This is a genomic window from Amycolatopsis sp. NPDC043889, from assembly GCF_056435645.1.
In genome coordinates, this window is sequence record NZ_JBWKEC010000002.1 from 364,154 (window position 1) to 458,764 (window position 94,611).

Genomic DNA, 94,611 nt, shown 5'->3' on the forward strand with positions numbered 1-94,611 from the left:
CCGTCGCCGAGCCGAGCCGCAGGGTCACCGGCTCCCCGGTGCCGGCGTGCTGGGCGAGCCGCGCCGCCTCGTCGTGCAGCGACGACACGGCGGGGAGCACCATCTTCGCCCTGTCGAGGACGAGGAGGCCGAGCGCGGTCGGCCGGGTGCCCGTGTGGTCGCGCAGGAACAGCTTTCCGCCGAGGGTCCGTTCGATGCGCTTCAGTTGTGCTGTCAGTGCAGGCTGCGCCATTCCGAGCGTGTTCGCCGCCTTGGTGATACTCCCGAGTTCGGCGATCGCGCACATGATGCGCAGGTGGCGCAGTTCCAGCTCCATCCCTCTACGTTAGTAGACATAACTGGACTGGACCAGACAAACGAATGAGCCAAATGGCTTCGTATCGCTTGGTTCGGCGATGCCATCGATGTCAGGAATCCAGGACACGCCAGGGCTCCGGCCGATACTGTCACCACGGAACCGACGACGAGGGGGTTCAGTGGCGGAGCGTGGACGGATCCGGCGATCGCTGGCGCGCGTGATCACCGACGACAACCTGGATCTGTACGTACTGGGCACCGTCGCACTGGCGTTCACCGTCCTGGGCGCGACCGGGATCTCGGACGTCAAAACGCTTTCGTCCGTGGTGACGGCGCTGCTGGCACTGCTCGCCTTCTCCCAGATCCGCTCGCGGCGGCTGACCGAACAGGTCCGCGACTCCAACCGAGGCGGTCCGGCGTCGTTCTTCGAACCGGAGTTCCCCGCGGATCTCATCTCCCGGCGTGCGGCGGCGTTCGACATCCTGCTGATCGGCCATTCGATGACCAGGACCGTGCAGGGTATGCGCGGTGACATCCGGTCGATCCTCGAATCGGGCGGACGGATCCGGGTACTGGTGCTGGATCCGACCGACGAAGAGCTCGTAGCCATCGCCGATCGCCGCATCTCCCAGAGCCTCGGGCAGGGGCGGCTGCGGCAGCGGATCCTGGCGACCCTGGACGAGCTGACCTCCTTGAAGAGCAGGACCGGCGGCAGACTGGAGATCCGGGTGTCGTCGCGGATCCCGTCCGCGGGTTTCAATTGTCTCGACGTCTCCGGCAAACGGGGACTGGTCTGCGTACAGCACTACGAATACCGGCCGAGCGGTGAGGCCGCGCCGGTGTTCACAGTGGGACCGAAGGACGCTCCCTGGTACCGGCACTTCGCCGACGAGGCGGAACGGCTGTGGGAGGACGGCACGCCCTGGCCGCTGTCTCCCACGGACCAGGTCGCGCGGGCGCGCCGTCCGGTGTTCAGCGAGGACTTCGGCCCCGCACTCGCCGAGGCGATCGAAGGCGCGAGCGAACTCCTGGTCACCGGGATGGCCCGCAACACCCTGGTGAACAACAGTTACGGCAAACTCGAAGAACGGTTGCGGGCCGGCGCCAAGATCCGGTTCGTGCTGATCGACCCGCATTCACCCGCGATCGGCACCGCGGCCTCCCGCTACTACGCCGTGCGGTCTCCGGAAAGCGCGCGGGAGCGGGTCCTCCACACGCTGCGGGTGCTGGCCGAGCTGAAACGCTCGACCGGCGGCGACCTCACGGTCCGGCTCGTCGCGCACCCCGTCGCCACGGGAGTCATCGTCACCGGCTCGGCACTGTTCGCCGAGTACTACACCTACCAGGCCGCGGGTGAGCCGAAGTTCGTGCTGCAGCCCGCGGACGGCGCGGCGTACCGGACCTTCCTCGGCGAGGCGGAGGCGTTGTGGAACAGCGCCGCACCGCACGATCTGACCGTGGACGACGTCGAGACGGCGGGCAACTGAGCCGCGCCCTGAGGAGGGTTCGTGCACATCCACGCCAGACGTCGTTCCATCAGCTTCAGCGGCCGGACGATCACGGTCAAGGCCGCGGTCAAGGGGCTCAACTACAAGAAGCACACGTTCGCCGTCGAGAAGATCAGCGGTATCAAGAACATCCCGCCGACGGCGTCCAAGCCGGGAATGCTCATCTTCGACGTGAACGGGGCGTCCAAGACGATCGTCGAAGACGTGCCCATGTACGCCGACAAGGCGTGTCGCGAAAGCCACTTTCGGGACATCTGACGTCCCGAAAGTGGCTTTCGCGACGCCTTTGCCGTACGTGAAGGCGCCGTTGACCCTGACCGTCCTAGCCGGTCACGTCCTCTTCGACTTGCGGTTCAGGAACGCCGAGGCCCCGAAACCGTGCGCGGCGACGCTCAGCAGCACGGTCACCGCCATGACGCTCAACGCGACGTCCGCCGCGTCCCCGTCGAGTGAGTTGAAGGCGAGCAGGCCGAACACGATCGACGCCGCGCCGCGCGGGGCCAGCAGGCCGATGGTCATCCGGTCCCGCCACCGGAAGTCCGTCCGCAGCAAGGTGAGCAGCACCGGGATCAGCCGCGCGACGGTCAGCGCGACGACACTGACGAGCACGATGCCCCACGTGAGGCCGAAGGACAGCACCAGCACCGCGGTACTGCCGAAGACGAACCACATGAGCAGCCCGCACAGCGAACTGACGTCCTCGGCGAGCCCGACTTCGTCTTCGCCGGGGTGCCGCGCGGTCTTGTAGGCGATCCCGCAGATGAACGCGGCGACGAAGCCGTTGCCGCCGATCGCGACGGCGGCGGTGTAGGTCAGCAGCGGCAGGGCGACGCCCGCGACCCGCGCGGAATGCCGGGTCGACCAGCCGTGCTTGGCCGTCACGTTCATCGCCACCGCGGCCACCGCACCGATGACGGAGCCCGCCAGCACGGCCAGCAACGCCGCCGGGATCGCGGTCTGCAGCGCCTCGCCCGGCGTGTCCGCCTGGTGGTGGCTCCCCGCGAGGGTGAGCGCGAAGATGAACACCGGGGCGACGACGCCGTCGTTGTAGCCGCTCTCGACGTTCAGCAGATGCCGCACGCGTTCGGGCACCCGGACGTCGTGCACCACGGACGTCGCCGGGGCGAAATCCGTCGGGGCGACGATGCAGGCGATCAGCAGGACCGCCGCCCAGCCGAGGCCCGGCAGCGCCAGCAGGCCGACACCCATGACGATCAGGATCGTCAGCGGCAGCGCGATCAGCAGCAGCCGCGCCGCGGTCTTGGCGTCGTGGCCGAGATAGCCGCCCTTGACCGCGGTGGCGTCCACGAACAGCAGCAGCGCGAGGATCAGTTCCGCCGCGTTGAGCGCGATCTCGGTGTTGAGCCCGTTGCCGAGATCGTTGCGGGTGCTGAACCCGATCGCCAGCCCGGCCGCCACCATCGCCATCGGCGCGGTGATCTGCCACCGTTCCAGCCTGGCCGCCGTCATCGTCCAAGCCAGCACGACGACCGCGCCGACGAGCACGCTCTGGATCATCTCCCGCCCCTCGTTCCCGGTGGACTCCCCTGCCACCGGGAACGAGCTTAGAGGCCGGACCGAGTGCGGCGGTCCACAAAGGAACGTCGATCACACCACCGCGCCGTTGTCGTCCCGCTGTCGTGCGGGCGACGCCTTCCGGACGGGACGTCCGGCTCCTGGCCACCGCTTGTCGAGCAGGATCGCGACGGGACCGGCAGTGGCCACTGTGGACACTGTGCCGGCGACGAGACCGAGCAGGAGCGCGAGGGCGAAGTCGGCCAGCGACCCGTCCCCGAGGAACAGCAGCGCCCCGAGGACGAACAGCACCCCGATCCCGGTGTTGATCGTCCGCGGCAGCGTCTGCAGAACCGCCGTGCCGACGACCCGCGAGAACGGCTCCTTGCGGCGTTGCCCCCGTACCTCCCGCACCCGGTCGAAGACCACCACCGAGTCGTTGACCGAATAGCCGATCACCGTCAGCAGCGCGGCGAGGAAGACACCGTCCATGGACTTGCCCAGCCAGGCGAAGATCCCGAGGATGATCAGGACGTCCTGCGCGAGCGCGGCCACCGTGGCCACGCCGAGCCGCCAGTCGAACCGCACCGCCAGGTAGATCAGCTGCGCCAGCACCGCGAGGCCGAGCGCGATCACCGCCTTGGTGCGCAGTTCGGCGCCGAGGCTCGGGCCGATCTGCTCGTCGCGGATCTCGGTGGCGTCGCCCGCGACCCCGGCGACGGCGGCCCGGATCCGTTCGGTGGCATCCTCGTCGATCGGCTCGGTGCGGACGGAGATGTCCTTCTCCCCGGATGTCTGCACGACGGCGCGGGGGAATCCGGCGTCGGAGACCGCGTCCCGGACCCGCTCGACGTCGGCGGGCGCCGAGGTGCTGTATTCGATGACCCTGCCACCGGTGAACTCGACGCCGAGGTTCGGTCCCGCCACGAACAGTCCCGCGATCGCGGCGATGACGACCGCGCCCGCGACCATCAGCCAGCGCCGGGGCTTCCCGAGGAACCCGGGATCGCGGCGGTTCACCCACCGCCGGACCCGGCCCTCGTGGGTGAGGCCGGACAGCCGTGGTTTGCGCGCGACCACGCCCCGCATCGTGAGGTGCAGCAGCAAACGCGTGAGCACGAGCGAGATGAACAACGCCACGACGACACCGATGGACAGCGTCACCCCGAATCCGCGTACCGGCCCGGACGCCAGCCAGAACAGCAGTCCCGCGGCGAGCAGGGTGGTCACGTTCGAATCGACGATCGCCGACAAAGCCCCGCTGAACCCGCGGCTGACCGACCGCGGCAGGGAACCTCCGTGTTTGACGGAGTGTTCTTCTCTCGCCCTTTCGAAGACGAGCACGGTCGCGTCGACGGCCATGCCGATCGCCAGGACGAACCCGGCGAGACCCGGCAAGGTCAGTGTCGCGCCGACGGCGAGCAGCGCGGCGTAGGACACGGCGGCGTACGCCACGAGTGCGCCCACGGCGATCAGCCCGGCCAGGCGATACACCGCGAGGAGGAACAGCGCGGTCAGCGCCAGGCCGATCACGGCGGCACGGGCACTGGCGTCGATGGCGGCCGCGCCGAGCGTGGGCCCGACGGTCCGCTGCTCGATGATCTCGACCGGTGTCGGCAGCGCGCCCGCGTTGATCAGCAGCGCCAGATCCTTGGCTTCGGCGGGTGAGAACCGCCCGGTGATCTGCGTGCTCCCGCCGACGATCCCGACCCCGCAGGCGACCTGCGGGCTCACCTGCGGCGACGAGATCACCTTGTCGTCGAGCGCGATCGCCACCCGGCGGGCGGGATCGCCGGGTGGCGAGCAGGCGGCCTGGCCGGTCAGCCGCTCCCAGGCACGGCCGGCGTCCCCTTTGAAGTCGACCGAAACGAGCCATCCGCCGCCGCCCTGCGAATCGATCGACGAGAGTGCCTCGTCGACGCCTTCACCGGTCAGCGCGGCGGGTCCCAGCGTGATCGGCTGCCCGCTCTCGTCGTTGAGGACCTTGGAATCGCCAGGGGCGGCGCCGGCGGCGAGCACGGGATGGAAGGACAGTTGCGCGGTGCGGCCGATCACCTCGACGGCCTCGCGCGGATCCCGCACGCCGGGCAGTTCGACGATGATCCGGTTGTCGCCGGAGCGGGCCAGCATCGGCTCGGCGACACCCAGTGCGTCGACCCGGCGGCGCAGCACCTCGAGCGTCCGGTCGGTGGTCTGGGCGTCGGCGGTGACGGTGGGCGAATCCTTGGTCTCCAGCACGATCTGCGTGCCACCACGCAGATCGAGCCCCAGGCGCGGGGCGGTGGTCAGCAACAGGTACACGGTCGCGGCGAGGACGACCAGCGAGACGACGGCTCGCCCGGTCATGCCTCGCCGCGCGGTTTCGCGCGGCACGAAGTTCTCTCCTCAAGGGTTTCCCGGTTCGGGCACGCGCGGACCGCGCGCCCGTCAGCTTCAGACGGCTGCCGGGAAAGGAGGAGCTCGATCCCCCAGCGCGAGGCGGTTCGCCGCGCGCGAGGGCGGGGTGACGTCTTCGTGGAGTTCGCTCAGGCGGAGCAGCGTCGTGGACGCCGGCCCGTGCGGGACGGTGCCGAAGAGAGGCAGGTCACCGTGACCGTGCACTCCCAGCAGGGCGGGTTCGGCGGCGAGCCTGCCCGCGGCGCGCACCGGCGCGACGGCCTTGGAGACCGAGGAGCCGACCGTCGCGTCCGCCCCGCGCGGCTCGTCCGCCGAAGCGGAACCGCCCGTGTGGAGCGCGAGGAAGAGACCGAGCGCGGTCAGCACGGCGGCGAGCAGCGCCGGCACGGCCTGCCTGGCCGTCCGGTACCTCCCGCTCTCCACCGTCATCGACACACTCCCAGGTCTCGCCGACACCCTACTGGGATCCGGCCTGCCGCCACAGGCGCGCGATCCCGGCGCGGACGCGGTCCTCCCCCAGCTCCGGCAGCAACGCGGTCAGATGCTCGGCCGCGAGCGGGGCCAGCAGGGCGTGCGCGGCGTGCTCGGGGTCGGGCGTGCCGTCGAGCAGAAGCGCGACATGCCGGTGCCAGAACCGGTAGGCCCCGATGCGGTAGCGCGCCCCCGGCACGGCGGTCTCCGACATCCGCACCAGCGGCAGGTGTTCGAGCACGTAGTCGACGTAGGCCTCGGCGAAGGCGACGAGCCGTTCGACCGGCAGCGCGCCGGGTCCCAGCGGGGGCGGGCCGTGCAGGATTCCCTCCTGGAGCAGGCGTTCCCGCGCGTCCAGCAGGGCGACGGCCAGCCCCGCCTTGTCACCGAAGCGGCGGAAGAGCGTGCCCTTGCCCACCCCGGCGGCCGCCGCCACCTGATCCATCGACACCGCTTCGACGCCGTGCTCGGCGAACAAGGCCGCCGCCGCGTCCAGGATCGCGGCCCGGTTGCGGGCGGCGTCGGCGCGCTCCTTGGGCGGCGGCGTGCGCAGGAGTTCCAGCGAGGTTGCAGAAGCGGACTGCGGTCCGATATGGTCGTGAGGCACATCCGGACTATAGTCCGATTAACTGGAGGTAGCGACATGACCGCACTCATCACCCGTGACGAATTGAAGGCCGCGATCGACGCGAAGACCGTGACGGTGGTCGACGCACTGGGTGGCGAGTACTACGCCAAGCAGCATCTGCCCGGCGCCGTTCCCCTGGTCCTCGCCGACGTCGACGCGCACGCCGCGACCGTGCTGCCCGATCGCGGCGCCGCCATCGTCACCTACTGCTCGAACCCCGGCTGCCCGAACAGCGGCCAGGTCGCCGACCGGCTCACCGCCCTCGGCTACACAGACGTCCGCAAGTACCGGGAGGGCATCGAGGACTGGGCCGGCGCGGGCCTGCCCCTCGAGTCTCAGTCCTGAGAAAGGACACGCTTCCGCAGGATCGGGACCCCGCCGCCGTCGAGTTCGGCGAGGTGGGCCGCCCGTCCGGTCATGGCCATGATCAGCGCCAAGGTCGGGCCTGAGACGAGCGGACCGGTCCCGGTGGCGAAGGGACCATCGGTGGCTTCCAGCCGCAGCCCGCCGATGCGTCCCTTCGCCATCACCACCAGGTCCGAATCCCGGTAGTACTCGGCCAGCGTGGTGAGGACGTCGATCGGGTGATCGCGGCGGATGCCGAGCGGACGCCGGATGTCCTCGCCGTGCACGATCGTCTCGCCGAGCATGGCCCTCTTCGGCAAGGGCGGTTTCGTCGTGCTGGTGACGACGCCGCGGAACCGCTCCAGCGTCTCGGCGCCGTCGTCCCCCATCTGCTCGGCCAGCCGCATGGCGACCTGCTTGTCGAAATCCCACCGGCAGCGGATCACGCCCGCCATCCACCGCAGAGGGGTGAGGCTCGCGGCCGAAGTGACATGCGCGAGCACTTCACGCACCGTCAGCCCCGCGCACAGCGACGGTGTTCTCCACTGCTCCTCGGTGAGCTCCGCCAGGTCGTTCGCCAGCGCCGCCCGCTCGGCGTGGATCAGCGGCCAGATCTCGGTCTTCGTTCCTGAATCCGTCATCCGGAGTCCCTCCAGTCGTCGTTGTCCGGAGGTGAGACTCCCGCCGCGGCGCGGAATCATCGGTCTTCGCTATTTTTGGTGACGAATTCTTCCGTTGACGATAAGGGGACCGATGATCCAGCGCTGGAATCCGGAGACCGTGGCGACGCCGATCGGCCCGTACAGCCATCTCGTCCGCGTTCCCGCCGATCACGAACTCGTCGTCGCGTCCGGCCAGATCGGCGTCGGGCCCGACGGCGAACTCGCCGGGCCCGACGCCGAGTCCCAGACCCGGGCGTTGCTCGCCAACCTCGAACGGCTTCTCGAAGCCGCGGGCGCCGGACCGGAACATCTGGTCAAGGTGTTCAGCATGCTTTCCGGCACCGAGCACCTTGCCGGGTTCCGCACCGCGATGCGGGAGACCTTCACCCGCTGGTACCCGGAAGCGGACTGGCCCGCCCAGTCGCTGATCGTGGTCGCGGCACTGGCCCGACCGGAACTGGTCGTCGAGGTGGAAGCGCTGATCGCGGTTCCGCGCGCCGTTTAGGACGGTGGCTCGGTCCGGGCGGGTCGTGATCGAAGCCGGAACTCGCGTGATCGAAGCCGGAACTCGCGTGCTCAGCGGCGGAACACTCGAGTGCGGCATCCAGGCACGCGAGTTCCGTGCCTGAGCACGCGAGTCACGCCGTTGCGCACACCACGCCTGTACTCCCAGACCGAATCGCCCGTTCCTAGGACTCCCGGCGCCTCCGTCCGGCGAGGAGCAGCAGCGCGCCGATGGCCAGCATGCCCAGCGCCAGCACCGTCATCGTCTTCACCGGTGAGCCGGTCACGGCCAGCCCGGGCGGACGCGGGGTCGTCGGCGGCTGAGGGTTCGGTTTGTCCGGCGGCTGCGGCGTCGGCGGCACCCGGGTGTCGGTGCCGCAGTCGGGGTTCGCCGAACCCGGCGGGCAGTTGCCGCCCGGGGTGTCCGATGTGACGACGTTGCGGAGGCGGTGGTCACCGGTCGCCGGCTTCCGCACGGTGACGGCGTAGGTGACGGTGGCCTTCTCCCCCGGCTTGAGCTCGCCCTTCCACGTGAGCTTCGGCGCGGAATAGGTGACCGCTCCCGTACTGGCCTTCGCCGTGCCGTCGAACGTGGCGTCGTCCAGCACCTGGGTCAGATCGTCGGTGAACGTCGCGTCGTCCACTGTGGCCTGCCCGGTGTTCTCCACCGTGACGGTGTAGGTCACGACCTCGCCCGGTTTCGCCTCCGCCTTGTCGACGGTCTTCTTGATCTTCAGGCTGGACAGCGGTGTCGTCGTGCCGCACTTCGGATCCTTGCTGCCCGGCGGGCAGTTGCCACCCGGAGTGTCGGTGGTGATGACGTTGGTCAGCTTGCCGTCGCCGTCGGTCTTGGTCACCTTGACGCTGTACGTGACCGTCGCCGTCTGCCCGATCTCCAGATCGCCGGTCCAGGTCAGCTTCGGTTCCTCGTAGGTCACCGAACCGATCGTCGCCGCACCGTCCTTCTGAAACACCGCGTCGTCGAGGACCTCGGTGAGGTCGTCGGTGAACGTCGCACCGGTCAACTTCGTCTTGCCGGTGTTGCGCACGGTCACCGTGTACTTCACGACGTCGCCCGGGTTCGCCGTGGCCTTGTCCGCCTTCTTCTCCAGCGAGATGCCGGGCACCGGAGTGACGGTCGAGCACGCCGGGTCGTCGGACTGCGGTGGGCAGGTGCCCGGGGTGTTGGTGCTGACGGTGTTCCGCAGTTCATGGTCGCCGGTCACGGGGTTCTTCACCTTCACCGAATACTTCAGCGTCGTCGAAGCACCCACCGGGAGATCGCCTGCCCACACCAGGTTCGGCGCGGTGAAGGCGAACGTCCCGGCGACCGGGGCCGCCGCGGCGTCGTCGGCGTAGTCGGCGTCGTCGAGCACCTCGGACAGGTCGTCCGTGACCCGTGCGGCGTCCTCGCCGACCAGGTCGACCTTGCCGGTGTTGGTGACGACGACGGTGTACGTGACGACGTCACCCGGATTCGCGGTCTGCTTGTCCGACGTCTTCTTGACCGTCAGTTCGCGGGACGGCACGTCCGCGACACAGTTCGGGTCGGTCGAATCCGGCGGGCAGTTGTTACCCGGCGTGTCCGAAGTGACCACATTGGACAGTTTCTTGTCGCCGGGGTTCGGGTTCTTGATCTTGACCGTGTAGGTGACGGTCGAGGTCTGCCCGATCTCCAGCGAGCCGGTCCACGTCAGCTTCGGCGCCGCGTACGTGACGCCGCCGATGGTCGCCGCACCGTCGTTCTGGTAGTCGGCGTCGTCCAGGACTTCGGTCATGTCGTCGGTGAAGGTGGCCGCGTCCTGCTTGGTCTGCCCGGTGTTGGTGACGGTGATCGTGTACTTCACCGTGTCGCCGGGGTCGACCGACTTCTTGTCGGCGGTCTTCTTGATGAGCAGTCCGGAGATCGGGGTGGTCGTGCCACAATCCGGATCGGTCGAGCCCGGCGGGCAGTTCCCGCCCGGGGTCTCGGACGTGACGGCGTTGACGAGCTTCTTGTCGCCGTCGCCCGGATTCTTCACCTGGACCGTGTAGGTGACGGTCGAGGTCTGCCCGATCTCCAGGTCGCCGATCCACGTCAACTTCGGCGCCACATACGACACACCACCGACCGTCGCCGCTCCATCGTTCCGGTAAACGGCGTCGTCGAGCACCTGGGTCAGGTCGTCGGTGAACGTCGCGCCGGTCAGCTTCGTCTGACCGGTGTTGGTGACCGTGACCGTGTACTTCACGACGTCGCCGGGGTTCGCCGACTGCTTGTCGACCGTCTTCTTGATCTCCACGCCCGAAACCGGGGTTTCCGTGCCGCAGTCCGGATCCGTGGAGCCCGGCGGGCAGTTCCCGCCCGGCGTCTCCGACGTCACCACGTTCTTGAGCCGGTTGTCGCCAGTGTTCGGGTTCTTGACCTTGACCGTGTACGTGACCGTGGCCGTCTCGCCGACGCCGAGGTCACCGGTCCAGGTCAGCTTCGGTGCCGCGTACGACAGTCCACCGATCGTCACGGCACCGTCGTTCTGGTAGTCCGCGTCGTCGAGAACCTGCGTGAGGTCATCGGTGAACGTCGCGCCGGTCAGCTTCGTCTGACCGGTGTTGGTGACCGTGACCGTGTACTTCACGACGTCACCGGGATTCGCCGACTGCTTGTCGACCGTCTTCTCGATCAGCAGCCCTGACACCGGAGTCGTGGTATCGCACTTCGGGTCGGTCGAACCCGGCGGACAGTTCCCGCCCGGTGTCTCCGACGTGACCGTGTTGATGAGTTTCTTGTCGCCCGGGACGGGATTCTTGACCTTCACCGTGTACGTCACCACAGACGTGGCGCCGATTTCGAGATCGCCGGTCCACGTCAGGTTCGGCGCCGCATAGGTGACACCACCGATCGTCGCGGCACCGTCGTTCTGGTAGTCCGCGTCGTCCAGCACCTGCGTGAGGTCATCGGTGAAGGTCGCACCGCTCAGCTTCGTCTGCCCAGTGTTCTTGACCGTCACCGTGTACTTCACGACATCGCCCGGATTCACCGACTGCTTGTCCACGGTCTTCTCGATCAGCAGACCCGACACTGGAGTCGTGGTCCCGCACTTCGGGTCGGTCGAACCCGGCGGACAGTTCCCGCCTGGAGTTTCCGACGACACCGCGTTCCTGAGCACATTGTCGCCGGGGTTGGGATTCTTGACCTTCACCGTATACGTCACCACAGACGTGGCACCGACTTCGAGATCGCCGGTCCACGTCAGGTTCGGCGCCGCATAGGTGACACCACCGATCGTCGCCGCGCCATCGTTCTGGTAGACCGCGTCGTCCAGCACCTGCGTGAGGTCATCGGTGAAGGTCGCACCGCTCAGCTTCGTCTGCCCAGTGTTCTTGACCGTCACCGTGTACTTCACGACATCGCCCGGATTCACCGACTGCTTGTCGACCGACTTCTCGATCGTCAGTCCGGAAACCGGAGTCGTGGTACCGCACTTCGGATCCGTCGAACCCGGCGGGCAATTTCCGCCTGGAGTCTCCGACGTGACCACATTGGACAGTTTCTTGTCGCCGGGGTTCGGGTTCTTGACCTTCACCGTGTACGTCACCACAGACGTGGCACCGACTTCCAGGTCACCGGTCCACGTCAGCTTCGGCGCCGCATAGGTGACACCACCGACCGTCGCCGCACCATCGTTCTGATAGTCCGCGTCATCGAGAACCTGCGTGAGGTCATCGGTGAACGTCGCACCGGAGATCTTCGTCTGCCCCGTGTTCCGCACGGTCACCGTGTACTTCACCACATCGCCCGGATTCGCCGACTGCTTGTCCACCGACTTCTCGATCAACAGACCCGACACCGGCGTCGTGGTCCCACACTTCGGATCCGTCGAACCCGGCGGACAGTTACCACCTGGCGTCTCCGACGACACCGCGTTCTTGAGCACGTTGTCGCCCGTGTTCGGACTCTTGACCTTCACCGTGTACGTGACCGTCGCTGTGGCACCGACTTCGAGATCGCCGGTCCACGTCAGCTTCGGCGCCGCATACGACACACCGCCGATCGTCGCCGCACCATCGCCCTGGTAATCCGCGTCATCCAGCACCTGCGTGAGATCGTCCGCGAACGTCGCACCGCTCAGCTTCGTCTGGCCCGTATTCCGCACCGTGACCGTGTACTTCACGACATCGCCCGGATTCGCCGACTGCTTGTCGGCCGACTTCTCGATCAACAGCCCGGACACCGGCGTCGTGGTCCCGCACTTCGGATCGGTCGAACCCGGCGGGCAATTTCCACCAGGAGTCTCCGACGTCACCACGTTCGTCAGCCGATTGTCGCCGGTGTTCGGGCTCTTGACCTTCACCGTGTAGGTGAACTCGGCACTCTGCCCCGCCGCGAGAGTACCGGTCCAGGTCAGCCTCGGCTCCGCATAGGACACCGAACCTGGCGACGCGGTGGCGTCGTCCTGGTAGACCGCGTCGTCCAGCACCCCGGTCAGATCATCCACGACCTTGAGATCCGCCGCGGTCACCTTTCCGGTGTTGGCGACGGTGACCTTGTAGCGCACGACGTCGCCGGGGTTCGCGGATTCCTTGTCCGCGGTCTTGGTCACCGTGTACGACGGCGGCGGCACCTTGGTCTTCGCGCACGCGGCCGCGGGATCGTCCGGGCAGCGGTTGTCCGGCGGGACGACCGGCGGCGGCCCGATCGGAACGGTCGCGCGGTTCACCAGCTCCTTGCCGATGGCGGCCTCTTCGACCTTCACACGCACGGTCAACGTGGCCGTCTCTCCGACGGCGAGGCCGTTCACGGCCCACTCGATCGGCCCGGTACCGGACGCGGTGCCCTTCGACGGCGTGGAGGACAGGTAGGTCGTCCCCGGCGGCAAGGTGTCGCGCACCGTGAACGCGGGCACGGGGATCACCCCGGTGTTCCGCACGGCCACCTGATAGGTCAGGGTGTCGCCCGGGATCGCTTCGGCGAGGTCGACCGTCTTCGTCAGCTGGTATCCCGGTGAGGCGACCGTGTTCCGCACCGTGTTCGACGTACGCTCCTGCGGCCGTCCGGTGTCTTCGCCGCGGAAGGTCAGCTTGCCGGTGTTGTCGAGTTTGGTGCCGTCCGGCACCGAGGCACCGACCTTGACCTTGAAGGCGACCTTCTGCGACTGCCCCGGCCTCAGGTTCGGCAGGGTGCAGGTGACCAGCTGCCCGGACGCCGAACAGTCCGGATTCGACCCGGCCACGAACGTGACGCCGTCGGGCAGGGTGTCGGTGAGCACCACGTTCGTCGCGGTGTCGAGATCGGTGACACTGCCGTCGGCGTGCCGGTTGGCGACGTCGAAGGTGTACGTGACCTCGCTGCCCTTGGTGACGTAACCCGGCGGATCGTCGTCGGTGTTGCCGACCGGGTCGTTGGCCTTGGTGATCTGGAGGTCGGGTTCGAGCGCGTCGGTGACGAGCCAGATCGTCTGCGGGTACAGCGCGTCGCCGACGGTGCCGATCTTCACCTGGAGCGCGGTGGTCCCCGCGGGGACCTTGCCGGTGATGTCGATGCTGCGGGCGTCGTAGCCGACGTTGTTCACCGGGTTGGGCTCGCGTGAAGTGACGTTCGTACCCGAACCGGTGGCCGTGACCCGGTCGATGCGGCTACTGAAGGCGTTGTTGGTCGCCACGCCGCCCGGCGCGGGCATCGCGATGGTCTGCAGGCTGGACGCGTCCGGGCCGACCTGGAGGTAGTCGCCGGTGATGGGCGCGTCCCCGTCACCCGCGACGATGCCGAGTTCGACATTGGGCTGACGCGAGGTCGGCGCCTTGATACCGCTCAGCGCGATGGTGGCCGAGCTCGGGGTGCTCCCACCCGCGACCACCTGCATACCGTCCCAGACCTGTAGATACCGCAACGGCTCGCTGGGCAGTTCGTAGGCCACCACCAGCGACCAGCCACCCCAGCAGCCGAGATTCGTCCGGCTGACCGACTGGCCCTGGCAGGCCTGGATGTCAGCGACCGTGTACTGCCCGGTCCCGGCGGCCGTCACGAGGTTCGTGACGTCGGCGGCGCCGCCGTAGGCGTACAGGGTCGGGGAGCCGCCCGTCGTGGTCGCGGGGAACCAGTCGTAGGTTTCGGCGGTGATCCGCTGGTAGGTGCTGGAGCCCGGGGTCTTCACGGAGACCTGGTTGCCCCGGGCCCCGTCGCCGGAGGTCCCGCTGCTGGCGACCGGATTGAACTGCCAGTACAGCCGGGCGTTGAGCACCTTCGCGCCGGCCGGGACGTTCAGGCTCGCCGCGGAGGCGGTGTTGCCGGGAGCGGCCGGGTCGGTCTTGATCCACGACACCGCGCTCGCGTTGCTCGCGGACTCGTTGCAGACCACGCCGACGCCGCACTGCACGACGGAGTTGGCGGCCATCGTGATACCGCCGTGCGCCAGCCCGGAGTACACCGGCTCCGGCCCGATCGGCCGTTCGGTGCCCGCTCCGCGTGGCTGGGTCTGGGCGTTCGCGGGCAGCGGGGCGCCCATCAGCAAGGCCACGACGGCCACCGTGAGCACCGCTATGCCCCGGCGCCACCGATTCCGCCCACGACGTTCCGCCATGCCGCCTCCGCCTCACCCCTCGCTCCCGTCGACCCAGGTCAGGACGGCGGGGACTGCGAGCTCAAGTGGTGGTCATCCTGGGTCGGCAAGATCGTCGACGGCAACCGGGATCGGCGGTGTCGCCGGGATAGAACCCGTTGAGTGGCCCCGAAACCCCCGGACGGGTGATGAATTCACTGTCCACAACGGACGCGGCAAGGAGTGGCGTTTTCGCGCGAAACCTGCCATTGTCGAACATGTGATCGATATCCCTTATCGCGGCTCCGGCCCTTATTGCTACGCCCATTCCCTCGCGATGATGCTCGGCTCCGAGGCTCCGGGCGCCGACGTGCTCGAAACCGTGACCGGCAGCCCCTTCGGCATGCAGCTGATCGGCGGTTCGTTGCCGTTCTTCGACGCCTTCGGCTGGGATCCCGATCTCGGTATCGGCGAGGCCCTCGACGTCCTCGGCTGGCGCGCGGAAACGGCGAGCGAGCCGGATCCGGATGCCGCCTTCGCCCGGCTCGTCGAGAGCCTCGCCGACGGCCCGGTCCTGCTCGGTCCGGTCGAAATGGGGCACCTGCGCCACCAGCCGGGGATGACCGGCCCGATCGGCGCCGACCATTTCCTGGTCGCGCTCGCCGCGGACGACGAGTCCGTCACCGCCCACGACCCGCAGGGCTACCCGTACGCGCGGATCCCGCGGGCGGATTTCGCCGCTGCCTGGCGCGCCGAAACGGTCGCTTACGGCAAACCGCACACGATGCGGACGAAGTTCGTGCGGCACACCTTCGTCGAAGACGAGGCCGCGATCGTGGCGTCGCTTCCCAGGGCGGTCAGGCGGCTCAGCGGGGAGAACGACACCGGGCTCCCGCCCGGCACGCTCGGCAACGGCGACGCGGCACTCGCGCTCGCCGACCGGATCGGCTCCGGCGGCGACCCGGACCTGCGGGGACTGCTCATCCATTTCGTCGTGCGCCTCGGCGCTCGACGGACGGCCGACGCCGCGGCGTGCCTGCGCCGGGTCGGCCGCGAAAAGGCCGCCGCCGTCCTCGCCACGCAGGCTCGGCTGATCGGCTCGTTGCAGTACGACCTCGTCGTCGAGGACGACGCACGCGCCGCCGCGACCCTCCGGGCGCTCGCCCCGACCTACGAAGAACTCAGGCGGGCGCTCACGTCATCCTGACGATTTCGCGGACGAGCACGTCGGGCTCGGTCAACGGGACGTAGTGGCCGGACCGCTCCGCGATGACGTGCCTGCCGCCGGGCGAGAGGCTCACCCGGTGAGCGTGTGAGGCGTTCGTCCGCGCCCTCATGCCGGCGGAGAAGCCGCCACCGCCGAGTCCGCCGGACACCACGGTGACCGGGATGTCGCCGAGCACCGGCGGATCCTGCCGCCAGAGGGCCAGTTCGTCGAGGAAGGTGCGGGACTGCTCCCGCTGGGTCCGCACCGTCCCAATGGTGAAGGCCTCCCGTTCGAGCTCGCGGCGGACGTCTTCCGGGACCCCCCGCAGCAGGCCGCGGAAGACGAACTTGAGCAGGCCCAGCCGCGCGAGCACGGCGCCGAGCCGGAGCATGACGCGTTCACCGGTGCGGAAGGCGCGGCCGAAGAGGACGTCCGCCGCTTCGTCGGTCGGATCGACCAGCACCAGCCCGGCGATCCGCTCCGGACGTCGGGCGGCGGCCTGCCGCACGATCGGCCCGCCGGCGCTGTGCCCGACGAGGACGTACGGCCCCTGGCCGAAATGATCGAGGACGTCGTTGAGGTCGTCGGCCATCCGCCGCAGCGTGCGACCGCCGGGGTCGGGGGCGCTGCGGCCGAGCCCGGACCGGTCGTAGACGATCGCACGGGCGTACCGGGCGACCTCCGGCTGGACCGCCGCCCACGACGATCGGGTGGCCGCGGCACCCGCCTCGAACACGACCGTCGGCCCGGTGGATCCCTCGGGCCCCGGGTGCACCATCGCGTGAAGCCGTCTGCCGTCGCGGGTGACGACCCATTCCGGCTCACCTTGGGTATGGGTCATCTCGCGGTGATCCTCCAGCCGGTGGCGTCGATCTGGCGCCGCCAGAATTCGGCGAAACGTCCTTGTCCGGCAAGGAGTTCTTCGACGGTGCCGTCCTCGGCGATCCGCCCGTCCTCCAGGAACAGGACCCGGTCCGCGTGCCGGATCCCGGCGATCCGGTGGGTGACGATCACTCGCGTCCGCGGCACGGGATCGGCGCTGAGCGAGCGGACCACGGCGTCCTCGTTTTCGGTGTCCAGCGCGCTCGTGGCCTCGTCGACCAGCAGCACCGGCGCCGGTTTGAGCAACGCGCGGGCGATGGACACCCGCTGCCGCTCACCGCCGGAGAGCGCGCCGCCCGCCTCGCCGACGGCCGTGTGCTCCAGCAGTTCGTCCACCCTGGCGAGCCCGGCGACCTCGGCGATCCTCTCGTCGCTCGCCGAGGGATCCCCGGCGAGCACGTTGTCGCGCACCGAACCGTCGAAGAGGTACGGCTGCTGGAAGACGACGGTGACGAGATCCCGGCGGGCGGCCGCGGACAACCCGGCGAGGTCGGTTCCGTCGGCGAGCACTCGCCCGCTGGTGGTCTGGTACAGGCCGGCGAGCAGCGCGAGGACGGTGCTCTTGCCCGAGCCGGACGGCCCGACGATCGCGGTCGTCGTCCCCGGTTCGAGGGTGAGGTCGAAGTCCTCCAGCACGTTCTCGGTCCCGGCCGCGTACCGGAACCCGACCTTCTCGAAGCGGATCAGCGGAGCCTCGGCCGGTGCCGCGGCCTCCCCCGACGGGGCGACCGGTGCGATGAGCACGGTGCGGATGCGGCCGAGTGCGGTGGCGGCGGTTTCGATACCGGGCGCGAGATCGCCGAGCGCGGTGAACGGTTCCAGATACCGGGCGATCACGACGATCAGCGCGATGGCCTCGGGCACGCTCAAACCGCCTTGTGTGACAAGGAGAACGGTCGTCCCGGCGAGCAGGACCAGCGCCAGCTGACCGGCGACGCCGAACAGCACCTGCCCCGGGATCTGCAGACACAGCAGCCGGACGGTCGCGCCATGGTGCGCGGCGAGCGCGGCACCGGCGTGACTGCGCGCGGGTTCCACACGGCGGGCGGCGCGCAATGTCTGCTGGGTACGGGCGAACTCGACGATCCGCTCCGTCAGTGTGGTGTTCGTGTCGGCCGCAGCGCGGTCGGCGCGCCGGGTGATCCGCCCGGTCGCCCACAGCGCGCCCAGCAGTACCGGGACCCCGGCCAGCGCGGCGACGCCGAGCGGCCAGGCGATCGGCAGCAGGGCCAGCGCGATCGCGATCGGCAGGAGGACCGCGCCGATGAGCGGGGTGAGCAGGTAGCCGGCCAGGCCGACGAGATCGGGTCCGGTGGCGGCGATCGCCTGACGGGCGGTCTGTGTGTGCTCACTGTCCAACCAGGACAGCCGGACGTTCGTCAGATGCTCGGCGACGTCGTGCTGGGCGTGGTCCAGCACGCCGAACCCGAGCTCGAACCCGAGCCGCCCCACGACGGCGTCGACGGCCCAGCCCGCCGCGGTGGAGGCCGCGAGCGCACCCAGCCAGGGCAGCGCGTCCGAGGGTTCCGCACCGAACAAGGCGCCCACCAACGGAACCAGCAGCACGACACCGGCGGCGCGCAGGAGCACCGACAGCACGGCGAGCACGACATAACGCCGGAACGCCGCGCGTTTCGGGCCGGGGATCAGGTCCAGCAGTGTGCGGATCACGCGGTCACCCCCGCACCGGCACCGGCCTGCCACAAGCGGGCGTACCGCCCTTCCGAAGCGAGAAGTTCTTCGTGGGTCCCGCTTTCGGCGATTCGCCCGCGGTCGAGGACCACGATCCGGTCGGCACCGGTGACGGTGTGCAGCCGATGGGCGATGACGAGGACGGTCCGGCCCGCGGTGAGCCGGTCGAGTGCTTGTTGCACGAGGTACTCCGACTCGGGATCGGCGAAGGCGGTCGCCTCGTCGAGGACGAGGACGGGGGCGTCGGCGAGGATCGTGCGGGCGATGGCCACCCGCTGGCGTTCCCCGCCGGACAGCTGGGAACCGGCACCGAGAACGGTGTCGTAACCCTGCGGCAGCCGCAAGATCCGCTCGTGGATCTGCGCGTCGCGGGCCGCGGCGACGACCTGGTCTTCGGTGGCGCCGGGGACGGCGAGGGCGATGTTCTCCCGCACGGTCCCCTTGACGAGCTGCGGATCCTGCAGGACGAATCCCACCCGGCCGTAGAGTTCGTCGGCGGTGAAGGCGCGGACGTCCCGGCCGCCGACCAGGATCGCGCCCTCGGTGACGTCGTGGAACCGCGCGACCAGGGCGGCGAGGGTCGACTTCCCCGCTCCCGACGGGCCGACCAGCGCGGTCACCGTGCCGGGCCGCAAGATCAGGGAGATGTCCTCCAGTACGGGAACGCCGGTGCGGTAGGCGAAACCCACGCGGTCCAGTTCCACCGTGCCCGGCTCGACGCCGTCCCGGTCCTTGAGTTCCACTGTGGACAGTTCCGGCTCGTCGAGCACGACCTGGACGCGGCGGGCGGCCAGCATCCCCTCGCGGACACCGCCGAGGCCGTACCCGATGCCCAGCAGCCGCGCGCCGAAGGTGGTGCCCAGCAGCAGGAACGGGATCAGGGTCACCGGCTCCATGCCGCCACCCGAGATCCTCAGTGTCCCGGCGCCGGTGATCAGGAGCAGGAAGGTCGCGGGTCTGGTGGCGAAGTCCAGCATGGTCTTCTTGCCGGTGAACGGACGCTGCCAGTCGCCGAGGAAACCGATGTACTCGTCGAGCCGCCGACGGAACGACGAAGCCGCGGCGCCGCCGAACACACGGATCACCGGCTGCCCCTCCAGGTACGCGCCCGCCTCGCCCGCCATCCGTTCCGCCCAGCGCATCGCCTGGCCGGTCTTGGGTCCCGATTGGACGACCATGATCGACGTGGTGACGAGGTAGACGAGAATCGGGACGAGCAGGACGAGCGCGAGCCGCCAGTCCACCGCGAACAGATAGGCCAGCACCGCGACCGGCGCGACGACGGCCGCCACCGCGTCGGGAACGGCGTGCGTGACCAGATAGTGCAGCGAAAGCGTGTCGCCCTGCACGAGTTTCGCGACCGTGCCCGAACCGCGCGCGGTGAACCAGCCCAGCGGCAGCCGCGCGAGCTTGCCCAAGAGCCGCTGCCGCAGATCCCGGGCGAAACGCGCGTCGGCCGCGTGCAGCCAGAGCACGACCGCGGATTCGAACAGTGTTCCCACGCCCAGCAGCACCAGCGCCGCGACGCCCATCGCCCACAGCGATTCGCCGCCCGCGAGCAGCCGCCGGACCAGTTCGACCAGCAGCACGAACGGCGCGAGACCGATCAGCGTCACGACGGCCTGCAAGAGGCCGGCGAAGATCAGCGTCCTGCGCACCGGCGCGAGCAGGCGTCCGGCCGCCTGTGCCCGCCATGCTCCCTTGGGCGCCTCCTTGACGGGTTTCACGACTTCGGCGGCCGGTTCCTCCTTCTCCCCGCGGAACGCGCCCATGGCTCGGCCGTAGTACCAGTACGCCCGGCCGTGCACCTCGGATTTGGGAAAGCCGAACGTGTCGCGCAAACGCGTCTTCAGCTGCTTGAACGAACCGGCTTCCGTCGCGATCCATGCCTGCCAGTCCGACCAGTCGCGCGTCTCGATCGCCGCGGCCAGCGAGGTCGCGTCGAGACGTGGCACCCAGTGCACGGTCAGCCTCGCGTGCTCCCCCAGCGGGATCAGGCGATCGGTGTCGTCGTGCTCTTCGAGGTACAGCTCGATCGGGATTTCGGCCGGGACCACCTCGAGGATCGCGTTGATCGCGGGGATCGAGGCGGAGTCGCCGATCAGCAGGTAACCGGCCGGAGGTTCCGCGAGAACCGAGAAGGACGAGGAACCCAGTGACATCACCGGGACCTTCGCTCCGGGCCGCGCTTCCCGCAGCCACCGAGAGGCGGGTCCGGCGGGCTCGTGCAGGACGACGTCGATGGCGAAAGTGCCGGCTTCAGGATCGGCTTTGGTGAGGGTGTAGGCGCGTTGGAACTCCGTCGTGCCGCCTTCCGGATCCGGGAACCAGAACCGGAGCCAGGCCGTCGGCTCCACGACGACGTCCTCGAACAACGTCGGTGAGACGAACCGGATCCGCACGAAACGCGGCGTGATCTCTTCTGTCCCGACGACGGTCGCTTCGTGGTCTCTGGCTCCGAAACCCCGCATCACCGCGCCCTGGAACCCGCGCGCCATCACAGACCCTCCCCCGTGGCCGCCAGATCGGCCACCATCTCGGCGACCGGCCTGCCCGGCGGGCAGGACTCGATAAACCCGCGAATCGACGCGGTCAGCAGCAGCCGCACGTACTCGGGCCGCGGTACCTCCGGCAACGCGGCGGACGGCCCGGCGAGCCGGTCGTCGCGGGACAACCGGTCGCGGACGGCCTGCCGCTCCCGGTCCAGCCCGTCGCCGTCGGCCTCCTCCGCGGCCATGCTGTTCTCCTCGGACGCGGTCATCGCGATGGTCAGCGACGCGACGGCGCCACTGAGCACGATCGCGGCGGCGGGCTCGTAACCCCGGCGGACGAGGGCGTCGACCTCGGTGTTCAGCAGGCGCTGACCGCCGTCACCGCGTGGGAACAGCAACTGGAGGTAGGTGACGAGGCCAGGATGGTCCAGCACGAAGGCCCGCATCTGCAGAGCGAAGGACAGCAAATGCTGTTCGAGGCCGTGCCGGGGATCGTCCCGGAGCCGCAGCTCGGCCAGGATGCTCTCGCCGACCAGCCGCTCCAGGCCCCACCGGCCGTCGACGTGCCGGTACAGGGCGGTCGCGGTCACCCCCAGCCGGACCGCGACCGCCTTGACACTGAGCCGGCGCATCCCGAGCTCGCGACCGGCACGCAGGATGTCGTCCCGCGCGATCATCGCCGGACGGCCACCGATCTTCGGCATTTCGCCCCTTCGCGGCCAAGGAAAGTTATAGGGGAAAACTAAGGGTAGGCTTAGTTTGGTGTCAAGACACGGTTCGGCTGGTGGCCGGAAGCTGCCAAGGGGTTGCCTTCGATCGCGCTGTGACCATGTCGCCAAACGAACGAACACCGGCGAGACCGCCGAAGCGGCCCCACCGGTGTTTTCCCTCCCGCCCTGCCGGCGAGTCTCAGCAGGTTCAGAACGTGATGGCGAACCCGTCGATCGAGCCGGTGTCGAACCGGTAGACGTCCTGCGCGCTCAGCTTCCAGGTGCCGTTGGCCGCCTCACCGGAGGCGTCGACCGTGAAGGTCTCGTGCACGCCGTCGGCCGAACCGACTCCGCCCGACTCCTTGAGCCGGTAGGCCTTGCCACTCGGCCCGATCAGGTCGAGCACGAGGTCCGCGGTGTAGGTGTGCGAGATGTCCACCTTCACCGGCAGCGAAGCGGAAGCCTTGCCGTCACAGCCTTCCTGGGTCACGGAACTGGTCACCGCCGCCCCGGCGTCCGGAATGGACACCGGCGTGGTGTTCGACTTGGCCCCGCACTGCGGCCCGGGGCCACCGCTGCCGATCGACGAGACGTTCAGCAGCTTGTTCGGCGAGCCGCTGCCCGCGTTCTTGATGACACCCGCGGTCGCGCCGTTCACCAGCGCGTCCCGCACCTGTTGCGGAGTGGCGCCGGGGTTGGCCGACAGGTAGAGCGCGGCCGCGCCGACGACGTGCGGTGTCGCCATCGAAGTCCCGTTCATCACCGCCGAACCGCCGCTGCTCGGGCTCAGCGACGTGATGTTCGAACCGGGGGCGAAGATGTCGGTGCAGCTTCCGTAGTTCGAGAACGAAGACCGGTTGTCCGAGGAGTCCGAGGCGTTGACCGTGATCGCCTCGGGCACCCGGGCCGGGCTGGTGTTGCAGGCGTCGGTGGAGGCGTTGCCCGCCGCCACGCCGTAGACGACACCCGACGCGATCGACCGCTTCACCGCGTCGTCCCCGACCCCGGGGGCGTCCATGGTCAGGCTCATGTTCGCCACGGCGGGCTTCTTGGCGTTCGCCGTCACCCAGTCGACGGCGTCGATGATGCCCGAGTCCGGACCGGAGTTGTTGCAGCCCAATACTTTCAACCCGACAATCTTGACCTTCTTCGCGACCCCGTAGGTCTTGCTGCCGATCGTGCCCGCGGTGTGACTGCCGTGTCCGTTGCAGTCCGTGCCGTCGCCACCCATGAAATCCTTGCCGAGGCCGGCGCGCCCTTCGTACTCCGGATTCGACGGGTTGATGCCGCTGTCGAGGTCGTACGCCGTGACGCCCGCGCCCTCGTTGGGATACGTGTAGGCCTTGTCGAGCGGGAGGTTCTTCTGGTCGACCCGGTCCAGGCCCCAGGTCGGGTTCTGCTGGGTGCCGGTGCCGCGCGCGGTGCCGTCTTCGTACACCGCCTTGACCGACGGGTCCGCGGCCAGCTTCCGCGCTTCCGCGGGGGTCATGCTCTTGGCCGAGAACCCGCGGATGGCCGACGTCCAGACCGAACGGACCTCACCGCCGTACCGTTTGGCCAGATCGGCCGAAGCCGACTGTCCCGCCGCGGCGACGTCATGGAGGACGACGATGTACTGGTCGCCGTAGTGCACCTTGGCGGGGATCACCACACCTTCGGCCTCGGCGGCGACGGCCGTTCCGGCGCCGAGGGCGAGCAACGGGCTCAGCAGGCCGAGCGCCAGCAGGGTTTTCGTCTTGTCACGCATGGGAATTCCCCTCTTTTTCGGTGAAGATCACTGGACGGTGAGGGTGTAGGTGGTGGTCGCGGTCTTGCCACTGCCGTCCTTGGCGGTCACCGTGACCGGGTACGTGCCCGGCTGGAACGGCGCGAAGACCTGCATGGTCGAACTGCCACCGCTCGACACGCTCTGCGGCGAGAAGAACGGGTTGGTCGGCAGTCCGGATCCACTGGCGGACAAGGTGATCGAGCCGGTGCCCCCGGCCGCGGTGACCGTCGCGCTCACCAGCGAGCCCGCGCGGCCGGATCCCGAAGACGGGTTCACGGTCACCTTCAGGTCGCCGACCGGAGGTTCACCCGCGCCGACGGTGAGCGAGAGTCCCGCGGTGGCCGTCTCGGTGGTGCCCTTTCCGGAAACCGTGACCTGATAAGTCTTTTCCGGAGTGCCGGCGGCGGTCTCGATGGTCAGCTTCGCCACCTCACCCGCCTTGATCGTGGCGGGCTGGAACGTGGCCTTGGCACCTTCGGGCAGTCCCGACGCCGACAGGGTGACGCTCTCGGCGCCGTTCTTGCCCGGTTCGCTCGTGACACTCGCCGACACGTACTTCCCCGGCAGGACCTTCACCGACGAGGGCGAAGCCGCGAGAGTGAAGGCGTCACCCGGCTGTTCGCCGCCGATCTGCTCGGCGACCCAGTCCCCCATCTCGTTGTTGAGCCTGCTGTAGACGCTGTACCAGCGGAAGTCGCTGCGGCTCCACGAGGTGACCCCGACAACCTTCCCGTTCACGACGAACGGGCCGCCGGAGTCGCCCGGCAGGACGGTCTTGCGGCCGTCGGGGTAACCGGCGCAGATCATCGTCTTCGGGTCGACGCCGTTCTCCACGCCGGTGCACTGGCTCGCGTTCACGATCGGCAACGTCAGCTTGTGCAGCGTGACGTCCTGCGTGGAGTCGTTGATGTCCTTCTTTCCGTACCCGAGGCTGAACCCGTCCTTGCCCGGCGCCTCCAGGCCGGTGTCTGCGGACGTGGCGACCTTCGCGTAGCCGCCGGGCGGGACCGGGATGTCGCCGTCGACGGTGATCACCGCGACGTCGTAACCGTTCCAGGGCTGGGTGAACCTGGGGTGGATCTTGTAGTCGACGGCCTTCAGCTGGGTGCCGCCCGCGCTCTTCAGGTCGTCGAGTCCATAAAGGACGCTCTTCTCACCCGCCAGCTCCTTGCAGTGGGCCGCGACCAGGACCTTCCGCGGCGCGATGACGGCGCCGGAGCAGCTCTGCCCCTTCGGTCGCGAGCCACCTTCCCGCAGCGCGGCGATGACGTACGGGTAGTCCTTCACCGACGCCGGTGTGCCGCCGATGCTCTGGCCCTGGACGCCACCCGCCGGCAGGGGCGCGGCATCGGTGGGACTGATGGCGCTCAGGGGATCGGCCGGTGCCGCACCGGCGAAGCCCGCCGCCGGCGCCAGGGCGGCCATGGTCAGGGCGACCACGCCGAAGATCCGTTTTCCGCTCACGGTGATTCCTTTCCGGGAAATCGCGACTGCCCGACAACTGTCGATCGGCGGCGGAAACGGAACAACAGTGGAGCGCGGCGGATGGCCCACTATTTAAAGAAACCGCCTCTCACCTGCGGTTTCTCCCGACGTACCCAGCGAATCGCGGAATACGGACCCTTAAGGAATGGTTGGAGAACCGTCGCCGAGCAGGTCCTCGGTCAGGACGGTGCGCGAAGGCAGGCCCAATTTCCGGAGCGCCCGTCCGACGTGGATCTCGACCGTCCTCGGCGACAGGAACAACCGCTCGCCGATCTCCCGGTTCGTGAGGTTCTGGGCGGCGAGCCGGGCGACTTCGAGTTCCCTCGGCGACAACGCTTCGCCGTAGCCCTTGCGGCCGCGCCGCGGCATCTCCGGATCGCACCGCCGCAGCGAACGACGACAGCGGAGCGCGTCCACGGCGGCACCGAGGCTCGCGTACGTCGTCTCCGCGGTGGTGAAGGACGCGACGGCACGCGCCCGCTCCCCGGCTTCGGAGAAACATCCGGCCGCGAGTTCGTCGGCGTAGGCGGCGAAATACGGGAGAGGCAGCGCACTGTAGGCCTGCGCCGCACCGAGCAGCAGATCACCGGCGGCGAGCGTCTCGCCACGCGCCTGGGTGAGCATGCCCCGGCACAGCAGCGCCGACGCGTTCGCGACCGGTGCGTCCTTGCCGTCGATACCCTGCCGGTACTCCGCGAGGAGCTCCCTCGCCTCGACGTGCTGCCCCAGCCCGAGCATGGTGCGCACGGCGAACGGCATCAGTTCGGCCGCCCAGACCCAATTGTTCTTGCGCCGCACGGTTTCCAGGCCGAATTCGGCGAGGCGCCTTGCCGCCTGGAGGTCCTTGCCCGCCTGATGGACCGCCACGCGACCCGCGTACGCCGAAGCCTGCACCGGGACGCTGCCCGCGGAAAGCGCGAACGCCGCGTCGAAACTGCGCAGTGCCGCCGTCGGCCGGTGCTGCCCGTACTCGTACCAGCCGAGCACCAGCAGCGGCTCGGCCGCCAGTGAACCGTCCTTGTCGACCCGCGTCAGCATCGCCCGCGCCTTCTCCGCGACGCTCGCCCACTCCCCCATCGCGAGGTCCAGCCGTAGTTCCGTGCCGTCGGCCAGCGCGTCGAGATACGGCTGGTGGTCGTCACGGATCAGTCGACGCGCCGTCGTGAGGTAGGCCCGCGCCACCGGGTAATGCCCGTTCCACGCCACCGCGTCGGCCAGGTTGATGTAGGTGCGGGCCACCTGACGGCAGACCTCGGCCGACTCCGGGGCCCGTGGCAGGTCGGCGATCTCGTCCCAGGCCTCCGGATCGGCGATCTGCATCCGCGCCGAAAGCCGGTTCGCCGTGATCGCGGCGAGCAGCCCGGCGTCGCGTTCCCCCTTGCTCACCTGTACGGCCTCGTCGAGCCAGCGGAAGTTCTCCTCCACCGGGACGGTGCCGATATGCGGGAGCGCCAGGGTGACCAATCCCCTGGCGAGCAGCGCCTGCCGCCTGCCGAGGTCGGCCGCGCCGAGTTCGATCTCGAGCCTGCCCGCTTCGACCTTGCCCACCTGATTGATCAGCACCTGTCCGAGATGGACCCGGATCTCGCCCCGCGCGGCCTTGCTCAGCGGCCATTCGCGCAGGATCTCCCGCAGGAGCCGGACCGTACCGGCGTGCGCGATACCGCGCGGCAGTTCCCTGCCGAGCCGGACGGCGAACGATTCGCGCGCGGTCCGAGGGAGTTCCGTGTCCCGCAAGGCCGTTTCGAGCAGACGGCTCGCTTCCTCCGTCCGGCCGTCTTCGATGGCGTCGTCGACCGCCACACCGGTCCACTGTGTCCACGCGGCGATGTCACCTGCCAACCGCGCATGACGGGCGATGAGGGACGCGCGGGGTTCGACGCTCGCGGCGAGCCGGGCGGCGGCGCGTCCGTGCATCGCGCACCGCTGAGGTCCGGGAAGCAACGCGTAGACCGCTTCGGCGATCAGCGGGCTCCCCGAGACGTAGCGGCCGCAACCGAGGTCACGCAGCAGTCCCGCCTCGACCGCTTCGGTGATCGCGCCGGAGATCTCCCCGGTCGACGGTGCCGCGACCGCACCCAGATCCGGTTCCCCGGCGGGCGATCCCAGCACCGCGGCCGCGCGGACGACGTCTTGCGCCGCAGGACCGATCGCCGCCATCAGGCCGGAGACCCGGCTCCGCACGAGCGGCGGCACGGTCGCCGACGCCAGTCTGTCCGCCGTAAGCGACTCGGCGGTGTCGCCGACGCTCTGGACCAAAGCCGTCAGGTCGACGGCGATCCCGGACGTGCGCCGGTGCGCGGCTTCGGCGAAATCCGGTGCGCAGCGGCCGAAGGACGCGTCCAGCAGCGTCCGCGCCTGGACCACGGTGAACGCGGCGAGCGAGAAATGCGCGGTGGTCTCACCCAGCGGCGGCAATCGCCGCGGGCCGCACGCAGCCACGCTCACCACCACACTCAGCGGCGGCACCGGGGAGGCCGCGAGTCCGCGCAGGAACTCCCACGTGTCGTCGTCGGCGGAGTGGACGTCGTCGAGTACCAGTACCGCGGGACCGCAGCCGGTCAGTACTTCGCGCACGGCGCGGAACTCCTGCTGCCGGACGGTCTCGGCGTCCGCGTTCTCCGGGAACGGCGGCAACCACGGGGACCATTCGGGGATCAGCCGTCGCAGGACACCCGTCACCGGCGAGAAACCGGCCGCGTGGGCGGCGGCGACGTCGCTCTTCGCGAGCAGCGCGTCGACCAACGGCGCCAGCCGGCCCGGACGCGCGAAGGAGCCGCACCGAGCGGACCAGACCACACGCGACGCGATCCCGGGATGGGCGACCAGTTCTTCGAGCAGACGGCTGCGGCCCACACCCGGTCCGCCCTCGATGACGGCGACCGACGGCGGGCGCGAGGCGACGCGCACCAGTTCGGCCAGTTCGGTGTCGCGGGCCACGAACACCGGTGCCGCACCGATCGTCGGCATGCTCGGGACCCTACCGATCGGACACCCGCCGAAAGGCGGGAACACGAACAGTGACCGGGGTCCGCACGCTTTCCGCTGGTCCACACCACGGGAGTCACGACGTCTCCGCACCATTAACTCGAACGGGCGACGCCGACCTGCGGTAGCACCGGCATCCGCATCGGCAATACGGACCCTTAGGTATTGCCGCGAACCTTGCCACGGGGCCACCAGAGGGTGAATCTCAGACTATTCGCAGTGCCCCTCTGTCACCTCGCCACAGCGCACACCCCCTGCTCGCGCCGGACGGTCACCCAGCCGGGTAGCCGAAGTCCCCACCTGTCCCTTACGGGTAGCCACCCGCGCTTGCTTCGCGTTCGACCATCCAGTTAGGAGTGTTCCGACGGTGAAGACCTCATTCAGGCGCGGGCTGGCCACCGCCTTCGCCGGTGTCGCCGCGTTGGTCGCCTTGCAGGCGCCCGCCTCCGCGGCGCCCGCCGTCACGGCGGCCACCACGATCCCGATCAGGATGCAGGCACAGGAGAAGAGCAACTGGTGCTGGGACGCCAGTGGCAACACGATCGCCGCGTGGTGGGGGCATTCCCTCACCCAGACGAAGTTCTGCCAGATCGCGCACAACGAGTCCGGAACGGACTGCGCGAACAACCAGGGCTACCTGAGTGATCAGCAGCGGGTGTTCCGCTGGCTGGGGTTCAGCAACGTCGGCACCTACAGTTCGTCCGGCCAGACGCTGAGCTTCGCCTCCATCAAGAGCCAGGTCGACGCGCGGCAGCCGATCGGCACCCGGATCGGCTGGCGCAACGGCGGCGGGCATATGCACGTGCTCTACGGCTACGACAACACCAACGGCGCGACGACGGTGTACTACGGCGACCCGTGGGGCTCGAGCCCCCGCTACAACCAGATGAGCTACAACGCCTACCGGTCCAACAACTCGTTCACCTGGACCCACACCGTCTACGGGATCAAGGACTGAAACCATGAAGCGAACCTTCCTCGGCGCCACGATCCTCGCCCTCGGACTGTCACTGGCGCTCGGCGGCCACGCCTCCGCCGCCGACGCCCCCAGCGGCGCGCCCACCGCCGCCGACCTCGCCGCGGTGTCCACAGTGGTCACCAGTGACGCGACCACCCAACGGCTCGCCAACGCGCAGTTCCCCGGCGCCGCCAAGGCGGACACGGCCGTCGCCGCCAGGACCGCCAAGGCGGATCCGCGGACACCGGTCGCGGTCTACCAGCCGACCGCCGCCTTCATCGCCGGTACTTCCTCCGTCCCGGCCGAACTCGCCTACGTCGCCACACCCGCCACGCTGGGCAACGGCGACGCCGCGACCGTGTGGTCGCAGCGCGAAGGCTCGGGGTGGTCGGTCTACAACGTCGCCTCGGGTGACGTCGAAAAGCGCCTCGCGGCGCGGGCCGGCAAGGGCTACCTCCTGAGCGAACCTCAGGCGGGCGCCTGGTACGCCGTCGACGGGGACACCGTGACCGTCCTCGACGGCTCGTCGGTGGCGAAGACCGGCGAGACGATGACGCTCGCCGCCTACCGCGAGGCCCTGCAGAGCCGCTACGGCGACAAGCTGCCCGGCTCGACCTACGACCGCACCGGTGCCGCCGGCGGTTACGGTGCCGCCCCCGTGGGCGGCACCGAGGTGCCGTGGTGGCCGTACGCGCTCGGCGCTGTCTTCCTCGCCGCCGCGGGCGCGGCCGTCACTCTGCGGCTCCGCAGGCAGTAAGCGCCAAGGGTGCCGGGACCGCGCGGGGTCCCGGCACCTCCGCGTTTTTCGGATGCGTGACCGGTGGACCTGCTGTGATCATGGCGGCGTGGACTTCAGGATCGATGACCCGGCCAGGCTGGGAGAAACCGGACTACCCGACGGACGCGTTCTCGGCTGGGCCGAGTGGGGCCCCCTAGACGGCGAAGTCGTGCTGCTGATCCCCGGCGCGGCGACGAGCCGTCGGCTGGGGCTGCCCGCCGGAGTGGTGGAGTCGCTGAACGTCCGGCTGGTCACGGTCGACCGGCCGGGGCTCGGCTCTTCCAGCCCGCTGGCGGATCGCACGTTCGCCGATTTCGCCGCGGACATCGCCTGTCTCGCGGGCGAACGGGGTTTCGGGATCCCGCCGATGATCGCCAACTCACAGGGTGCCCCGTTCGCCTTCGCCTGCGCCGCGGCGGGAGCGGCCGGTCCGCTCGCCATCGTGTCCGGCGCGGACGAGATCAGCGGGCCGGAGTTCACCGGGAAGCTGCCCGAAGAGCTGGCGGGACTGGTCGCTCTGGTCGCTTCCGATGCCGCCCGCGCGGAAGCCGTCTTCACCGGTTTCGACGCCGACGCCATGTGGAACCTGGTGACGCGCTCCGCCCCGGACGCCGATCTGGCGGTCTACACCGCTCCGTCGTTCGAGTCCGCCTACCGTCGGGCGATGGCCGAGGCGTTCGGCCAGGGCCCGGCGGGGTACGCCCGCGACACCGTCCTCGCCATGGGCCGCTGGCCGTTCGCGTTGTCTTCGATCACCGGTCACGTCGATCTCTGGTACGGCGGACAGGACCGAAGCCACTCTCCCGACAACGGGGTCACCCTCGCCGGTCGCCTTCCCGATGCCACCCTCCGGATCGTCCCCGGCATCGGCGGCGCGGTCCTGTGGACGCACGCCGCCGAGGTCCTGCGCACGCTGCTCGGCAGGGACGGTCAGGCGAAGGTGTAGTCCTCAAGCGGGAAGCTCCCGGCCTCCTTGATGGCGTTCAACGTGGAGGACGGGCGGAGCAGGGTCGCCTCCCCGTGCGGGTTGAAGTAGTAGCTGTTCGCCGGGGCGCAGTCGCCGAGGGTGAAGATCGAGTCGCCGAGGCGTTCGGTCATCCGGTCGAGGAACGCGTCGTTGGCCTCCCGCGTGACCTCGAACTCGGTCGCGCCGCGCCGCCGCATGGCGCCGAAGAGCCGGTCCATATGCCGCATCTGTGTCTCGATGGTGGTGAAATAGGACAGTCCCGAGTAGGAATACGGGCTGTTGAGCGAGATGAAGTTGGGGAACTTGGGGATCGCCACCCCCTCGTAGGCCTGGAAACGGTTCTCCCGCCACCATTTCCCGAGGTTCCGGCCGTCGCGCCCGATGATCTCGATCGCCGGGAAGTTCGCCTCCCACAGATCGAATCCGGTCGCCAGCACCAGGACGTCGATCTCCCGCCGCCCTCCGTCGGCGGTCTCGATCCCGGTTTCGTCGATCTTCGCGATCGACGTCGTCTCCAGGTGCACGTGGTCCTTGGTGAAGGCCGGGTAGTACTCGTTGGAGAACGTCGGGCGCTTGCAGCCGAACGAATAGCGCGGCGTCAGTTCCGCGCGCAGCCGCGGATCCCGCACCTGACGGCGCAGATGCGCCTGGCACCACAGCTTGCCGAGCCGGTTCGCCATCGGCAGTTGCCTGTAGTGCAGGACACCGGACACCATCATCAACTCCAGCAGCGCGGTCCCGGTCAGCCGGGCGGCCCGCTGGGTGAACGGGACCGCGGCGAACGCGCACCGGACCGCCTTGGGCACCGGGAAGTCCAGCTTGGGGCTCACCCAGATCGGCGTCCGCTGGTACACGGTGAGCTCGCGCGCGATCTTCGCGATCTCGGGGATCATTTGGACCGCGGTCGCGCCGGTGCCGATCACCGCGACCCGCTTGCCCGCGAGGTCGTACTCGTCGTCCCAGGCGGTGGTGTGGATGATCTTGCCGCCGAACGTGTCGATCCCGGCGATGTCGGGTTTCTTCGGCTGGGAAAGGAAACCCGTCGCGGTGAGGAGATACTTGGCGGTGACCGGCCCGCCCTCGGCGAGCGAGACCGTCCAGTGCGCGTTCGCCTCGTCCCAGACCGCGCCGGTGACCACCGAACCGAAACGCATATAGCGCCTCAGCCGGTATTTGTCCGCGACGTGCTCGGCGTACCGCTTGAGTTCCGCGCCCGGCGCGAAGAGACGCGACCAGTGCGGATTCGGCTCGAACGAATACGAGTAGGTGGCCGACGGGATGTCGACGGCCAGCCCGGGATAGCGGTTCACGTGCCAGGTGCCGCCGAGGTCGGACTCGCGTTCGAGGATGAGCAGGTTGTCGTAGCCGAGCCGGTTGAGCTGGATCGCCGCGCCCATCCCGCCGAAACCGGCCCCGACGACGACGGCGTCGTACTGCGCGTTCATGCGTTTTCCTCCCGGTGGGTGTCCTGGTCCAGGCGGGCGCGGTAGCCGTCCCGCTCCGGTGAATCGGGGCGCAGCGCCCGGTCGTCCCGCATCAGCCGGCGGAACGCGTTGAGCGCCGGTTCGGGTGTCACGGCCGCGAGGGTCGCGAGCGCGCCGACGTAGCCGGGCACGGCGATCTCCGCCGCGCGCGTGCGGACGGAAGCCACGACGGCGTCGGCGATCCGGCCCGGTTTCACCTTGGGGATCGGCCGCATGTCGAGCCCGGAGGCGAGTGCGGTGTCGACCGCCGACGGCAGCACGGCGCCTTTGACGGGGAACTTCCCGGCCAGCGACGCGACGTTGACGATGTGGCCGCGGCCGCGTTCCAGCATGCCGGGCAGGGCCAGCCGCATACCGTGGACGACGCCGAAGACGTTGACCTCCATGGTCGCCCGGTTCAGTGCGTCGGAGAGGTCGAGGAAGCCACCGTTCGGCATGATCCCGGCGTTGTTGACGAGCACCGCGAGCGGTCCGTTCGCCTGTTCGGCCTCGCCGAGGAACGCGGCGAACGACGCCGGATCGGTGACGTCCAGGTGATGGGTAGTGCCGCCGATGTCGGCGGCGGTCCGTTTCGCGGCTTCGAGGTCGAGGTCGCCGATGGAGACGCGCGCCGAGCGCGGCCATGCGTTCCGCGGTCGCGCGGCCGATGCCCTGCCCCGCACCGGTGATCGCCACATGCGCCCCGTCAAGATCGAGGTCCGGGTACTTGGTCATGCGCGTACTCCTTCTCGTTCGAAGGCTTCGGCGACCAGGCCGGGCGCCGTCCTCAATGCCGTGGTGAGCACGTGCTTCCGCCGCCGTCCGTTCATGAAGTTCGCGCCCATGGCGGCGAGATCGGCAGGCCCCGGCTCGATCCGGACCACCCGGACGCCGGCCGCGCGCAACCGCCGCGCCTCGTCGTCGACCCTCCTGGTCATCGCCGTCCGCAGCAGCCGTTCCAGCCGGGCCGCACCGCGTGCCGGCGCTCCGCCCTCGCTGCTCATCGGCGCGATGAGCACGACATCGCCGACGTCGTGGCCGAGCAGGAGATCGGCCGAGGTCGGGGAGACCGTGCCCCCGTCGACCAGCGGCCGTCCGTCCACAACGGACGGGGGGAACCAGCCGGGGATCGCCCACGACGCGGCGATCGCCTCGCCGAGGCGAGCGGACGGTGCGTCCGGGGAGCCGAGCGCGATTCGCTTCCCGGTCAGGTCCGCGGCCATCAGCCAGGTCGCGGGATGCGGGACCCAGCCGCCGGGCGCCAGAGTGTCCCCGAGTTCGCGAAGCCAGCCCGCGTCGCCCCTTCCCCGAGGCAGAAGACCCGCGAGACCGGCGAGCGTGTCGACGTCCCGCCGCAACGCGGCCCGGACCAGGCCGGTCGCGGGCCAGCGAGGAGACGGCACCGGGGGAAGCCTGTCCGGCACCCGCCGGACGTGCGCGGCGACGACGGCGTCTCCACCGGGCGCGCCGGCCACCGCGTCGAGGATCGCCTTCGCCGGGATGCCCGCCCCGAGCATGGCTACCGCCTCGGCCCCGGCCGACGTCCCGACCAGGACGTCCGCCTCCCGCGGGTCCCAGCCCGCCTTGGCGTGCAGCGCGTCGAGGACCGCGGCCGTCCAGGCGAACCCGAGGGTCCCGCCGCAACCGAGCACCAGTGCTCTAGCGGAATGACGTGTCATTTCCGGAACGGTATGTCATTTGAACGCGCCGGGCAATAAGCTGGCGGGATGACGACGGAGACCCCGGTCAGCAGGGCCGCACGGAAGAAGCAGGAACTACGGCGCGAGATCGTGGAGACCGCGTTCGACTGCTTCGCCGAACGGGGCTACCACGCGACGGGGATCGCCGACATCGCCGCCCGGCTGGGCATCGGGCACGGCACCTTCTACCGGTACTTCCAGAACAAACGGGACATCGTCGACCACGTCATCACGGACCTGGTCGAGAAGGTGGTCGGCGCGCTGGCCGCGGACAACGCGCCGGACGCGGTCAACAGTCTCGCCGAGTACCGCAGGCAGAGCGCGCGGATCGGCGACGCGCTCGCCCGGATCTTCGGCGGCGACCCGCGGATGGCGCGCTTCCTCCTGCTCGAAGCGGCGGGTATCGACGCCGAGATGCGGGAACGGGTGCTGGACTTCTACGAGACCGCCGCCGAGCTGACCGCCGGCTACCTGCATCACGGCGTCCGCCTCGGCTATCTGCACGAGGACCTGGACGTCGACTCCACCGCCCGCGCGATCAACGGCATGATCCTCGCGTCGATCCTGTCCGAGCTGCGGGACCCGTCACCGGAGCGGCAGGCCGCGATGAGCCGGGCGGTCCGCCGGGTCATGTACGACGGGATCGCCGCACCTCGCTAGGAAACCGGCCGGCCGGCCCGGTTTGGCGCACCAGTAGGCGGGGGCTGGGCACTGCCGGTGGGCCGGACTCCATTGAACCGGCCCCGGCGGTCGCGGTCTACCGGCGAAAACGCAGAACCGCACCGACGGAAACGAACTTCACCGCTTACGCAAAGTGTCACTGGGCGACTCGCCGAAGGCCGCACGGTACTGCGCGCTGAACCGGCTGCCGCCCAGGAAACCCCATTTCGCCGCGACACCGGTCACCGTCGTGCCCCCGCCGGGCTCGGCGTCGCGGAGTTCGGCTCTGGCCCGGTCCAGCCGGACCCGGCGCAGATAGGCCATGGGGGTGGTGTCCAGATGTCGCCGGAACGCCAATTGCAGGGCACGCACCGAGACCCGGCAGGCGCGCGCGATGTCGGCGACGCCGAGGTCGAGGTCCGGATTCGCCTCCAGGAAGGCGATCCCGCGGCGTACGGTGTCCGGGACGGCGTCCCGGCGGTCACAAGGACGACCGTCGCCCGTGCCCGCGGTGAAGGTGTCCAGTGCCATGGCGGCCATCAGCCTGCCCGCCGCGCCGAGCACCAGCGGGCCGTTCTCCACGTCCGGTTCGGAGAACAGCCCGGTCATGTACTCGACAGTCCGGCGCCATCGCTGCGCCTTCTCCAGGCTCACCGGCTCGTAGCGCAACCGCTCGATCGCCGCGCCGTCCTGCGCTGGATCGATCCCGGTGAACAGCGACAGGTCGATACTGGTTATCTGCAACCGCGAGCCGTGCATTCCCGTCCGGTAACCGCTGCCGGGGTGCGAGGCGACGAATACGTCGCCGGCGGCCAGCCTTCGGTCGCCGAAACTGTCCTCTACCTGCACTTCACCGCCCAGCACACGCAGGAGCACCACTTTGCCCAGCGGCTGGATGACGATCTCGGTGGTCAGCGTGTTGTGCAGGAGGTCGATCTGCACGTCCCCCACATCACACCGGTTGTGCTCGAATCGGTAGTTTTCGACGCTGCCCCGGACCCGCAACCGGTTGTCACGGTAGGCCTCGGCGATCAGGGCACACGCCTGCTCCGGATCGGTGGTCGCGAACTCCGTCAGTACCGGTTCGTACATGGGATCACGTCTTCTTTCCGTTCGCTTATAACGAAAAGTCAGCCGCCGGAACGTTACCGCCACCCGGCGGGCACTACCAGGTGCACATCGGCGTCATCCGGCTGGTCGGAACGGACCATCCGCGCGATCGAGGATGGCCCTGGCCCGTGCTTCGACCGGCTTGTCGACCATCTGGCCGCCCGCCACGGCCACCGAGCTGTCTCCGGCGTGCGCGAGCACGTCCCGCGCCCACTCGATCTCGCTGTCCGACGGGGCCAGCCCACGATTCGCGGCGGCGACCTGGCGCGGATGCACGCAGAGCTTCCCGGTGTACCCGAGGGTTCTGGCGTGGCCGATATCCGCGGCGAGCGCGGCCTCGTCGTCGAGTGCCGTGGTGACACCGTCGATCGGAGCCGCCCTCCGCGGCCGCGGCTGCGACGACGAGCGCCGACCGCGCGTACCGCAACGCCTCGTGCGACCGGTGGTCGACGGGCACCGGCCCCATGACCGGTTCCCGTCCCGCGACCTCGACCGGCGGGAGCAGCGCCTCCAGCGTTCCGGCGGGGGTTTCCACCGCGCGCCACCGATTCCTCGCGGCCGGCTGTGGATGGCGGGTGAACTGCTCCGGCGACCGCAGCCGGGCGTTGGCGATCCCGGCGCGTTCCAGGAGGTCCCCGACCTCGTCCGCGGTCAGGCCGGTGAAGGTCTCCTCCAGGATCGTGGTGAGCTCGCCGTCGTTGCCGACGCGGTCGTCGTTGGTCCGGAAGCGCGGATCTTCGACGAGTGCCTCCCGTCCCAGAACGTCCCGGCACAGCACGATCCACTCCCGTTCACTTTGGACACTCAGGAAGACCCTGTCGTCACCGGTGCGATACGGGCCATACGGCGAGATCGACGGATGCGCCGCCGCCGTGCGCCGCGGTGGTTCCTGGCCGTAACGGGAGAAATAGGCGGGCTGGCTCATCCATTCACCGAGCGAGTCGATCATCGCGACGTGCAGGCTCGCTCCCCCGCCGGTGCGCTCGCGGTCGTACAGCGCGGTGAGGACGCCGCTGTAGGCGTACATCCCGGTGGCGATGTCGGCGATCGAGATCCCCGCCTTGGCCGGTGTCTCCGGGGTGCCGGTGGACATCACGAGCCCGGTTTCACACTGCACCAGCAGATCGTAGGCCTTCTTCGTCCGATATGGACCTTCCGGGCCGTGGCCGGAGATCGAACAGTGGATCAGTTCCGGACGTTCCGCGCGCAGCGTCCCGGCGTCGAGGCCGAGCCGTTCCACCACGCCGGGCGCGAGGTTCTGCAGGAACACGTCCGACCTGCCGATCATCGCGCCGAGCAGCGCCCGGTCCGCCGGCTCCTTGATGTCGAGTTCGATGCTTTCCTTGCCCCGGTTGAGCCAGACGAAGTAGCTCGACTGTCCGTGCACGGTGTGGTCGTAGTCGCGGGCGAAGTCGCCGACGCCGCGGCGTTCCATCTTGATGACGCGCGCGCCGAGGCCGGCGAGCTGACTGGAGGCGAACGGAGCGGCGACGGCCTGCTCCAGCGCGACGACGGTGATTCCCTCGAGTGGTTGGCGCACACTGCCTTCCTCGGTGTTCAGGACGGGATGCGGTGCCGTTCGATCAGCTGACGTGCGATCACGCCGCGCTGGATCTCGTTGGTGCCCTCGCCGACGATCATCAGTGGCGCGTCACGGAAGTACCGCTCGACGTCGAACTCCGTCGAGTAGCCGTAGCCACCGTGGATGCGGACCGCGTCGAGCGCGATCTCCATCGCGGCCTCGGAGGCGAACAGCTTCGCCATCCCCGCCTCCATGTCCGAGCGTTCACCCGAGTCGTAGCGTCGCGCCGCGTGGTGCGTCAGCTGGCGGGCGGCCTCGAGTTTGGTCGCCATGTCCGCGAGATGGTTGCCGATCGACTGGTGCTGCCAGATCGGTTTGCCGAAGCTCTCGCGTTCCTGGGCGTAGCGCAGGGAATCCTCCAGCGCCGCCCGGCCGACGCCGAGTGCCCGGCAGGCGACCTGGATCCGGCCGATCTCCAGGCCCCGCATCATCTGGCCGAATCCGCGTCCCTCCACCCCGCCGAGCAGTGCCGTGACCGGCGCGCGGAAGTCGTCGAACGAGAGCTCGCAGCTCTCGACACCCTTGTAACCGAGCTTGGGCAGATCCCGTGAGACCTCGAAGCCCGGCCCCTTCTCCACCAAGAGGATCGAGATCCCCTTGTGCGCGGGTTCGGCGGCGGGGTCGGTCTTGCACAGCAACGCGACCAGCTGGGACCGGCGCGCGTTGGTGATCCATGTCTTGCTGCCGTTGACCACGTACTCGTCGCCCTCGCGCCGCGCCGTGGTGCGGAGTGCCTGCAGATCCGAGCCGCCACCGGGTTCGGTGAGCGCCATCGTCGCCCGGATCTCACCCGTCGCCAGCTTCGGCAGATAGGTGTCCTTTTGCTCCTGAGTGCCATACGTGGCAAGGAGCTTCGCGACGACGGTGTGTCCGCCCATCGCGCCGGCGAGGCTCATCCAGCCGCGCGAGAGCTCCTCCGTCACCAGCGCGTAGCACTGGGCGGAGACCTGGGTCTCGCCCCAGGGCTCGGGCACGGCCAGCCCGAAGACGCCCATCGCCTTCATCTGGTCGATGAGCTTCTCGGGATAGGTGTTCGTGTGGTCGAGCTCCCGCGCGACGGGCCGGACCTCGCGATCCACGAACTCGGCCACGAGCGCGACGATGGCGGTCTCTTCCTCGGTCATGTGGTTATCATGAGCGATGATGAGACGGTATGTGAAATACCGAATCATGATGGCCGCATACCGGACCGCGATGAGCAGGGGTGAAGGTGGATTTCAAGCAGCTCAAGGCGTTGGTGACGGTCGCCGAGGTCGGCAGCGTGACCCGCGCGGCCGAGTTGCTGCACCTGGTCCAGCCCGCCGTCACCCGGCAGATCCGCACCCTGGAACAGGAACTCGGGGTGCCGTTGTTCGAGCGGACCCGCCACGGGATGCGCCCCACCGAGGCGGGCGCGACACTCGTCGAACGTGCCCGGCGGGCGCTCACCGAACTCGACCGGGCCCGTGCCGAGCTGGCCCCGAAACCCGGGGTGGTCACCGGGATCGTCACGGTCGGCCTGCTGGAGAGCGCCGCCGAACGGCTCGCCGCGCCGCTCACCACGGACGTGTTCCGCGAGCATCCGGGGATCGAACTGCGGCTGCTCACCGCGTACTCCGGGCATCTCCAGCGGTGGATCGACGACGGCGACGTCGACCTGAGCCTGCTCCACAACCTGACCAGTACACCGTCGCTCAACGTCCGTCCGCTGGTCCGCGAACGGCTGTGGGCGGTCGCTCCCCCGTCGGCCGGGCTCGATCCCGCACAGCCCGTCCCGTTCGCCGAAGTGGCCGCGCATCCGCTGGTGATGCCCTCCGAGGGGCACGCGCTGCGCACCCTCATCGACGGCGCGGCCCGCGAGGCGGGCGCCGAGGCGGAGGTCACCGTGCAGACCAACGCCATGACACTGCAGAAACGCCTCGTGCTCGGCGGGCACGGCTGGACGATCCTGCCCGGCATCGGCATCGCGGCGGACGTCGCGGACGGAACCCTGAGCGCGGCTCCGGTGTGCGAACCGGAGGTCTGGCGCACCGTCGTCCTCGGTACGCCCAGGACGGGGCGCGTCACACCCGCCGTCGACGCCGTCGCGCGGGCGCTGGTCCGGCAGATCCACCGGACCGTGCGGGAGGGCGACTGGCCCTCGGCACGGCTCTGGGAAGACCGAACAGGAGAAGAATGAGCACGCTCCCCCGCACCGGCCACGCCGTCGCCGCCGACGGCACCCGGCTGGCCTATCAGTGGCACGGCACGGGCAGGCCGCTCGTGCTGCTGGCCGGGCAGGCGAACGACCACACGTGGTGGGATCGCACGCGCGAAGACTTCCCGAGCACGATCACCATGGACTACCGCGGTACAGGTGGCAGCGACGCACCTGATTCCGCTTATTCCACAACGGGTTTCGCGGACGACGTGATCGCGGTCCTCGACGAACTCGGAGTCGGTGAAGCCGATGTCTACGGCACCTCGATGGGTGGCCGCGTCGCCCAGTGGGTCGCCGCGCGGTATCCCGATCGGGTACGGCGGCTCGTGCTCGGCTGCACCTCGCCCGGTGGCACGCACGGTGTCGAGCGGTCGAACGACGTGCGGTTGGCCTTGGCCCGGCGGTCTTCCCTGGAAGCACGGGAGACGCTGGAGAACCTGATGTACACACCCGTCTGGCGAGCGGCCAATCCCGGTCCGTACCGGGTGCTGGGCGCGCACGGCATGCCGCCGCACGCGGTGCGCGGACATCTGGTCGCGAGCAACACGCACGACGCCTGGGATGTGCTTCCCGAGATCACCGCGCCCACGCTGGTCCTGCACGGTGACGACGATCTGCTCGCACCCGTGGCGAACGCGCCGCTGTTGACGGAGCGGATCCCCGACGCGCGGATGCATCTCTTCGCCGGGGCGCGCCACGCCTACTTCGACGAGTGCCGTCCCGAATCGAGCGAGCTGGTGAGCGACTTCCTCGGGTAGACCATGCCGACCGGGTACGTGCCCATCGCAGATTTCTATTTCTCAACCGCAGGGATCACAGCTCATGATGGTCGGCGCTCCCGGAGCGAAGGAGCTTCCCTTGCCGCACAAGAAACCCGGCGTCGTCGCGAACGTGGTCCGCGGCTGCCTCGGCAACCTGGTCGAGTGGTACGACTGGTTCGTCTACGCCTCGTTCAGCATCTACTTCGCGGCCAGCTTCTTCCCCGAAGGAAATCTGACGGCCCAGCCTCTACGCGGACAAGTTCGGCCGCCGGGCCGCGCTGCCCCCGTCCGTGACGCTGATGAGCTTCGGCTCGCTGGCCATCGCTCTTACTCCCGGCTATTCGTCGATCGGTATCCTCGCGCCCGTGATCCTCGTGGTCGCCAGGCTCGCGCAAGGTCTCTCGGTGGGCGGCGAGTTCGGTTCGAGCGCGACCTACCTGTCCGAGATCGCCACTCCGCGGCGACGCGGGTTCTACTCGAGCTTCCAGTACGTCTCGATCACCGTCGGGCAGCTTTCGGCCCTGCTGGTGATGATCGTGATGCAGTCGCTGCTCACCGAAGCGCAGATGTACGCGTGGGGCTGGCGGGTCCCGTTCGTGCTCGGCGCGCTCGCCGGGCTTGTGGTGATGTACCTCCGCCGAAGCATGGTGGAATCGGAGCACTTCCAGCGCACCGCAACTGCCGGCTCGCCTTCCCGCGGCGGCACGGTGGCGTTCTACACCTTCACCAGCTACCTGCAGAAGTACATGGTGAACACGGCGGGAATCCCCAAGCCGACCGCCTCACTCATCGGTTTCGCCGCCCTGTTCCTGTTCATCTTCATGCAGCCCGTCGCCGGCGCCCTTTCCGACCGATGGGGCCGCCGCCCGGTCATGTTCGGCTTCTCCGTCGGCGGCATGCTGCTGACCGTCCCGATCATGACGCTCGTGGGCAGGACAGGGAATCCGTGGGTCGCCTTCCTGCTCATGATCACCGCCATGGTCTTCCTCAGCGGCTACACCGCTTTGTCGGCCATCATCAAGGCGGAGATGTTCCCCACCAACGTCCGCGCGCTGGGAGTCGGACTGCCGCACGCCCTGGCGACCGCGGTCTTCGGCGGACTCTCGGAACCGATCGCGCTGACCTTCGTGGCGACTCTGGTGGTGCGGGAACCTTCGCGTGACTCTTCTCTGGAGATCGACGTGGTGCCTGCACGGGATTCTGTTGTGAGGTAGGCGGTTTGGTAGGGCTTCCGCGGTCACCGTTCCGCGAACCCTTGAGTGGGAACACTGCCGGGGTGCTCGCGGCGGGATGGGTACCGCAGCGACGACGGTTGCCGTTTCGGGGGCGAGTAGGGAGTCTCGCCTCTTGCGATGAGCCGTAGCCGAATTCCGGCAATGGGCCACAGATCTCCGCAAGAGACGCAGGAGCGACTGGGGTTTGCGGCAGCGCACTGTTCCGCAAATCTGCACGGGAAGCCGCCGCCCGAACAGGCCGTGGCCGAATTCCGGCGACGGCAGTTGCAGGGTTCCTCAGCTGGAGAGTTGCGACGCTATGGGTCCCGCAGGACAGTCGGCATCGCGCCGATTCTCGCGGAATCTCGCCCCCGCGGCCCGTGCGTTGCCGAATTCCGGCGACGAGCGGTCACAGCGACTCCCCAGCTGGAAGCGTGAGTACCACAGCGACAGTTGCCGTGGCACCGATCCGTACGGAGTCCCGTCCGCGCGCTCAACCGTCGTCGTATTTCGGCGACCAGGCCCGGCGCCGCTCGTTGTGTACACGTTGCCGTTTTTCGGCGACGGTTCAGAACGGTGGTGGTTCCTCGGTGCGGGGTTCGTGCAGTGGTGGTGGCGTGCTGTCGTACCTGTGCCCCGTAGGTGTGGTGACGGTGAGGGTGCCGTCCTCGGCCAGCCGATAGACCCAACCGGGTTCGTCCTTGAGGCGGTGGTCGCGGCGGCACAGATCGACCAGCTCAGTATCACTCGTGTGGCCACCGTGCTGCCACGGCACCGAATGGTCGAGGTCGCAGGCCTGGGCGACACGGTGGCAGCCCGGTCTTCGGCATTCCCGGTCCCGTACCCGCACGAACTCACCCAACCCCGCCGTCGGCCGATACCGGTCCCGACCCAAATCCAGGACCTGCCCCGAGAGCGGGTCGGTGATGATCCGCCGCAGGACCGTGTCCGGCCCGGACGCGATCTGCCGGGCCAGTGAGGCGGGGATGTGGCCGTGGCCGGCCAGTTCGGCGGGGTCCTCGTTGATCCCCAGGTAGGTGTTCAAGTCCAGGTAGAGGAACACCTCGCACCGTTCCCGCTTCCCTCCCTGCCCACCCAACAGCAGGTCCAAGGCGACGTCGGCGCGCAGTTGATCCAGGGTGCGGGTCTCCCCGCCGGTCTTGAGGGCGCGTGCCTCACGATCGATCCGCGTGTACGCGGCGGCCACCTTCTCGACCGGGCCGTCTTCGACCTCGATCGAGGCGACCCCCGTCTCGCCGTGCCGGATCGACAACCGACGCCCGCCACGATGTCGCTCCGCGCGTCGAGCAGCACCGTCACGGTCGGCCATCACCGCCGCGTGATTCGCCGCCTTCCGGATCTGCTCGGAGTTCCGGCCGGGCAGCCGGTCCTCCAGTACCTCGTCCACCGCGCGCGCGTCCTCATCCGACAGCCACGCGGTCGCGGTGGCGACCTTCATCGCCCCGTAGCCACCCACCTGCCCACGGTCCAGCAGCCCGAGTGTGCGGGGCAGGCGGGTGGTCAACGCCGCCGCCGTGGACACCAAGGCACCTGCGTGACCATCCACAACGGACAGAGTGAACGCGACCTCCTGTACCACACTCGACGCCCCGCCACGGTGCCGGTTCAGCTGCGCGAGCGCGCGGAACCGGACCGCTTCCAACCGCGCGATCCCCTCCGAGGCCGCGACGGCGGCGTCGACAGCATCCTTATCCTCCATAGAATCCAGCGCCGCATTGACCTCCTTCAACACATCAGAAGCAGTGATTTCCTTGAGTAGCGCCACAGTGGCGTTGCGCGTGTCCACACACAGAAGCTACAACCGACCACCGACAATTTCGGACCGGCGAGAGTTTCCGTTAAGCGACAACGTTAATCTCCAACCGCCGCACGAATCTCCGGGCTTCGACAACAGGATATCCCCACGAAGAGCAGCAGCGCCGACCCGGCCGACATGAACCGAAAGTGTTCGCCCCCAAGCGTTCTCGGGCGTGACCCTCAGGAAGCAACCATAAGAACGCCAACCGATCGAAAGTTCCCAAACCCAGGAGTTTTCCCTTACACACCAGCACTAATCGACATCGAGCAACCCCTGAGCACCGTTCTCCAACCGCCGCGCGACTTCCTCCGATCGCGGCAACATGGTCTTCTCGTAAAGAGCAACACCCTCGCCGACAGAGGCAGAACCAGCCAGCGCGAGGGCGAGTTCACAAGCGTCGACCATGGCCAGATTGACGCCGACACCGAGCGGCGGCATCAGGTGAGCGGCATCGCCGAGCAAGGTCACCCATGACGTGTGCTCCCACATGTGCGGAACGGGCAGGACATACAACGGGCGATCGACGTACGGCCCGTCGTTGTCGGTGATCATCCGCAGCATCGACGGCGACCAGTCGGAAAACTCCTCGAGCAGCCGGCCGCGGACATCCGAGGTCGTCCCGATCCAGTCCGCGGGCAGCCGCTGGATGATGTAGACCCGGATGTGGTCCCCGCTGTTGCGCTGGGCGAAAAGGCACCGCTCGCCGTCGGCCGCCATCGCGCTGCCCTTGCCGACGAGTTCGGCGAGTTCGGGGTGCGCGTTCTCGACGTCGTCGAACCACGCCTCCAGGAAGGTGATCCCGGCGTATTCGGGCACGGCGGCCGAAACCGCCGGGCGGACCCGTGACCACGCGCCGTCGGCACCGATGACCAGATCCGTCTCGACCGCCGTTCCGTCCGTGAACAGCAAGCGCCCGGGAGCCTCGACCCGATCCAGGGTCCGTCCCCAGTGGACGGTGCCCGGCTCCAGCGAGTCGAGCAGGAGGCCGCGCAGCTGACCGCGGTCGATCTCCGGTTTGAACATCTCCCCTTCGGCAGGAACGTGATGCTCCAGGAGACGTCCGGCGGGATCCAGTTTGCGCATCTCCTGCCCTTCCGGGCGGGCGAGGGCGAAGAACTCGTCGAGCAGGCCGGCTTCACGCAGGGCCAGCTGCCCGTCGTCCGCGTGGAGGTCGAGGGTGCCGCCCTGGTTGCGGGCCCGGGGATGCGGATCGCGGTCGTAGACCGTCACGGGGACGCCGTGTTTCTGCAGGATGCGGGCGCAGGTCAACCCACCAGGGCCCGCTCCGATGATGCTGATCGTCATAAGCCCAGAAAAGCAGAACGAGTTAAAAAGTGCAATGAGGCAACTTATTGACCGTGACAACTCATGCGGTAGGGTGCGCTCATGGAGACACCAGGACGGCGTGAACGCAAGAAGGCGGCCACCCGCCAAGCGCTGGCGGACGCCGCGCTGAAGTTGTTCCTGGAGCGGGGCTACGACCAGGTGAGCATCCGCGACATCGCCGAGGCGGCCGACGTCTCGACGACGACGCTGTTCAAGCACTTCCCCGGCAAGGAGGCGCTGGTCTTCGACGAGTCGCAGGACCGCGAAGCACGCTTGGTCGCCGCCGTCCGGGAGCGCGAAAAGGGCCAGAGCATCGTCGAGGGACTGCGCGAGTACGTGCTCGCGACGTGGCTTCCGATCACGACGCATCCCCAGTACGCCGAGTTCACCGCGCTGGTGAACGGCACCCCTGCGCTGCAGGAGTACGGCGAGCGTATGTGGACCCGGCACGCCGCGGCCCTCGGCGCCGCCATCGCCGAAGAGACCGGCGTGGGCTTCGACGACATCGCCTGCCGCGCGCTCGCGCGTTTCGTGCTGGACATCCCGGCGCTCACCAGGGGCCGCCCGGATCCGCGGGAGGACGTCGAGAGGATCTTCGACCTCCTCGAACGCGGCTGGCGCTAGTCCTCTTCGGGGCGGGAGCCGCGCAACGAGCCCGGATGCGCCTTGGCGGAGGGATCCTTGCGAGTCTTGAGCAGACTCGCCACCGTCACCACCACGAGGATGCCGATGATCACCGCGAGGCTGACCGGCGTCGAGATCTCCGGAACGCTCTCGTCGATGTCGACGTGTGCCCAGTGCAGGATCAGCTTGATCCCGATGAATCCGAGGATCACCGCGAGCCCGGCGGACAGGTACACCAGACGGTCGAGCAGGCCCTTCACCAGGAAGTACAGCGCCCGCAGGCCCAGGAGGGCGAAAGCGTTGGCCGCGAAGACCAGGTACGGCTCGTCGGTGACGCCGAAGACGGCGGGGATCGAGTCCAGCGCGAACAGCAGATCGATCCCGCCGATCGCGAGCAGCACCACGACCAGCGGCGTGCCCACCCGTTTCCCGTCCAGGCGAGTGAGCAGCTTGCCGCCGTCGTATTCGGTGGACAGCGGCAGGAGACGGCGCGCGGACCGCACCACCACGTTGTTCTCGACGTCCGGATCCTCGTCGCGATGCCGGAACAGCTGGATGCCGGTATAGATCAGCAACAGCCCGAACAGCAGGAACATGAAGGAGAACAAGGAAAGCAGCGTGGCGCCGAGCGCGATGAAGATCGCGCGCATGATCAGCGCGACGACGATGCCGAACGTGAGCACCTTGTGCTGATGTTCCTCGGGTACCGCGAAGGTGCTCATGATGATCACGAAGACGAAGAGATTGTCGACGGACAAGCTCTTCTCGACGATGTAACCCGCGAAGTACTGCTGCCCGAAGTCGCCACCGTGCGCGAGCGTCAGCCAGACACCGAACGCCACCGCGACCAGGATGTAGCCGATCGACCAGGCCACCGCCTCGCCGAAGCCGACCTTGTGCGGGCGCACCGCCGCGAGGACGAGATCGAGTGCCAGGAGCCCGAGCACCAGCCCGATCGTGACGATCCAGGTGAGGCCATCGATCTGGAGCATCCGCACCCTGTCTTTCCGTTGACGGCAAGTGCCAAGATCCTAAGTGCGACCACCCCGGTCCGCATTCGCATGGCCAGGCGCCGCGTCCAGCAGCGCGGCGAGCACGGTCTTGAGCAGCGGGTGGTCCGCGCTCCCCCGCCGGACGGCGGCGAACACGCGGCGCAGCGGCGGCTCGCCGCGCAACGGGACGGCGACAGCGCCGGGCACGGCGGCGAAAGCGTTGCGCGGCACCAGTGCCACGCCCTCGCCCGCGGCGACCAGGGTGGTGATCGCGTGGAAGTCGTCGGACACGTGCCGGATCGCCGGGTTGGCGCAGACGATCATCAGCACGTCACGGCACGGATTTCCGGGTTTCGGCGCGATCCACTCGTCGTCGGCGAGTTCGTCGATGTCCACTTCGGACGCTTCCGCGAGCCGGTGCGCTGTGGGCAGCACGACGTCGAAGGGCTCCACGTACAGGGGGAACCGGGTGAGCCTGCTTTCATCCGTCCGTGGCGAGAGCCGATACTCCTCGGTGATCGCCAGATCGACCTCGCCGTCGAGCAGCAGCGGGATGCTCGCGTGCCCCTCGACGTCCTGCACCTGCATGGTGACCCCTGGCGACCCGGCACGCAGCGAGGCGATCGCCGGCGCCACGACCATCGTGATGGCGGAGGCGAAACTCGCCAGCCGCACCAGGCCCTGTACGCCGGAATCGAGCGCGGCCAGCGTCGCCCGCGCCCGTTCCAGTTCGGCGGCGACGGCGTTGGCGTGCACCACCATCAGTTCACCCGCCGGGGTCAGCGAAACCCGCCTGCCCCGGCGGCGAAGCAGCTGCTGGCCGCACTCGGCTTCGAGTGCGGCCAGCTGCTGGGAGACCGCGGACGGCGTCAGGTGCAGCGCCTGGCCCGCCGCCGTCACGGTGCCGTGGTCGGCGAGGGCGCGCAGTACGCGCAGCCGTCGCGGATCGATCATTCGTCCATCATGGACCTTGCCGTCACGAACGCGTCGACGGCCCGGTTGACGTCGTCGGCCGAGTGCGCCGCCGACATCTGCGTCCGGATCCGGGCCTTGCCGTGCGGCACCACCGGGTAGGAGAACCCGATCACGTAGATGCCCTGGTCGAGCAGCAGATCCGCCATCTTGCCCGCCTTGGCGGCGTCGCCGATCATCACCGGGATGATCGGGTGCTCGCCCGGGAGCAGGTCGAAACCGGCCTCGGTCATCCGTCGCCGGAACAGCTCCGTGTTGGCGCGCAGCTTGCCCAGCAGTTCACCCGACTCGTCCAGCAGCTCCAGCGTGGCGAGCGCGGCCGCGGTGATCGACGGCGCCAGCGAGTTCGAGAACAGGTACGGCCGCGAACGCTGCCGGAGCATCTCGACGATTTCCGCACGACCCGAGGTGTAACCGCCGCTCGCGCCGCCCAGCGCCTTGCCGAGGGTGCCGGTCAGCACGTCGACCTTGTCCTGGACGCCGAACAGCTCGGGCGTGCCGCGACCGGTCGGCCCGGTGAAACCGACGGCGTGCGAGTCGTCGACCATCACCAGCGCGTCGTAGCGCTCGGCCAGCTCACAGATCTCGTCGAGCGGCGCTAGATAGCCGTCCATCGAGAACACGCCGTCCGTGGCGATCATCCGGTACCGCGCGCCGGACGCCTCCTTGAGCCGGGCTTCCAGATCCGCGACGTCACGGTTGCGGTAGCGCATCCGCTTCGCCTTGCACAGCCGGACGCCGTCGATGATCGACGCGTGGTTGAGCTCGTCGGAGATGATGACGTCCTGGTCCGTCAGCAGCGTCTCGAAGAGCCCCGCGTTGGCGTCGAAACAGGAGCTGTAGAGGATCGTGTCCTCGGTGCCGAGGAACTCCGACAGCTTCGCTTCGAGCTCCTTGTGCGGCTGCTGGGTCCCGCAGATGAACCGCACCGACGCCATGCCGAAGCCCCAGCGGTCCAGCGCCTCTTGCGCGGCCTTGATCAGCTTGGGGTGGTCGGCGAGGCCGAGGTAGTTGTTGGCGCAGAAGTTGAGGACGTCGCCGTCGCCGACGCTGACCGAAGCCCGTTGCGGTCCCTGGATCACCCGCTCGCCCTTGTACAGCCCGGCTTCCCGGATCTCGGCGAGCCCGGCCTTGAGGTCGTCGCGCATCGCGCCGTACATCAGTTCTCCGTCCAGTCCAGAATGACCTTGCCGCAGCGGCCTTCCCTGGCCGTCGCGAACGCCTTCTCGTGTTCGGTGTAGCCGAACCGGTGGGTGATCACCGGCGAGATGTCCAGCCCGGCCTGCAGCAGGACGGACATCGAGTACCACGTCTCGAACATCTCGCGCCCGTAGATCCCCTTGAGCTGGATCATCTTGAGCACCACGGACGCGATGTCGACCGACACGTCGGAAGCGGGGAGGCCGAGCAGTGCCACGCGCCCGCCGTGCGACATGTTCGCGATCATGTCGCGCAGCGCCTCGGGCCGCCCGCTCATCTCCATACCGACGTCGAAGCCCTCGGCCATGCCGAGCCGCTTCTGCGCGTCGGCGATCGTCGCGGAGGAGACGTCCAGCGCGAGATCGACGCCGACCTTGCGGGCCAGCTCCAGCCGGTGCTCGCTGACGTCGGTGACGACCACGTTGCGCGCGCCCGCGTGGCGCGCGATGGCGGCGGCCATGATGCCGATCGGGCCGGCGCCGGTGACCAGCACGTCCTCGCCGATGACGGGGAAGGACAGCGCGGTGTGCACGGCGTTGCCGAGCGGGTCGAAGATCGCGGCGATGTCGAGGTCGACCTTGGTGCGGTGCACCCAGGCGTTCTGCTCGGGCAGGACGGCGTACTGCGCGAACGCGCCGTCGGTGTGCACGCCGAGGCCCTTGGTCCTGGCGCACAGGTGGCGCCGCCCGGCCTTGCAGTTGCGGCAGCTTCCGCAGACCAGGTGCCCCTCGCCGCTGACCAGGTCGCCCACCTTGACCGTCGTCACCGAGCGGCCGATCTCGACCACCTCGCCGACGAACTCGTGCCCGATGACCAGCGGCGCGGCGATGGTGCGCGCCGCCCAGTCGTCCCAGGAGTCGATGTGCAGATCGGTGCCGCAGATCCCGGCGCGCAGCACACGGACGGCGACGTCGCCGGGGCCGACGGCGGGGTCCGGCACGTCGGTGAGTTCCAGCCCGGGTGCTCGGTCGGCTTTGACCAATGCCTTCATGGCGCGAAGTCTGGCCCGCCCGTGCTGTTCAGTCCATCGCGAGTTTCTGAAATCCCTCGTTAGCGGGTCTTCACAAGGAGCCCGGCACCCGGACCGACACGAAGTCCGGCCGCGGCACCACCTCGAAACCGATCGACCGGTAAAGCCGGATCGCCGAGGTGTTCGCCGCCGCCGCGCGGATGAGCCGGGTCGCCAGCCCTTGGCCGCGATACGCCGGATCGGTGCAGACCGCGCTGATCTCGGTCCAGCCGGGTGGGTGCATCCGCTCCCCCGCCATCGCGACCAGCTCGCCGTCGCGCCGGATGCCCAGATATGTCCCCAATTCGATGGTCCGTTTCCGGAACGGTCCCGGCTTGGTCCGCTCCACGAAGTCGAGCATCTCCGGGACGTCGTCCGGCCCCAGTACGACGGCTTCGGGATCTTCGGCGGCTTCGAGCGCGACGTCGACCAGCCGGACTCCGGCGATCCTGCCGAGGACTTCCCAGTCCACCGGGACGGGCAGCGCGTTGTGGACGGTGACCGTCTGGCCGGGACCCGCCAGCACGGCGACATCAACCCACATGCCGTCGTCCGGCTCGGGCGGCAGGGCGTAGAAGGGCGCGACGTCGACCTGATAGCGCAGCACCTGTCCGAAGCGCTCCGCGAAGTGGGCGTGCGGCCCGGTCAGCGAAGCCCAGGCCGGGTCGTCGAAAGGGGTGACCATGACCGCTCCGACAGCGGACGGCGGGCTTTCATTCCCGCTTCCACATCCTGAGCGCTCAGGTACCCGGCACCAGCAGCGGCGAGTGGGGATCGAGTTCGATCCCGCGTTCACGGAGCGTGTCGTCGATGACCCGCCAGATCCATCGCACCAGCAGGGCCGCGAGCTCCGGCAACTCGATGCCACCCGGGTTCTCCAGCCAGCGCGCGGCACTCGCGTCGACGAGGCCGACCAGCCCGAAGGCGAGCGGTTCGGCGATCCGGCCGTCGAGGTCGAAGGTGTCGAGGTAGTGCTCGAACAGGATGGTGAGCTGCCGGGCGATCGCCGTTTTGACGTCGGTGATGGCGTCGCCGCGCCGCCCGGCCTGGGAATGCCTGGCGAGATAGCGGTAGAGGTTCCCGTGTTCGGCGAGCCAGCCGGTATGCGCGCCCACCGCGATGGTGATCAGCTGCATCGGAGTCCCGCTGGGGTCCCACAGCGGGGCCAGTTCGGCGGTGATGAGGCGGACGGCGCGGTCGGCGATCGCGCGCTGCAGGTCGGCGGCATCGTCGAAATGCTTGTACACCCGGGTTCTCGCCACCCCCGCCTCGTCGGCGATCTGCTCGGTGGAGACCTCCGGACCGTGCGCGGCGATCGCGCGCAGCGCCGCGTCGACGAACTCCCGTCGACGGCGCTCACGCTGTCCCGCCCAGCGCGCCGCGCGGCCGTCCGGCCTCGGCGCGTCGGCTTCAGGCGTCATCCCCCGGAGTTTATCGGCGGCCGGTTAACCGGTACACTGCCGTACCCGTTACTTCGGGTATGCAGATCGGCCCGTCCGGGAGACCGCGATGAGGGAAGACGTCGACACCACGGCGGACGCAACGCTGCTCGACGCCTTCCGCGCCGGTGACATCGCCGCCGGCGAGACCCTTTTCCGGCGGCACGCCGAGCCGCTGCGCCGGATCGCCGCGGGCTGGGTCTCCGAGCCCGCCGAACGGGACGACCTCGTGGCCGAAGCCTTCGTGCGGGTCCTGAGCGTCATCCGCGACGGCGGCGGCCCGCGGGAGAACCTCCGCCCCTATCTCGCGGTCACCATCCGGAATCTCGCGGCCAAATGGAGCCACCACCACAAGCGGGTCGAGCTGTACGGCACGACCCCGGCGGTCGAAGAGGCCGCCGGGACGATCGGCGCGGAGGAACTCCTCATCCTCCGCTCGAACGCCCGGCTGGCCTGGACCGCCTATTGCGCACTCCCGGGCCGCTGGCGGACAGTGCTTTGGCGGACCGAAGCCGAAGGCGACTCGCCGAAGGTGGTCGCTCCGCTGTTGGGAGTCTCGCCCAACGGCGCCTCCGTCCTGGCCCTGCGTGCCCGCGAAGGACTCCGACAGGCCTTCTTGCAGGCGCAGGTCCCCGAAACGGGAACGCCGTGCTGCCAGGAGGCGCGGCGCCGGATGGGCGCGTGGCTCCGCGGCGGTGTGCCGGGCCGCCGGGCGGACCTGATCGCCGCGCATCTGGCGGGCTGCGAATCCTGCCGCACCGTCGCCACCCGGCTCGACGAGATCAACCGCGAGATGCCGCCGGGTGTCCGCGCCGTCTCCGCCTGAACCCGATCAGCCGGGGACAGGGGCGCCCTCCCCCGCGATCCGCAGCGCCTCCACCAGCTCCCGGTACAGCGTGTCGGTGGCGAGCAGGTGCTCATGACTACCGCTCGCCCGGACGCGGCCTTCCTCCATCACCACGATGGTGTCCGCGTCGATCACCGTGGACAGCCGGTGCGCCACGGTGACCACGGTGCCCTCGCGGGCCAGCCGCCGGATGCAGTCGTGGATCGCGCTCTCGGTCCGGCCGTCGACCTGCGCGGTCGCCTCGTCCAGCAGCACCACGTCCGGCGTGCGCAGGATCGCCCTGGCCAGCGCGATCCGCTGCCGTTCCCCGCCGGATACCGAGGTCGACGAAAGCGGCGTGTCCAGTCCGTCGTCGAGCGCGGCGATCTTGTCGCTCAGCCGGACCTCTTCGAGCGCCCGCCGCACCTCTTCCTCGGTCGCGTCGGGGTGGGTGAAGAGCAGGTTCTCCCGGATCGTCCCCGGCACGATCGGCGTCTCCTGCTCGACGTAGGCCAGCCGGGTCCGCACATCCGCGTACGGCAGGTCCGCGTACTCGCGTCCGTCCAGCAGCAGTGAACCCGACTCCGGCCGCACGAACCGCATGATCAGCGACAGCATCGTGGTCTTGCCCGCGCCGGACGGCCCGACGATCGCGGTGTGCCCGCGCCTCGGGATCTTCAGCGACACTTGCCGCAGCGCCGGGTCGCCGCCGTAGCCCGCGGTCACCCCGCGCAGTTCCAGTACCGGGCCGCCCTGCTCGCCCGACGGCTCCGTCCGGGCGGGCGCCCGGTCCTCTTCCACCTCGAGCGCGTCCATCTCCCGGATCCGCCCGGCCGCGGCGATCCCCGCCTGCAACGCGGTCATGTTCTGGCTCAGTTCGGTGATCGGCTCCATCAGCGCGAACGCGTACAGCAGGAACGCGATGAGGCTCGACACCTCGAGCAGGCCCGCGCCGACCCGCCAGGCGCCGAGGCCGAGGATCACCAGCGTTGCGGCCTGGATCCCCGTCCAGGCCACCACCCAGGCGACGGCCTCCCGCCGCACCGCGCGGACACCGTGCGCGGCGGCGGCTTCCGCGTCGACCAGGATCCGCTCGGACTGCCGGGCTTCGGCGCGGCTGGCCTTCACCGTGCGGATCGCCCGCAGCGCGCCTTCGAGGACGCCGCCGAGACGGCCTACGCGGTCCTGCGCCTTCTCCTGTTCCTTCGCGATGGCCGGCATGAGCCACGTGAACAACGCGATCACCACGAGCACGGCCGCCACCGTCGTCGCCAGCAGCACCGGGTCGAGCACGCTCATCAGCACCAGGGTGCCGACGAGCATCACCACGCCGTTGATCAGGCCGATCACGCTGGACGACGCCGCCTCGCGCAGGAGCACCGTGTCCGAGGTGACGCGGGTGATCAATTCCCCCGTCGGCCGCTTCGTGATCGCCGGGATCGTCGCGCGGAAGAACCGCCGCACCATCGATTCCCGCGCCTTCAGCACCACCCGCTCGCCGACGGTGCCGAGCAGGATCCATTGCCCCAGCCAGATCACCGCGCCGACCACCATCAGGCCCGCCAACGCCAGCACGGGGCCCGCCAGCGACGCCGACGAACCGAGTGAGTCGAGCACCCACTTCGTGACCATGGGGGTGGCGAGACCGGCCGCCGAACCGAGCAGGGCGAGTAGCAGGCCGATCGCCAGTGCCCCCTTGTGCGGTCGCGCGAACGACCACAGCACCTTCAATCGTGGAGTGTTCATGGTTCTCAATGGAACACGAGTGTTCTAAAATCGTCAAACGAGTTCCATATCGGGAGCGAGGTACGGTACCGGCCATGAGTGAGGGTGTGGTCACCGAGACGGGTGTCCGGGCGAGGACCCGGCGCGCGATCCTGGACGCGGCCATCGAGACGTTGACCAAGCAACCGAGCGCCACGCTGGCCGACATCGCGGCGGCGGCGAACGTCGGGCGCACCACGGTGCACCGGTACTTCGCGGAGCGTTCGGACCTGATCGACGCCATCAGTCACGACGCGCTGGACAAGATCTCCCAGAGCACCGAACGGGCCCGGCTCGACGACGGCCCGGTCCCGGCGGTGCTCGCCCGGCTGTGCCAGGAGTACTTCGAGCACGCCGACATCTTCCAGTTGCTGTTCACCATGCCGGATCTGGTGACCCGGCCGGAATGGGCGGAGGAGAGCGACGACGACCGTCGCCTGCTGCGGCTCATCGAACGCGGGCACGCCGAGGGCTCGATCGATCCGGCGATGACGAAGGAGTGGTTGCTGCAACTGCTCTGGAGCCTGCTCTACACGGCGTGGGAACTGGTGCGCGAGAAGACGCCGAAGCACGAGGCGCTCACGTTGTGCCTGCGCAGCCTGGAAAAGGTCATCGCGGTTGGCTGAAGTCCTCCGAAGTGATGACGCGGACTCGCGCGGCTTCGAAGATCCTGTCCCGGTGACAGAAAAACCGGTACGCGCCTGGGGAATCCTCTTCGGCGGGCTCGCGGTGTTCGTGGCCGCACCCGCGCTGCTGCTGGCGACCGGGCACGGCACGATCAAGCCGTCCGCGGATTCGGACAAGGCGCTTTCCCTTGCCGGAGCCCTGATTCCGGCGCTGGCCGGGATGCTGCTGACCCACGGGATCCCGCTCCACGCGCCGAAACTGCTCCCCGACGCGACCGACCGGGGCAGACTCCGGAAGCAGGCGACGGCCTTGGCGCTCATCGCTTTCCTGTGGCCGCCGGCGTTGTTCCTGGTTTCGGCCGCGGGTCAACAGGCGCTGGTCCGCGACATCTGGGCGCTCGCCAAGCCGTTCGTGTTCTTGGTGCTGCCGCTGCTTCTCCTGCGTACGCGAGGGGAACCCGATCCGTTCCGGCTGACGTGGCTGCCCCGGCAGACCTGGCGATGGCTCGCGCCGATTCCGGCGGTGCTCGTGTTCGGCTGGCTCTCCGTCCTCGGCCCGCTCGCGCCGCCGCTCCCCACCGCGGAGGACTACCCGGATCCGGTGTACCTGGCCGTCGGCGCCACGCTGACCTTCTTCACCGCGAACGTCCTCGAAGAGGTCTTCTTCCGCGGCATGCTGCAGACCCGGCTGGAGGCGCTTTTCGGGCGGTGGCCGGGAATCCTGCTGTCGGCCCTGTTGTTCGCCTGGTTGCACCTGCCGACGCACGGACAGGGCTCACTCCCGCTCACCCTGGGCGCGATCGTGGCCTTCCAAGGGTTCTTCGGCCTGTTCGCCGGCTATCTGTGGTCGCGCTACCGCAACCTGTGGGCGCCGATCGCCGCGCACACGGCGATGAACACCCTGCCCCTGTTGCTGATGTGAGCCCGCGGCCACTCGTGAGTGGTAAGGACGGTTAGAACCGTCCTTACCACTCACGAGCCGGTTGGGCGGATCAGGCGCCGATGGTCGCCGCGTCGATGACGAACCGGTACCGGACGTCGCTGTTCTCGACCCGGTCGTAGGCCACGTTCACCTGGTCGGCCGAGATCGTCTCGATCTCCGCGCCGATCCCGTGCTCGGCGCAGAAGTCGAGCATCTCCTGGGTCTCGGCGATTCCGCCGATCATCGAACCGGCGAGCACCCTGTTCCCGCCGAGCAGCGAGAAGGCGTTGTAGGACAACGGTTCGCCGGGCGCACCGACGTTCACCATCGCCCCGCCGACCCGCAGCATGCCGAGGTAGGAATCGACGGGCAGCGTCGCGGAAACGGTGTTGAGGATCAGGTCGAAACGGCCGCGCAGCGTCTTGAACGTCGACGCGTCACCGGTCGCGAAGTAGTCCTTCGCACCCAGCTTCAGGCCGTCTTCCTGCTTCTTCAGGCTCTGGCTGAGCACGGTGACCTCGGCGCCCATGGCGACCGCGATCTTGACCGCCATGTGGCCGAGCCCGCCGAGGCCGACGACGGCGACCTTCTTGCCCGGCCCGGCGCCCCAGCGGTTCAGCGGGGAGTAGGTGGTGATGCCCGCGCACAGCAGCGGAGCGGCGACGTCGAGGCCGATCCCTTCCGGGATACGGCAAACGAAGGCGTCCTTCACGACGATCTGCCTGCTGTAACCGCCGTAGGTGTTCTCGCCGTCGAACCCGACACCGTTGTACGTCTGGATGTTCCCCTTGACGCAGAACTGCTCGGTGCCCGCGAGACAGTATTCGCACTCGCCACAGGAATCGACCATGCAGCCGACCCCGACGCGGTCGCCGACCCGGTACTTCGTCACACCGGAGCCGACCGCCGCGACGACGCCGGCGATCTCGTGACCGGGGACCATCGGGAAGATCGCGCTGCCCCAGTCCTCCTTCACCTGGTGGATGTCGCTGTGGCAGATCCCCGCGTACGCGATGTCGATCAGCACGTCGTCCGGACGCAGGTCGCGACGCTCGATCGTCGTCGGCGACAGAGCGGCGCCCGGGGACGGCGCGGCGATGGCGTGCGTGGTCGTCGTCATGAAACCCTCCGAGAAACAGTGAGACCATGTAAGAGGTCACTTACAACGAGCGTAAGAGGGCTCTTACATATTCCGCGACCGGGACGGTGTGATCCACGACATGGGCGGCAAGTACCATCACGGCGACCTCCGCGCCGAACTCGTGCGGGTCTCGCTGGACCTGATCGCCGAACAGGGGCTCGGCGCGTTCTCGGTCGCCGAGGTCGCCAGGCGCGCGAAAGTCAGCCCGGGGGCGCCCTATCGACACTTCCCGGACAAGGAGAGCCTGCTGGCCGCGATCGCGGCCACCGTCGCCTGCCAGCTGGCCGACAGGGTGCAAGAAGCCATCGAGGCCGAGAGCGACCCCGTCGCCGCACTCGCCGCGGCCGCCGGCGCGTACACGGAATACCTCATCGAACGCCGGGCAGGGATGAACATCATCTACTCGGACGGCCTCCAGGGTCCCGAGCACGCCACCCTGCACGAGCAGACCCGCCGCCTGACCGACCAGTTCGTCATGCTCTGCCTGACCGTCGCGGACCGGCCGCAGGACGGGCTCGAACTGATGGAGCAGCTGTTCACGCAGGCGCACGGCTACGGCACGTTCTATCTCGATGGCGTCTTCACGAAACAGGGCTACTCCACGGAAGTCGTCGTCCGGAAGTCGGTAGAGGCCGCCCGCGCCGCCATCGAAGGCCGCGCGAAAATGTGACCTGTTTCACGTCTGATTTGTCCGATTACCGGGGCTCCCCGCGCCGACAGGATGCGAAGCGCAATCCTTTCGACAACAAGGAGAACCGCGTGAGCACCGGGCAAGAAGTCGGATCGTGGCGGGAACTGGGCCGCCATACGAGCACCGCGGCGGTATTGGCGGGTGGTGTGCTCGTCGGCGCGATCACCATCTACGTGGCGGCGAGCCTCCTGCCGACCGCCGTCCAGGACATCGGCGGGCGGCCGCTGTACGCCTGGACCATGACGGCGTTCCTGGTCGCCCAGGTAGTCGCGACCATGCTGGTGGCCCGGGCCCTGTCCCGCTTCGGCGGCAAGGCTTCCTATCTGCTCGGTTTCGGTGTCTTCGCCGCGGGCTCGGTCCTGTGCGCGGCGAGCCCGTCGATGCCGGTCCTCCTGATCGGCCGCGGGGCACAGGGACTCGGCGCCGGCCTGCTGACCGGGCTGGGCTTCGCCCTGATCCATTCGGCGTTACCGCCACGGCTGTGGAGCCGGGGCAGCGCCCTGATCTCCGCGATGTTCGGGGTGGGGAACTTCGCGGGCCCCGCGCTCGGCGGTTTCTCGGCACAGTTCGGTTCATGGCGGTCGGCGTTCGCGATCCTCGCCGTGGCCGCGGGAGTGCTGGCGATCTTCGTGCCCCGGGCGCTTCCCGCCGTCGGACCCCCGGCACAGTCGCCGCCGGTCCCGGTCGCTTCGCTGGCCCTGATCGTCGGCTCCGCCGGGGCGGTGAGCGTGGCCGGGATCCTGTCCGACGTCCTCGCGATGGCGGCCTTCATCGCGCTGGGTCTCGCACTCGTTGGCGCGTTCCTGGTGACGGAAAACCGTGCGGCGGCCAGTGTCCTGCCCGGTTCGGTGTACCGGCGGGGCTCACGGCTGCGGTGGATCTACCTGACCATCATGGTGCTGGCGTCCGGTGTCGCGGTGGAGACGTTCTTGCCGCTGTTCGGCCAGCGGCTGGGCGGGCTTCCGCCCGCGGCGGCGGGATTCTTCGCCGCCGCGCTGTCCTTGGGCTGGTCGGTGAGCCAGCTCGCCAGCGCTTCGTCGCGCAAGACACGGCGGCTCGTGCCGGCCGGGCCCGTCTGTCTCGCCGCCGGGTTCGCGCTGCTGGGGCTGCTGCAGACCGAGCAGCCGTCGCTACCCGTCGTACTCGCCTGGCTGCCGGTGCTCTTCCTCGGTGGCACCGGAATCGGCATCGCGATGCCTCATCTGTCCGTCGCGGCGATGACCTCCGCCCCGGACGGCGAGGGCGGGCAGGCGGCGGCCGCGATCGCGACGATCCTGACGATGTCGACCGCGTTCGGCGCGGCGGTCGCCGGTCTGCTGGTCAACTTCGGCGGCACTTCGGTGGTCACGTCGGCGAGGTGGCTGTTGTTCGGCTTCGCGGCCATCTCCGCGGTCGGCCTGCTCACCGCACGCCGCGCGGCCTGAGTCCGGTCAGTTCCGGGAGCGCCTCGTGCGCACGCGCGGGGGCGCTTCCGGACAACGGCCGTCGCACCGGATGTGCGCCCAGACGATCTTCCCGCCCCGCACCGGCTCGCGCCGGACGCCCCACTGCACCGCCACCCCGTCGACGACGAGCAGCCCGCGGCCGCGGGGATCCTCGATCTGCGAACACCGCGCCCGGGGTTGCTCGACACTGACGTCCGCGACCTCGATGCGCACCGCGCAGGGTGTCACGCCACGCCACAACTGGATGTGGCGCGCGCCACCCCCGTGCACGTACGCGTTGGCGACGAGTTCCGTCGCCGCCAGCAGGACGTCGTCGAGATGCTTCTCGCCGAGATCGGGAAGGCATCTGACCACCCAGGCACGCATGTCCGGCAACGCCCGTGGCGTCGTGGCTCGCAGGTCAAGCACCCAGGTTCCCGGCACCGGATGCTCCGCGATACTGATCATGGAGCCACCCTTCCCCGTCGCGCGCGGCCTCCCTGCTGAAGTCGCACATCCGGGTTACCCAGAACGCCCGCCGATCAACCCGTGTCGGACCCGACACTCCGATCATCGGGCCGCGATACCCTCCAGCACCGTCTTGACCACGGCTTCCACCTCCGGTGAACCGGTCACCGAGGGGCCGTGCGGAAGCAGAGCGGAGAGCACTGTTTCGTGGCAGACACCGACCAGCATCGCCGCCGCCGCGCCGACATCGCCGTCCAGCCTGCCCAGTTCCCTTTCCGCCCGCAGGTATCCGGCGAGACGATCGCGCCAGGTCTCGCCGTCGCCTGTCCGTTCCCCGAACCGCGCGAGCACGACGGGACGGGCCAGCAGCCCGGCGAACGCGGGCAGGATCTCCTTGTGCAGAGCCAACCCGTACGCCAGCTGGGCACGGAGATTGGCCTCGACCGTAGCCGAACCGGGCTCGGGCAGCTCGCCGAGTCCGGCTTCTACTCTCCGTACGTGTTCGGCCAATGCGTCGGCGAGCAACTCCTCCTTGTCGGCGAAATGGTTGTACAGCACGCCATCGGCGACTTCAGCCGCACGCGCGATCGCCCGCACCGTGAGTTCCGCGGTGCCTTGCGCGGAAATCAGGTCCGCGGCGGTGCCGATCAGGTGCTCGCGCAGGCTCCGGCCGTCTTCCGCCCGGCGCAGGGCGGCCGCTTTTCGCGGTGACATCAGGATTTCGCCCTGACCAGCCAGGCGGCGCCGCGCAACCGGACACCGCCGGAACCCTCGAAGGGCCGCAGCGCGACCGAAAGCGCCTCCCGCGCCCGCTTCGCCGCTTCGGCGCCGGCCAGATCGAGGTGGTACTTGACCGGCCCCCAGTCCGCGATGAACCCGGCCGCGTCGGGAACATCCCTTCCCCACACCTGGTCCGCCTCGACACGGTCGCAGGCGACATCGCGGAACCCGGCGCCGGTCAGCACCGAGCGAACCCGCGCCGGGTCTGCGAACGCCGTCGGGCCCGTGCCGTCCTCGCCGGTCGGGGTCGGCAGAAACGGCGCCAGTGCGCCGAAAACCGCACCGAGATCGGTTCCGGCGAGCGCGGTCATGCACAGAAAGGCGAGCCTGCCGCCCGGTTTCAGCGCCCGGCGGACGTTCGCGAAAGCGGCGACCGGATCGGCGAAGAACGTCACCGCGAACCGGCTGAGCGCGACGTCGAAAACCCCGTCCCCGAACGGGAAGACCTGGACGTCGCCCTGCTCGAACACCACGTTCGCGACACCTTCGGCCTCCGCGCGCGCCCGCGCCGTGGCGAGCATCGGCGCGGACAGGTCGATCCCGGTCGCGCCCCCGAGCGGAGCGCGGACGGCGGCGAGCCGGGTGACCTGCCCGTTGCCGCAGCCGATGTCGAGCACCCGGTCGCGCTCGCCGATTCCGGCGGCGTCGAACAGGAATTCGTTGAACCCGCTGTTCACCGCGTCGTAGCGCTCGTCGTGCTCGGCCCAGTGCCGTCCCTCGTACCCGTTCCACGCCTCCGACTGCGCGGTGTTGACGATGCCGGACATACCAGAACCTCCTCCGTTATGAACGTGCGTTCATGAACACGTGTTCATACTGGAGGAGGTCTGGTTCGCTCGTCAAGCGGCACATACGGGGTAGGGGTAAGGCTGAGTGGCGTCTCGGCACAGGGGTCGTGAGCGGCGATTCGGGTCAGCGGCTGCGCGTGAAGGCCCCCTTCCCTCGGCTCAGCCGAGGAAACTCGACCTTCACACCTTGCCGAGTACATGAAGGCGGGCACGGGCGCCGGTAATGACGGCCTACGCCAGCCGAAGCTCCCTGCCCGGCAAGGAGCGCCGCCGGTCCGTCACCAGGATCATCGCCAGCGTCCCGATTCCCAGCCACACCACCAGCTGCACGATCCCCGACGCCAGGCCGTCCGTCCCCGTCAGCAGCGATCGCAGCGCGACCAGCGCGCCGTTGGTCGGCAGGATCCCCAGCACGGTCCCGAAGAAGCCGGGCACGGTCGAAATCAGCGAAGCGCCGACAGTGAGCACGAGAATCGCGAGGGCGGCGAAACGGCCAGGGCGTTTGAAGATCGCCACCAGCGCTTGGTTCACCACGGTGAACGTCCCCGCCGCGAGGACAAGGAGCACCAGCAGGGTCACGGCCTTTCCGAAACTCAGGCCGAGGAACGCCCAGAACACCCCGGTCAGGATCAAGGCGGTCAGCACCGCCAGCGTCGCACCGGGGACGGCCGCGGCGAGGATGATCCGCCAGCTCGGTTCGCGGGTGGTGAGCACGCTCGGCGGCACCGCCTGGATCACCTGGTACGTCGCCAGCGCGCACACCCACAGCGCCAGCACGAGGATCAGCGCCACCACGCCTTCGCCGAACGTTCCCGAGCCCGCCGTGTCGGCGATCGCGGGCGTGGCGGCGACCTGTTTGAGGTGATCGCGTTCGGCCTGGGTGTAGTCGGGCACCTTGCCCCGGCCGTCGTTGAGGCCCTTGGCCAACTCGGACGCGCCGGATTCGGCGCGCTCGGCGCCATCGGCGGCGGTGCGGGCACCGGTGGCGAGTTCACCCGCGCCGGTCGACAGGGTGGTCGCGCCACCGGCGAGCTGACCGGACCCGTCGGCGAGCTGCCGCGCACCCGAGTCGGCGGCCTTGACGCCGGCGTCGAGTTTCCGCGCACCGGCGGCCGCGGTGCCGATGCCGCCGGCGAGGTCCTTCGACCTGTCCGCGAGCTGCTTGTTGCCGTCGGCGACCTTCTGGGAGCCCGCCGAAAGGTCTTGCACCGCCTTCTTCGTCTGCACGACGGCGTCGCGGATCTCGGCGCGTTTGCCGTCGAGGATCGCGGCATCGGCCGTGAGCTTTTCCGAAGCGGCCTTCAGATCGGCGCAGAACTTGGTGTCCTGCTCGCATTTCTGCGCCAGCTCGGCGAACTTCCGCGCCGAATCGCCCGCCGTGGGCAGCGCGTCGATGATCCGCACGACCTTGTCCGCCAGCGGCGAGATCTTGTCGGCCAGCTGCTTGTTGCCGTTCGCGACCTGCTGCGCCCCGTCGGCCAGTTCTCTGGTCAGCCGGGGCAGTTGCGCGGTGTCCTTCTCCGCCTGGGTCAGCCCCGACGACAACTGTCCGGAGCCGTCGGCGAGCTGCCCGGTGCCGTTCGCGAGCTTACGGGCGCCGTCCGCCAGCTGACCGGCCGCACCGCTGAGCTTTCCCGCCCCACCGGCGAGTTCTCCCGCTCCCGCGGCCAGTTTCCCGGTTCCGTCGGACAACTGGCGCAGCCCGACGACGAGCTGATCGCCGCCGTCGGCCGCGGCCACGAGCTGCTGGTGAATCGACGAGAATCCGACGTACAGATTGTCCACATAGGTCTCGACGATCTGACGGTTCAGCGCGGTGAGCGTCGCGTTCGCGACTTCCCGGCTCGCCACCGGGTCGACGAGGCCGGTGCGCTGTGACGTCTCGACGCGCATGATCGCCTGCTTCGCGTCGAGCGGCTTCCCGGCCGTCGACGTGGCCTGCGCGGAGAAGTCCGGCGGGATGGTGACGACCGCCGAATACGTCCCGTCCGAGATGCCTTCCTTCGCGTCCTCGGCGTCGGTGAGCACCCAGGTGTACGCGGAATCCTCGCCATGCACGAGATTTCCGGCCAGCTCGCGGCCGAGCGGGATCACCTGGCCGTTCACGGTCACCGGCTCGTCGTTGTTGACCACGGCGGCCTTGGCCGCGCCATGGTCGCCGTCGGGCGACCAGAACGCCCACGTCAGACCGAGTGCGACGATCACCGGGACGAGCACGATCCCGAGCCAGGTCTTCCAGGTCAGCGGGCCGAAGGCGGCGGCACGGGCGGAGCCGGTGAAGAAGCGGGGCATCAGCGGACCTCGGCGGGGACGGGGGCGGGCGCCATGGCGAGGCCCGCGACGGCGGTGGTGGGCAGCAGATCCCGCACGATCGCGAGGCTCTGGCAGGACACGGCGAACGTCGCGGCCCTGCTCGCGAACGCCGCTCGCAACCCGGCGCGCTGCGCGGTGGCGACGACGGTGTCCAGGTCGTCGAGGAAGACGAGGCCGACGCCGTCGTCGAGCGCGCGGCGGACCTCCCCGGCCGGGTCGTCGGTCTCCTCGCAGGCGATGAAAGCGACTTTCCGCCGGACCGCGTGCGCGTGCTGTGGCAGCACCCGGCCGAGGACCTTCAGGTCACCGCGAACGTGCGGGACACGGCCGGCCAGCGCGTAGAGCAGGGCGCTCTTGCCCGCCGGGCCGGAACCGTGCACGGCGAGGATCTCCCCCGGGCCGAGGTGCAGTTCGACGTCGCGGAAGACGGTGCGCCCGCGGTCGTCGTCGACGCGGAGACCGGCGGCGCTGATCACTTCGGCCGAGCCGGGCGCGGGCCAGTCGGCGAGCCGCAGTTCGTGGACGAGACCGTCGCCCTCGGCGTCGAACACCGGGAGTTTGCGGTCCAGCCACGGCGGCAGCCCCCAGGCGCGCGGGCCCAGCAGCGCGAGGATCGCCGGGACGAGGGTCATCCGCACGAGGAAGGCGTCCACGAACACCCCGACGGCGAGGCTGAACGCGATCGGTTTGATCGTGGCGCTGCCGTCGGGCACGAACGCGGCGAACACGCCCAGCATGATCACCGCCGCCGCGGTCACGACCCTCGACGCGGACACGAACCCCGTCTCGATCGCCTTGTGCGCGTCGCCGTGGTGGACGTAGTCCTCGCGGATCCGGGACACCAGGAACACTTCGTAGTCCATGGCGAGTCCGAAAAGGACACCCATCAGGATGATCGGCAGGAAGCTGATCACACTGCCGGTGCGGGTCACCCCGAGCGCCTCGGCCAGATGTCCTTGCCCGAACACGAACGACGTGGCGCCGAACGCGGCGCCGATCGACAGCAGGTACCCGAAGGTGGCTTTGAGCGGGACGAGGATCGAGCGGAACACCATCGCCAGCAGCACCAGCGAAAGCCCGACGACCAGGATGCCGAACGGCAGCAACGCGTCGCCGAGCTGCGTGGACACGTCGATGCCGACCGCGGTGAACCCGGTGACCGCGGTCTGCACGCCGTACCGCTCCTTGAACTGCCCTTCCATCGCGCGCAGTCGTTCGACGAGGTCGTCGGTCGCCTCGTCGTACGCGCCGGTCGTCGGCACGACCTGGATGATGGCGGTGTCACCCTTGGGGTTCGGCGTGGCGAGCGGGACGACGGCGACGCCGGGCACCCCGCGGATGTCGTCGGCGATACCGTTGGTGATCCCGATCGGGTCGGTGGTCGACAGGATGTCCGCGGTGACGACCAGCGGGCCGTTGAAGCCGGGCCCGAAATGCTCGGCGACGACGTCGTAGGCGACGCGGGCAGGCGTGCCGTCCTCGTCGGTTCCGTTGTCCGGCAAGGCGAGCCGGAGATCCAGCGCGGGCGCCGACGCGACCGCGAGCACCCCGACGATCAGCGCGATCGTCACCCACGGCGATTTCGTGGCGAGCCGGACCCAGCGGAGGCTGAAACGCGGCTTCTTCTTGGTCTTCCGTGCCTTGCGCGGTTTCTTGGGCCGCAACCGCTCGCCGGCGAACGCCAGCAGCGCGGGGATCAGCGTGATGGCCACGATCACCGCGACGGCGACACCGCCCGCCGCCGCGACACCCATCGTGGTCAGGAACGGGATCCCCGCGACGAACAGGCCCAGCAGGGCGATCACCACGGTGAGCCCGGCGAAGATGACCGCGGATCCCGCGGTGGCGGTCGCCCTCGCGATGGACTCTTCGACTTCGAGTCCCTCGGCGAGCTGATCCCGGTGCCGGGAGAGCAGGAAGAGCGCGTAGTCGATGCCGACGGCGAGCCCGAGCATGACCGCGAGCATCGGCGCCGTGGAGGACACGGTCGCCACCGAGGTCGCCGCGTAGACCAGCGCCACCGAGACCCCGACGCCGAGGATCGCCGTCAGCAAAGGCATTCCGGCCGCGATGAACGAACCGAACACCATCAGCAGCACCACGAGCGCGATGACGAGACCGATCCCCTCGGTGGGGCTGAGCTTCGGCACCTTGTCGGAGAACGCGTCGCCGCCGGTGAGCACCTCGGTGCCGTGGCCGATCCGGCTCTCCAGGTCCTGCGCGATACCGGCGAGGGCGGTCCTCGTCGACGGCTGGATGTCGGCGAGCCCGACGTCGAGCTGCACGGTGACCAACGCGGCGCGGCCGTCCTTGGATACCGCGTCGTGCACGTTCGGGTCGAAGGGGTTCACCACCGTCGCGACCTGTGGGGCCCCGCTCAGCTCGGGCACCGCGGCGGAGACGGAGTCGCGCACGACGGCGGCATCCGCCCGCTGCCCTTCGGGAACGAGCACGACCAACTGTGCCGAAGTCCCGCTCACCTGCGGGAAAACCCGGCCGAGGTGGTCGAGTGCCTCTTGGGACTCCGAGCCCGGGATCGCGAACGTGTCGTCGGTCCCCTGGCCGAACAGCAGCGCCGCGCCGCCGGCGACACACAGCATGACCAGCCATAACGCGGTGACCAGCACGCGTCCGCGAGCGGCCAGCCTGCCGAGGCGGTAGAGGAATGACGACACGATCGGCTCCCGGCAGTCGTTGGATACATGGCGTATCGTAATGCACGGTGTATCCGATTCACGATGTATCCTGTCCCACAGCCGGGTGAACCGGGCCGATGCGAAAGAATGGCGAGATGACCGAGGAGCGGGGCGCCACCATGACCAGGCGCCGGGCGGATACCCGCCGACGGCTGATCGACGAGGCATACGAGGCCTTCTCCGAACGCGGCATCCGGGACACCCCGGTCGAGCTGATCTGCGAACGCGCCGGCTTCACCCGCGGCGCCTTCTACTCGAACTTCAGCTCGAAGGAAGACCTCTTCCTCGCCCTGTTCCAGGAGGAGAACACCCTCCGGCTCGAACGGTTCCGCGAGGCCACGGAGAGCGTGCTCGGCGAGGCCACCGTCGGCGTGCACGAAGACCTCTCCCCCACCCTCGGACGGATCGCCGAACTGTTCATGGTCGCGCTCAACGCGGACAAGGACTGGTACCTGCTGTGCGCGGAATTCCGCACGCAGGGCCTGCGGCAGCCGGAGATCCGCGACCGGATCGGCGCCGCGTTCCGGCATTTCCACACCGAACTGGGCGCGATCCTGGTCGGCACGCTCGACCGGATCGGCAGGCGGCTGACGATCTCCGCGGACGACGCGGTGCTCGTCCTGGTCGCCCTTTACGAGCAAGGACTGCAGAACTACCTGCTGGACGGCAGCGAACTCCCCGCCGACGGCCGGTTCGTCAGCGAGCTGATCCCGAAGGTGATGACCTCGCTCATCGTCCCGGCGAACTGATCCTTCAGCACCGGGGCGGGAGCCAGCCGGGCGTGGTCACGACCTGCTGCGGCGCCACCGCCGGTTGCGAAGTCCCGAAACCGAACCCGACGAGCCCGCCGGGGCAGACCCGCACCGCGCCGGGCCCGCCCTGGGTGCCGGATTCGCGCCACGCGACGGGATCCAGCCCGACGCGCCACACCTTCCAGAACGGCGCGCCCTGCCGATGACCGGCACAGGCATCGTCGCCAGGAAGACCTTCGATGGCGCAGACGTAGCGAGAATCCCCATACGGTCCGGTTCCGCTCCCCAGCCGTACCGCGAGCCCGGAACGCTCGAGCGCGGTCCGCGCGTCACCGGGTGAGCCGGGCACGCATCGCACGAGCACTCCGGCCGCCATGCCGACCGCGACGGTCACCCCTTCGGTTCCCGCACAGGCACCGGTTCGCGAAACCGGGTCCACGGCGGGGAAAAGGGCCACCAGGGCGAGAAGCACAGAGAAGATCGGCACTTGCCGAAGACTACGGGTGTCCGGCCAGATGCGCACAGTGACCATCTCGGGGAACGCCCGCACGAATCACACTCCGTTTCGCACGAAAGGAGAGAATATGTCGGAAATTGGCCCGACCAGGGGGCTTGCGCATTCTTCGGCGCAGGAAAAAGATGTGTTCTTCTCGTCCGTGCCACTACATCGGGTGCGGCCGAATTTGTCCGGATGATCATAGTTCGTCCGGGTCCTCGAAAGGTTCAGAGCGTGACGCGCAGGCGCCTTACCGCATTCGTCGTTCCCCTCGTCCTCACCGGATTCCTGCTCGCCGCGGGCGGTACCGCCCAATCGCGTCAGCCGTCGCAGAGCCCGGTCGACATCTCCCCTGGCGCCATCAGGTTCGATCCCGCTCAGCCGAAGCTGGAGATCTCCTACGGCCATTCGGATCTCGACCTCGAATACATCCGGAAGGACACCTCGGACACCAACGGCTGCGGCACGAGGAATCACGAAGAAACCGAAGAGGCCGTGGTCCGGCCGGGCACCGGGCACGTCACGCTCGCCGGGGTCCGCTACGAACTCGAACAGTTCCATTTCCACACTCCGTCGGAGCACCGTTTCCAGGGCCGCGCCGATCCGTTGGAAATGCATTTCGTGCACCGCGGCGCCGCCGGGAAACTGCTGGTGATCGGCGTTCCCCTGCGCGCGGGCACCGGGTCGCCGGTGGATCGCGTCCTGGCGACGCTCGCACCGGAATGCGGCGAACCGGTGGCGCTGGCGGACTTCGACCTCGACACGCTCCTGCCGCGGAACAGGAGCACACTCCGGTATGAAGGCTCGCTCACCACGGCGCCGTTCTCCGAAGGCGTGCAGTGGTTCCTGATGTCCGAGCAGACCGTCTCGCCGTCGACGATCGCGCGGTTCCGGGGGCTGTTCGGCGACGGCAACGCCCGCGAGCCACAGCCGCTCAACGGACGGAAGTTGACCGTCGTACCGCAGAGCTCGTGAGTGGTAATGACGGTTAGAACCAAGGGTGTCTCAGTGCCTGCGGTTGATCCCGGGGGCTGGGTCCGTGAAGGCCTCCTTGCCTACCTTGAGGGTAGGGAAGGAGGCCTTCACCACCTTGGTGACCGGCCACGCCAGCAGGTCACGCGGGTCCGAGTACCGATCGGTCAGGTCTCGTTTCATCGGGATTTCATGGCTCCGCTTTACGGTTCCGGGCACGGATCCGCGGCCGCGGACCGGTGGTCCACGAGGAGACGTGCATGAGCCCGGCGAGCCGGACCCCCTACAACATGGTGCTGCCCAGGGACGACTCGTCGAGTCCCTGGGAACGGGACCGGCTCGTCGGACCGGGCTGGAGCTGGGCCGCGTTCTCCACGCCGTGGGCCGACGGCCGCCCGTCGCCGAAGTACCGGTGGACGCTGTTCGAGACGGCCGCCCACGCCGTCGAAGACCTCCGTCGCTGCCTCGACGACGGCAACGTCGGCAGGCGCGGCGCCCTCTGCTCTTCCGTGCTCCGCAAGCGCGGGGCACCGCGGGAACTGGTGCTGTGCGACGGCGCGGAATGGGCCTGCGTCGTCCACGAGGTCCGCGCCGGGGTGCACCTGGCCGACGCGGCCGACGCCTACTTCGCGCGCTGGCGGACGAGCATGGCGGGGCACCGCTTCACGATCATCAACGGCGGCGTACCGACTGTCTGGTGAGGTCCAGACCTTCCAGCGCGAGAGTGCGCTGGAGGGAATCGCCGTCGGGTCCGATGGTGGTGAGCACCCACTCGAAGTGTTCCCTGGCCGCCACCGGATCACCCGCGGCGAGATGGGTGCGGCCGAGCCGGTTGCGGATTTCGGACTCCATCCCGACGATCGTCTCCTCGGTGACCGCCGTCAGCGCCCGCCGCTGGAGTTCGAACGCCGCGTCGAGGTTCCCCAGCTCCAGTTCCGCGGCGCCCAGGCGGGCGAGAGCGGTCGCGGTCAGCAGCCCGTCCGTGGTCTCCTCGGCGAGTTCGACGGAGCGCCGGAGATCCAGCGCGGCTTCGGCGAACCTGCCGGTCTCCAGCCGGACGGTGCCACAGTGGCACAGCACCCTGGCCAGCATCCCCGGACTGCCGATCTCCTCGCTCAGCTCACGAGCGCGGCCGAGGTGGACGAGCGCCTCTTCGTGCTCGCCCTGCAGGTAGGCGAGATACCCCAGGGCGGACAGCGACCGTTCGGCGAGCCAGCGGTCCCCCACCTCCTCGGCGAGGATCATCACCCGCCGCATCCCGGAAATGGCGAGATCGTGCCGCCCGGCGATCAGATCCGCCATGGTGAGCCCGCCGAGCGCCCGCGCCTCCACTCCGCGGTCGCCCGATGCCTGGCCCGCCCGCAGCGCGTCGTCGAACCAGCCACGAGCCCGGTCGAGTTGCCCTTGCATGGCATAGGCGTAGCCCAGGCAGAACCGCAACGACGAGACCAGGCGTTCGTCTTCGGCCTGTTCCGCGAGCGGCAGCGCGACCTGCAACGCCGTCCGGCATTCGTGGTACCGCTGCTGACGCGCGAGATAGTCGACCAGGCCCTCGGCGACCGAGCAGGCGAGGTCGGCCAGCCCGGCTTCGGCCGCTTGTGACACCACCTCCGGCAGGTCGCCGGCCGCGTCGAGCCAGGCGGAAGCGTCACGCTGCCCGGTGAACGGTCCTCCGGTCTCCACCGGGAATCGCGCGACACCCCACTCACTCGCCCGTCGAGCGGCACTGAGGTAGAGCCCGTAAACCCGTTTCCGAGCCGCTTCGGCGGCGCCTTCGGGCATCTCCCCGGCGAGCCGCCGGGCATAGACCGCCACCAGATCGTGCAGTCGGTAGCGTCCGCTCGCGGGCTCCTGCACGAGGCTGGCGTCGACCAGGCTTTCCAGCCGCCGCTCGGCTTCGGCGGGCGAGCAGTCCAGCAGGGCGGCGACCGACAGCCGGTCGAATTCGGTCGTCGGCGACAGACCGAGCACGCTGAACGCGGTCTGCTCGGCGGGCCGCAGCTGGTCGTACGACAGACGCAGCGCCACCTCGACACTGCGATCCTCGGCCGTCAGTTCGCCGAGCCTGCGCTCGTCGTCCGACATCCGGTCGACCAGATCCTTGAACGTCCACATCGGACGGTTCTGCAACCGGGCACCCGCGATCCGCAGCGCGAGCGGCAGCCGACCGCACAGCCCGGCGAGCGCGCGCACGGCGAACCGCTCCCCTTCCGCCCTCGGCGCCCCCACGATGCGGCTGAGCAGCCGCTCGGCCGCATCGAGGCCCAGCGCGCCGAGTGAAATACGGCGGTCGGCGTCCAAACCGGACAGACGACGACGGCTGGTCACCAGCACGCGGCTGCCCGGCCCGGACGGCAGCAGCGGCCGCACCTGCCCGGCGGACTCGGCGTTGTCGAGCACCAGCAGCAACCGCAGCTGCGCGGTCGCCGCCCGCCACGACGCGGCCAGTTCGTCGAGATCGTCCGGCATCGCCCCGTCCTCGACCCCGACCGCGCGGAGCAACCGCCGCAGCGCGCGCTCCGGCGCCACCGGCTCACGGCCTTCGGTGTAACCGTGGAGATCCACGAACAACGCACCGTCCGGATAGGACTCACGGAGCCGGTGGGCCGCACGCACCGCGAGGGTGGTCTTCCCGGCACCGGGGACACCGTCGACGGCGTCGACCGAGACCGACTCCGGATCCCCCTCTTCGACGAGCAGCGCGAGTTCCCGGTCCCTGCCGACGAGTTCGCCGTTGACGGCGGGCAGTTCGTTGCGGATCCGGCGAGACGGCTCGCGGCGCGGCGCGACACCGAGCAGCGTCTCGTCGCCGCGCAGCACCGCATCCTGCACCTGCCGCAGCTCCTCACCCGGCTCGACGCCGAGCTGCTCGATCAGCCGCTCGCGGACGTCGGTGAACACCTCCAGCGCCTCCGCCTGCCGCCCGCCGCCGTAGAGCGCCCGCATCAGCAACGCGGCCAGCGGCTCGCTCGGCGGGTCGGCGGACACCAGCGCCGACAGCTCGCCGATCACCTCGTCGAACCGCCCGAGTTTCAGCTGGGCCCGCAGTTTCCGGCGCAGCAACAGAAGTCTGCGTTCCTCCAGCCGTCGCCGCTCGCCTTGGACGAACGCGCCGGGCAGCCCCGTCAGCGGCTCGCCGTGGAACAGCCGGAGCGCGTCGGCGAAGGTGTCCACCGCGGCGACGAGGTCGCCCGACTCCTCGGCGGCGGCCGCGACGGCGGCGACCTCCTCCAGCCGGACCACGTCCAACCGGACCCCGCCGCTGGCGAACCGGTAGCCACCGCGATCGGACACGATCACCGAGTCCCGCGGCTTCTGGCCCGAGGTGTCCAGGCATTGCCGCAGCCGCCGGACGTACACCGGCAGCACGTTGGACTCCGGCGGCTTTTCCCAGAGCCCGTCGGTGAGTTCGTAGTGGCTGACGGTCACGTCCGGGCGCAGCAGCAGCGCGGCCAGCACGGCCTGCTGCCGGACCGGCCCCAGATCCAGCCGGGTCTCCCCGTGCCAGGCCCGCAACGGGCCGAGCAGTTCGAAGCGAAGTCGCGAGTCCGGCATGATCCCCCCATCGTTGCGCATCAGCCCGGCACCACGATCCCGTGGTCGAACGCGTACACGATCGCCGCCGCCCGGTCCCGCAACTGGAGTTTGGTGAAGATCCGGCCGATATGGCTTTTCACGGTCACCTCCGAAATGACAAGCGTCGCGGCGATCTCCGCGTTGGTCAGCCCGCGGCCGATCGCCCTGAGCACGTCCTGCTCCCTCGGGGTCAGCAGCTCCGGTGAGCGTCCGCCACTGCCGTTCCCGGCGGCCTGCCGGTACGCGGCGAGCACCCGCCCGGTGACACCGGGGTCGAGCCACGCGTCACCCGCGGCGACCGCCCGCACGGCCCGGATCAGGTCCTCGGCCGGGGAATCCTTGAGGACGTACCCGGCCGCGCCCGCCCGCAGCGCGTCGGCCAAGAGGTTGTCGTCGTCGAAGGTGGTCAGCGCGAGCACCGGCGGATGCCCGCCGGACCGCCGCAGCCGCCTGGTCGCCTCGACGCCGCCGACGTTCTTCATCCGCAGGTCCATCACGATGACGTCGACCTCGTGCGCGGCCAGCGCCGCCGGAACTTCCGAACCGTCGCCGCATTCCCCCGCGATGACGAACCCGTCGCGGCGCCGCAGGATGCGCCGCAGCCCGGACCGGACCAGCTCCTGGTCGTCGACCAGCAGCACCTGGATCTCGGCGGCGGTCACGGCTTGCCGCCCGGCACGGTGACCTGCACGATCCACTGCCTGCCGCTGGGCCCGGCACTGAGATCGGCGCCGAGCTGGGCCGCGCGGACGGCCATCCCCGCCAGTCCCGAACCGTCCTCCGCCGCGCGCCGGACGGTCGCGGGGAGGGTGTTGCTGACGATGAGCTTCAACCCCGAACGGCCGGCGTTCAGCCGGACCTCCGCGGTCGCGCCGGGGGCATGCTTGACGACGTTGACAAGTGATTCCTGCACGATCCGGTAGAGGCCCAATCCTTCCGAGGCGCCTACCCGGCCGAGGTCGCCTTCCTGTGTATAGCGCACCGCCAGTCCGGCGCTGCGAGTGCGTTCCACCAGCGTCGCGATGTCCTCCACCCCCGGCAGCGGGGCGCTGCCGGACGGGGAATCGGCAAGCAGACCGACCGTGCGGCGGATGTCGGCCATCGCGGCCCGTCCCACCTGCTCGGCTTCGGTGAGCGCTTCGATCGCCTCGTCGACGTCGCGGTCCTGCTGCAGCGCGTGCCGGGCGCCGGTCAGATGCAGCAGCGTGATGCTGAGCGAATGGCCGACGACGTCGTGCACCTCACGCGCGATCCGCTGGCGTTCGGCGAGCAGGGCCTTGTCACGGGAAGCGTCACGGTTGCCGCGTTCGGCGTCGAGCACCCTGGTGTACCAGCGGACCATGAGCCCGCCGCTGAGGCCGAGCAGGATCGCGACCATGTACACCGGCCCGCCGATCAGCCCGCCCCAGATCCCCGCCACGACCAAGACCGCTTCGCCCACGATGGTGACGAGGGCGATGCCCCACGTCGTCCGCAGGACACTGCCCGCTTCGGTGGCCGCGACCAGCAGCAGCAACGGCGCGAAATCCGGCAGCACGGGCTCGATGAGCAGCACCGAGGCGGCGATGATCAGCGCCGTCATCCGCACCCACGGCATGATCCAGTCGGTGACCACCCAGATCACCGACGGCGCGATCACGATCAGACCGGCCAGCGCGATCGGCTCGGGCGGTAGCAGGGCGTCCCGTTGCACCAACGCGACCACCGTGAACACGAAGCTCACGGCGCTCGCGCACAACGCCCCCCACCACGGCAGGGTCAGCCCGGCCCGGGTGAGACTCGCCTGCACCCGTGCCCGGAACCGGTCCCGCAAGATCTCCAGCACGGCATCAGCCTAGGAAGTCCCGCTGAGCGCGTCATCGTGCGGCGGGCGGCACCCGTCTCCGCCCACGGTAGGAGGCCGGACGAGCACGGTCGGATGAAATCCGGATGAAACCCCGGCGCTCATTCCTGGCTGAGCGCGACCCAGTTCAGTTTCTCCTGTTCTCGTTTCGGCAGGCCCGCGACGACGAGGTCGTAGGAGTCCTCGGTCAGCTCCCGTACGAAGTCGTCGGTCAGCGAGCCGTCCAGCTCGACGGTGTTCCAGTGCCGTTTGTTCAGGTGGTAGCCGGGGACGATGGCCGGATGCTCGGCACGCAGCCGGACCGCCAGATCCGGCTCGCATTTGAGGCTGATCCGCAGCGGCTTCGCCTTGAGCGGGCCGAGCGCGAAGATCTTGCCCGCGACTTTGAACACGCTGATGTCCTCGCCGAAGGGGAACTCCTCCCGGGCGCCGGGGAAGCCGAGGCAGATCTTCCGGAGAGCGGCAGGTGTCATGGCGTTCAGGCTAACCGCCCCCTCCGACAGAAACCTGTCCTGTCCAGGGCGTTGACCGGTTGTCGGTGATTCCTTGACGATGAGTGGAGCCGACTGGGTGGAGGCGGAACCGACATGCGCGTGAAGTATCTCGCCATCGCGGGAATCCTGGTGCTGGGCTTGATGCCGGGTGCCGCGGCAGCCCAAGTGCGGAGCCCTGCCGGCAGCGGCTGGGTGGGCACCTGGGCGGCGGCGCCCGCGGCCGGGGTGGCCGGGACCGACAACGGCTACCCGAACTTCTCGATCCGCAACATCGTCCACACCAGCGCCGGCGGGCACGAGGTCCGCGTGCGGCTGTCCAACGCCTTCGGCCGGACTCCGGTGCTGTTCGGCCGCGTGACCGTCGCGGTCGCCGCGGGCCCGGACACCCCGCAGGCCGTGCCCGGCACGATGCGCACGCTGACCTTCGGCGGAGATCGCGAGGTCACCGTGCCGCCGGGCGCCGACATCGTCAGCGACGGCGCGGCGCTGACCGTGCCGAGGGACGGCGACCTCCTGGTGACCACCTACACCCCGACGCCGTCGGGTCCGGTCACCTACCATCCGCTCGCGATGCAGAACTCGTACTTCACCCGGAACGGCGACAAGGCGGCCGACGAGTCGGCGGCGGCGTTCCCGGAGAAGACCGCGGTCTGGCACTACGTGTCCGGTGTGGACGTCCGCGGCACCGGGTTGCGGGGCAGCGTCGTGGCGATCGGCGACTCGATCACCGACGGGGCGAATTCGACCTGGGGCGCGAACCTGCGCTGGCCCGACCAGCTCGCCGACAAGATCAGCGCGCGCCTCGGCGTGCTCAACGCCGGGATCAGCGGGAACCGCCTGCTGCTCGACGGCGGCAACTACGGGGTCAACGCGCTGGCCAGGCTCGACCGGGACGTCCTGAACCAGTCCGGCGTGCGGACGGCGATCGTGTTCGAGGGCATCAACGACATCCAGCAGACCCCGCACCAAGCCGATCCGAACAAGATCATCTCGGCGCTGAAACAGATCGCGACGAGGGCGCACGACCGCGGCCTGCGGGTGCTGGGCGCGACGATCACGCCGTGGAAGGGCTGGGGTTCGTACACTCCGCAGCTCGAAGAGACCCGGCAGGCGGTGAACCGGTTCATCCGGACCAGCAGGCACTTCGACGGATACATCGACTTCGACGCGGCGATCCGCGACCCCGCCGATCCGCAGCGGATGAAACCCGAGTACGACTCCGGCGATCACCTCCATCCCGGTGACAAGGGCTTCACCGCCATGGCGGACGCCGTCCCGCTGCACCGGCTCCGGCACGAATAAGGGCTGCGCCAGGCGGTTCCGTGGGGCACGATGAACAGATGGCGAGCGGCGACAGCGGTATCCGGGAGACGGCGCGGCTGGTCCGGTTCGCCGAACACGAAGCGCGGGCGGAAACGCTCCGCGCGCAGCTCGCCGATCTCCACGGCACGATCCGGCTGGCGAAGCGGACGTCGAACCTGTTCCGGGCACGGAAGGCGACCAGCACTCCGGGGCTGGACGTCTCGGGATTCACGCATGTCCTCGACGTCGATCCCTTGGCGCGTACGGCCGACGTCGAAGGCATGGTCACCTACGAGCAACTGGTGGACGCGACACTGCTCCACGGGCTGATGCCGCTGGTCGTGCCGCAGCTCAAGACGATCACGCTCGGCGGCGCGGTCACCGGCCTCGGCATCGAGTCGTCCTCGTTCCGCAACGGGCTCGTGCACGAGTCGGTGCTGGAGATGGAGTTGCTCACCGGTGACGGCAGGATCGTCGTCGCGCGGCCGGACAACGAGCACAGCGACCTGTTCCACGGCTTCCCGAACTCGTACGGGACGCTCGGCTACGCGCTGCGGCTGAAGATCGAACTGGAGCCGGTCAAACCGTATGTGCGGCTCGACCACGTCCGCTACGAAGACACCGAGGAGTACTTCGCGGCACTCGGCGAAGCCTGTCGTAACGGGTCGGCCGACTTCGTCGACGGAACGGTCTTCGGGCCGGGCGAGCAGTACCTGACGCTCGGCACGTTCACCACCTCGGCGCCCGCGACCAGCGACTACACCTGGCTCGACATCTACTACAAGTCGATCCGCTCCCGCGAGACGGATCATCTGAGCGTCCGCGACTACCTGTGGCGCTGGGACACGGACTGGTTCTGGTGCTCGCGGGCGTTCGGCGTGCAGCACCGGCTCCCCAGGCTGCTGCTGGGAAGGCGGCTGCTGCGGTCTTCGGTCTATTGGAAGGTCGTGGCGCTCGACCGCCGGTTCGGGATCGCCGCGAAACTGCTCAAGCTGCGCGGGCTTCCCCCTGAAGAGACCATCGTCCAGGACATCGAAGTACCACTCTCGCGGGCGGCGGAGTTCCTGGACTTCTTCCGCCGCGAGATCCCGATCAGCCCGGTGTGGATCTGCCCGCTGAAGCAACGGCCGGGCGGCGTGAACTCGCCGCTGTACGAAATGGACCCCGAAACGCTGTACGTCAACTTCGGGTTCTGGTCCGCGGTCCCGCTGGACCCCGGCGAGGCGCCGGATACGCACAATCGGCTGATCGAGGCCGAAGTGACCCGGCTCGGCGGGCGGAAGTCTCTGTATTCCGACAGTTTCTATACCGAGGACGAGTTCTGGCAGCTGTACAACGGCGACGCCTACCGGAAACTGAAGACGGCCTACGACCCCGACGGCCGCCTGCTCGACCTGTACGCGAAATGCGTGCGGCGGCGGTGACCCGGGACTGGAGAAGAGAGACGACCATGGCTGAGACGACGACCGTCGGCGAGATCTTCGAGCGGTTGCTCGGCCCGAGCACCGAAGTGTCCATCACCGCCTATGACGGCAGCACGAGCGGGCCCGCGGGCGCACCCGTGTCGATCGAGGTGCGGTCGCCGCTGGCGTTGACGTACCTGATGTCGTCCCCAGGGGACCTCGGTCTCGCGCGTGCCTACGTCGCCGGCGCGCTCGACGTCGACGGCGATCTCTACACGGCGTTGCGCGCGCTCGTCTCCCAGGTCGATCAGCTCAGCGCCGCCGACCGGCTGTGGCTGCTGCGCAAACTCGGTCCCACGCATCTGCGCCGCGTCGCCCCGCCCGCGGAGGAACTGCCGAGCCGCCTCAAGCGCACGGTCGACGGGCTGCGGCACTCGAAAGCGCGGGACAGCAACGCGATCTCCAACCACTACGACGTCTCGAACCGGTTCTACGAAATGGTGCTCGGGCCGTCGATGGCCTACACCTGCGCCGCGTATCCGTCCGCCGACGCGTCACTGGAAGAGGCGCAGGCACACAAATTCGACCTGGTGTGCCGGAAACTCGGCCTCCGGCCGGGGATGCGGCTGCTGGACGTCGGCTGCGGCTGGGGCGGGATGGTGGAGCACGCCGTCGCGAACTACGGCGTCGAGGCGCTGGGCGTGACCCTTTCGCGTGAGCAGGCGCAATGGGCGCAGAAGGACATCGTGGCCAAGGGGCTCGCGGACAAGGCCGAAGTACGGCATCTCGACTACCGCGACGTCACAGAAACGGGCTTCGACGCGGTGTCGTCGATCGGGCTCACCGAGCATATCGGCGCCCGCAACCTGCCGTCGTACTTCCGTTTCCTCGCCGGGAAACTGAAGCCGCACGGGCGTCTGCTGAACCACTGCATCACCAACCCGGACACCTCCGTCGCGCACCGGTCACGCGGGTTCATCGACCGATACGTCTTCCCCGACGGGGAGCTGGAGTCCGTCGGGGAGATCGCCACCGCGATGCACGACAGCGGGCTGGAGGTGCGGCATTCGGAGAACCTCCGCGAGCACTACGCCACCACCCTCGGCGCGTGGTGCGCCAACCTCGACGCGAACTGGGACGCGGCCGTCGCCGAAGCGGGCGCCGGGCGAAGCCGCGTCTGGGCGCTGTACATGGCCGCGTGCCGTCTCGCCTTCGAGCGGCGAGAGATCGAACTGCACCAGGTGCTCGGGGTGAAGGTCGGCCCGGACGGTGACTCGGGCATGCCCTTGAGGCCGGACTGGGGCGTTTAGCGGGCTCAATGCCGGAAGGCTTCGGCGAGCCACCACGAGCCGCCGTCGTCGGCGATCTTGGCGTCGACGACGAGCGGCGCGTCCCGTGGCCCGCCGAGCCATTCCGTGACGGCGGCCAGATCCTCGACCGACCGCACGGTGATCCCGGCGCAGCCGAAACCTCGTCCGATCGCCGCGATATCGGTGTCGGGGAACCTGACCGTGCTCATGTCCGCGTCGCCGAAATGGTGGATCTCAGCGCCATACGCCGCGTCGTTGTAGACGATGACGACGAGCGGGATACCCAGTCGCACGGCGGTTTCCAGCTCGGAAACGGCCATGTGGAAGCCACCGTCACCGACCCCGACTACCGGCAGGCGCTCCGGACGGGCCAGCGCCGTGCCGATCGCCGTCCCGAGGCCGAGCCCGATGCTTTGGAACGCCTGGGTGAAGCAGAAGCCGTTCTCGTCGGGGACGGACAGGTACGCACTCGGGTAGCCCATGAAATTGCCGGAGTCGATCGAGACCACGCGTTCGGCGGGCAGGATCTCGTCGAGACGCCGGCTGAGCGTGCGCGGATCGATCCTCCCGTCGCCGGATAGGTCGTTATACGGCACGTCGTTCCACCGTGTGCTTTTGAGGGCTTCGCGGCTCCTTCGGTGGCCACGCCTCTCGAGTTCGGCGTGAACGTCCACGGCCGTGCTGGCGACGTCGGCGACGACGCCGAGGTCGATCGGCCGGTGCGCGCCGAGCGCGGCCTGGTCGACGTCGACCTGGACGAGCCGGGCCTCCGGGCCGAGGAGCGTGCCGTGCCGGGTGGTCCACATGTTCAGCGCGCAGCCCCAGCCGATCACGAGGTCGGCGTCCCTGATGAGTTCCGCCGCCTGTGGCGACGAAAAGCCGCCCGCGATCCCGATCGAGCAGGGATCGTCGTGGAAGAGGCCGTGCGCCACCGCCGAAGTCGCCAGCAGCGCCCCGGAAACCTCCGCGAGTTCTTTGAGCGGTGCAGAACCGGCCCGGGCACCACGGCCGGCGATGAATACCGGCCGCCGTGCTTCGACGAGAAGGTCCGCCAGTTTCGCGACCGCCTCGGCGTTAGGCCGGATCGGCGCCGGGCCAGGAATCTTCGGGACCGGGACCGCTTCTGGCGCTTCTTGGGCCTGGACGTCGAGCGGCAGGTTGAGCAGGACGGTGCGGCGCTGTTGCACCGCCGTCCGGTAGGCGCGGACCGTGTCGGCGACCGCGGTGGCCGAGCCGTGCACGCGCTCCGGCACGGCGCCGACGGCGGCCGCGAGCGCGTCCTGGTCCACCCGGAAGTTCGACAGCACCGCCGACGCCGCGGTGTCCCCGGCGAGGACTACCATCGGTGTCCGGCTCTTGGCGGCCTCGGTGATCCCGGTGAGCGCGTTGGTGAGCCCGCACCCCTGATGGAGGCTCAGCACCGACACGCGGCCGCTCATCCGCGCGTACGCGTCGGCCATGTTCGCCGCGCCGCCCTCGTGCCGAGCGGCGACGAACCGCACCCCGCCGGAACGTAATCCGTTGGTGGCCTCGAAATTGCCGCTGCCCACCACCCCGAACGCGGCACCCGCGCCGAGTTCCGCCAGCGTGCGTCCGACCAGCTCCGCGACGTTCATGCCCGTTCGACCAGCGCGTACACCCTGGCGGGGCTGCCGGAACCGCCGACGATCGGGAGCGGGCTGACGACGAGCAGCGATCCGGTGGGCGGCAGGCTCGCCAGGTTCCGCAACTGGGTCAGGCCGTGTTTTCCCGCGCCCAGAAGGAGTTCATGGCAGGGGAAGGCCGGTTCGAGTGCCAGCGCCTGCCCCGCGTCGGTGCCCACGGTCTCCACCCCGAACCCGGTGATCGGCGCCTCCTCCGCGAGCCAGCGAGCGCATTCCGCGGAGACGCCCGGCGAATGCGGACCGTTCTCGTCGTTGTTGAGGAAGGCTTCCTGATCATGCGAACGGGCGTCCCAGCCCGTGCGGTAGAGCAGCCAACCACCTTCGGGCAGCGGCCCGTTCTCACGTTCCCACTCGCGGATGTCTTCCGTGGAGAGCAGGAAATCCGGATCCTCGGCCGCGCGGGCCGTCGCGTCGAGCACCACGGCCGGGGCGACCAGCGTGCGCAGCGGCACCTCGGAGACGTCGTGGCCGTCCTTTCCCGACACCCAGTGCACGGGAACGTCGAGATGGGTCCCGGTGTGCTCGCCGGTGTGGATGTTGTTCCAGTACCAGCGCGGCCCGCGTTCGTCGTACCGGCTGATCTCCTCCAGGCCGAACGGGATCGTGTTCGCGAACGGCTCCGGCAGCTGGAGGATCGGGGTGCTCGCGCTCAACGGGGCGGTGAGGTCGACGACCTCGATCGTGCCCGTGGTGATCGCGGTGTTCAGCTGGGCCAACAACGACATGCGTGCCTCCCGGGAGTGACTGCGGCGTCCTGGGTCACTTTAGGCGGGTTTCGGGGGTGGCAGGATGGCTCGTTCTCGATCGGTGTCAGCGGGAGCGTGATCCCAGGAGTCTGCCGCGGATGCCGTCGAGGTCGGTGTTGCTGACACCGGCAGCGAGGAGATAGTGCTCGACGTCGAGGTCCTCGAGGGTGCCGAGGATGGCGGCTTGGGTCGTGGTGCCGCGATGGGTGAGGACGGACTGGATGATCGGTCCTTGGTCCTCGGTGCCCATCACGGCGAACAGGGTTTTCAGGGCCTCGGTGGACAGGTCGTAGTCCGTTGCGATGGCCTCCGGTCGGACGTCGGCCAGCGCCAGCAGCAGGAGGGTGATCAGGCCGGTGCGGTCTCGGCCCGCGCCACAGTGGAACAGGACACCGCCGGGTCCGCAGTGGGCGAGCGCGGTCATGACAGCGGCGCAGCGGCCGGCTTTCCGTTCGAGGAAGGGACGGTAGTAGAGCGGACTGCCGTTGAGTTGCTCACTGTTGATGTGCTGCCAGAACTCGACGTCCTCGACATCGTCGAGGGGTACCTCGATGCGGTCGACGCCGGTCGGTGTGGTCGCGCCTGCGGTGGTGGCGGCGAAGTGCGCCGAGCCCGCCAGCGCTGTTGGGGACTTTGCTGTCGGGGACTTTGCTGTCGCGGGCCGGATCTCGTCGGCATTGCGCAGGTCGACGATGGTGCGGACACCGGATTGTCGCGCCTGGGACCAGCCCTCGTCGGTGACAAAACGAAGATCAGCCGCCCTGAAGAAGGCGCCGTAGCGAGTCGCATGGCCCGACCTGGTCGGCAAGCCGCCGAGATCTCTGGTGTTGTAGAAGCCTTCCCAGCTCACTGCTCTGCTCGAGCTCATGGTCGAGCATTCTTCCCTAGGCCCGCCGGTTATTGGGAGGTGAGGCAAAGGTGGCGTGATCGAGGCATGTCGCGACAGCCACTTTCGCGACGCCTGATGTCCCGAAAGTGGCTTTCGCGACACAGCCGCCGTGTGGTCCTGGACAGAAGCGATGTCCTGAAGGCCACCGTTGAGACATCCAACGTCCCCAAGACGGCCTTCAGGACGCCCCGCCCGACAAGACACGTTTGACCTTCGGCTCAATAGAACACGCCCGTGGCCTAAACAGATCACTCGCGCAGAGCAGCGTCACAGTGGGCCGACTACGACCCCGACTGGGCTCAAGCGAATCAAACAATCACCGGCACATAACACACCACCAGAATGCGAATGCGATTCTTGAGAAGCCTTCACGTTCGCACACCTGTTCGAACGCTGGTATTCTTGCGGGGTGTCCAGCCAACGAATCCTCGAACCGCCGCAGGAGCTGTGGCGTGCCGGTGCGCGCGAACTCGCGCACGGCGTGGTCGAGCGGTTGTCGGTGGCACGACAGGCTTTGGCGGAGGTCGGGCAGTTCCTGGCCGAGATCGAGTCCCGCGGTCCGATGGAGTTGTTCGGGCACGGTTCGACCGCGGGCTGGTTCGCCGAGACCGCCCGGATCAGCCCGAAAGAAGCTCGCGACACCGTGGCCCGCGCGCTGGCGGTGAACGAAAGCCGGAACCTGGACGGCACCCCCGCCCCCGCTTTCGCCCCCATCGCCGGAGCCGCCGCGGCCGACGGGGACCTCGGGCACCAGCAACTCGACCCACTCCTGGCGGTACTGAAGAAAATCCCCTCCGAGGCCTCGGAGGAAGACCGGTCCGAGGCGGAACGGATCCTGGTGAACCTGGCCCGCCACGCCGGGCCGCAGCAGATCGTCAACGGCGGCGCCGAACTCTTGGCGCACCTGGATCCCGACGGCAACGAGCCCAAAGACGAAGACCTGAAGCCGCCGTCGCGTGAGGTCCATCTCCGGAAACGCGACGACGGCTGGTGGCGACTCAACGGCCTCCTCGACCCCGAATTCGGCGCCCGCGCCAACGCGTTGTTCGAAACCTGGGGACAACGAAGACCCGCCGACGAAGACGGCAACCGCGACCCCCGCACCCCCGGCGAACGCCACGGCGACGCCCTGTTCGACGCCATCCACTACGCCATGACCAACGACAAAGCACCCACCCTCTCCGGAGACCGCACCACCATCGTGGTCACCATCCCCCTGGAGACCCTGACCTCCGGACTGGGATCCGCCTGCGTGGACGAGGTCTCCCAGATCACCGCACGCCACGCCCGCATGCTCGCCTGCGACGCCAAAATCATCCCCGCCGTCCTCGGCACCGAAAGCGAACCCCTCGACATCGGCCGCGCCACCCGCAGCGTCACCCCCGCCCAACGCCGGGCACTGAACCTCCGCGACCACGGCTGTGCCTTCCCCGGATGCCACCGACGGCCCAAACACTGCGAAGCCCACCACATTCTGCCGTGGGGCCAACTCGGCGACACCGACCTCGACAACCTCTGCCTACTCTGCCGATATCACCACATGGTCATCCACGGACAATCCGGCTGGACAATCCACATGACCAACGGACGACCCGAATTCATCCCACCCCAATACCTCGACCCGCTACAGAAGCCACGCCACAACCACCGCTGAACCCGAAGAGCCCGCCGACCCCACCGGCGACGGGCCCTTCGGCATGCCCACGTTCAGTTGAACCAGGTACCGAACATCGAACTCTGCGACCGCCCCGCCAACCGTTCGCCAAGATCGACCGTTTGTGCCTCGGTGAGCAGGCAGATGTAGTCGGTGACGGCCCTGGCGCACCGGGCCGCCTTGTTGTCATCGAAGGCCCCTTTCGCCTCATCGTCACGCTTGATGTCGCGGTAGATCACGCGGAGCTGGATGGGGATCTTCGGGCTGTTCGGCGACTTCTCCAGACACATGTGCAACCGGTCGAAGAGCCAACCGATGATCCTCTTCTGACCTTCCTGCTGGATGGCCAGCGGCGGCCTGTCGATCACGTAGAACCATGTGAGCTCCTTCAGCGCGGCCACCCGGTACTGACACTCTTCATCGACTTCGACGTAGGGGCTTCGTCCACGAGCCGGACCGCGTCCACGAGCCTGGTGAGATGTTTGCTGGTGATCAGGTTCATTTGAACCCGGTTCTCGCGAGTGTCCCAGCACTGCGACTTGAGACTTTCACCGAACTCGCCGACGATCGCGTCGATCTGCTCCCGGAAGCGATATTCGTTGAAACCGTTGATCTTCTTCAACCGTCGGCGACCATGCTTGAGTATGCGGTTGTTGTCGATCGCGAGATTGTGCAAAGGGATCAGCCCGGCCCGGAAGTAGTCCTCGAGGTCGTGCGTCGCGTAGCTGATGTCGTCGGCCCAGTCCATCAGTATCGCGTTCGCGGATCTCAACTAACCGCGACTGAAGTCTCTCGCCCACTCGAAGTCCTTCCGTTCGGTCTGATAGGCGCCCCATTTCTCGCCGTAGCCACGGTCGATCCACGAAGTCGTGGCCTTGGCCGAATCCCGCGGCTTGAGGCGCGGATACTTGAGGATGGCGTTCAGCGTCGCCCGAGTCAGGTTGAGGCCCATGTGTTCCTCCTTCCGCCTGGCCGGTTTCGTCACCACTCGGAAGGACTGCGCGTTTCCTTCGAAGCCTTCCAGCCCCGCGACCTGGGCGAGGCGCTGGTTGAGGACCTCCTCGGCGACGTGACCGAACGGCGGATGGCCGATGTCGTGCACGAGTCCCGCGGTCTCGACGACATCCTCGTTCAAATCCGATCCCGGTGGGAAAACGCCCGATTGAGCGCGCAGATGCTGCACGAGTCTTCGCCCCATCTGCGCGACCTTCAAGCTGTGCGTGAGCCGGTTGTGCAGCACCAATTGCTCACTGACCGCGGCGACCTGAGTCACTCCGGCCAGCCGCCGAAACGCGGATGAATAGAGCACTCGGTCCCGGTCGCGCTGATACGCGTCCCGATAGGTTTCCTTCTCCTGCACTTTGTGGCGCCGGGCAGTTCCTTCCGACATGGTCCCCTCCTCGTCCTGGCTCGAAGAGCCTTGAAAAGAAGGCGGACCACGACGAGGAACCGTTAACGACTCAAGCCACAGGGCGGGCCATCGGTACTCGTTCGCGACCGAACCGCAACCCGGGTCAATCCACCATCACCAGGTCCAGCCCCCGCAACCGTTCCCGATCCGCGATGACGTCGATCTCGCTGATCTTCCCGTCCACGAAAGCGAACGCGAGGACCACCGAAGGCCGTCCTTCGTCGGCCATCACGAGCCCCATGCCGCCGTTCACCAGCGCGAGCTGAGTGACCGCCGCCCGCACCGAAGCGGCGGCCGCACCACGAGCCACCGTGTCGGCTCCCCGCAGGAAGATCGGCGCGCGCGAGGGGCCCGCCGCCTTGTCTGCGCGGAGGACGACGTCGGGGTGCAAGAGTTGGAGGAGTGCGTCGAAGTCGCCGCCGCGGGCCGCGGCCAGGTAGGCGTCGACGACCTGGCGCCGTCGTGCGACGTCCGGTTCCGTCGCGACGGATCGGCCCTGGACACGGCGCCGGGCGCGGCTCGCGAGTTGGCGGGCTGCGGCCGGGGTGCGGTCGATCAGCGGAGCGATTTCGTCGAACGGCACCGCGAACATGTCGTGCAGGACGAACGCGAGCCGTTCGGCCGGCGCGAGCGTGTCCAGGACGACCAGCATCGCCAGGCCGACCGAGTCGGCCAGTACCGCGTCGGCGGCGGGATCGGCCGAGAAGTCGGCCGATTCGGCGAGCTGCTCGTCGAGCGGTTCTTCCCTACGATGATCGCGCGAGCGCAGCACGTTCAGGCACACTCGCGCCACCACCGTGGTCAGCCAGCCGCCGAGGTTCTCGATCTCCCCGGCGTCGGTGCGGTTGAGCCGCAGCCACGTGTCCTGGACGGCGTCTTCGGCCTCACTGGCCGAACCCAGCATCCGGTACGCCACCGCACGCAGCCTGGTCCGATGCTCCTCGAAACGCTCAGTCAGCCGATCCACGGCTCATATCTAACAGCCACCGAGATCGTCGGCGAACCGCACGCCCGAGGACCGGTACGACGCGGCCCGTTCGGTGGCGGCCTGCGGCGTCAGGACCTCGTTCTTCGCGTAGTAGACCCAGTCGACCTGCTCGAGGTAGGCACTCGTGCCGCCGCTGTGCTGCGTGAGATCGATGAACCACTGGTTGAAGTTCAGGGACATGTTCTGCCGCGGGTACACGTCGAACGGCCCGCTGCGGTCATGGTCGGCCACCAGTGCGCCGTCGATGTAGTACCGCACATGGCCGCCGGACACGGTCGCGACGACGGAATGCCAGCCGTCGATGCTGCGGCGCTGGCTGTCGCTCTTGTTCTCGGCGTACCACGGATCCGGCGTGTAGGTGTGCCAGCTGGTCTGGAAGTTCACCGGGCCCGCCTCGCCCCAGCCGCCGTTCGGCAGGTACTCCGAGAAGTCCAGCTCGCTGTAGATCGGGTCGTTGTCGTAGCGGAGCGGGCTGATGGTGAAGAACGTCTGGTTGATCCGGTCACCGTCCGGGCCTGACACCGGCGCGTCGGAGAAGCGGATCCGGGCCGCGTAGGTCCCCTCGAAGAACCGCCGGTCGGGTTGCATGATCTCGGTTTGCGTCGTGCCCGCGGGCGTGCCGTCGGTGGTGGAGGCGAGCTGCAGCACCTTGTCCCCGTCGGACGTCGGGAAGGTGATGCCCTCCGGAGCCCAGCGCGCACCGCCGACGCCGGGGCCGCCGGCGCCGGAACGCACCTGCCAGCCGTGCCGGCCGAGGAGCCCGTCGGTGTGCGAGCTGTAGTGGAAATCGTCGAACAGTGCCCCGCAAGCGGCCGCTCCGGCCGCGGCACCCGGCGCCACCGCCAGTGCGGCGACCGATAACGCCGCGACGGCGGCGACGCGAAACTTCCCTGAGGTCGACATCGTCGTCTCCTTTACCACTGGTCAGTTTCTTTCACCGTCTCCCTGCGAAGTGGTAAAGTCAATAGGTCTAGACAACTTGTCCACCAGCCAATTCACGCTGACCACTGGGTAGGCTGTGGTCATGCGGCGAACAGAGGTCAAGGACCGGCTCCGCCAGCTCATCGAGCGGCGGCAGCCGGGTGAGGTCCTGCCTTCCGAACGCGCGCTGAGCAGTGAAATCGGCGTCTCGCGCCCCACCCTGCGAGCCGCGATAGACGAACTGGAGCGCGACGGCCTCGTGGTCCGCGAGCACGGCCGCGGCACCTTCACCGCTCCGCGCAAGATCTCCCAGGACCTCGTTCCCGCCACCGGCGGCGAGCAGTTCGCCCCACCCGCCGAGGGGCACTGGACCAGCCGGGTGATCGAGTTCTCCACCACACCGGCGGGCGCCCGGCTCGGCAAGCGCCTCGAGGTCTCCCCCGGCCACACGCTGGTGGCCGTCACCCGCGTCCGCGTGGTCGAAGACGCGCCGATGGCGATCGAACGGATCCTGGTCCCCCGGGATCTCGTGCCGGACATCACGGCCGCGGGCTTCGAATCCGGTTCGTTCTACGAACTGCTCCGCACCCGGTACGAGGTCGTTCCCGCGACGGCCGTGCAGATCATCGAGCCGACCGTCACCGACCCCGACGAATCCGGCCTGCTCGGCGTCCCGCAGCATTCCCCCGCGCTGCTCTTCGAGCGCACCACCCGCGACGCGGGCGGCCGCGTGATCGAGTACACCCGCTCCCTCTACCGGGGCGACCGCTACCGGATCACCTCACATCTGAAGTTCGACCACACCTCCGGCTGACTCCGGCGCGCCGGGACCGTCCATCCGGGAGTCCGTGCGAGACTCCCGGGCGATGTACACCCCGTCCGATCTCGCCGACCTGCTCGAATGCGAGCACCGCAGCCTCCTGAACCAGGCGCTGGCCGCCGGCCTCCCGGGAGCGCCACGGCCGGGCTCCGGGCCGGATCAGCTGGCGGTCACGCACGGGCGCGCGCACGAGGCCGCGACGCTGGACAAGCTGCGCGGCGAACGGAGCGCCGTCGTCGAGATCGACGAACGCGACCCGGTCGTCGCCGCGAAGGCCACCGAAGAGGCGCTACGGGCCGGCGCGCCGGTGATCTACCAGGCGGTTTTCCACGACGGCGAGTTCTCCGGCCGCGCCGACTTTCTGATGCGGGACGACGAAGGCCGCTACGAGGTCTATGACACGAAGCTGGCCAGGCACGCGAAGCCTGCCGCGGTCGTCCAGCTGACCGCGTACGCCGACGCGTTGCGCCGGGCGGGCTGGCCCGCCGGTCCTCGGATGCATCTGCTGCTGGGCGATCACAGCACGCGGTCGTTCCGCGTCGACGACTTCCTCCCGCTGGTAAACCGGCTACGCGCCCGGCTGCGGGACCGGCCGCCGACCCTGCCGGTCCCGCTGTGGGCCGACGAGCGGCCCGCGTGCGGCGGCTGTTCCTACGCCGCGCACTGCGCGAGCGCCCGCGAGGCCGATCGCGATCTTTCGCTGGTCGCGGGGATGCGCGGCGACCAGCGGCGCAAACTCGTCGCCGCGGGCCTCGGCACCATCGACGCGCTCGCGGCCGCCGCTCCGGAAGACCGGCCGCGCGACATCTCGACGACGTCGTTCACCACGCTGCGCGCCCAGGCCGCGATCCAGGTAAGGCAGGACGCCACCGGGCAGATCGCCTACGAGGTCATCGATCCGGACGCGCTGGCCGAACTCCCGCCACCCGCGCCCGGCGACGTGTTCTTCGACATGGAAGGCGACCCGTACGCCTTGGCGGGCGAGGGGCTCGAATACCTCTTCGGCGCCGTTACCGTCGAGGAGGGCACGAAGTTCACGCCGTTCTGGGCGCACAACCGGTCGCAGGAGAAACGGGCCTTCGAGGAGTTCGTCGACTTCGCCACCGCGAGGCTCACGGAGCATCCCGGTTCGCACGTCTACCACTACGCCCCGTACGAGGTCACCGCGATCAAGCGGCTCGCCGCCGTGCACGGGACCCGCGAGGACGCCGTCGACCACCTGCTGCGCAGCGGTGGTCTGGTGGACCTGTATTCCGTGGTGCGCAAGGCACTCCGGGTCTCGCAGCGGTCGTACTCCATCAAGTACCTCGAACCGCTCTACATGCCCGAGGCCCGCGACGGCGACGTCAAGACCGCGGTTTCGAGCATCGAGGCCTACGAGGAATACCTGACACTCACCGCCTCCGGCGAGACCGAACACGCGGACGAAGTGCTGCGCGGGATCGGCGACTACAACGAATACGACTGCGTCTCCACGTTGCGGCTCTTCGAGTTCCTCCACAAAGTCCGCGTGGAGGAAGGGATCGCGCTCGCCGAGCCGCCGGAAGAGTCCGATGTGGACGCTCTGCTCCGGCAAACCGAGGAGGACGTCGCCGCCCAGAAACGCGCCGAACGCGCCGCGCAGCTGGCCGCGCTGGTCGATCCGCTGCTGGACGGGCTTCCCGACGATCCGGCCGAGTTCACCGGAGAGGATCGCGCCCGCGCGCTGCTGGCCGCGTCCGTCGGCTACCACCGCCGCGAGACGAATCCGGCGTGGTGGGAGTACTTCCGCCAGCTGGCCGCCCCGCTCGGCGATCTGGAGACCGACAACGCCTGCACCGTCCCGGTCTCGTTGGAGGCCGGGGAATGGGTGCCGCCGTCGGGCCGGGTCCGGAAGGCGAAGCGCTCGCTCGTGCTTCGCTGCGACCCGGACCGGCCGCATCCCTTCGCCCCCGGCGACGACGTCCGCCTGCGGTACGGAGCGGCCGCGAGGGACGCCAAGGTCGTCTCGGCCACCGCCGTCGAGCTGACCCTGGAAGAGAGCTGTCCGCCCGACGAGACCACCGCCGACCGGCCGGTCGCGGTATTGCCCGGGAGCCCGGTCCGTCCCTCCCCCAAGGACGACGCGGTCGCGGATCTCGCCCGCCTCGTCGTCGACACGCTGCCGGTGCTGCCCGCCCATCCCGGCGTCGATCTCCTCCGGCGTACGACGCCGCGGCTGCGCGACGACCGGGGCTTGCCCGAACCCGGGCCGGACCTGGTGACCACGGTGATCGAGGCCGTCGAGGCGCTCGACGGCTCCACGCTCGCCGTCCAGGGCCCGCCCGGCGCGGGCAAGACGTACCTCGCGGGCAGGCTGATCGCGAAACTCGTGCGCGCGGGCAAGACGATCGCCGTCACGTCGACCAGTCACAAGGCCGTGGAGAACGTGCTGTCGGCCGCGCTCAAGAACGCGCCGGATCTGCCGTGCGCCAAACGCGCCAAGCGGACCCCGGATCCAGCCGCGCCGTGGGAGCAGCCGAAGACCAATCCCGCGCTGGTGAAATGGCGCGAGGAGCACGACACCGGACATCTGGTCGGCGGGACGGCTTGGACGTTCGCGAACGCCGCGATCCGGGAAGAGCCGTTCGACCTGGTGATCATCGACGAGGCGGGCCAGTTCGCCCTCGCCGACGCGCTCGCGGTGTCGATGTGCGCCAAGAATCTCCTGCTGCTGGGCGATCCGCAGCAGTTGCCGCAGGTCGTGCAGGGTACGCATCCCGCGGGCGCCGAAGCGTCCGCGCTCGGACACCTGATCGACGAGGCGGACATCATCCCGGCCGAGCTCGGGTACTTCCTCGACGAGACCCGCCGGATGCATCCGGCCGTCTGCGCGCCGGTGTCGCGGCTGTCCTACTCGGGCCGCCTGCACTCGCATCCCTCGGCGGCCGAGCGGTCGATCGACGGCGTCGAAGCGGGCCTGTACCTCGCCGAGGTCGACCACCACGGCAACACGACACGGTCGATCGAGGAGGCCGAGGCGGTCACCTCCCTCGTCGCCGAACTCCACGGCCGCGCCTGGACCGATCACGGCGAGCCCCGGCCGCTCGGCGACGAGGACATCCTGGTGGTGGCGCCGTACAACCTGCAGGCCAGGGTCGTGGCCCGCGCACTGGACCAGGCCGGGCACCCCGGCGTCAGGGTGGGCACCGTGGACCGGTTCCAGGGGCAGGAGGCGCCGGTGGTGATCACCACCATGACCTCGTCGTCGGCCGTCGATCTGCCGCGTGGCCTGGACTTCCTGCTCTCCCGCAATCGGCTCAACGTGGCGCTCTCACGGGCGCAGGCGCTCGCGATCGTGGTCTGCTCGCCGCGGCTGGTCGAAGCCGACATCCGCACGGTCGACCAGATGCGGCTGGTTTCGGGCATGCTCGGGTTGATGACCGAAGCCGTGCCGTGGCACGCAGGACGGAGTGGACGATGACAGAGAACAGCCCGGACAAGAAGCCGGAGATCCTCGACGCCGAGATCGTCGAAGAGACCCCGGCCGCGCCGGTCGAGGTCCCGGAGCCGGATTACAGCGAGAGCGGCGTGCCCTCGTTCGACCACGTGCGGGACCGGATCGAGCAGCGCTACACGACGTCGCTGGGCTCGACCGAGCTCGCCGGGCTCGGCGGCAAGGAAGACGTCGCTTCGCTCGACAAGAAGATCGCCGACCGCGACAAGGCCGCCAAGGACAAGCTGGCCGAGATCCGCCGCGCGATGCGCGAGCAGTGAGCTAACCCCAGTGCGGTGAACCGGCCTTCACCGCGATTTCCCGCGCCTTCCGATAGTGCTCGGCGGCCGCTTCTCGCAGGCCGAGGGCGGTGGCCAGCTCGCCGAGGTAGTACGCGACCGGGCGGAGGGTGAGCATCCCGCTCCCGGCGCCGGCGATCTCCCCTTCGGCGGGCAGGAGTTCGGCGTACAGGCGTTCCATCGTCGTCCGGTCACCGAGTTCGAGCGCGACGACGGCGTGCAGACAGGTGCGTGCCTCGAACAGCAGGTCTCTTGGCGAATCCGGGATCGGGAGCACCGGGCGGCACCAGCTTTCGTAAGCGCCGTAGTCGTCTTCCAAGGCTTCCGGCGGCAAACCACGCTGGATCCGGTCGCAGTACAGCGCGAGCGCGAGGATCCCGTTGTCCACACCGGACATGGCCGTTCCCGCGAGACCCGCCGCCGCGGCGCGGTAGGCGGCCTCCCCACCGGGACCGGTCATCGCGGTCCGCATCGCGCGATACCACCGGGTGAACACGCCGACGAGCGGAAGACCGTATCGCTCGCCGAGTTCGTCCGCCGACGCGGCGTGCCGGTCCGCGGCGGCGAAATCCGCGAGCGCGCTCTTCGCCTGCAGGAGCACGAGGTGCCCGAGCACCTCGAACGTCACAAGTCCGTGCCGCGCGGCGAGGTCGACCAGTTCGGCGCCGATCGCGGCCCGCTCGGGGGCGAGACCGGCGCGGTCGAAGGACTGCAGGAACCGGGCGTTGAGCGCGAACGCCAGCAGAGCCGGATCTTCCAGCCGCCGGGCGAGCTCCTCGGCTTCCCGGGCCGCCTCGCGTGCCCGCGGTCCACCCGCGTTCCGCATCTCGACGGCGAGGGTCGCCAGCAGACGGCACCGCTCGGCCATGTGTTCGGCGGGCAAGGCGGCGAGGGTGCGCTCGACGGCTTCCGCGATCCGGGAAGCGAGTTCCCTGTCGTCGCTTTCGGTCCAGCTGGCGGGGACGTCGAAGGCACCGATCACCCGTGCGGTCAGCAGTGGATCGTCCAGCTTTTCGGCCAGTTCCAACGCTTCGGCCCGATGCTTCCGCGACTGGCCGAGCCCGCCGGCGACGGCCGAAGCGCGGGCCTTGCCCATGATCAGCTCCAGCCGCTTCGCCGTGTCGGAGGCGCCGGAGCGGTCGTACGCGGCGAGTGCGGCGTCCCAAAGGCGTGCCGCTTCCGTTGACGCGAAACGGTTCTCGGCCCGTTCGGCGGCGGCCTGCGCGTACCGCGCGGCACGGTCGTCGCGCTCCTCCGACAGGAGGAAGTGGTGCGCCAGGGCGTCGACCTCGTCCGGGCGGAGATCTTCCAGCGCCTCGGCGATCTCGCCGTGTTCGCGGGCGCGCCGTGAACGGGAGAGATCGTGGTAGAGCGTGTCCCGCACGAGCGCGTGCGCGAACCGGAACCGGCGCGGCGCCCGCTCGGTCAGGAATCCGCGCCGGACCGCGATCTCGGCGGCGTCGAGCGCGGTCTTCCCCACCAGGGTTTCGAGAACGTCCAGATCGACGTCCGTCCCGATCACCGCCGCCCGCCGCACCACGCCGCGGACGTCGTCCGGCAGCGCGTCCACCCGGTGGCGGACGACGTCGCGGACGCCCGGCGGTACCGCGTCCAAGGCGGCCGCGCCTTCGGTGGCCAGCAGGCGGGCGAGTTCACGGACGAAGAACGCGTTCCCGCCGGTGCGCCGATGGAGTACCGCGGCGGTTTCCGGATCGATCTCTTCTCCGGTCGTGGCACGGACCAGGCCGGCGACCTCGGTCTCGGGCAGGCCGCCGAGATAGATCCGGGCCGGCTCGTGGCGAGCGGCCCTGGCGAGGAAGTCCGTCAGCCGGGCGGGTGGGTCGGTGCCGCGATAGGTCGCGATGATCGACACCGGTTCGGCCAGCACCGAGGTCAGCAGCGCCAAGGTCTCTTCGCCCGCCCAGTGCAGGTCGTCGAGGACGAGCAGGAGCGGCGCGGCAGCGGACAGATGAGCCGCGACGGCGCGATGCCACCGCCAGCGCGCGGCCAGTGGGTCTTCGGTCCCCGGCTCCGCCGTCGGCGCCGGGCCGTACCCGGCGTCGGCGAGCGTGGCCAGGATCCGGGTCCAGGCGTAGGCGGGCGGCGCGCCCTCGTCGTCGGGATCGCTTCCCCACGCCGTGGTCCAGCCTCGCGCGGCGAGGCGTGCGGAGAACGCTTCGGCGAGCGCTGTCTTCCCCACCCCGGCGTCGCCGGAGACGAGCACCAGCCGAGACCGCGTCACGGCTTCTTCGAGCTCGGCCAGCTCCGCGTCGCGCCCGACCAGTGGCCGCTCGGCGATCTTGGGCGCGGACGGCTCCAGCCGAGGCGCTTGCGCGAGGATGTCGGCCTCCAGTTCCCGCAGGCCGGCGCCGGGATCGATGCCGAGTTCGTCGGCGAGGTGTTCGCGCGCCGTGCGCAACACCGCCAGCGCGTCACCCTGCCTCCCGGCGCGATAGAGCGCGAGCGCCAGAAGCCGGGAACCGTTCTCCCTCAGCGGATGCGCACGCACCAGCCCTTCCAGCCCCGGGATCGCCTCGGCGGCGCGCCCGAGCGCGAGGAGCGCATCGGCACGGAGTTCTCCCGCCAGCGAACGGAGTTCGGTCAAGCGGGAGACTTCGCCGACGGCCCAGCCCTCCTCGGCGAATTCTGCGTACGCGGGGCCGCGCCAGAGCGCGAGCGCTGTGTCCACTTGCGACAGTGCCGCGTCCGGCCGCCGGGCGTCGAGCAGTTCACGGGCCGCTGCGACGGCGGTCTCGAAGTCCCACGCGTCGACGGAATCGGCGCGCAGGGCGTAGCCGCGGGCGACCGTGACGAGCAGCCGCGCGGGCTCACGGGGCGCGCGATCCGGCTCGAGGGCGCGGCGCAGGGCACCGACGAACGTCTGGACGGCGCCGACCGCGCCCTCGGGCGGGCGTTCCCACAGGTCGTCGACCAGGCGTTCCACCGGCACGACCCGGCCACGGGCGATCAGCAGCCTGGCCAGCACCGCGCGGTGCCGCGGGCCCTTGAGCCCGGCTTCGCCCCGCGCGTCCTCGGCCACGAGCGGACCGAGCACCCCGAACCGCATCGTCACCTCCTCGCTGCACCGACGGTGATCATCGTGCCCCGGCCGCTCGGTCGCCGCTGACCGGGTGCTGATTCGGGCCGGGGACGCTGGCGATCGTCACGGAACGACCAGGAAGGTACCCATGCGCATCACCGGATTCGACTACCAGCGCGTGCCCGTCGCGGACGGCGTGGCGATCAACGTCGCCGTCGCCGGGACGGGCAGCCCGATCGTGCTGCTGCACGGTTTCCCCGAGACCCACCTCATGTGGCGGCACGTCGCGGCGGATCTGGCGGCCGACCACACCGTCCTCTGCCCTGACCTGCGAGGATACGGCGAAAGCGACAAGCCCGCCGACACCGGCGAGACCTACTCGAAGCGGTCGATGGCGGACGATGTCGTCGCCGTCGCGAAGGCCTTCGGTCACGACCGGTTCGCCCTCGCCGGGCACGATCGGGGCGCGCTGGTGGCGCTGCGCGCCGGCCTCGACCACCCGGACAAGGTGAGCCATCTCGCGATCCTCGACGTGCTGCCGACGCTGGACATGTGGGACGTCCTGCACGGCACCACCGCCGCGGTCGGCTTCCACCTCTTCCTGATGGCCCAGCCGCCTGGACTGCCCGAACAGCTGATCGGCGCCGCTCCCGACGCGTTCTTCGGTCACTTCCTCGACGCGTGGACCCAGCGCGGCGACGCGATCCCGGCCGACGTCCGGGCCGCGTACCTGGAGGCGTCACGGAACGCGGTGACCTCGATCGTCGCCGACTACCGCGCGTCGGCCGGCATCGACGTCGAGCACGACCAGGCGGATCGCGCGGCGGGCAACCGGCTCACGATGCCGCTCACCGTGCTCCAGCAGGATTGGGGCGCCGCACTGGGCTACGACGCCGTCGCGCTCTGGCAGGCGTGGGCGACCGACTTGGACCACCGGACGGTCACGTCGGGGCACTTCATGGCCGAGGAATCACCGGCGGAGGTGGTGAAGGCGCTGCGGGACCTGCTCACGCGCTAGGCCGGCTACCAGGCAGAGGCGACGCGCCGCCAGTGTCCACAAAGGGTCGTGAGTGATAATGATCGTTCTATAGAGGGGTAAGGCAAACGTGGCGTGCCGGAGTTGGCGGCAGGAGCGGGACTCGCCGACCAGGCACCTTTCCAACTGTTCATAACGGACTTTTTCCGCGGCGACAGTGTCCGACTTGGGTTATTTGCACGGTTCGGCGAGGGGTCGTGAGTGGCGTTTCTGGTTTTCGCCCCAAACACCCCCCCCCAACCCCCCGTTACACCTCCCACCCTGGGGATCTGAAGGGCACCCA

At 69.2% G+C, this 94,611-nt stretch carries 76 protein-coding genes and 2 pseudogenes (1 of these 78 running past the window's edge); 29 read left to right on the top strand and 49 right to left on the bottom strand.

Going from position 1 to position 94,611, the window contains the following annotated elements; translation table 11 throughout:
• A protein-coding gene (locus tag AC0685_RS07110) for a LysR family transcriptional regulator (protein WP_034316722.1) crosses the window boundary here: on the bottom strand, positions 1-316 show its start. 668 nt of this gene lie to the left of the window's left edge; only the first 316 of its 984 coding nucleotides appear in the window; it begins with the start codon at positions 314-316; its stop codon lies beyond the left edge, outside the window.
• Positions 317-476: 160 nt separating this feature from the next.
• Here AC0685_RS07110 and AC0685_RS07115 point away from each other — a divergent pair, with 160 nt between their 5' ends.
• Positions 477-1,784, top strand: a complete 1,308-nt coding sequence (locus AC0685_RS07115) for a DUF5919 domain-containing protein (protein WP_478224743.1) — start codon at positions 477-479, stop codon at positions 1,782-1,784.
• A gap of 21 nt (positions 1,785-1,805) precedes the next feature.
• Positions 1,806-2,063: a hypothetical protein gene (locus AC0685_RS07120; protein ID WP_478224744.1), complete on the top strand. Its 258-nt coding sequence runs from the start codon at positions 1,806-1,808 to the stop codon at positions 2,061-2,063.
• A 72-nt stretch (positions 2,064-2,135) separates the two neighbouring features.
• On the opposite strand, the gene AC0685_RS07125 is transcribed toward AC0685_RS07120, so the two are convergent.
• From AC0685_RS07125 to AC0685_RS07140, 4 genes are read right to left on the bottom strand one after another with little or no spacing between them, the layout of a single operon-like run.
• Positions 2,136-3,359 (bottom strand): cation:proton antiporter, encoded by a 1,224-nt coding sequence (locus AC0685_RS07125; protein ID WP_478224745.1) that lies wholly within the window; start codon positions 3,357-3,359, stop codon positions 2,136-2,138.
• A gap of 54 nt (positions 3,360-3,413) precedes the next feature.
• Positions 3,414-5,693, bottom strand: coding sequence for a protein translocase subunit SecD (gene secD, locus AC0685_RS07130; protein ID WP_478224746.1), 2,280 nt, complete (start codon positions 5,691-5,693; stop codon positions 3,414-3,416).
• A 60-nt stretch (positions 5,694-5,753) separates the two neighbouring features.
• Entirely contained in the window at positions 5,754-6,146 is a 393-nt protein-coding gene (locus AC0685_RS07135) for a hypothetical protein (RefSeq protein WP_478224747.1), read from the bottom strand.
• Between the two features lie 28 nt (positions 6,147-6,174).
• The gene (locus AC0685_RS07140; protein ID WP_478224900.1) at positions 6,175-6,750 is read right to left on the bottom strand and encodes a TetR/AcrR family transcriptional regulator; all 576 of its coding nucleotides are present in this window, start codon (positions 6,748-6,750) and stop codon (positions 6,175-6,177) included.
• Positions 6,751-6,831: 81 nt separating this feature from the next.
• Here AC0685_RS07140 and AC0685_RS07145 point away from each other — a divergent pair, with 81 nt between their 5' ends.
• The gene (locus AC0685_RS07145; RefSeq protein ID WP_465536937.1) at positions 6,832-7,161 is read left to right on the top strand and encodes a rhodanese-like domain-containing protein; all 330 of its coding nucleotides are present in this window, start codon (positions 6,832-6,834) and stop codon (positions 7,159-7,161) included.
• On the opposite strand, the gene AC0685_RS07150 is transcribed toward AC0685_RS07145, so the two are convergent.
• Positions 7,152-7,802, bottom strand: a complete 651-nt coding sequence (locus tag AC0685_RS07150; protein WP_478224748.1) for a maleylpyruvate isomerase family mycothiol-dependent enzyme — start codon at positions 7,800-7,802, stop codon at positions 7,152-7,154. The two genes, AC0685_RS07145 and AC0685_RS07150, sit on opposite strands and share 10 nt — an antisense overlap.
• Positions 7,803-7,914: 112 nt before the next feature.
• On the opposite strand from AC0685_RS07150, the gene AC0685_RS07155 reads away from it, so the two are divergent.
• The gene (locus AC0685_RS07155; RefSeq protein ID WP_478224749.1) at positions 7,915-8,328 is read left to right on the top strand and encodes a RidA family protein; all 414 of its coding nucleotides are present in this window, start codon (positions 7,915-7,917) and stop codon (positions 8,326-8,328) included.
• 184 nt (positions 8,329-8,512) lie between these two features.
• On the opposite strand, the gene AC0685_RS07160 is transcribed toward AC0685_RS07155, so the two are convergent.
• Positions 8,513-14,884 (bottom strand): DUF7927 domain-containing protein, encoded by a 6,372-nt coding sequence (locus tag AC0685_RS07160; RefSeq protein WP_478224750.1) that lies wholly within the window; start codon positions 14,882-14,884, stop codon positions 8,513-8,515.
• A gap of 238 nt (positions 14,885-15,122) precedes the next feature.
• On the opposite strand from AC0685_RS07160, the gene AC0685_RS07165 reads away from it, so the two are divergent.
• On the top strand, positions 15,123-16,049 hold the full coding sequence (locus AC0685_RS07165; protein ID WP_478224751.1) for a hypothetical protein: 927 nt from the start codon (positions 15,123-15,125) through the stop codon (positions 16,047-16,049).
• Here AC0685_RS07165 and AC0685_RS07170 read toward each other — a convergent pair.
• The 7 genes from AC0685_RS07170 to AC0685_RS07200 form a co-directional block, all read right to left on the bottom strand.
• Positions 16,036-16,890, bottom strand: a complete 855-nt coding sequence (locus AC0685_RS07170) for an alpha/beta fold hydrolase (protein ID WP_478224752.1) — start codon at positions 16,888-16,890, stop codon at positions 16,036-16,038. The genes AC0685_RS07165 and AC0685_RS07170 overlap by 14 nt on opposite strands.
• Positions 16,887-18,602 (bottom strand): ABC transporter ATP-binding protein, encoded by a 1,716-nt coding sequence (locus tag AC0685_RS07175; protein ID WP_478224753.1) that lies wholly within the window; start codon positions 18,600-18,602, stop codon positions 16,887-16,889. The genes AC0685_RS07170 and AC0685_RS07175 overlap by 4 nt, the downstream gene beginning before the upstream one ends.
• A complete protein-coding gene (locus AC0685_RS07180; RefSeq protein WP_478224754.1) occupies positions 18,599-21,121 on the bottom strand; it encodes an ABC transporter ATP-binding protein/permease in 2,523 nt (840 codons plus the stop codon). The genes AC0685_RS07175 and AC0685_RS07180 overlap by 4 nt, the downstream gene beginning before the upstream one ends.
• Positions 21,121-21,819, bottom strand: a complete 699-nt coding sequence (locus tag AC0685_RS07185; protein ID WP_478224755.1) for a TetR/AcrR family transcriptional regulator — start codon at positions 21,817-21,819, stop codon at positions 21,121-21,123. The genes AC0685_RS07180 and AC0685_RS07185 overlap by 1 nt, the downstream gene beginning before the upstream one ends.
• 214 nt (positions 21,820-22,033) lie before the next feature.
• On the bottom strand, positions 22,034-23,572 hold the full coding sequence (locus tag AC0685_RS07190; protein ID WP_478224756.1) for a S8 family serine peptidase: 1,539 nt from the start codon (positions 23,570-23,572) through the stop codon (positions 22,034-22,036).
• 27 nt (positions 23,573-23,599) lie between these two features.
• Entirely contained in the window at positions 23,600-25,057 is a 1,458-nt protein-coding gene (locus tag AC0685_RS07195) for a trypsin-like serine protease (RefSeq protein WP_478224757.1), read from the bottom strand.
• Positions 25,058-25,216: 159 nt separating this feature from the next.
• On the bottom strand, positions 25,217-28,048 hold the full coding sequence (locus tag AC0685_RS07200) for an ATP-binding protein (RefSeq protein WP_478224758.1): 2,832 nt from the start codon (positions 28,046-28,048) through the stop codon (positions 25,217-25,219).
• Between the two features lie 385 nt (positions 28,049-28,433).
• On the opposite strand from AC0685_RS07200, the gene AC0685_RS07205 reads away from it, so the two are divergent.
• The 3 genes from AC0685_RS07205 to AC0685_RS07215 all read left to right on the top strand — a co-directional run bounded on the left by AC0685_RS07205 (position 28,434) and on the right by AC0685_RS07215 (position 30,748).
• Positions 28,434-29,024 carry a papain-like cysteine protease family protein gene (locus AC0685_RS07205; protein ID WP_034316771.1) on the top strand — a complete coding sequence of 197 codons (591 nt, stop codon included), beginning with the start codon at positions 28,434-28,436 and terminating at the stop codon, positions 29,022-29,024.
• A gap of 4 nt (positions 29,025-29,028) precedes the next feature.
• Positions 29,029-29,781, top strand: a complete 753-nt coding sequence (locus AC0685_RS07210; RefSeq protein ID WP_478224759.1) for a hypothetical protein — start codon at positions 29,029-29,031, stop codon at positions 29,779-29,781.
• 88 nt (positions 29,782-29,869) lie between these two features.
• Positions 29,870-30,748, top strand: coding sequence for an alpha/beta fold hydrolase (locus AC0685_RS07215; RefSeq protein ID WP_478224760.1), 879 nt, complete (start codon positions 29,870-29,872; stop codon positions 30,746-30,748).
• Here the strand turns inward: AC0685_RS07215 and AC0685_RS07220 are convergent.
• From AC0685_RS07220 to AC0685_RS07230, 3 genes are read right to left on the bottom strand one after another with little or no spacing between them, the layout of a single operon-like run.
• Positions 30,733-32,214 carry a flavin-containing monooxygenase gene (locus AC0685_RS07220; protein ID WP_478224761.1) on the bottom strand — a complete coding sequence of 494 codons (1,482 nt, stop codon included), beginning with the start codon at positions 32,212-32,214 and terminating at the stop codon, positions 30,733-30,735. The two genes, AC0685_RS07215 and AC0685_RS07220, sit on opposite strands and share 16 nt — an antisense overlap.
• On the bottom strand, positions 32,211-32,915 hold the full coding sequence (locus AC0685_RS07225; protein WP_478224762.1) for an SDR family NAD(P)-dependent oxidoreductase: 705 nt from the start codon (positions 32,913-32,915) through the stop codon (positions 32,211-32,213). Before AC0685_RS07225 ends, AC0685_RS07220 begins: the two co-directional genes overlap by 4 nt.
• Before the next feature lie 48 nt (positions 32,916-32,963).
• A complete protein-coding gene (locus AC0685_RS07230) occupies positions 32,964-33,911 on the bottom strand; it encodes a patatin-like phospholipase family protein (protein WP_478224763.1) in 948 nt (315 codons plus the stop codon).
• Between the two features lie 48 nt (positions 33,912-33,959).
• Between AC0685_RS07230 and AC0685_RS07235 the strand changes: the two genes are divergently transcribed.
• The gene (locus AC0685_RS07235; RefSeq protein ID WP_478224764.1) at positions 33,960-34,592 is read left to right on the top strand and encodes a TetR/AcrR family transcriptional regulator; all 633 of its coding nucleotides are present in this window, start codon (positions 33,960-33,962) and stop codon (positions 34,590-34,592) included.
• Between the two features lie 138 nt (positions 34,593-34,730).
• Here AC0685_RS07235 and AC0685_RS07240 read toward each other — a convergent pair whose 3' ends face one another.
• From AC0685_RS07240 to AC0685_RS07250, 3 genes and pseudogenes are all read right to left on the bottom strand, one after another.
• A complete protein-coding gene (locus AC0685_RS07240) occupies positions 34,731-35,684 on the bottom strand; it encodes a helix-turn-helix transcriptional regulator (RefSeq protein ID WP_478224766.1) in 954 nt (317 codons plus the stop codon).
• A 439-nt stretch (positions 35,685-36,123) separates the two neighbouring features.
• Positions 36,124-37,242 (bottom strand): annotated as a pseudogene (locus AC0685_RS07245) (CaiB/BaiF CoA transferase family protein); the annotation flags it as partial.
• A 17-nt stretch (positions 37,243-37,259) separates the two neighbouring features.
• A complete protein-coding gene (locus AC0685_RS07250; RefSeq protein ID WP_478224767.1) occupies positions 37,260-38,408 on the bottom strand; it encodes an acyl-CoA dehydrogenase family protein in 1,149 nt (382 codons plus the stop codon).
• A gap of 86 nt (positions 38,409-38,494) precedes the next feature.
• On the opposite strand from AC0685_RS07250, the gene AC0685_RS07255 reads away from it, so the two are divergent.
• The 3 genes and pseudogenes from AC0685_RS07255 (at position 38,495) to AC0685_RS07265 (ending at position 41,438) form a co-directional block, all read left to right on the top strand.
• On the top strand, positions 38,495-39,442 hold the full coding sequence (locus AC0685_RS07255; protein WP_478224901.1) for a LysR family transcriptional regulator: 948 nt from the start codon (positions 38,495-38,497) through the stop codon (positions 39,440-39,442).
• Complete coding sequence (locus AC0685_RS07260; RefSeq protein WP_478224768.1) at positions 39,439-40,221, top strand: alpha/beta fold hydrolase; 783 nt, start codon at positions 39,439-39,441, stop codon at positions 40,219-40,221. Before AC0685_RS07255 ends, AC0685_RS07260 begins: the two co-directional genes overlap by 4 nt.
• A 64-nt stretch (positions 40,222-40,285) precedes the next feature.
• Positions 40,286-41,438 (top strand): annotated as a pseudogene (locus AC0685_RS07265) (MFS transporter).
• A gap of 568 nt (positions 41,439-42,006) precedes the next feature.
• Here the strand turns inward: AC0685_RS07265 and AC0685_RS07270 are convergent.
• Together AC0685_RS07270 and AC0685_RS07275 are read right to left on the bottom strand one after the other, a co-directional pair.
• Complete coding sequence (locus AC0685_RS07270; protein WP_478224769.1) at positions 42,007-43,158, bottom strand: HNH endonuclease signature motif containing protein; 1,152 nt, start codon at positions 43,156-43,158, stop codon at positions 42,007-42,009.
• A gap of 351 nt (positions 43,159-43,509) precedes the next feature.
• Complete coding sequence (locus AC0685_RS07275) at positions 43,510-44,562, bottom strand: FAD-dependent oxidoreductase (RefSeq protein WP_478224770.1); 1,053 nt, start codon at positions 44,560-44,562, stop codon at positions 43,510-43,512.
• An 81-nt stretch (positions 44,563-44,643) separates the two neighbouring features.
• On the opposite strand from AC0685_RS07275, the gene AC0685_RS07280 reads away from it, so the two are divergent.
• Positions 44,644-45,207, top strand: coding sequence for a TetR/AcrR family transcriptional regulator (locus AC0685_RS07280; RefSeq protein WP_478224771.1), 564 nt, complete (start codon positions 44,644-44,646; stop codon positions 45,205-45,207).
• Here AC0685_RS07280 and AC0685_RS07285 read toward each other — a convergent pair.
• From AC0685_RS07285 to AC0685_RS07310, 6 genes are all read right to left on the bottom strand, one after another.
• On the bottom strand, positions 45,204-46,199 hold the full coding sequence (locus tag AC0685_RS07285; RefSeq protein ID WP_478224772.1) for a TerC/Alx family metal homeostasis membrane protein: 996 nt from the start codon (positions 46,197-46,199) through the stop codon (positions 45,204-45,206). The two genes, AC0685_RS07280 and AC0685_RS07285, sit on opposite strands and share 4 nt — an antisense overlap.
• A gap of 39 nt (positions 46,200-46,238) precedes the next feature.
• Positions 46,239-47,153 carry a LysR family transcriptional regulator gene (locus tag AC0685_RS07290; protein WP_478224773.1) on the bottom strand — a complete coding sequence of 305 codons (915 nt, stop codon included), beginning with the start codon at positions 47,151-47,153 and terminating at the stop codon, positions 46,239-46,241.
• Positions 47,150-48,331: a glycine C-acetyltransferase gene (locus tag AC0685_RS07295; RefSeq protein ID WP_478224774.1), complete on the bottom strand. Its 1,182-nt coding sequence runs from the start codon at positions 48,329-48,331 to the stop codon at positions 47,150-47,152. Before AC0685_RS07295 ends, AC0685_RS07290 begins: the two co-directional genes overlap by 4 nt.
• Positions 48,331-49,362: an L-threonine 3-dehydrogenase gene (gene tdh / locus AC0685_RS07300; RefSeq protein WP_478224775.1), complete on the bottom strand. Its 1,032-nt coding sequence runs from the start codon at positions 49,360-49,362 to the stop codon at positions 48,331-48,333. Before tdh ends, AC0685_RS07295 begins: the two co-directional genes overlap by 1 nt.
• A gap of 70 nt (positions 49,363-49,432) precedes the next feature.
• Positions 49,433-50,065, bottom strand: a complete 633-nt coding sequence (locus AC0685_RS07305; RefSeq protein WP_478224776.1) for a GNAT family N-acetyltransferase — start codon at positions 50,063-50,065, stop codon at positions 49,433-49,435.
• Positions 50,066-50,120: 55 nt separating this feature from the next.
• Positions 50,121-50,801, bottom strand: a complete 681-nt coding sequence (locus AC0685_RS07310; protein WP_478224777.1) for a TetR/AcrR family transcriptional regulator — start codon at positions 50,799-50,801, stop codon at positions 50,121-50,123.
• Between the two features lie 88 nt (positions 50,802-50,889).
• Here AC0685_RS07310 and AC0685_RS07315 point away from each other — a divergent pair, with 88 nt between their 5' ends.
• Positions 50,890-51,645 (top strand): sigma-70 family RNA polymerase sigma factor, encoded by a 756-nt coding sequence (locus AC0685_RS07315; protein ID WP_478224778.1) that lies wholly within the window; start codon positions 50,890-50,892, stop codon positions 51,643-51,645.
• A gap of 6 nt (positions 51,646-51,651) precedes the next feature.
• Here the strand turns inward: AC0685_RS07315 and AC0685_RS07320 are convergent, their stop codons facing one another.
• A complete protein-coding gene (locus tag AC0685_RS07320) occupies positions 51,652-53,391 on the bottom strand; it encodes an ABC transporter ATP-binding protein (RefSeq protein WP_478224779.1) in 1,740 nt (579 codons plus the stop codon).
• A gap of 74 nt (positions 53,392-53,465) precedes the next feature.
• On the opposite strand from AC0685_RS07320, the gene AC0685_RS07325 reads away from it, so the two are divergent.
• Together AC0685_RS07325 and AC0685_RS07330 are read left to right on the top strand one after the other, a co-directional pair.
• Positions 53,466-54,035: a TetR/AcrR family transcriptional regulator gene (locus AC0685_RS07325; protein WP_378443468.1), complete on the top strand. Its 570-nt coding sequence runs from the start codon at positions 53,466-53,468 to the stop codon at positions 54,033-54,035.
• Positions 54,036-54,087: 52 nt separating this feature from the next.
• Positions 54,088-54,957, top strand: coding sequence for a lysostaphin resistance A-like protein (locus AC0685_RS07330; protein ID WP_478224780.1), 870 nt, complete (start codon positions 54,088-54,090; stop codon positions 54,955-54,957).
• Positions 54,958-55,027: 70 nt separating this feature from the next.
• On the opposite strand, the gene AC0685_RS07335 is transcribed toward AC0685_RS07330, so the two are convergent.
• On the bottom strand, positions 55,028-56,077 hold the full coding sequence (locus AC0685_RS07335) for an NAD(P)-dependent alcohol dehydrogenase (RefSeq protein ID WP_478224781.1): 1,050 nt from the start codon (positions 56,075-56,077) through the stop codon (positions 55,028-55,030).
• Between the two features lie 88 nt (positions 56,078-56,165).
• On the opposite strand from AC0685_RS07335, the gene AC0685_RS07340 reads away from it, so the two are divergent.
• The gene (locus tag AC0685_RS07340; protein ID WP_478224782.1) at positions 56,166-56,768 is read left to right on the top strand and encodes a TetR/AcrR family transcriptional regulator; all 603 of its coding nucleotides are present in this window, start codon (positions 56,166-56,168) and stop codon (positions 56,766-56,768) included.
• An 89-nt stretch (positions 56,769-56,857) separates the two neighbouring features.
• Positions 56,858-58,213, top strand: a complete 1,356-nt coding sequence (locus tag AC0685_RS07345) for an MFS transporter (protein WP_478224783.1) — start codon at positions 56,858-56,860, stop codon at positions 58,211-58,213.
• Between the two features lie 6 nt (positions 58,214-58,219).
• On the opposite strand, the gene AC0685_RS07350 is transcribed toward AC0685_RS07345, so the two are convergent.
• The 5 genes from AC0685_RS07350 to AC0685_RS07370 all read right to left on the bottom strand — a co-directional run bounded on the left by AC0685_RS07350 (position 58,220) and on the right by AC0685_RS07370 (position 65,237).
• Positions 58,220-58,681 carry an ATP-binding protein gene (locus AC0685_RS07350; protein WP_340685645.1) on the bottom strand — a complete coding sequence of 154 codons (462 nt, stop codon included), beginning with the start codon at positions 58,679-58,681 and terminating at the stop codon, positions 58,220-58,222.
• A 102-nt stretch (positions 58,682-58,783) separates the two neighbouring features.
• Positions 58,784-59,395: a TetR/AcrR family transcriptional regulator gene (locus AC0685_RS07355; RefSeq protein ID WP_478224784.1), complete on the bottom strand. Its 612-nt coding sequence runs from the start codon at positions 59,393-59,395 to the stop codon at positions 58,784-58,786.
• On the bottom strand, positions 59,395-60,228 hold the full coding sequence (locus tag AC0685_RS07360) for a class I SAM-dependent methyltransferase (protein ID WP_478224785.1): 834 nt from the start codon (positions 60,226-60,228) through the stop codon (positions 59,395-59,397). Before AC0685_RS07360 ends, AC0685_RS07355 begins: the two co-directional genes overlap by 1 nt.
• Before the next feature lie 252 nt (positions 60,229-60,480).
• The gene (locus AC0685_RS07365; protein WP_478224786.1) at positions 60,481-62,541 is read right to left on the bottom strand and encodes a YhgE/Pip family protein; all 2,061 of its coding nucleotides are present in this window, start codon (positions 62,539-62,541) and stop codon (positions 60,481-60,483) included.
• Positions 62,541-65,237 (bottom strand): MMPL family transporter, encoded by a 2,697-nt coding sequence (locus tag AC0685_RS07370; protein ID WP_478224787.1) that lies wholly within the window; start codon positions 65,235-65,237, stop codon positions 62,541-62,543. Before AC0685_RS07370 ends, AC0685_RS07365 begins: the two co-directional genes overlap by 1 nt.
• A gap of 116 nt (positions 65,238-65,353) precedes the next feature.
• Here AC0685_RS07370 and AC0685_RS07375 point away from each other — a divergent pair, with 116 nt between their 5' ends.
• Entirely contained in the window at positions 65,354-66,007 is a 654-nt protein-coding gene (locus AC0685_RS07375) for a TetR/AcrR family transcriptional regulator (RefSeq protein WP_478224788.1), read from the top strand.
• Between the two features lie 4 nt (positions 66,008-66,011).
• On the opposite strand, the gene AC0685_RS07380 is transcribed toward AC0685_RS07375, so the two are convergent.
• Positions 66,012-66,497, bottom strand: a complete 486-nt coding sequence (locus AC0685_RS07380; protein WP_478224789.1) for a hypothetical protein — start codon at positions 66,495-66,497, stop codon at positions 66,012-66,014.
• A gap of 243 nt (positions 66,498-66,740) precedes the next feature.
• Here AC0685_RS07380 and AC0685_RS07385 point away from each other — a divergent pair, with 243 nt between their 5' ends.
• Together AC0685_RS07385 and AC0685_RS07390 are read left to right on the top strand one after the other, a co-directional pair.
• On the top strand, positions 66,741-67,481 hold the full coding sequence (locus tag AC0685_RS07385; RefSeq protein WP_478224791.1) for a carbonic anhydrase family protein: 741 nt from the start codon (positions 66,741-66,743) through the stop codon (positions 67,479-67,481).
• Between the two features lie 257 nt (positions 67,482-67,738).
• Positions 67,739-68,179, top strand: a complete 441-nt coding sequence (locus tag AC0685_RS07390; protein ID WP_478224793.1) for a hypothetical protein — start codon at positions 67,739-67,741, stop codon at positions 68,177-68,179.
• On the opposite strand, the gene AC0685_RS07395 is transcribed toward AC0685_RS07390, so the two are convergent.
• The 4 genes from AC0685_RS07395 to AC0685_RS07410 form a co-directional block, all read right to left on the bottom strand.
• On the bottom strand, positions 68,151-71,054 hold the full coding sequence (locus tag AC0685_RS07395) for an AfsR/SARP family transcriptional regulator (protein ID WP_478224794.1): 2,904 nt from the start codon (positions 71,052-71,054) through the stop codon (positions 68,151-68,153). The genes AC0685_RS07390 and AC0685_RS07395 overlap by 29 nt on opposite strands.
• Positions 71,054-71,716, bottom strand: coding sequence for a response regulator transcription factor (locus AC0685_RS07400; RefSeq protein ID WP_340685655.1), 663 nt, complete (start codon positions 71,714-71,716; stop codon positions 71,054-71,056). Before AC0685_RS07400 ends, AC0685_RS07395 begins: the two co-directional genes overlap by 1 nt.
• Positions 71,713-72,879 carry a sensor histidine kinase gene (locus AC0685_RS07405; protein ID WP_340685656.1) on the bottom strand — a complete coding sequence of 389 codons (1,167 nt, stop codon included), beginning with the start codon at positions 72,877-72,879 and terminating at the stop codon, positions 71,713-71,715. The genes AC0685_RS07400 and AC0685_RS07405 overlap by 4 nt, the downstream gene beginning before the upstream one ends.
• 119 nt (positions 72,880-72,998) lie before the next feature.
• On the bottom strand, positions 72,999-73,370 hold the full coding sequence (locus tag AC0685_RS07410; RefSeq protein ID WP_478224796.1) for an MmcQ/YjbR family DNA-binding protein: 372 nt from the start codon (positions 73,368-73,370) through the stop codon (positions 72,999-73,001).
• Positions 73,371-73,484: 114 nt separating this feature from the next.
• Between AC0685_RS07410 and AC0685_RS07415 the strand changes: the two genes are divergently transcribed.
• The 3 genes from AC0685_RS07415 to AC0685_RS07425 are packed head-to-tail and all read left to right on the top strand — an operon-like array spanning position 73,485 to position 77,406.
• A complete protein-coding gene (locus AC0685_RS07415) occupies positions 73,485-74,693 on the top strand; it encodes an SGNH/GDSL hydrolase family protein (RefSeq protein WP_478224797.1) in 1,209 nt (402 codons plus the stop codon).
• A gap of 38 nt (positions 74,694-74,731) precedes the next feature.
• Positions 74,732-76,117: an FAD-binding oxidoreductase gene (locus AC0685_RS07420; RefSeq protein WP_478224798.1), complete on the top strand. Its 1,386-nt coding sequence runs from the start codon at positions 74,732-74,734 to the stop codon at positions 76,115-76,117.
• A gap of 26 nt (positions 76,118-76,143) precedes the next feature.
• A complete protein-coding gene (locus AC0685_RS07425) occupies positions 76,144-77,406 on the top strand; it encodes a class I SAM-dependent methyltransferase (RefSeq protein ID WP_478224799.1) in 1,263 nt (420 codons plus the stop codon).
• Positions 77,407-77,411: 5 nt separating this feature from the next.
• Here AC0685_RS07425 and AC0685_RS07430 read toward each other — a convergent pair whose 3' ends face one another.
• From AC0685_RS07430 to AC0685_RS07440, 3 genes are all read right to left on the bottom strand, one after another.
• A complete protein-coding gene (locus AC0685_RS07430) occupies positions 77,412-79,022 on the bottom strand; it encodes a thiamine pyrophosphate-binding protein (protein WP_478224800.1) in 1,611 nt (536 codons plus the stop codon).
• Positions 79,019-79,795, bottom strand: a complete 777-nt coding sequence (locus AC0685_RS07435; protein WP_478224801.1) for a cyclase family protein — start codon at positions 79,793-79,795, stop codon at positions 79,019-79,021. The genes AC0685_RS07430 and AC0685_RS07435 overlap by 4 nt, the downstream gene beginning before the upstream one ends.
• 85 nt (positions 79,796-79,880) lie before the next feature.
• Positions 79,881-80,684 carry a tyrosine-protein phosphatase gene (locus AC0685_RS07440; RefSeq protein ID WP_478224803.1) on the bottom strand — a complete coding sequence of 268 codons (804 nt, stop codon included), beginning with the start codon at positions 80,682-80,684 and terminating at the stop codon, positions 79,881-79,883.
• Positions 80,685-81,114: 430 nt separating this feature from the next.
• On the opposite strand from AC0685_RS07440, the gene AC0685_RS07445 reads away from it, so the two are divergent.
• A complete protein-coding gene (locus AC0685_RS07445; protein ID WP_478224804.1) occupies positions 81,115-82,359 on the top strand; it encodes an HNH endonuclease signature motif containing protein in 1,245 nt (414 codons plus the stop codon).
• Positions 82,360-82,412: 53 nt separating this feature from the next.
• On the opposite strand, the gene AC0685_RS07450 is transcribed toward AC0685_RS07445, so the two are convergent.
• The 5 genes from AC0685_RS07450 to AC0685_RS07470 all read right to left on the bottom strand — a co-directional run bounded on the left by AC0685_RS07450 (position 82,413) and on the right by AC0685_RS07470 (position 85,661).
• Entirely contained in the window at positions 82,413-82,760 is a 348-nt protein-coding gene (locus tag AC0685_RS07450) for a hypothetical protein (protein ID WP_478224805.1), read from the bottom strand.
• On the bottom strand, positions 82,748-83,107 hold the full coding sequence (locus AC0685_RS07455; protein ID WP_478224807.1) for a hypothetical protein: 360 nt from the start codon (positions 83,105-83,107) through the stop codon (positions 82,748-82,750). The genes AC0685_RS07450 and AC0685_RS07455 overlap by 13 nt, the downstream gene beginning before the upstream one ends.
• 24 nt (positions 83,108-83,131) lie before the next feature.
• Entirely contained in the window at positions 83,132-83,749 is a 618-nt protein-coding gene (gene dgt / locus AC0685_RS07460; protein ID WP_478224808.1) for a dGTP triphosphohydrolase, read from the bottom strand.
• Positions 83,750-83,873: 124 nt separating this feature from the next.
• Entirely contained in the window at positions 83,874-84,737 is an 864-nt protein-coding gene (locus AC0685_RS07465) for a sigma-70 family RNA polymerase sigma factor (protein ID WP_478224809.1), read from the bottom strand.
• Positions 84,738-84,746: 9 nt separating this feature from the next.
• Entirely contained in the window at positions 84,747-85,661 is a 915-nt protein-coding gene (locus AC0685_RS07470) for a glycoside hydrolase family 16 protein (RefSeq protein WP_478224810.1), read from the bottom strand.
• 121 nt (positions 85,662-85,782) lie between these two features.
• Here AC0685_RS07470 and AC0685_RS07475 point away from each other — a divergent pair, with 121 nt between their 5' ends.
• Genes AC0685_RS07475 through AC0685_RS07485 form a run of 3 tightly spaced genes read left to right on the top strand, consistent with a single transcriptional unit; the run spans position 85,783 to position 90,234 of the window.
• Entirely contained in the window at positions 85,783-86,493 is a 711-nt protein-coding gene (locus AC0685_RS07475; RefSeq protein ID WP_478224811.1) for a GntR family transcriptional regulator, read from the top strand.
• A gap of 52 nt (positions 86,494-86,545) precedes the next feature.
• A complete protein-coding gene (locus tag AC0685_RS07480) occupies positions 86,546-89,941 on the top strand; it encodes a TM0106 family RecB-like putative nuclease (RefSeq protein ID WP_478224812.1) in 3,396 nt (1,131 codons plus the stop codon).
• Complete coding sequence (locus tag AC0685_RS07485) at positions 89,938-90,234, top strand: hypothetical protein (RefSeq protein ID WP_478224813.1); 297 nt, start codon at positions 89,938-89,940, stop codon at positions 90,232-90,234. The genes AC0685_RS07480 and AC0685_RS07485 overlap by 4 nt, the downstream gene beginning before the upstream one ends.
• Position 90,235: 1 nt before the next feature.
• Here the strand turns inward: AC0685_RS07485 and AC0685_RS07490 are convergent, their stop codons facing one another.
• Positions 90,236-93,319 carry a BTAD domain-containing putative transcriptional regulator gene (locus tag AC0685_RS07490; protein ID WP_478224814.1) on the bottom strand — a complete coding sequence of 1,028 codons (3,084 nt, stop codon included), beginning with the start codon at positions 93,317-93,319 and terminating at the stop codon, positions 90,236-90,238.
• Between the two features lie 121 nt (positions 93,320-93,440).
• On the opposite strand from AC0685_RS07490, the gene AC0685_RS07495 reads away from it, so the two are divergent.
• A complete protein-coding gene (locus AC0685_RS07495; RefSeq protein WP_478224815.1) occupies positions 93,441-94,310 on the top strand; it encodes an alpha/beta fold hydrolase in 870 nt (289 codons plus the stop codon).
• The last annotated feature ends 301 nt before the right edge of the window (positions 94,311-94,611 follow it).

Excerpts from the sequence above, each read along its gene's own strand:
- AC0685_RS07320 (WP_478224779.1), bottom strand. The coding sequence starts at position 53,391 with ATGAACACTCCACGATTGAAGGTGCTGTGGTCGTTCGCGCGACCGCAC.
- AC0685_RS07280 (WP_478224771.1), top strand. The coding sequence starts at position 44,644 with ATGGAGACACCAGGACGGCGTGAACGCAAGAAGGCGGCCACCCGCCAA.
- AC0685_RS07155 (WP_478224749.1), top strand. The coding sequence starts at position 7,915 with ATGATCCAGCGCTGGAATCCGGAGACCGTGGCGACGCCGATCGGCCCG.
- AC0685_RS07495 (WP_478224815.1), top strand. The coding sequence starts at position 93,441 with ATGCGCATCACCGGATTCGACTACCAGCGCGTGCCCGTCGCGGACGGC.
- AC0685_RS07475 (WP_478224811.1), top strand. The coding sequence starts at position 85,783 with ATGCGGCGAACAGAGGTCAAGGACCGGCTCCGCCAGCTCATCGAGCGG.
- AC0685_RS07355 (WP_478224784.1), bottom strand. The coding sequence starts at position 59,395 with ATGTCACCGCGAAAAGCGGCCGCCCTGCGCCGGGCGGAAGACGGCCGG.
- AC0685_RS07430 (WP_478224800.1), bottom strand. The coding sequence starts at position 79,022 with ATGAACGTCGCGGAGCTGGTCGGACGCACGCTGGCGGAACTCGGCGCG.
- AC0685_RS07470 (WP_478224810.1), bottom strand. The coding sequence starts at position 85,661 with ATGTCGACCTCAGGGAAGTTTCGCGTCGCCGCCGTCGCGGCGTTATCG.
- AC0685_RS07295 (WP_478224774.1), bottom strand. The coding sequence starts at position 48,331 with ATGTACGGCGCGATGCGCGACGACCTCAAGGCCGGGCTCGCCGAGATC.
- AC0685_RS07375 (WP_478224788.1), top strand. The coding sequence starts at position 65,354 with ATGACCGAGGAGCGGGGCGCCACCATGACCAGGCGCCGGGCGGATACC.
- AC0685_RS07260 (WP_478224768.1), top strand. The coding sequence starts at position 39,439 with ATGAGCACGCTCCCCCGCACCGGCCACGCCGTCGCCGCCGACGGCACC.
- AC0685_RS07365 (WP_478224786.1), bottom strand. The coding sequence starts at position 62,541 with ATGCCCCGCTTCTTCACCGGCTCCGCCCGTGCCGCCGCCTTCGGCCCG.
- AC0685_RS07395 (WP_478224794.1), bottom strand. The coding sequence starts at position 71,054 with ATGCGCAACGATGGGGGGATCATGCCGGACTCGCGACTTCGCTTCGAA.
- AC0685_RS07310 (WP_478224777.1), bottom strand. The coding sequence starts at position 50,801 with ATGACGCCTGAAGCCGACGCGCCGAGGCCGGACGGCCGCGCGGCGCGC.
- AC0685_RS07305 (WP_478224776.1), bottom strand. The coding sequence starts at position 50,065 with ATGGTCACCCCTTTCGACGACCCGGCCTGGGCTTCGCTGACCGGGCCG.
- AC0685_RS07350 (WP_340685645.1), bottom strand. The coding sequence starts at position 58,681 with ATGATCAGTATCGCGGAGCATCCGGTGCCGGGAACCTGGGTGCTTGAC.
- AC0685_RS07290 (WP_478224773.1), bottom strand. The coding sequence starts at position 47,153 with ATGATCGATCCGCGACGGCTGCGCGTACTGCGCGCCCTCGCCGACCAC.
- AC0685_RS07200 (WP_478224758.1), bottom strand. The coding sequence starts at position 28,048 with ATGCCGACGATCGGTGCGGCACCGGTGTTCGTGGCCCGCGACACCGAA.
- AC0685_RS07485 (WP_478224813.1), top strand. The coding sequence starts at position 89,938 with ATGACAGAGAACAGCCCGGACAAGAAGCCGGAGATCCTCGACGCCGAG.
- AC0685_RS07480 (WP_478224812.1), top strand. The coding sequence starts at position 86,546 with ATGTACACCCCGTCCGATCTCGCCGACCTGCTCGAATGCGAGCACCGC.
- AC0685_RS07150 (WP_478224748.1), bottom strand. The coding sequence starts at position 7,802 with ATGACGGATTCAGGAACGAAGACCGAGATCTGGCCGCTGATCCACGCC.
- AC0685_RS07440 (WP_478224803.1), bottom strand. The coding sequence starts at position 80,684 with ATGAGCTCGAGCAGAGCAGTGAGCTGGGAAGGCTTCTACAACACCAGA.
- AC0685_RS07185 (WP_478224755.1), bottom strand. The coding sequence starts at position 21,819 with ATGCCGAAGATCGGTGGCCGTCCGGCGATGATCGCGCGGGACGACATC.
- AC0685_RS07490 (WP_478224814.1), bottom strand. The coding sequence starts at position 93,319 with ATGCGGTTCGGGGTGCTCGGTCCGCTCGTGGCCGAGGACGCGCGGGGC.
- AC0685_RS07335 (WP_478224781.1), bottom strand. The coding sequence starts at position 56,077 with ATGACGACGACCACGCACGCCATCGCCGCGCCGTCCCCGGGCGCCGCT.
- AC0685_RS07170 (WP_478224752.1), bottom strand. The coding sequence starts at position 16,890 with ATGACCCATACCCAAGGTGAGCCGGAATGGGTCGTCACCCGCGACGGC.
- AC0685_RS07285 (WP_478224772.1), bottom strand. The coding sequence starts at position 46,199 with ATGCTCCAGATCGATGGCCTCACCTGGATCGTCACGATCGGGCTGGTG.
- AC0685_RS07240 (WP_478224766.1), bottom strand. The coding sequence starts at position 35,684 with ATGTACGAACCGGTACTGACGGAGTTCGCGACCACCGATCCGGAGCAG.
- AC0685_RS07425 (WP_478224799.1), top strand. The coding sequence starts at position 76,144 with ATGGCTGAGACGACGACCGTCGGCGAGATCTTCGAGCGGTTGCTCGGC.
- AC0685_RS07325 (WP_378443468.1), top strand. The coding sequence starts at position 53,466 with ATGAGTGAGGGTGTGGTCACCGAGACGGGTGTCCGGGCGAGGACCCGG.
- AC0685_RS07145 (WP_465536937.1), top strand. The coding sequence starts at position 6,832 with ATGACCGCACTCATCACCCGTGACGAATTGAAGGCCGCGATCGACGCG.
- AC0685_RS07190 (WP_478224756.1), bottom strand. The coding sequence starts at position 23,572 with ATGCGTGACAAGACGAAAACCCTGCTGGCGCTCGGCCTGCTGAGCCCG.
- AC0685_RS07160 (WP_478224750.1), bottom strand. The coding sequence starts at position 14,884 with ATGGCGGAACGTCGTGGGCGGAATCGGTGGCGCCGGGGCATAGCGGTG.
- AC0685_RS07220 (WP_478224761.1), bottom strand. The coding sequence starts at position 32,214 with ATGAACGCGCAGTACGACGCCGTCGTCGTCGGGGCCGGTTTCGGCGGG.
- dgt (WP_478224808.1), bottom strand. The coding sequence starts at position 83,749 with ATGTCGGAAGGAACTGCCCGGCGCCACAAAGTGCAGGAGAAGGAAACC.
- AC0685_RS07435 (WP_478224801.1), bottom strand. The coding sequence starts at position 79,795 with ATGTCGTTGTTGGCCCAGCTGAACACCGCGATCACCACGGGCACGATC.
- AC0685_RS07180 (WP_478224754.1), bottom strand. The coding sequence starts at position 21,121 with ATGGCGCGCGGGTTCCAGGGCGCGGTGATGCGGGGTTTCGGAGCCAGA.
- AC0685_RS07230 (WP_478224763.1), bottom strand. The coding sequence starts at position 33,911 with ATGACACGTCATTCCGCTAGAGCACTGGTGCTCGGTTGCGGCGGGACC.
- AC0685_RS07250 (WP_478224767.1), bottom strand. The coding sequence starts at position 38,408 with ATGACCGAGGAAGAGACCGCCATCGTCGCGCTCGTGGCCGAGTTCGTG.
- AC0685_RS07455 (WP_478224807.1), bottom strand. The coding sequence starts at position 83,107 with ATGGACTGGGCCGACGACATCAGCTACGCGACGCACGACCTCGAGGAC.
- AC0685_RS07420 (WP_478224798.1), top strand. The coding sequence starts at position 74,732 with ATGGCGAGCGGCGACAGCGGTATCCGGGAGACGGCGCGGCTGGTCCGG.
- AC0685_RS07360 (WP_478224785.1), bottom strand. The coding sequence starts at position 60,228 with ATGTCCGGCATCGTCAACACCGCGCAGTCGGAGGCGTGGAACGGGTAC.
- AC0685_RS07210 (WP_478224759.1), top strand. The coding sequence starts at position 29,029 with ATGAAGCGAACCTTCCTCGGCGCCACGATCCTCGCCCTCGGACTGTCA.
- AC0685_RS07390 (WP_478224793.1), top strand. The coding sequence starts at position 67,739 with ATGAGCCCGGCGAGCCGGACCCCCTACAACATGGTGCTGCCCAGGGAC.
- AC0685_RS07135 (WP_478224747.1), bottom strand. The coding sequence starts at position 6,146 with ATGACGGTGGAGAGCGGGAGGTACCGGACGGCCAGGCAGGCCGTGCCG.
- AC0685_RS07410 (WP_478224796.1), bottom strand. The coding sequence starts at position 73,370 with ATGACACCTGCCGCTCTCCGGAAGATCTGCCTCGGCTTCCCCGGCGCC.
- AC0685_RS07315 (WP_478224778.1), top strand. The coding sequence starts at position 50,890 with ATGAGGGAAGACGTCGACACCACGGCGGACGCAACGCTGCTCGACGCC.
- AC0685_RS07275 (WP_478224770.1), bottom strand. The coding sequence starts at position 44,562 with ATGACGATCAGCATCATCGGAGCGGGCCCTGGTGGGTTGACCTGCGCC.
- AC0685_RS07235 (WP_478224764.1), top strand. The coding sequence starts at position 33,960 with ATGACGACGGAGACCCCGGTCAGCAGGGCCGCACGGAAGAAGCAGGAA.
- AC0685_RS07270 (WP_478224769.1), bottom strand. The coding sequence starts at position 43,158 with ATGGAGGATAAGGATGCTGTCGACGCCGCCGTCGCGGCCTCGGAGGGG.
- tdh (WP_478224775.1), bottom strand. The coding sequence starts at position 49,362 with ATGAAGGCATTGGTCAAAGCCGACCGAGCACCCGGGCTGGAACTCACC.
- AC0685_RS07415 (WP_478224797.1), top strand. The coding sequence starts at position 73,485 with ATGCGCGTGAAGTATCTCGCCATCGCGGGAATCCTGGTGCTGGGCTTG.